Below are 111130 nucleotides of genomic sequence, written 5' to 3'. Positions count from 1 at the left end.
CTGTTGAGTTCTCAAGGAACGGACGCTTCCTTCGTACTCACCCTCGCGGGTTTTCCTCCGGGCTTCGTTCTTCGTTTCCGACTCTATCAGACTCTTTCGTGTCCGATTCCCGGTCGAAGCGGGATCCTGCTTTTCGCTTTCCAGGTTGCGCTTTCGCGTTTCCCTTTCCGGCGATTCCAACTCTACCAGATTCTCTTCCCGCTCCGTTTACCGGAGTTGGATTTGAATTCGGTGGCCGTTGGGGGGCCTTTCCCTTTCGGGCGGTTCAGACCGTATCAGGTTTCCCCGGGCCGATTTACCGCCCGCTCGCGGGTGCGCCCGGGCACGTGCGTGCTCGGGGGGTTCCTTGAGGCGGGAGACGTAAACGTACTGGAGCGGGGCCCCCGGATGCAAATCCGGTTGCCCCGCTCCTGTGAGGACGCTACGAGGTGGCTACGGAGAGCCTCAGACCTCGACCACGACGGGCAGGATCATCGGGCGGCGGCGGTAGCCGTCCGAGACCCACTTGCCCATGGTGCGGCGGATGAGCTGCTGGATCTGGTGCGGCTCCGCGACGCCGTCCGCCGCCGCGCGGGCGATGGACTCCTCGATCTTCGGCAGGACCGCGGTGAAGGCCGAGTCCTCGATGCCGGAGCCCCTGGCCTGGATGTTCGGGCCGCTCACGATCTTGCCGGTGGTGCTGTCCACCACGACGTAGACCGAGATGATGCCCTCGTCACCGAGGATGCGGCGGTCCTTGAGGGAGGCCTCCGTGACGTCGCCGACCGAGAGGCCGTCGACGTACACGTAACCGGCCTGCACCTTGCCGGTGATCTTGGCCTTGCCGTCGATGAGGTCGACGACCACGCCGTCCTCGGCGATGACGATGCGGTCCTTCGGGACACCCGTCAGCGCGCCGAGCTCGGCGTTGGCGCGCAGGTGGCGCCATTCGCCGTGGACCGGCATGAGGTTGCGCGGCTTGCAGATGTTGTAGAAGTACAGCAGCTCGCCGGCCGAAGCGTGGCCCGAGACGTGCACCTTGGCGTTGCCCTTGTGGACGACGTTGGCGCCCCAGCGGGTCAGGCCGTTGATCACGCGGTAGACCGCGTTCTCGTTGCCCGGGATCAGGGACGACGCGAGGATCACGGTGTCGCCCGGGACGATCCGGATCTGGTGGTCCCGGTTGGCCATGCGGGACAGCGCGGCCATCGGCTCGCCCTGCGAACCCGTGCAGACCAGGACGACCTCGTGGGCCGGCAGGTCGTCGAGGGTCTTGACGTCCACGACGAGCCCGGCCGGGACCCGCAGGTAGCCGAGGTCGCGCGCGATGCCCATGTTGCGGACCATCGAGCGGCCGACGAAGGCGACGCGGCGGCCGTATTCGTGGGCGGCGTCGAGGATCTGCTGGATGCGGTGCACGTGGCTGGCGAAGCTCGCCACGATGATCCGGTTGTTGGCGTTCGCGAAAACCGTGCGCAGGACGCCCGAGATCTCGCGCTCGGGCGGCACGAAGCCGGGGACCTCGGCGTTCGTCGAGTCCGAGAGAAGGAGGTCGATGCCCTCTTCGCTCAGACGCGCGAAGGCGTGCAGGTCGGTGAGGCGGTTGTCCAGCGGGAGCTGGTCCATCTTGAAGTCGCCGGTGCACACGACCATGCCGGCGCCGGTGCGGATGGCCACGGCCAGGGCGTCCGGGATGGAGTGGTTGACCGCGATGAATTCGCAGTCGAAGGGGCCGAGGTTCTCGCGCTCGCCTTCCTTCACCTCAAGGGTGTAGGGGCGGATGCGGTGCTCCTGGAGCTTCGCCTCGATGAGGGCCAGCGTCAGCTTGGAGCCGATCAGCGGGATGTCCGGCTTCTCCCGGAGGAGGTAGGGGACGGCGCCGATGTGGTCCTCGTGGCCGTGCGTGAGGACGATGCCCTCGATGTCGTCCAGCCGGTCCCGGATGGACGAGAAGTCCGGAAGGATCAGGTCGATGCCGGGCTGCTCCTCTTCGGGGAAGAGGACGCCGCAGTCGACGATGAGCAGACGGCCGTCGAACTCGAAGACGGTCATGTTGCGGCCGATCTCACCGAGACCGCCCAGCGGGGTGACCCGGAGGCCGCCCTTCGCGAGCTTCGGCGGGGGACCGAGTTCAGGATGCGGATGGCTCAAAAGTATCTCCTCAACCACACTCGCCACGTACCTGCGAAGGCACGTGGCGGGCATGTCATTCGTGCACTGGTGCACTTGCTGTGTGTCTTGTGGGTGGTGCTGGTGCTGCTTGTTCAGTTGTGAAGTCTGGGGTGTCCGGCAGGGGGTCCGGTGTCAGACCTGTACCCCGCCGGCAGCAAGATCGATCTTGAGCTGAGCCGTCTCTTCGGCGCTCAGCTCGATCAGGGGCAGTCGCAGCGGGCCCGCGGGCAGGCCCTGGAGGTGCAGCGCGCCCTTGGTGGTGATGACGCCCTGCGTGCGGAACATACCCGTGAAGACCGGGAGCAGCTTCTGGTGGATCTCGGCCGCCTTCTGCACGTCTCCGCCGAGGTAGGCCTCCAGCATGGAGCGCAGCTCGGGGGTGACGACGTGGCTCACGACGGAGACGAAGCCGACCGCGCCCACGGACAGCAGGGGCAGGTTCAGCATGTCGTCGCCGGAGTACCAGGCCAGGCCGCTCTGTGCGATGGCCCAGCTGGCACGGCCCAGGTCGCCCTTGGCGTCCTTGTTCGCGACGATACGCGGGTGCTCCCCGAGCCGCACGAGGGTTTCGGTGTTGATCGGGACACCACTGCGGCCGGGGATGTCGTAGAGCATGACCGGCAGCCCGGTCGCGTCCGCGATCGCCGTGAAGTGCCGGTAGAGGCCTTCCTGCGGCGGCTTGCTGTAGTACGGCGTGACCGCGAGCAGGCCGTGTGCGCCGGTGCGCTCGGCCTGGCGGGCCAGCTCCAGGGTGTGCGCGGTGTCGTTGGTGCCGATGCCGGCGACCACGTGGGCGCGGTCTCCGACGGCTTCGAGCACGGCTCGTACGAGGGCGTCTTTCTCCGCGTCGGTGGTGGTCGGGGACTCACCGGTGGTCCCGTTGATGATCAGGCCGTCGTTGCCTGCGTCCACCAAGTGGACGGCGAGCCGCTGCGCGCCGTCGAGGTCGAGTGCGCCATCCGCCGTGAACGGCGTGATCATGGCGGTGAGGACCCGCCCGAAGGGGGTCTGCGGAGTCGAGATCGGAGCCATGGGTAACACGCTACTCGCTGCCACGCTCGCGGTGTCCCCTCGGGGCACGTCAACAGGGTGGTGCCGACCCCGGAAGGCCGGATGGTGTTGGAGCCCGGCACTGCCTGCTCGGGGGTTCAAGCAGTGCCGGGTCCGTTTGATCAGCCTAGATGAACTTTGCGAAACGTCGCAATACGGACACTTCCCGCAAACCTCCGCACATCCGTACGTGCCGGGCGGTGCACGGGATGCGCGGGTTACGGAGCCACACGGCCGTTGGTGTTGAAGGCCGCGTAGGTCAAGGGCATCAGGGAGGCCCAGTGCCGCTCCATCTTTTCGCCGACCATCTCGATCTCCCGCTGCGGGAAGGACGGGACCGCCGCCAGCTCGTGCTGGGTGCGCAGGCCGAGGAAGTGCATGAGCGAGCGCGCGTTGCACGTCGCGTACATCGAGGAGAAGAGCCCCACCGGGAGCACGGCGCGCGCCACTTCGCGCGCCACGCCGGCCGCGAGCATCTCCTGGTACGCCTCGTAGGCCTGACGGTACGAATCCTCCATGACGCGGCCGGTCAGCTCGTGCTGCTCCGCGGTGCCGTCGACGAAGACGTACTTGCCCGGGCGTCCCTCCTGGACGAGCTTGCGCTCGGCGTCCGGGACGTAGAAGACCGGTTCCAGCTCCCTGTAGCGGCCCGATTCCTCGTTGTAGGACCAGCCCACGCGGTGGCGCATGAACTCGCGGAAGACGAAGATCGGGGCGCTGATGAAGAACGTCATCGAGTTGTGCTCGAAGGGGCTGCCGTGGCGGTCCCGCATCAGGTAGTTGATCAGGCCCTTGGAGCGCTCGGGGTCCTTCTGGAGCTCCTCCAGGGACTGCTCCCCGGCCGTGGAGACCCGGGCCGCCCACAGCACGTCGGAGTCGGCGGCGGAGTGCTTCACCAACTCCACCGTGACGTCGCTGCGGAAGCTGGGTTTCGGGTCTGAAGCGGCGGTCTCGCTCACCGGGGTCCTTCCAAAGGGCATCGCTTGGGGCGCGACCACTCTACGGCGCCCGCGCCGGGCCCCCGGACCGCCCCGCGCCCGGCGGCCGGCCGTAAGGTTCGGCTAAATTGCCGAAATCCGGCACCGATCGGACCCGCCGCGCGTCCTTACAGGCAGGGGTTGACCACCAGGGTCGCCGCTCCCCGTACAGGGGCCCGATCGTGAGGAGTGACGTCCATGTTCCGCCGGCGCGAACCCGTCCCGTTCGCCTTCGTCGCCGAGGCCGACCGTTTCCGCAGCAATGTCACCCCGCCGCCGCGCGAGCGTCTCGGCTACGGGCAGATCGCCGCCCGTAGTCTGGTCGGACTGACCGTGGTGGCGGGGCTCGTCGGCTCGCTGCTCTTCGGCATGCCCGCGCTGCAGCCGTACAAGGCACCCGAGAAGACCCAGCAGTCCGAGGCCGCCGAGGGGCATTGAGCCCTGACCCGTCCGGCCCCCCTGAGGTGGTCGGCCGTGACCGGACTGGGTAGCCTCACCGGCACTGCCCTACCGAATGTGCATGTGAGTGAGGATCAGCCGTGCCCCTGCCCTTCCTGACGGCCGAGCACCTCGACGGCGAGGACGATGCCGACGCGGCGCTCCCCCACGACGATCCCGACCGCTGGCGCCGGCCCTACCGGCCCGGCCCCTGGCGGGTCGCCATCGCCGCCGTACTGCTCCTGGTGTCCTCGTTCATGCTGCTCGCGACGATGATCATCGCGTTCGCGGGCGCCTGGGGCGGAGCGGCCGTCTGCGCCGTCGCCGCGCTCGCGGTCGTCGGGACCTCGCTGCGCCTGCTGCGCGCGGGCGTCTGGGTGAGCCGTACGGGGCTGCGCCGGGTGTCGTTCTTCTCGACCCGCTCCGTCCCCTGGTCCCAGGTCGGCGAGGTCCGTACGGTGCAGCAGCCCGTGCGCTGGCTCGGGCTGCCCCGCACGGTGCAGGGCCAGGCGCTGACCATGGCGTCGCGGGACGGGGCCGCGGCTCCGGTCCCTGTGCTGCTCACCGACCACAGCGCGGACTTCCTCGCCCGCACCGAGGCCTTCGACCGGGCCGCGGGCGTGGTCGAGGCCTGGGCCGAGGAGTACCGGGCCGTCCCGGTGGGCTGAGCCGCTCGGGCGGACAACGCAATACCGGGATGCCCGGGAGGCCGTACAGGGATCAGACCTGTACGGCCTTTCCGTCGTGCAGGGCGATCGCCCGCTGCATGGCCTTGCGGGCCCGCGGGGTGTCGCGGGCGTCGTGGTAGGCGACGGCGAGGCGGAACCAGTTGCGCCAGTCCCCCGGCGCGTCCTCGGTCTCGGCCTTGCGGCGCGCGAAGACCTCGTCGGCGGAGTCCCGCAGGATCCGTCCGTACGCGTCCCGCTCCAGCTCGTCCACGGGCAGTCCGCCCTCGGCCTCCAGCTCGGTGGAGAGCTGGTTGGCCCGGGTGACGAACCGGGTGTTCTTCCACAGGAACCACACGCCGACGACGGGCAGGACCAGGACCGACAGCCCGAGCGGGACGGTGATCCAGGTGCCCATGCCGATCAGGGTCACGCCCTGGCGGCCGGCCAGGACGAAGTAGAAGACCAGGACGGCGGCCGTGATGAAGTAGATGATCTTCGCGCGCATAAGGAGTACTACTGCCTGCTCAGCCGAGGTCGAGGAAGTGTTCCAGGCCGAAGGTGAGGCCCGGGGTCTGCGTCACGCGCCGCGCGCCGAGCAGGATGCCCGGCATGAAGCTGCTGTGGTGCAGGGAGTCGTGACGCAGGGTCAGGGTCTCGCCCTGGCCGCCGAGGAGCACCTCCTGGTGGGCGAGGAGGCCCGCCAGGCGGATGGCGTGCACCCTGACGCCGTCCACGTCGGCGCCGCGGGCGCCGTCCAGGGCGGTGACCGTCGCGTCCGGCTGCGGGGCGCAGCCCGCCTCGGCCCGGGCCGCCGCGATGAGCTGCGCCGTGCGGGTCGCCGTACCGGAGGGGGCGTCGACCTTGTTCGGGTGGTGCAGCTCGATGACCTCGACGGACTCGAAGTAGCGGGCCGCCTGGGCCGCGAACTTCATGGTGAGCACGGCGCCGATGGAGAAGTTCGGTGCGATGAGCACACCGGTCTGCGGCGAACCGGAGAGCCAGGTGGTCAGCTGCGCGAGGCGGTCCTCGGTCCAGCCGGTCGTCCCGACCACGGCGTGCATGCCGTGGCGCACGCAGAAGTCGAGGTTGCCCATGACGGATGCGGGGGTGGTCAGCTCGACCACGACCTCGGCGCCGGCCTCGGCCAGCGTCTCCAGCTTGTCCCCGCGGGAGAGGGCGGCGACCAGTTCCATGTCCTCGGCGGCCTCGACGGCCCGGACGGCCTCGGAGCCGATCCGGCCCTTGGCTCCGAGGACGGCCACGCGCAGCTTGCTCATGTCTTTCGCTTCCTTACGTCCGTACGTCCGTGACGGCTTCCGTGCTACGCGACCGCTTCGTCGAGGCGGGCGGCCTGCTTCTCCTTCAGCGGGCCGATCACCGACAGCGAGGGCCGCTGCGCCAGTACATCCTGCGCGACGGCGCGGACCTCGTCCGGAGTGACCTCGCCGATGCGGGCCAGCATGTCGCTGACCGACATCTGGCTGCCCCAGCACAGCTCGCTCTTGCCGATGCGGTTCATCAGGGCGCCGGTGTCCTCCAGGCCGAGGACCGTGGAGCCGGAGAGCTGCCCGATGGCGCGGCGGATCTCGTCGTCGGTGAGCCCGTCGGTGGCGGCCTTGTCCAGTTCGTCCCGGCAGATCCGCAGGACGTCGTGGACCTGGCTGGGGCGGCAGCCCGCGTAGACCCCGAAGAGGCCGGTGTCGGCGAAGCCGGAGGTGTACGAGTACACGCTGTAGGCCAGGCCGCGCTTCTCGCGGACCTCCTGGAAGAGGCGGGAGGACATCCCGCCGCCCAGGGCGGTGTTCAGCACCCCGAGCGCCCAGCGGCGCTCGTCCGTGCGGGCCAGTCCGGGCATCCCGAGGACCACGTGGGCCTGCTCGGTCTTCCGGTTGACCAGCTCGACCTGGCCCGCGACGCGGATCCGGCGGGTGCCGGTGCGCGGGCCGACGGGATCCTGGCCGGTGCCGTCGAAGCCGGCGCGCTCGAAGGCGGTGCGGACCTGGCGGACGACCTTGGCGTGGTCGACGTTGCCCGCGGCGGCCACGACCAGGTGCGTGGGGTCGTAGTGCTTCTTGTAGAAGCGGCGGATCCGGTCGGCGGTCAGCGCGTTGATCGTGTCGACGGTGCCGAGGACGGGGCGGCCCAGCGGGGTGTCGCCCAGCATGGTGTGCGCGAACAGGTCGTGCACGCAGTCGCCCGGGTCGTCCTCGGTCATCGCGATCTCTTCGAGGATGACGCCGCGCTCGGCGTCGACGTCCTCCTCGCGGATCAGCGAGCCGGTGAGCATGTCGCACACCGTGTCGATGGCCAGCGGCAGGTCCGTGTCGAGCACCCGCGCGTAGTAGCAGGTGTACTCCTTCGCCGTGAAGGCGTTCATCTCTCCGCCGACCGCGTCGATCGCGGAGGAGATGTCGAGGGCGCTGCGCTTGGCGGTGCCCTTGAAGAGGAGGTGCTCGAGGTAGTGCGTGGCGCCGTTCAGCGTGGGGGTCTCGTCGCGGGATCCGACGTGGGCCCAGATGCCGAAGGTCGCCGAGCGCACCGACGGCAGCGTCTCGGTGACGATGCGCAGGCCGTTGGGCAGGGTGGTACGGCGGACCGTGCCGATCCCGTTCTCGCCCGGGAGCAGGGTTTGGGTACGGGCGACGGCCCGCACCTCGGAAGAGGTGCGGGCCGTCACTCGGGAACTACGCGACATCACTTGTCGGAGTCGTCCTTGTCAGCGTCGGCGTCGGCGGCCTCGCCGTCGACCACGGGGATCAGCGAGAGCTTGCCGCGGGAGTCGATCTCGGCGATCTCGACCTGGACCTTGGTGCCGACCGCGAGCACGTCCTCGACGTTCTCCACGCGCTTGCCACCGGCGAGCTTGCGGATCTGCGAGATGTGCAGGAGGCCGTCCTTGCCCGGCATGAGGGAAACGAAGGCACCGAAGGTGGTGGTCTTGACGACCGTACCCAGGTAGCGCTCGCCGACCTCCGGCATGGTCGGGTTGGCGATCTGGTTGATCGTGGCGCGGGCGGCCTCGGCGGCCGGACCGTCGGCGGCACCGATGTAGATGGTGCCGTCGTCCTCGATCGTGATCTCGGCGCCGGTGTCCTCCTGGATCTGGTTGATCATCTTGCCCTTGGGGCCGATGACCTCACCGATCTTGTCCACGGGGATCTTGACCGTGATGATCCGCGGGGCGTTGGGGGACATCTCGTCCGGCGTGTCGATCGCTTCCATCATCACGTCGAGGATGTGGAGGCGGGCGTCGCGGGCCTGGGTGAGGGCCGCGGCCAGGACGGAGGCCGGGATGCCGTCCAGCTTGGTGTCCAGCTGGAGGGCGGTCACGAACTCCTTGGTGCCGGCGACCTTGAAGTCCATGTCGCCGAAGGCGTCCTCCGCACCGAGGATGTCGGTGAGGGCGACGTAGTGCGTCTTGCCGTCGATCTCCTGGGAGATCAGGCCCATGGCGATGCCGGCGACGGGGGCCTTCAGCGGCACACCGGCGTTCAGCAGCGACATGGTGGAGGCGCAGACCGAGCCCATGGAGGTCGAGCCGTTGGAGCCGAGGGCCTCGGACACCTGACGGATCGCGTAGGGGAACTCCTCGCGCGTCGGCAGGACCGGCACGATCGCGCGCTCGGCGAGCGCGCCGTGGCCGATCTCGCGGCGCTTCGGCGAACCGACGCGGCCGGTCTCGCCGACCGAGTACGGCGGGAAGTTGTAGTTGTGCATGTAGCGCTTGCGGGTCACCGGGGAGAGGGTGTCCAGCTGCTGCTCCATGCGGAGCATGTTGAGGGTGGTGACGCCCAGGATCTGGGTCTCGCCACGCTCGAACAGCGCCGAGCCGTGCACGCGCGGGATGGCCTCGACCTCGGCGGCGAGGGTACGGATGTCCGTGAGCCCGCGGCCGTCGATGCGGACCTTGTCCTTGATGACGCGCTCGCGGACCAGGGCCTTGGTCAGGCTGCGGTACGCGGCGGAGATCTCCTTCTCGCGGCCTTCGAAGGCCGGGAGGAGCTTCGCGGCGGCGATCTCCTTGACGCGGTCCAGCTCGGCCTCGCGGTCCTGCTTGCCCGCGATGGTCAGCGCCTGGGCGAGGTCGCCCTTGACCGCGGCCGAGAGGGCCTCGAAGACGTCGTCCTGGTAGTCCAGGAAGACCGGGAAGTCGCCGGTGGGCTTGGCGGCCTTCGACGCGAGGTCGGCCTGCGCCTTGCAGAGGACCTTGATGAAGGGCTTCGCGGCGTCCAGACCGGAGGCGACGATCTCCTCGGTGGGGGCCTCGGCGCCGCCCTTGACCAGGGCGATGGTCTTCTCGGTGGCCTCGGCCTCGACCATCATGATCGCGACGTCGCCGTCGTCGAGCACACGGCCGGCGACGACCATGTCGAAGACGGCGTCCTCCAGCTCGGTGTGCGTCGGGAAGGCCACCCACTGGCCGCGGATCAGCGCGACGCGGACGCCGCCGATCGGGCCGGAGAAGGGCAGGCCGGCGAGCTGCGTGGACGCGGACGCGGCGTTGATCGCGATGACGTCGTACAGGTGGTCCGGGTTGAGCGCCATGATCGTGGCGACGACCTGGATCTCGTTGCGCAGGCCCTTCTTGAAGGACGGGCGCAGCGGGCGGTCGATCAGGCGGCAGGTGAGGATCGCGTCCTCGGAGGGCCGGCCCTCGCGACGGAAGAAGGAGCCGGGGATCTTGCCGGCCGCGTACTGCCGCTCCTCGACGTCCACCGTCAGGGGGAAGAAGTCGAGCTGGTCCTTGGGCTTCTTCGACGCGGTGGTGGCGGACAGCACCATCGTGTCGTCGTCCAGGTAGGCAACGGCGGAGCCGGCGGCCTGGCGGGCCAGACGGCCCGTCTCGAAGCGGATGGTGCGGGTGCCGAAGGAACCGTTGTCAATGACGGCCTCGGCGTAGTGGGTCTCGTTCTCCACTAGCGTTTTCTCCATTTTCGTCGTCTCCCGATCCTCCGCCCGTGTGGCGGGGGCCGGTTTTCGGAGAAGCGCTCCTGGCGTGCGGGCCGGTCTTCGATCGAAGCATCCGGTGCGGGGCCCGGCGTACGGACCTTCCGGGTGCCACTACCGAGGACCGGCGGCGTAGGGAGGGCGCTCCTCCTCTTCTGTTGTGCTGCGGAACCAGACTACAAAGCGTCCGGTACGTCCCGCACGTACGGCAAAGGGAGCGGTCCCCTTCTCGCGGGAACCGCTCCCTTCACGGCGTTCTTACTTGGCGCCCGCGGCACCGCGGCGGATGCCGAGGCGCTCGACCAGGATGCGGAAGCGCGCGATGTCCTTCTTGGCCAGGTACTGCAGCAGGCGGCGGCGCTGGCCGACCAGGATCAGCAGGCCACGGCGCGAGTGGTGGTCGTGCTTGTGGGTCTTGAGGTGCTCGGTCAGGTCCGAGATACGGCGGGAGAGCATCGCGACCTGCACCTCGGGGGAGCCGGTGTCGCCCTCCTTGGTGCCGAACTCGGTAAAGATCTGCTTCTTCGTAGCGGCATCGAGCGGCACGCGTACTCCTCGTGATAGGTCTTCGTAGCCACCGAGTGCCCCAGGTCGAATTCTCTGGGGAGCTTCCGTAACTCGGGAGGCGGGTCCGCTGGGCGCAGTTCTCAGAGGCTTCGCAGAAGGCTCCGGGAACGCGTACACAAACGGCCGTCACCCAGACTACCAGGCCTGCGGAGCGGCCCGTCTCAGCTGGTGAGCGCGCGGGCCGAGGCGTACACGTCGAGGACGGCCAGGCACAGCGGGACCAGGCTGAGCAGCACGGCGGCCTCGGTGAGGTCGAGCAGTCGTCCCCAGAAGGGTGACAGACCCTTGCTCGGGATGACGAGCGCGATCATGGCGAGCAGGGCGGCGCCCGCGGCGACGGCGGCCGAGAGCCAGATCGTACGGATGTCCAGACTGCCGTGGTCCCCGTACTGGAGGAGGTCGCGCAGCATGGCGGCCGGCGGGTTCAGGGCCAGGCCGAGGACGAGCAGGGCGATGGCGGCGAGGCCGGCGGCCAGCGTGCACACCACCTGCGAGGTGTAGCGGAAGAGGCGGGCGCGCAGCAGCATGGCGAGTCCGGCGCCCAGGGCGAGGAGCTGGCCCCAGAGGTTGTGGGAGAAGCCGAGGACGGCGGCGGAGCCGACGACGACCGCGGCGCAGCCGCCGACCAGGCCGAGGAGCATCTCGTGGCCGCGCCGAGCCTGGGCGGCGATCAGCTCGGCGTCCAGCGGGGCGCCGGCTTCGGGGGTGTCGGAGGAGGGGTCGCCGTACGCCTCGTTCTCGTGGCGGTCCGGGCTCGCCGCGTACTCGGTGTACTCGTCGGTGGAGCTCTGCGGGGCGGCGTAGCCGATGGGCAGCCGGGCGAAGCGGGCGGAGAGGCCGGGGAGGAAGGCGACCAGCGCGATGGCGGTGGGCGCGCAGACGGAGGCGGTGGCGGTCGCGGAGGCGTCGGTGAGGATCGCGGCGAAGGTGGCGACGGTGCCGGTGGCGGCGAGGAAGGTGGCCGCGACGAAGGGGGCGTCGCCGCTGGGGGTGAGGGCGGCCAGGGCCACGGAGGCGACCAGGACGACGACGCAGCCCAGCAGGAACTGGAGCCGGCCCGGCCCCTGGCCCGCGTCGGGCCCGATGATCCCGGAGCCGGCGATCAGCAGGAGCGGGAGGGCGCCGAGGCCGAGGGCGACGGCGGAGCCGCGGTCGCGGTACACCCGGGCGCGGATGCCCGCGGCGGCGGTGAGCAGGAGGCCGACGGTGCCGGCGATGATGCCGGGCAGGCCGTGCATGTCGTGGCGGACGGGGTCGGCGTACCAGAGGACGAAGCCCATCAGGACGAGCAGCAGGACGGCTCCCGCGAGGCCCGCGCCGCGCAGCATGTCGTCGCTCCAGCGGTGCCGGTCGCGGACCACGGCGGAGGCGACGGCGTCGGAGACGTCGTCGAAGACGGCGGGCGGCAGCGATTCCGCGAAGGGGCGCAGGCTCAGCACTTCGCCGTCGAGCACCTGCTGGCCGGCCAGGGTGCGGGCGCCGTCCAGGACGGTGCCGTCGCGGCGGACCAGGTGGTAGCCGGTGGGGGCGCCGACGGGCTGGGTCTGGCCGGTGAGGCGGAGCAGCTCCGGGTAGACGTCGGCGACGGCGATGTCCTCGGGGAGGGCGACGTCGATGCGGCTGTCCGGGGCCACGACGGTGACCCTGCAGAAACCCGTCGTTGCGGCCGTACTCACCTGTGTGACCCCCTGGTTGGCGGACTCGTCCGACGCGGCCGCGGCGTGTGCCGCGCCCGCGCCGCACGGCTTCCGCGGTGCGGATTCGCGGATGCGCATGCTGCGCGCGGCCACCCTACCGGGCATAAGCCGGACTGTCGGCAAGTAGGATCACCTCCGCGCGGAGGACACCCGCTCCGCACCCGGGACTTGGGGGCGCCGGTATCGACGTCCCGTCCGTTTTCGAGGGATTGATGCTCCGGTGAGCCAGATCGTCGTCAAACGCCCGCCACGGTCGCTGCCGCCCGAAGTACCTTCGGACGAACTGCGGCTGGAGCCTCCGCCGGAGCTCCCGCGCGGGCAGCAGGAAGGCATGGCGATGCAGCTCCTGCCGATGCTCGGCATGGGCTCCTCCGTCGTGTTCTTCTTCATGCCGAACGTGCCGTCGTTCATGCGCATCATGGGTGTGCTGATGCTGGTGTCGACGGTGGGCATGGTGATCGCGCAGATCATGCGGCACCGGCGCGGTACGCAGGGGCAAATGGCCGATGTGCGGCGCGATTACCTCAAGTACCTCGCGCAGACCCGGCGCCAGGTGCGCCGGACCGCGCGGGCGCAGCGCGACGCGCAGCTGTACCTGCACCCGGCGCCCGAGCAGCTGTGGTCGGTGGTGGCCGAGGGCTCGCGTCTGTGGGAGCGGCGGGTCGGCGACGAGGACTTCGGGCAGGCCCGGCTGGGGCTGGGCGCGCAGCGGCTGGCGACGCCGCTGGTGGCGCCGGACACGGCGCCGGTGGACGAGCTGGAGCCGCTGACGGCAGGCGCGATGCAGCGGTTCCTGAAGGTGCACTCGTCGCTGGACGGGCTGCCGGTCGCGGTGTCGGTGCGGGCGTTCTACCACGTGACGGTCTCCGGCGAGCCGGAGGCGGCGCGGGGGACGGCGCGGGCGCTGGTCGCCCAGCTGGCCACGCTGCACTCCCCCGAGGACCTGATGGTGGCCGTGGTGGCCGCGCCGGGCGCCGTGCCGGTGTGGGACTGGACCAAGTGGCTGCCGCACACGCAGGTGCCGGGGCAGGTGGACGGGGCCGGCACGAAGCGGCTGTTCGGCGACGACCTGGGCGAGATCGAGGACCTTCTGGCGGCGCGGCTGGAGGGGCGGCCGCGGTTCAGCCGGGACGTCCAGCCGGTGCTGGACCAGCCGCACATCGTGGTCGTGCTGGACGGCGGGATGGTGCCGCCGGATTCGGTGTTCGCGGCGGCCGAGGGGCTGCAGGGCATCACCATCGTCGAGGTGGTCGCGGGCGAGCTGGACGAGCCGCGCGGCGGGCTGTCGGTCGTGGTGCGGCCGGGGCGGCTGTGGCTGGAGTCGGGCGCGGGCGTCGCGTACGAGGGCGTGCCGGACGTCCTGTCGCTGCCCGCGGCGGAGGCGCTGGCGCGCCAGCTGGCGCCGCTGCGCACGGGCGGCGGGGACGACGACGAGCCGCTGCTCGCCAATCTGGACTTCACGGACCTGCTGAACCTGGGGGACGCGGCCTCCATCGACGTGGCGCGGACCTGGCGGCCGCGCTCGGCCGGTGAACGGCTGCGGGTGCCGATCGGTGTCGGCGAGGGCGGCGCGCCGGTGATGCTGGACCTGAAGGAGGCGGCGCAGGAGGGCATGGGGCCGCACGGCCTGTGCGTGGGCGCGACCGGTTCGGGCAAGTCGGAGCTGCTGCGCACGCTGGTGCTGGGCCTGGCGGTCACGCACACCTCGGAGACGCTGAACTTCGTCCTCGCGGACTTCAAGGGCGGTGCCACCTTCACGGGCATGTCGCAGATGCCGCACGTGGCGGCGGTCATCACCAACCTGGCCGACGACCTGACCCTCGTGGACCGCATGGGCGACTCGATCCGCGGTGAGCTGCAGCGCCGTCAGGAGCTGCTGCGGTCGGCGGGCAACTACGCCAACATGCACGACTACGAGAAGGCGCGGGCGGCGGGCGCCCCGCTGGAGCCGCTGGCCGCGCTGGTGCTGGTCATCGACGAGTTCAGCGAGCTGCTCACGGCGAAGCCCGACTTCATCGACATGTTCATCCAGATCGGCCGGATCGGCCGGTCGCTGGGCGTGCACCTGCTGCTGGCCTCGCAGCGCCTGGAGGAGGGCAAGCTGCGCGGGCTGGACACCTACCTGTCGTACCGGATCGGTCTGCGGACCTTCTCGGCGGCGGAGTCGCGGACCGCGATCGGCGTGCCGGACGCCTACCACCTGCCGTCGGTGCCCGGTTCCGGCTACCTGAAGTTCGGTACCGACGAGATGACCCGCTTCAAGGCGGCGTACGTCTCGGGCACCTACCGCTCGGGCGGTCCCGACCTGTCGGTGGGCCGCTTCCCGCTGGAGCGGCGGCCCGCGCTGTTCACGGCGACGCCGGTGCCGGTGGTCTACGCGGCCCCGGACCCGGCGTACCTGGCGGCGCAGGCGGCGCGCGAGGACGACGCGCTCGCCGACACGGTGCTCGACGTGATCGTGGGGCGGCTGGAGGGCCAGGGCGTGCCCGCGCACCAGGTGTGGCTGCCGCCGCTGGACCAGGCGCCGCCGCTGGACCAGCTGCTGCCGGCGCTGGCGCCCTCGGCGGAGCGCGGGCTGCACGCGGAGGGGTACACGCGGCCCGGCGGGCTCGTGGTCCCGCTCGGCCTCATCGACAAGCCGTTCGAGCAGCGGCGCGAGGTGCTGTACCGGGACTTCTCGGGCGCGGCCGGGCACCTGCTGATCGTCGGCGGCCCGCAGTCGGGCAAGTCGACGCTGATGCGCACGCTGGTGTCGTCGTTCGCGCTCACGCACACCCCGCGCGAGGTGCAGATGTACGGTCTGGACTTCGGCGGCGGCGGTTTCTCCGCGGTGCAGGACCTGCCGCACGTGGGCGGGATCGCCTCGCGGCTGGACCCGGAGCGGGTGCGGCGCACGGTCGCGGAGGTCGCGGGCGTGCTGAACCGGCGCGAGGAGTTCTTCCGCGCGCACTCGATCGACTCGATCGGGACCTACCGGCGGCGGCGCGCGTCGGGCGATCTGGCGGACGAGGCGTTCGGTGACGTCTTCCTGCTGATCGACGGCTGGGGCCAGTTCAAGAACGACTACGAGCAGCTGGAGCCGGTGGTCGCGGACATCGCGGCGCGCGGGCTCGGGTACGGCATCCACGTCGTGCTGACCGCCTCCCGCTACATGGAGGTGCGCGCGGCGCTCAAGGACCAGATCCTGGGGCGCCTGGAGCTGCGCCTCGGTGACGTCATGGACTCGGAGTTCGACCGCAAGGTCGCGGCGAACGTGCCGCAGGGCGCGCCGGGCCGGGGCCAGGTGCCGGAGAAGCTGCACTTCATGTCGGCGCTGCCGCGGGTGGACGGGCAGGCAGGTCCGGAGGAGCTCTCGGAGGCGACCGCCGCGTTCGTGGAGTCCGTACGCACCGGCTGGTCGGGGCCGGGGGCGCCGGCGGTGCGGCTGCTGCCGCGCAAGCTGCCCGCGGACCGGCTGCCGAAGGGCTTCGAGTACCCGCAGCACGGCATCGCGATCGGCATCGACGAGACGAACCTGGAACCGGTCTTCATCGACTTCGAGACCGACCCGTTCTTCCTGATCTTCGGTGAGAGCGAGTCGGGCAAGACGGCGCTGCTGCGGCTGATCGCGAAGCAGATCAGCGAGCGGTACACGCCGGAGCAGGCGCGGATCGTGGTCGGCGACTACCGGCGCACCCTGCTGGAGGCGGTGCCGTCCTCGCACCTGCTGGAGTACGCGCCGATGGCCTCGGCCATGCAGATGCACATGGAGGCGATCGCGACGGTCATGGGCAAGCGCGCCCCGGGCCCGGACATCACCCCGCAGCAGCTGCGCGACCGGAGCTGGTGGACCGGTCCGGAGCTCTTCGTGATCATCGACGACTACGAGCTGGTGTCGACGAACGCGTCGAACCCGCTGGCGCAGCTGGTGGAGAACCTGCCGTTCGCCCGGGACGTGGGCATCCGCTTCATCGTGGCCCGCAGCTCGGCGGGCGCCTCGCGCGGGGCGTACGAGCCCTTCATGCAGCGGGTCAAGGAGCTGGGCGCGCAGGGCCTGATCCTGTCCGGCGACCGCAACGAGGGCGACATCCTGGGCAACGTCCGCGCCCGCCCGATGCCCCCGGGCCGCGGCACCTTCGTCTCCCGCAAGCGCGGCACCCCCCTGATCCAGGCGGGCTGGCTGGCGGACCGGTAGGAGGAACTCCCGGTGGGAAAGCCGCAGTTCGATGACGAGTGGGCCCTGCTCCGCGGCCGGCATGCCGCGGAGCCCGGCGAAGTGGCCGGGGGCCGGGAGCCGGACGTCCACGAGGCCTGTGAAGGAGTGCTGGAGCGGCTGGCGACCTTCCGGAGCCGGGCGGCACTGGTGCCGTTGGACGACCGGGGCGGATTGTGGACCGTGGCCTTCGGGGGGATGGACTGGATCTGCGCGTTCTCAGACGAAGTAGCGCTGGGCCGTTTCGCACAGGCCCGTGGCGAGCACCTCCGTGAGTGGCCCTACCGGCGCCTGATGGGGGCCCGGCTACTCGATGAGGTGGTACCCGCGGTGGGTTTTCCGTGCGGAGTGGCTGTGAACGCAGCGGGACCGGACGGCGCTGTGTTCCCGCCGGTCCTCGGGATCGTGCCGAAGTGCGCGGCACTGAATGGGAAGGGAGCATGCAGATGACCGGTGGCGAGCCGGACCTTGACGCCTCCGACGAGGCTCTCAGGCAGATCGCGCAGGGCATTACTCAGACACTGACTGAATTAAGGGAGCTGGGCTTCCAAGGAACGGCCGCGGCGGGCCGGGGATTTGCCGCACTGACGCTGTCGGGACTGGAGAGCGGGCACGCGGGGTTGACGTCGGCCCTGGGGGCCTTCTGTGACCGGTGGGAGTGGGGGGTGCGTTCGCTCGTGCTGGAGGGGAACGCGTTCGCGTCGAAGGTGAGCTTGTCCGCTGGAGCATTCCACGAGCAGGACCAGTACCTGCAGGGAAGTTTCAAAGTGCTCACGAACGCGGGGATGGGAAATCCGTACGCCTCCGAAGCGGATGTCACGGCCAAGGGCTGGGGTTCGGTGCTCGCCGACAATCCCTACACCCAGATCCGTGACGCGGACTACAGCCAGGATTCGATGGACCGGACCCGGGACGACTCCGTCGAGGCCTGGAAGGTCGTCGGTGAGGACATCGCGTCGGCCATCGCGCCCCGAAGCAGGATCATCGATCTCCTCGGTGAACAGACCGGGGGCAACTGAAGTGGACTGGAGTGCTCTCGCCAACAAGGGTCTCGACAACCTCGAGAAGGGGTGGGAGGCCGGCAAGAAGGCTGCGGGCGAGGTCATCGACCAGAGCACCGACGCCTTCGGCGGAATGCTGGATTACGTCGGCGCGCACGACTGGGCCGATGAGGTCGAGGATTGGGGCGACGGTGTTGCCTCCGATCTCGGGGCGACCGTGCGCGAGCAACAGCTCGGCGAGAGCGAGCAGGCTGACGAGCTACTCCACGGTTCTGCGACCAGGATCCGGGAGTCGGCCAAGCACTTCACCGATTTCCAGGCCGCGTTCGATCGGGTCGGCCAGGGCATGCGCGCCCTGGACTCGGAACGCTGGAGGGGTGAAGCAGCCGACGCGTTCCGGCAAAAGTTCCAGACCCACCCCGCCCAGTGGCTAAAGGCCGCTGACGCCTGTGGGACCGCCGATCGGGTGCTGACCCGGTACGCGGATACGATCGAGTGGGCGCAGCAGCAGGCTCAGCAGGCCATCGACGCGTACAAGCGGGGCAAGAAGGCCTCCCTGGACGCAACCAACGCCTACAACGGAAAGATCGACTCCTACAACACGGACATCAGAGCGGACCGCGACCCGGGGCCGCCCCCGCCGCCTTTCAGCGATCCAGGGGCGGCTGATCGGGCAAGGGCGCAGGAGATCCTCACCGAGGCCCGCCGTCAGCGTGACGAGGCGGCGATCGCGGCGCAGCGTGCGATCGAGGCCGCGACGGAACAGGCTCCCGTAGAACCGTCCGCCCTGGAGCGGGCCGGCCTGAACGTCGCCGACTACGGCGTCGCCGAAGGTTTCGAGCTGAACCACGTTCTCGGCGGAATTATGAAAGGCACCGCGGGCATCGTCGATTTCGTCCGCGGCCTCAACCCCATCGACCCGTACAACGTGACCCACCCCGCCGCGTTCGTCCGGAACGTCAGCACGACGCTGGCGGGCCTGGTCTCCACGACCGCCCACCCCGAACGCATCCCCAGCAGCCTCATCGACAGCTTCAAAGACGATCCCGCCGAAGGCGTCGGCCGCCTCATCCCCGAGCTGATCGGCACGAAGGGCCTCGGCGGAGCACGCACGGGAATGCGGCTCGCTGAAGAAGGTACGGAGGCGGTAGGGGAGAGCGCGGCGAAGTCCGCGTCCACGTCACGCGGCGCGTCAGGCACACCAACCGAATGGAAGGACCTTGCCAAATCAACGGACGAGGTGCCGGAGAAATCCATTCACGCCGACTCCGTTTCACAGGCTGACGCCGACGCTTTCATCGACGACCAGTTCCCCTGGCTCCGGGACCTCAACCATACCGGCCACCCCGGATATACGAACAATTGCTCGCACAACGTGGTGACCCTGAACGAAAGACTGGACGGCGCCGAAGTGTCCGCGGCGCCCAGGGTCCATCCGCAGCATGTCCCACCAGAGGCTCTTGGGATCGAGGGAAGAGCGGCAGGAGACTACGACTGGGTCGACAGCTACGACGACATCGTTCGCGACCTCGAGAAACGTGGTGCCGACGCGCGGAGCGTCGTCTACCTCTCACGCTCCGACGGAAGTGCCCACGTCTTCAACGCAGTGAATACCAAATATGGCGTAGTGTTTCTGGACGGACAGAGCGGGACACTTGCCACACTTGAGGACGCGGCCCGAATCGGCCACATTCCGTACAACTAGGAATAACACATGCCACTTTCTCAGATCGAAGCATTTGAAATTGCTCAACCCTTCTTGAAGAAATTCTTCGACGCCGGCGGAATGCACTACACGATCGTGCTGCAACCCGAGCTTTCTTTCGAGCATCCCATCGCCTGGTGTGTGCGATTCGACTCCCAGGAACACCTTGATACCGGGAATCTGGCATACGCACCGTTCACTCGGGTGCTCATCGTCCCGAAGGACGGCTCCCCGCCCCACCTTCCGCCCACCCACCTCTCGGTCGGCGCGTATCTCGACCGGCTCGCAGCAGGCGACTGGCCCCACCCCAAGAACTAGAGGGTTGACGATGACCGCTCCTGAGGATCTGGCGCTGCGCTGGCTGAACGGCACTTACGGGGGCCTGGTCGAACTCGCCTGCGCCCGCCCCGTCAACGAGAATTCCGGTACCTGGCTGTTTGCCTGCCGGATGGCTACGGAGCCCGGTCGTCCGACGGCGCCCATGCTTGCGGCCTCCGTCGTCGTACCCAAGGACGGGGGGACGCCGTTCCATCCCGCCTCCGACAACCCCTTGGGGGATGCAGCCGCCTACGCGCGTTCACCCGCAGGCAGGGATCCCCGGAATCAGGCGCGACGGCTGAACTCCCGGGGATGCGTGGTGGCGGTGAGCACATCCATCTCGGGGGCCCCGGCCAGTCCGTTGCCCTGGCAGCCCATGCACGAGGCGCCCGGATGGTGGGAATCCCTGCTGCATCAGTATTTCCCACAGGCCGAACAAATCCCCTGCGCCAACTGGGCGGAGGTGATCCGACAGGCCCAGGAGACCGGACCGGACACCCAGGGCGTGGTGTGGGTGCGTCGGGCGATCGGCGGGGTCGAGATCAGTGGGCACCTGCTGTATGTGCACAACAATGCGGGCGACGTGATGTTCCTGGACGCGATGGCCGGAGGCCTCGGGCGGCTGGAAGCGGAAGGTGTCCTGGAACTCGTCTTCGCGCGGACAGCGCCCGACGTCCGGGGGGCTGCACTGGATTTCGGGTCCGCACGGCGCAAAGCCGAGGACTGGCTCCTTCGGACGTACCGCGAGCCCGTCGAGTTGGTGGAGCCGGATGCCCGGGACGAAACGGCACGGGGCTGGCTTTTCTCCATGGACACCTCCGCTCATCTGCGGCACGGCGACTGGCGGGATGCGATGGTCGACGCGGCCGTGGTGGTGCCGAAGGGGCGAGGTGAGCCGTTCCTGCTGCCGAATTCCGACCCGTGGGGCTGGTTCGCAGCATGGGACCGTGGAGAGTCTGTCCCGGCGCCACCCCAGCCCGGTCCGGCCGCCTGGTACGCCTCCACGGTGCGCGAACTGGGGGAGGAGATCTCCGTGACCTCGCACCCGACAGTCGTCGACTCCTTGGCGGCGCTGACCGAGCTGCCGGCCGGAGGCCGGGCGCTCGTATGGGTGCGCAGGCGCGACGGGCGCGGGCGGGAATCGACCGGGCTGTTGCTCACGGGCTTCCGGACAATTGCCGGCGCACTGGGACTCGTCGACGGTTCAGCCGAGGAGTTCACGGACCTCGCCGGGCTCCGGGAGTCCGCGGTGCGGGTGGTGCGGTACCGCTGACGGGTGGGGCGGGGCGCACGTACGATGCGGGGAGTGGCCGCGCAGTGACCACCCGCACCGCCGAAGGGAATTCGTGCCGATGGCTGACACACACGAGAAGGACGCGCTGTACGCCCTGGACATTTCGGGTGTCGAGTGGATCAGCGCTCCGGGGACCGAGGAGCACGAGGAGCGGGTCGAGATCGCGCACCTGCCCGACGGGGCGGTGGCGATGCGCTCCTCGCTCGATCCGGGGACCGTGCTGCGCTACACCGAGGCGGAGTGGACTGCCTTCGTCCTCGGGGCGCGCGACGGGGAGTTCGACCTCCGGTAGGACCGTGGCCGGACGTACGGGAGGGGCCCGCGCACCGAGTGCGCGGGCCCCTCCCTCATGTCCGGGGCCGGAACGGTCAGACCATCCGGAAGCGCGTCGCGTTGCCCTTGTCGGTGTCCTGGTAGCCGACGAGCGAGCTGTCGAGCAGGTTCGCGATGTTGCCCAGCTTCGCGTTCATCTGGTCCATGTTGGTGGTGACGTCGCGCTGGATCTCCAGGTAGGCCGTCTTGGCCTCACCCTGCCAGCTCTCGGCGACGGCCTTCACCTTGCCCATGAGGTTCTCGAGCCCGTGGCTGAGCTGCGAGCTGGTGGTGCGCACGTCGGACGCGGCGGTCGCGACGGTGTCGTAATTGACTGCGAGTGACATCGCTGTCTTCCCTCCCGTTGTGGTTCGTTGCTGCCGTGCGGGCGTGTGTCAGACGCCGAGGATGGAGCTGGTGTTGCCGTTGACCTTGCGGATCTCGGCGATGCGCTCCTGCTCCTGGGCGGTGAAGCCCTTGACGCTCATGCGCATGGCGTCTTCCAGCTCGATCAGGCGCTGCTTGATCTTGTTCATGTTCTCGTTGACGCCGCGCTGGAGTACGTCGTACTCCTTGCTGGCGGCACCCTGCCAGCCGGCCTGGATGCGGTCGACGACGTCGTTCAGCCGGTTGATGCGACCCGAGAGATCAGTGTGGAACGTGTTGATCTCATCTGCGAGCTTGACCTTCTTCTCGTCATCGACTTGAAGGTTCATCACCATGTCGGTTCTCTCCCGTCATCACACTTGTGAAGTCCATTGACACTGTAGCTACTTCATACGACAGGCCCAACAACTATGTCCGCCGGGCCGCCGGATTCACGGAGTGCAAAGCCGTACTCCGGTCTAGGACAGGGCACTTGGCCCCGCTTGGCGCCTTCTGCGACGTGTCTCCCGGGCCACCGCCGCCGTACCGGCGATGACGGCGATGAGGACGGCCCCGATCCCGAGAGCGTACGTCCCGACCCGCGCCTGGCGCTCCTGGGAAGTCTCTGCCAGGACCAGCGGGGCGGCCTCGGGCGCTGCCGCGGGCGGCGGGCCCGGGTCGGCGGTCGGGGGCCCCGCGGGCGGGGTGGCGCTGTCGGTCGCGACGGCGCGGACCGGGTCGACCACGCCCCAGCCGACGTAGTCGTCCCGCCCGTTGACGGCGCGCTCGGCGGACTGCTCGATCTGCCAGATGACCTGCGGGGCGGTCCACTTGGGGTTCTGGGCGCGGAGCAGGGCCGCGAGGCCGGCGACGTAGGGCGCGGAGAAGCTGGTGCCGTTGTCGACGCACTGGCCGAAGCCGGGGACGGTGGAAACCATGTCGACGCCGGGCGCCGCGACGCCGACGAAGGCACCGGGCTGGGAGAAGGCGGCCCGCTCGTTGTTGCGGTCCACGGAGGCGACGGCGAGGACGCCGGGGAAGGCCGCCGGGTAGGTCTTGCGCTTCTGCCCGTCCATGCCGTCGTTGCCCGCGGAGGCGACCACGACGATGTCGGCGGCCACGGCCTCGCGGACGGCCTTGCCGAGGTCGGACTCCTCGGCCACCGGGACGGTGGTGTCCTGCGAGATGTTGATGACCTGGGCCTTCTGGGCGATCGCGTGCCGGATCGCGGCGGCCAGGGTGTCGGCCTTGCCGGTTTCCCTGTCGTCGTTCTGGCGGATCGGGATGATCGTGGCCTCGGGGGCGAGGCCGACGAAGCCGGTGCCCTCCTGCGGCCGGGCCGCGATCAGGCCGGCCACCTTGGTGCCGTGGCCGACGGTGTCGTTCGTCCCGTCGCCGCCCTTGGGGTCGATGTAGTCCTTGCCCGCGCCGACGTCGACGGCGGAGGCCAGCTGCGGGTTGACCCGGTCGACGCCGGTGTCGATGACCGCGACCCGCACGCCCTTCCCCTTGGTCTTCACCCACAGCGCGTCGAGCAGCAGGCGCTGGAGCGCCCACGGCCGGTCCGCGATCTGCTTCTTCATGGGGAAGGTGCACTCCCCCGCGCCCGCGAGCCGGACGGCGGGGGCGGGAGTGGCGGCAGCGGGGCCCGCGAGAGCGGCGGCGGCCCCCGCCGTGGTCAGGGCCGCCGCGCCCGTCAGGGCGAGGGCGGTGGCGCGGAGCGCGGCCCGGCGGTACCGCGGCTGCGGGCGCGCGGCGGGCACCTCGGCGGGCGTGTGCGCGGCGCGCATCGGCATCTGCATCGGCATCTGCGTGAGGCTCGGCATCGGCATCGGCGTCCTCACGAACCCTGGGGCTGGCGGGCGGCGTTGGTGTCCAGGCGGGGTCCCTTCGACAGGAACTCGGACCACGCGATCGGCACCAGGGACGGTACGACGTTCGCGTAGCCCAGCCGGATCTGCGCCTGGCTGGCTTCGGGGCGGCCGTCGGAGCCCTTCGCCTTCGGGTCGGCGGCCCCGATCTTCGAGTGCTCGGCGTCGCTGTCCCCGTTGGCCTGGACGGCGTAGCGCAGGCCGGTGTCGGTCACCAGGAACAGGGTGCCGCCGGCGGTGCCCTGGTTGCCCTGGGTCTGGGTGTAGAGGAGTCCCGAACCGGGGGTGACGTAGGCGCTGGTGCCGCTCGCGGTGATGTCGATGGGGTAGCCGGTGCCCGCCCAGGTGCTCATCGTCTGGTTGCCCTGGCCGTCGACCGAGCGCAGGACGTTGCAGACGGTGTCCCGGTCGGGGCTCTGCCCGGAACCGGCGGCGGGGGCGGGGGTGCCCGGTACGGGGGTCCGGTTGATCTGCGCGGACTTCTTCGCGGGCCAGCGGGCGTCGCCCTTGAAGGGGACGGTGTCCGGGGTGAGGGACTGCAGGTCGACCTCGCGCGCCTTGCCGGTCATGTTGAGCTTGTCGGTGGCGGGCGCGTTGATGAGCAGCCAGGCGACGAAGTCGGTGACCGGGGCGACCTTGCCGGGCAGGACCACGTAGTGCTGCGGGCCGGAGCCGGTGACCGCGCGCAGCACCATGCCGACCCGGTTGTCGGCGGTGCTCAGCCCCGGGACCCCCGCGTCCGCGCCCGCCGCGCCGGGCAGCTGGGGGAAGGAGAGGTCCTCCCCCGGCTTCAGCGTCGCCAGCCACTGGTCGGTGACCTGCTGCGGAGTGCCGCTGCCGACCAGGGCGTTGGTGAGCTTCTGCGCGTCGGAGGCGCCCTGGCCGCCGGCCGCGCCCTCGGGGAACCTGTACTTCGTCCCCGCGGCGTCGACCAGGAAGCGCTCCTTGGCCGGGCCGGTGCTCTGCACGTACAGCACCTGGCCGTCCGCGACCCGGCGGGCGTCGTCCAGCCGGGAGGCCTCGCGGTCGGCGAGGACGAAGGTGGCGGTCTGCACGCCGTGCCCGTTGCCACCGGGCTGCTGGCAGACGGCCCAGCGCTTGGCCTTGCCCGCGTCGCCCGGCGCGGGCAGCCGGTCCGGGGCGTAGGGGATGCCGATGATCGGGCCGCGCGGGGGCTTGCCGCCGTCGAGGAGCTTGTCGGCGACCTGGATGACCTTGAACTTGTCCGGGTCCAGGAGCAGGCGGGCCGAGGCGAGGTTGAGCACCGGGTGCAGCCGGGTCTGCGTCGTGCCGCCGCTCTTCGTGGTGAGGACCACGTAGCGGGTCGTGGAGTCCTTGCCGACGATGACGTTCGCGCCGGGGTCCGCCCATCCCTTGGGGGCCTGGGACTTGAACATGCCCCACGCGCCGAAGGCCGCGAGGATCAGCGCTCCCACCACCAGGCCCGGCACGGCCGCGCGCAGGGGGCGCGGCGCGCCCTCCTCGGTGCCGGTGGCGGACGGCTGGAGGAACGCGGCCACGGTGCGCCGCTTCGCAAAGGTGTACGCGTTCAGCTCATCGCGTCGTGATGCCATGACCGCCTGCTTCTCCCCGCACGGCCCGGTCGGTGAGTCCGGTCCCCGGGCCTCGATTGTCGGACCGGGCACCTACTATGCCTGTTGACGGAGGGTGCGCAGGGGCCGGGTAGGGTGAGGACGCCGCTCCGTGCCTTCCGTACCGGGGTAATCAGGGCTTGTTGGGGTGGTTAGGGGAGATTCCGGGGCTACGCGGGCAGGTGCCGCGCGGCCGGAACTCACGGGGTCTGGCCCCGGGAAGGGGAGGTCCGCGAGTGAGGACGACCGCGAGGGGACGGCGGGCCGCCGGGGCCGCACCGGCGCCCGCAGCAGCGCCCGCCCGGCAGAACACGGGGAGTGCCGGCGGCGCTTCGGGCGTGACGCCGCACACCCGGTCGACGCCGGGGCGGTTCGGACCGTTCCGATTGCAACAGCTGGTCCTGCTCCAGGTCGCGGCCGCCGTGCTGCTCGTCGCCTGGGTCGTGGACCCCCTGCTGCTGGTGCCCGCCGGCGTGGTGGCGGCCGTACTCCTCCTGCTGGCCGTCGTCCGCAGGCACCAGCGCTCGCTGCCCGAGTGGATCGGCACCGCGCTCGCGCTGCGCGCCCGGCGCCGCCGGGCCGCCTCCTCCTCCGTGCCCGCCGGCACGGAGCCCGGCCTGGCTCCGCTCGTCGAGGCCGATCCGGCCCTGCGGACCCTCACGTTCAGCGACCGCGACCGCCGCCCGGTCGGCATGATCGGCGACGGGACCTTCCTGACGGCGGTCGTCCAGGTGGACACGGACGCGACCGCGCTGCGCCCCGACCGCTCCGCGCGCCCGCTGCCGCTCGGCATCGTCCGGGACATCCTCGAAGTGGACGGCATCCGGCTGGAGTCGGCGCAGCTGGTGCAGCACACCCAGCCCGCGCCCGCGCCGCACCTGCCCGCCCAGTCGATGGCCACCCGCAACTACGCGCCCCTGCAGGCCCTGACGGGTGCGCCGGCCGTGCGCCTCACGTGGATCGCCCTCAAGCTCGACCCCGAACTGTGCCCGGAGGCGGTCGCCGCCCGCGGCGGCGGCCTGGCGGGCGCGCAGCGCTGTGTGGTGCGGGCGGCCGACCAGTTGGCCAGCCGCCTCGCCGGCGCCGGGTTCCGGGCCACGGTCCTGACCGAGCAGGAGCTGACGGCCGCGCTGGCGACCTCCTCCTGCGCGAACCCGATGGCGATCACCCAGGCGGGCCGTGCCGCCGGCCGCTCGGGCACGCCCGGGCGGCGCACCGAGGAGACCCCGCGGACCTGGCGCTGCGACGACCGGCGGCACACGACGTACTGGATCTCGCGCTGGCCGCAGCTGGGCGGCGGCGCCGCGCCGCTGCCGCAGTTCGTGGCCCTGCTGACCTCGCTGCCCGCGCTGGCCACCAACTTCAGCCTCACGCTGGCCCCGGCGGAGCGGCACGGGGTGACCCTGACCGGGCACGTCCGGATCACCGGGCGCAGCGACGAGGAACTGGTCGCTGCGCGCCGGGCGCTGGAGACCACGGCGCGCGGGGTGCGCACCGGCCTGGTCCGGCTGGACCGCGAACAGCTGCCGGGCGTACTGGCTTCGCTGCCGCTGGGAGGCGCACGATGAGGACGGGATCACGATGAGAGTGGGATACGGGCTGGTCGGTCCGCGCCGGGAGCGGCACGCGATGCCCGCCGCGGACCTCGACGCACTGGCCCTGCCGATCGGGGACGACGGAGTGGTCATCGGCGTGGACGCCGAGAACCGTCCGGCGGTGCTCGGCGTCAACCGCCCCACGCCGTACGAGGTCACGCTCATCGGCGGCCTGTGGACGGCCCAGGTGCTGGCGCTGCGCGCGGCGGCGACCGGGGCGCGGGTCGCGGTGGAGACCGGGCGCGCGCAGGTCTGGTCCGGGCTGGCGCAGGCCGCGGGCGGCGGACAGCAGTGCGTGACCCTGCACGAGGTGGGCCGGGTGCCCCCGCAGGGGGCGTCGGCCGGCAGCCCCGTCCTGGTGATCCGGGACTGCGGGATGCGGCCGCCGCGCGGCCGGGTGGTGGCCGGGCCGTGGCAGTCGGTGCTGACCCTGCTGCCGTACCTGAGCCCGACCGCGCCGCGGCTGCTCCAGCAGTCCTCGCTGGTGGGGGTGCAGCGTGTGTCGCCCGACGAGGCGGCGCAGATCGGGCGGCTGATGCACCTGCCGCGGGGTGCGGTGGAGTCGCTGCCGACGCTGGGTGACGGCGTGACGCTGTGGTGCACGCCGCGGGACCGGCAGTTCGTCATGACGCAGGGCACGGACGCGGAGACGGGTCTGCTGGGGCCGGCGCGGCGGATCGACTGAACCGGGGCGTGCGGGGCCGGCCTCCGGGGCCGGGTTGGCGGGCCGGGACGGTGTGCGGGCTTGCGGCGGGTGCGGGGCGGGCAAGCGTGGGGTGAGCGGGTGCGGGGGATGCTCCTCGTCACGCCGGTCGGGGCGTTCCGGGGCGGTGTTTTCCGGGACGTTCGCGCGGGCCCTCCCGTCGGCCTTCCCGGGCGGTGTGGCCGGTGGGACGCGTCGGACGGCCGGGCCGGGTCCGGGGGCGGCCGGGCTGTGTACCGGGTCCGTACCAGCGGCGGGCCGGGTCGGGGGGCCGGTCCCGGGCGCGATTAGGCTGACGGTGGGCGCGGTGCCGATGGGGGCCGCCGGACCAGTGCTCGACCAGACCAGGAGGACCAGTGAACGGCGATCGGAACGAGAGCCGCGGCGGGACGTGGGACGTCCCGACGGACGATCAGTCCGACGCGGAGCCCGATGTGACGGGCGAGTTCACCATCGACTACACCCCGCCGGCCTGGTATACGCAGGACGCCCCGGCGGGCCCGACCCCGCCTGGCCTCCCGGCGGGCAGCGGCTTCGAACCCCACCGGCCGGGCGATGTCACGTCCCCGTCGACGATGCGGATCGCCCCGGTCCCGTCCCGGCCCGCCTCTTCCGGGCCGGCCGAAACGCCGCCCGGGGGCTCCCCGTTCCCGGCGGCGCGCGTTCCCGGTGCGGATGCGGACGCCGAGGGCACAGCGGGCACGGGTGGCTCCGGCGCGGTTGCCGGTGCCGGTACTGATGCGGGCCCCGGTGCGGTTCCGTCCGCGGATGCGGGCGGCTCCTCCGGTGCGGGGGGCGCGGGTACGCCGTTCTCCGGCGCGGCGGGTACGGCCCCGGGCGCCGGTACGCCGTACCCCGGCGCGCCCGCTGCGACGCCGGGCTCGGGCGGCTCCGCCCCGGCCGAGGGCGTCGGTACGCCGTTCCCCGCCACCACCGCTTCGGCGGCGGGCCAGGAGGCCGGTGCCGGTGCGGGCGCGCCGTACGCCGCCCCGGCCGCGGACGCCCCGGCGCCGTACACCGACGCCGGTGCTCCCGGTTTCACCCCTTCGGGCGACGCGGCGAGCGCGTTCCCGGATGGTCCCGGCGCGGGCCGCGGTCCCGGTGCCACCCCCGCCGAGGGCGTGTCCGTACCGTCCTCCGGCGCGGACGCACCGCACCCGGCGGACCCCGCCCCCGCTTCGCCCGTCCCGGGTACGGAGGCCGATGGCGCCACGGCCCCGACGGCCGTCCCGGAGCCGGACGCGTCGGCGGGAGCGGCCGGATCCGCCCCCGCGAGCGCGTCCGAGGACCCCGGCGCGGCCGAGGCCGCCGCCCCGGCGGCCCACCCGGCGTCCACGGAGGCCGTCCCCGACCCCTACCGGAGCGCGCCCGGAGCGGCCTCCGCTCCCGCGTCCGGCCACGCGCCCACCGGCGACGCGCCCACGCCGTACCCCGCGGCTCCCGGCCACGCCCCGACGGGCGACGGGAGGGCACCGTTCCCGGCCGCCGACGAGCCGCGGGACGCCGTTCCCGCGCCGCCGTGGTCCGCGTCCGGCGCACCCATGGCGCCCGCCGCCTCCGGCGAACTGCCGCCGCTGCCGCCCGCGTTCCCCTCGTACGGGGACGACCGGCCCGCTCCGGCACCGCAGGAGGGGTACGGCTATCCCCCGGCCCCCGCACCGCATGCGCCGCAGGCTCCGACGCCGGCGCCCAGCGCCCCGCAGGGCTACGGCTACCCGGCCGCCCCCAACCCGCCCCAGCCCGGCGCCCCGTGGGGTCAGCAGGCCCCGCAGCAGGCCCCGCACCCGACGCAGCAGGCACCCCAGCCCCCGCACACCCCGCAGGCGCCCCCGCAGGGCGACCCCCGGCTCGGCCAGCAGTGGCCGCAGCCCGGCCCCGGTGGCCCGGGTGGCCCCGGCCCGGGTGGCCCCGGCGCGCCCGGCCCGCAGGATCCCCGCTACGCGTCGGCCTCCCCCGGCGGCGGCGCCCCGCTCGGCTACACGGCCGCCGTGGAGCTGTCCTCCGACCGCCTCCTGCGCACCAAGCAGAAGCCGAAGAGCAACCGCTCGGGCGGCTCCGGCGGCGCCTCGTCCCTCTTCCGGTTCGGCGGCAAGGCGGCGGAGGCGGAGCGGCAGCGCAAGCTGGAGCTGATCCGTACCCCGGTCATGTCCTGCTACCGCATCGCCGTCATCAGCCTCAAGGGCGGCGTGGGGAAGACCACGACCACCACCGCCCTCGGCGCGACCCTGGCCACCGAGCGCCAGGACAAGATCCTCGCGATCGACGCGAACCCGGACGCCGGCACCCTCGGGCGCCGCGTGCGGCGCGAGACGGGGGCGACGATCCGCGACCTCGTCCAGGCGATCCCGTACCTGAACTCCTACATGGACATCCGGCGGTTCACCTCGCAGGCCCCGTCCGGGCTGGAGATCATCGCCAACGACGTGGACCCGGCCGTGTCCACGACCTTCAACGACGAGGACTACCGGCGCGCGATCGAGACGCTGGGCCGCCAGTACCCGATCATCCTGACGGACTCGGGCACCGGGCTCCTCTACTCCGCGATGCGCGGGGTCCTGGACCTGGCCGATCAGCTGATCATCATCTCCACGCCGTCCGTCGACGGCGCGAGCAGCGCCAGCACCACGCTCGACTGGCTCTCCGCCCACGGCTACGCGGACCTGGTCTCGCGCTCGATCACCGTCATCTCGGGGGTCCGCGAGACCGGCAAGATGATCAAGGTCGAGGACATCGTCCAGCACTTCGAGACCCGCTGCCGCGGGGTGGTCGTGGTGCCCTTCGACGAGCACCTGTCGGCCGGCGCCGAGGTGGACCTCGACATGATGCGGCCCAAGACGCGCGAGGCGTACTTCAACCTCTCGGCCCTCGTCGCCGAGGACTTCGTCCGCGCCCAGCAGTCCCAGCCGCAGCCGCACTGGCAGGGCGGACCCCAGACGGCCCCGGCCCCGCAGGCCCCGCAGCAGCCCTACCCGTACCCGCCGCACAGCCCGTACGGCCAGCCGCAGCAGCAGCCGTACGCACCCCAGCAGCCCGCGCAACCTCAGCAGCCCCACCAACCCCAGCAGCAGCCCCCGCAGCCCTACGGCCAGCCCTACCCCCCGCAGCAGCCGCACCAGCCGCAGCCCGGCCAGGGCTGGCCCCAGCAGCCGCCGGCGCAGCAGCCGCCGCCGGCGCCGCCGCAGGACCCGCGCCGGTAACGCCCGAACGGGTGAGGGCCCGTACCGTCCAAGGACGGTACGGGCCCTCACCCGTTCACCCGAGCGCTCCGCTCAGCGCTGCGCGTCGTACACGTCCGTCAGCACCCGCGCCCGCTTCACGTCGTCCGCGATCGCCTCCAGCAGCCCGTCCAGCGACTCGAACTTCGCCATCCCCCGCACGTAGGCGAGGAAGTCGACGGTCACGTGCAGACCGTAGAGGTCGAGGCCCACGCGGTCGATGGCGTACGCCTCGACCGTCCGCTCGGTCGCGTCGAACTGGAGGTTCGTGCCCACCGAGATGGCCGCGGGCATCCGCTCGCCGTCGGCCGTCAGCCAGCCCGCGTACACGCCGTCGGCCGGGATCGCCGTGTGCGGCAGGGTCTCGACGTTCGCCGTCGGATAGCCCAGCTCCCGGCCGCGCTGGGCGCCGCGCACCACGACGCCCTCGACCCGGTGCGGCCGGCCGAGGATCTCGGCCGCGCCCTCCATGTCGCCCTCGGCGACCAGGCGGCGCACGAGCGTGGAGGAGAAGGCCTCGCCGCCGCCCGCCGCGCCGCGCACGACGAGGTCGATGACCTCGACCTCGTAGTCGTAGGTCGCGCCCAGCTCGGTGAGGAAGGCGACGTTCCCGGCGGCCCGGTGGCCGAAGCGGAAGTTCGGACCCTCGATGACGGCGCGCGCGTGCAGCTTGTCGACCAGGACCTTGACGATGAAGTCGGCCGGGGACAGCTGTGAGAACTCCGCCGTGAAGGGCAGCACCAGCAGGGCGTCGACGCCCAGCTCGGCCATCAGTTCGCCGCGCCGGTGGTGCGGGGCCAGCAGCGGGGGGTGGCTGCCGGGGCGCACGACCTCGCTGGGGTGCGGGTCGAAGGTGACGACGACGGCCGGCACCCCCAGTTCGCGCGCCCGCTCCACCGTTCGTCCGATGATCAGCTGGTGACCCCGGTGCACACCGTCGTACGAGCCGATGGTGACGACGCTGCGTCCCCAGTCCTGGGGGATGTCCTCCAAGCCACGCCAGCGCTGCACTGTGACCGCTCCTCGCCCGAACCCGTGTTGTACCCGTAGGGATTGCAGGTCTAAGACTGCCATGCCGCTGCTCCGGGGCCCGCATCGGCATCTTGCTCAGGTCAGGGGCACGTCAAAGTCCCCACGGCACCTCGCCGTCGGCCCGGCCGCCCAGCGCGTCGGAGACCCGATACAAAAGCGCCCCCCCTTCACTCCCTCTCTTCACTCCGAGCGCCTGCCCGGACGGGTGAATAAGGGGGCCCGGGTGGATAAAGACCTACCCGAGGGGGGTCGTGGAGCGGTGAGCGGCAGTTCCTGAGCGCTCACCGCTCCACGTCGAACGACGCCGGACGGCGTCAGACGAAGACCGCCAGGGACTTCGCCTTGCCGTTCTTGTTCTCCACCAGCCCGAGGAGCGTGCCCTGCGGCCCGAAGACCGCGACGGTCCGGCCCACCGGGTACTCCTCCGGCATCTCCAGCCGTACCCCGTTGCCGAGCAGCGAGGCGCGCCGCGCGTCGAGGTCCCAGCGCGGGAACGCCGCTGCCGCCGCGTCGGCGATCGGCATGACGGTGAGCTCCTCCTGGTGCTGGTCCAGGGTGCGCGCCTTGTCCAGCTTGTACGGGCCCACCCGGGTGCGCCGCAGCGCGGTGAGGTGGCCGCCGACGCCGAGGTCGGCGCCCAGGTCGCGCGCGAGGGCGCGGATGTACGTACCGCTGGAGCAGACGACGGAGACGACGAGGTCGACGACCTTGGTGCCGTCCTCGGCCTCGGCCTCGCGCATGTCGTAGACCTGGAAGGAGGAGATGGTGACCGGCCGGGCCGGGATCTCGAAGTCCTCCCCGTCACGGGCGCGCTTGTAGGACCGTACGCCGTTGATCTTGATGGCGCTGACCTTGGACGGGACCTGCATGATCTCGCCGGACAGCTTGGCGATGCCCTCGTCCACGGACTCGCGGGTGACCCCGGAGGCGTCCGTGGAGGAGGTGAGGTCGCCCTCGGCGTCGTCGGTCAGGGTGTTCTGGCCGAGGCGGATCGTACCGAGGTACTCCTTCTCGGTCAGCGCGAGGTGGCCGAGGAGCTTGGTGGCCTTCTCGACGCCCAGGACGAGGACGCCCGTCGCCATCGGGTCGAGCGTGCCGGCGTGGCCGACGCGGCGGGTCCTGGCGATCCCGCGCATCTTGGCGACCACGTCGTGCGAAGTGAAGCCGGACGGCTTGTCGACGATGACAAGGCCGTCCGGCGGGGGCGTGCGGTCGGTGCTCATTCCGCGGCTGCGTCCTCGTCGTCCTCGCCGGGCTTCTTGTACGGGTCGGCCTCGCCGGCGAACGTGGCGCCCGAGGACGCCTCGCGCACCTGGGCGTCGGAGGCGCGGACCTTGTCGAGGAGGTCCTCGATGGTCTTGGCGTTCTCCGGCAGGGCGTCCGCCACGAAGGTCAGCGTGGGGGTGAACTTGGTGCCGGCCGCCTGGCCGACCGCCGAGCGCAGAACGCCCTTGGCGCTCTCCAGTCCGGCTGCCGCACTGGCCCGGTCCTCGTCGTCGCCGTACACCGTGTAGAAGACCGTGGCCTCCCGCAGGTCACCGGTGACCCGGGTGTCGGTGATCGTCACGTGCGTACCGAGACGCGGGTCCTTGACTCCACGCTGGAGCTTCTGGGCGACCACCTCCCGGATGAGGTCTGCCAGCTTCTTCGCGCGCGCGTTGTCGGCCACTGGTCCGTCTCCTTCTTTTCTTGCAGTCAGTCGTCATCACCGTGGACCCGCCGTCGTACCGACAGCAGCTCCACTTCCGGACGTGCCGCGACCAGCCGCTCACAGCGGTCCAGTACGTCCGACAAAAAGCCCGTGTCCCCGCTCACCAGAGCGACCCCGATCTCGGCCCTGCGGTGCAGGTCCTGGTCGCCCACTTCGGCCGCGCTCACAGAGAACTTGCGCTGGAGCTCGGCGACGATGGGCCGGACGACGGAGCGTTTCTCCTTCAGCGAATGAACATCGCCGAGGAGCAGATCGAAGGACAGAGTCCCCACGTACATGCGGTGGCCGGATGTCCCGCCGGTTCGGGTTAGGCGACCTGCCGGGCCGTCGCTCGGCAGGGACACCAGAACCGTACACGCAACGGCCGGGGCCGATCGACGGATATTCCGCCGACCGGCCCCGGTACTGCGTTGTTACGACACGGTGCGAACCGCCCCGCGCTTACGCGCGCGGCTTCTCGCGCATCTCGTACGTCGCGATGACGTCGTCGACCTTGATGTCGTTGTAGGAGCCGAGGTTGATACCGCCCTCGAACCCTTCGCGGATCTCGGTGACGTCGTCCTTGAAGCGGCGCAGACCGGAGATGGTGAGGCTCTCGGCGATGACCTTGCCATCGCGCAGGAGCCGCGCCTTGGTGTTGCGCTTGACCTCGCCCGAGCGGATGAGGACACCGGCGATGTTGCCCAGCTTGGACGAGCGGAAGACCTCGCGGACCTCCGCCGTACCGAGCTCGACCTCTTCGTACTCCGGCTTGAGGAGACCCTTCAGGGCCGCCTCGATCTCCTCGATGGCCTGGTAGATCACCGAGTAGTAGCGGACGTCGACGCCCTCGCGGTCCGCCATCTGCGCGGCACGGCCGGCCGCACGGACGTTGTAACCGATGACGATGGCGTCGGAGCCCATCGCCAGCGAGATGTCGGACTCGGTGACCGCACCCACACCGCGGTGCAGGACGCGGATGTCGACCTCTTCACCGACGTCGAGCTGGAGCAGCGAGGACTCGAGAGCCTCGACCGCACCGGACGCGTCGCCCTTGATGATGAGGTTGAGTTCCTGGACCAGACCGGCCTTGAGGACCGAGTCGAGGTCTTCCAGGGACACCCGGCGGACGCGCTTGGCGAAGTTGGCGTTGCGCTCGCGCGCAGCACGCTTCTCGGCGATCTGACGGGCGGTGCGGTCCTCGTCGACGACGAGGAAGTTGTCGCCGGCGCCGGGGACGTTGGTGAGACCCAGGACCAGGACGGGGGTCGAGGGACCCGCTTCCTCGACGTTGTTGCCCTTGTCGTCGAGCATGGCGCGCACACGGCCGTAGGCGTCGCCCACGACCATCGTGTCGCCGACGCGGAGGGTACCGCGCTGGACGAGGACGGTGGCGACGGCACCGCGGCCGCGGTCGAGGTGGGACTCGATCGCAATACCCTGAGCGTCCTGCTCCGGGTTGGCGCGCAGGTCGAGCGAGGCGTCGGCGGTGAGGACGACGGCCTCCAGCAGGGAGTCGATGTGCAGACCCTGCTTGGCGGAGATGTCGACGAACATCGTGTCGCCGCCGTACTCCTCGGCGACCAGACCGAACTCGGTGAGCTGACCGCGCACCTTGACCGGGTCGGCACCCTCGACGTCGATCTTGTTGACCGCGACGACGATCGGGACGCCGGCGGCCTTGGCGTGGTTGAGCGCCTCGATCGTCTGCGGCATGACGCCGTCGTTGGCCGCGACCACGAGGATCGCGATGTCGGTCGACTTGGCACCACGGGCACGCATGGCGGTGAACGCCTCGTGACCGGGGGTGTCGATGAAGGTGATCTTGCGCTCTTCACCGTTGACCTCGGTACCGACCTGGTACGCACCGATGTGCTGCGTGATGCCACCGGCCTCGCCCGCAACGACGTTCGTCTTGCGGATGGCGTCGAGCAGTCGGGTCTTACCGTGGTCGACGTGACCCATGACGGTCACGACCGGCGGACGCGGCATGAGGTATTCCTCGCCGCCCTCGTCCTCGCCGAACTCGATGTCGAAGCCCTCGAGCAGCTCGCGGTCTTCTTCCTCCGGGCTGACGATCTGAACGACGTAGTTCATCTCGCCGGCCAGCATTTCGAGCGTCTCGTCGGAGACGGACTGCGTGGCAGTGACCATCTCGCCGAGGTTCATCATCACGGCGACGAGCGACGCCGGGTTGGCGTTGATCTTCTCCGCGAAGTCGGTGAGGGACGCACCGCGCGACAGGCGAACGGTCTCGCCGTGACCGCGCGGCAGCATGATGCCGCCGACCGACGGGGCCTGCATGGCCTCGTACTCCTGGCGACGCTGGCGCTTGGACTTGCGTCCACGACGCGCGGGACCACCGGGACGGCCGAAGGCGCCCTGCGTGCCACCACGGGCATTGGGGCCACCGGGACGGCCGGCGAAGCCGGGACGGCCACCGCCACCCGCACCAGGACCGCCGCCGAAGCCGCCACCACCGGGACGGGGGCCGCCGAAGCCGCCGCCGCCACCGGGACGCGAGCCGGGACCGGCCGGACGGCCGGCGAAGCCGCCGCCACCGGCGGGACGACCGGCACCACCGGTGCCGGGACCACGACCGCCCGCACCGGGACCGCGACCGGCACCGCCGGGGCCGCCACCGGGACGGGGACCGGCAGCGGGACGCTGCGGCATCATGCCGGGGTTCGGACGGTTACCGCCCGGAGCACCACCCGGACGCGGAGCGCCGCCCTGCGGGCGGGGCATGCCGCCCGGGGTCGGACGACCCGCACCGGCGCCGCCCTGGGGACGCGGAGCGCCACCGGGACCGCCCTGCGGACGCGGAGCACCCTGGCCGCCGGCGCCGGGGGCACCGGGACGGGGGGCACCCTGCGGGCGGGGAGCCTGCGGACGCGCCATGCCGGTGGAGCCACCGGAGGTGAAGGGGTTGTTGCCGGGACGGGGACCCGCGGGACGGGCACCACCCGGACGGGCGGCCTGACCGCCGGCGGCGGGACGCTGTCCCTGGGCCGGACGCTCCTGGCCGGCCGGACGCGGCGCGCCGGGACGGGCACCGGTCTGACCCGGGGCCGCGGCCGGACGCTGCTGCGCGGGACGCGGACCGGGGGTCGCACCGGCGGGACGCTCGGTGCGCTCGGCGCGCTGCGGGGCAGCGGGGGCCGAGGGCGGCGCGGTGAACTCGGTCGCGACCGGAGCGGGCGCCTGGACGGCGGGCTTCGGGGCGGCCGGGGCCTTCGGGCCGGGACGCGGGCCGGAGGCGGCCGGAGCCACCGGCGCGGGGGCGCTGGGCGCCGCGGCGGCCGGGGCCTCGGCGACGACCGGCTTGGGGGCCGGGGCGCCGGGCTTGGGCGCCGCGGGACGTGCAACGGCGCCCGGGGTGGGAGCCCCGGGCTTGGCGGGCGCGGCCTTGCGGGGCGCGCCGGGCTTCGCAGCGGACTTGCCGGCGTTGCCGCCGGGGCCCTGCAGTGCGTCAGTCAACTTGCGTACGACCGGCGCCTCGATCGTCGAGGACGCCGAACGCACAAACTCACCGAGTTCTTGGAGCTTGGCCATGACGACCTTGCTCTCCACTCCGAACTCCTTGGCGAGTTCGTATACCCGGACCTTAGCCACTAATGCTCCTTTTAGGTCCGGGTTACGCCGGACCGTCGCTACTTCATGGGCGTACTCATCGCGTACTCATCGAGTGCTCATCGCAATCTCGACCTACTTCCAACTCGCGAGGTACCTGACCGCACGGGGCATCCGTGCCGTACTGCTTCTGTTCTTGCGCTGTGCCTCTACGGCCCTTCTACGGCCTTGCGCAGCTCCACCGTGTCGAACGGTCCCGAGGACTTGAAGGCCCTGGGGAACGCGCGTCGGCGTACCGCCTGGTCGAGGCAGACCACGGCGGGATGCACGTAGGCACCCCGGCCGGGCAGCGTACCGCGATGATCGGGGACGCATGCGTCCCCCACCGCCACGATGCGCAGCAGGTCGTTCTTGGCCGCTCGCTCCCGGCACCCCACACAGGTGCGTTCAGGGCATGCGCGGGCATGCGTCCGGCCAGACACGCTTAAGTCTACCTCCCCGCACCGACCTCACCCCTACGGGCGAAAAATCGAACGGACGTCGTCGTGTTATCACCTGTCTACCGGCCGAGAACCTCCGGCCGGTAGCGGTTTATTCCCCGCCGGGCCCTTAACGGACCGGGCGGTCCGACCGCTGGTCGCGGTCGCCGCCCCGGTCGGAGCGCTCGCCGCGGTCGGAGCGGTCGGCGACCGCCCCGTCCTCGGCGGGCTGCTCCGTGTCGGGGCGGATGTCGATGCGCCAGCCGGTGAGCCGCGCGGCGAGGCGGGCGTTCTGGCCCTCCTTGCCGATGGCCAGCGACAGCTGGTAGTCGGGCACGGTGACCCGGGCGGAGCGGGTGTCCCAGTCGACGACCTCGACCTCGCTCACCCGGGCGGGTGACAGCGCGTTCGCGACCATCTCCGCCGGGTCGTCCGACCAGTCGACGATGTCGATCTTCTCGCCGTGCAGCTCCGCCATGACGTTGCGCACGCGGCTGCCCATCGGGCCGATGCAGGCGCCCTTCGGGTTCAGGCCCGAGCGGGTGGAGCGCACCGCGATCTTGGTGCGGTGACCGGCCTCGCGGGCGATCGCGCAGATCTCGACGCTGCCGTCGGCGATCTCCGGGACCTCCAGGGCGAAGAGCTTCTTCACCAGGTTGGGGTGGGTGCGCGAGAGGGTCACGGACGGACCGCGGACACCCTTGGCCACCCGGACGACGTACGTACGAAGACGCAGGCCGTGGGTGTACTCCTCGCCCGGCACCTGCTCCTGCACCGGCAACATGGCCTCCATCTTGCCGATGTCGACCAGCACGTTCTTGGGGTCCTTGCCCTGCTGCACGACGCCGGTGATGACGTCGCCCTCACGGCCGAGGAACTCGCCGAAGGTCTGGTCGTCCTGCGCGTCGCGCAGACGCTGCAGGATCACCTGCTTGGCGGTGGTGGCGGCGATCCGGCCGAAGTCCGACGGGGTGTCGTCGAACTCCTTGGGCTCCTGGCCCTCCTCCAGATCCCGCGGGTCCTCCTTCGCCCACACGACCACGTGGCCGTTGGTGCGGTCCAGCTCGACGCGTGCGCGCCGGAAGCTTCCCTCGGTGCGGTGGTACGCGATGAGGAGAGCGGACTCGATCGCCTCGACCAGCAGGTCGAAGGAGATCTCCTTCTCCCGGACCAGACCCCGCAGGGCACTCATGTCGATGTCCACGGCTACGCCTCCTCTTCCTTCTTGTCCTTGCGGTTGAACTCGATTTCGACCCGCGCCTTGGCGATGTCGGCGAACGCGATGCGGCGGGCGGTCGCCTTGCGGCCCTTCACGCCCGGTACTTCGAGGTCCATGCCCTCGTCGTCGACGTCGAGGATGCGGGCGATCAGTTCGCCGGCATCCTTTTCCCCCTCGGCGGCCAGCTGGAACTTCACGAGCCTGCCGATCGCCCGGACGTAGTGGCGGTGCTCGGTCAGCGGGCGGTCGGCGCCCGGCGAACTCACCTCGAGGACGTACTCGTCCTCACCCATCTCGTCGGTCGCGTCCAGCGTCTCGGAGACCACCCGGCTCAGCTCGGCACAGGTGTCCAGCTCCACGCCCTCGTCGGAATCCACGATGATGCGCAGCATGCGGCGCTTGCCCGCCTTGGAGATCTCGATCTCTTCGAGGTCCAGGCCCTGGGCGGCGACGAGCGGCTCCAGCAATGCGCGCAGCCTGTCGCTCTGGGTGGTGCTCATCCGGGTGACTCCTCGGCCGCGTGTGCTGTTGTGGTTCCGTCGCGTGTGTCGCGTGTCAGGTCAACAGGGTATCCGGTCGCGGGGGGTGTTGCCGTCCGCCCTGTGGACGGGGCCCCGGGTACCGTGATCTTTGCCTGCCCCCGTTCCTGACCGCCGTGACCACCGAGGACGCCGCCGTGCCCTGGACCATGCCTTCGCGAAGGAGCCTGCTGACCGGTGCCGCGGGTGCGGCCGGTGCCGCGCTGCTCACCGGGTGTTCGGGGGGCGGGGTGGCCGCCGAGAGTGCCGAGGCACCACCCGAACGGCCGATCCGGGAGGGCGCGGTACGGGACAGCGAACTGCTGCTGGAACGTTACGACGCCACCATCGCCGCGCATCCGCCGCTGGCCGGACGGCTCGCCCCGCTGCGCTCGGCGGTCGCCGCCCACGTGGGGGCGCTGGCCCCGGACGACGGCGCCCCGAAGCCGTCCCCCTCGACCTCCGGGTCCGCGGCCCCGGGGTCCCCCGCGCCGGATCCCGGGACGGGCGCGGCCGGCAACCCGCCCGGGAAGACCGCCGGGAAGAACGCCGACCCGGTGCCCGCCCAGCCCGCGGAGGCGCTGGCCGCGCTCGCGACCGCCGAGCGGGACCTGGCCGAGGCCCGCACGATCGCCCTGGCCGGGACCTCGGGGGAGCTGGCCCGGCTGCTCGCCTCGGTGGCCGCCTGCGGCGCCGTGCACACCTACCTGCTCGGCCCGAACTCCGGAGGCAAGGCGTGACCAGACCCGTGACCCGCGCGCAGGCGCCGGAACCCACCCGCAACGGCGGCCGCCCGCTGACCGCCGCCCAGGCCGTACTGGCCGCCGAGCACGCGGCGGCCTACGGCTACGGGGTGATCGGCGCCCGGGTCGCGCCCGAGCGCTCCGGCGAGGCGCGGGACGGCTACGGGGTCCACCTCGCCCGCCGTGACGCGCTCGCCCGCACCGTGCGCGACCTGGGCGGGTCTCCGCAGCCCGCGGAGGCGGCGTACGCGCTGCCGTTCCCGGTCCGCACCCCGGGCGACGCGGAGCGGCTCGCCGCCGAGATCGAGGAGCGGGTGGCGGGCGCGTACTCCGATCTGGTGCGCGCCGCGGACGGTCCGCTGCGCCGGGAGGCGGCCGACGCGCTGAGCGCGGCCGCGGTCCGCGCGGCACGCTGGCGCGGCGGCGGCGTAGCCTTCCCTGGGCTCGCGGAACGCGCTGAACGAGTCCGCAACAGCTGAAAGGGACCCCGCACGCATGGCTTTCGAACCGCCGGAGCGGCTCGTACGGGCGCTCGGCGAGACGCCGGATCCGTCGCAGAACACCCAGTGGCTGGGGCGGCTGCCCGAGCTGGCCGGGAAGGCGCTGGCCCGGCGCGGGGTGCTCGCCCAGCGGGTGCAGGCCCCCGGCGGCCGCAGCAGTCTGGTGGTCCTGGTGCGCTACCCCGACAGCAGCCCGGCCGCGCTGAAGATCGCACCGCCGGGGGCCCGGCCGGACCGGGAGCGGGCCGCGCTGGACCACTGGGCGGGTTTCGGCGCCGTACGCGTCCTCGACACGGCGGCGGACGCGGCCGCGGGCGGGGGCGAGGACGACGGCGCGCTGCTCCTGGAGCGGCTCCAGCCGGAGGTCTCGCTGCGCTCGCTGCCGGACGCGAAGGCGCTGCTGGAGGCGGCGGGCACGATCCGGCGGCTGTGGGTGGCGCCCCCGGCGGACCACCCTTTCGAGACGGTGGCCGAGCGTACGGGGCGCCAGTGCGCGGTGTTCGTGACCGCGCCCGCGCAGGCCGCGCCGCTGGTCGCGGCGGCGCTCTCGGCCCGGGAGGAGCTGGTGGCGCTGCCGGGTGAAGAGGCGCTGCTGCACGGGAACTTCCGCCAGGGCAAGGTGCTGGCGGGCGAGCGGGCGCCGTGGCTGACGGTCGGTCCGGAGCCGCTGGTCGGCGACCGCGAGTACGACCTCGCCCGGCTGTGCCGGGACCGGCTGGAGGACCAGGTCGCCACCTCGGCGGGCGCGTCGGGCGCGCGGCGGCGGGTGAACCGGCTGGCGGACTCGCTGGAGGTGGACCGGGACCGGCTGCGCGGCTGGACGCTCTTCCGGGCGGTGGAGTCCGGGGTGCGGGCGCTGGCGGCGGGACGGCGGCGGGACGGCGAGCTGCTGCTGGAGTTCGCGGGCTGGCTGTAGGCGGTCGGGCCGGTTGGCGCGGCCGCTGCCGGGCATACCGCCGATAGGTGGATTTGTCGGGCAGGAGGCCGTCATGGTCGAGGAGCTGCTGACAGCGGGAATCGCCGCGGGAACCGGTGTCGCGGTGCTGCTGGGCGCCGGGGCCCGGGTGGTCAAGCAGTACGAACGGGGCGTGGTGTTCCGCTTCGGTCGGCTGCGGGAAGGGATCCGGGGGCCCGGGTTCACGCTGGTCCTCCCGGTGGTGGACCGGCTCCGCAAGGTCAACATGCAGATCGTGACGATGCCGGTGCCCGCCCAGGAGGGCATCACGCGGGACAACGTCACGGTGCGGGTGGACGCCGTCGTGTACTTCAAGGTCGTCGACGCGGCGAACGCGATCATCGAGGTGGAGGACTACCGCTTCGCGGTCTCCCAGATGGCGCAGACCTCGCTGCGCTCCATCATCGGCAAGTCCGACCTGGACGACCTGCTGTCCAACCGGGAGCAGCTGAACCAGGGGCTGGAGCTGATGATCGACAGCCCGGCGGTGGGGTGGGGCGTGCAGATCGACCGGGTCGAGATCAAGGACGTGTCCCTGCCGGAGACGATGAAGCGGTCGATGGCCCGGCAGGCGGAGGCGGACCGGGAGCGGCGGGCCCGGGTGATCAACGCGGACGCGGAGCTCCAGGCGTCGAAGAAGCTGGCCGAGGCGGCCGAGGTGATGTCGGAGCAGCCGGCGGCGCTGCAGTTGAGGCTGCTGCAGACGGTGGTGGCGGTGGCGGCGGAGAAGAACTCCACGCTGGTCCTGCCGTTTCCGGTGGAACTCCTGCGCTTCCTGGAGCGCGCGGCCCCGGCGCCGGGGCCGGTGGCGAGTCCAGTGGCGGCGGCTCCGGCTCCCGGCGGCACGGCCGCGCCCCCGGCTGGACCGGCGGCCCTGGACGAGGGCGCCCCTGCTGCTCCGCCCGCGGCCCCCGACCCCCTCCGGGACGGGGATCAGTAACCGTAGCCCAGCTGACCCCTCTGCCTCCGGCGGGGCTGATCTTGCCGGGGTCCGGAGGAGGCCTCCGGGCTGCGCTGCGGGGCTGATCTTGCCCGGGTCCAAGGGAGCATCTCGCGCTGCGCTTGCCTCCGGCGGCGCCTCAAGCGCCGGCGGGGCTGGTTTTGCCCGGCCGGGTGCGGACGGCTCGACCCAGTGGGACGTGCCCGGTGACCCCGCGAGACGGATGACCGCCGGGCGCCCACCCTTCAGCCCCGCCGGCGTTTGAGGCGCCCCGGAGCGGAGGGCCACGCGGCCGCACACCTCACGCCTCGCGGGCGTTGCGCGACCAGAGCCCGGGAGCCCGAGCCCCGACCCCCCAGCCTCGCCGGCGTTTGAGGCGCCGCCGGAGGCGAGAAGGCGACAGCCGCACACTCCCCGCCTCACGGACGCTTGGGCGCGGCCAGACGCAGGCCCCGCACCCGACCCCCAGCCCCGCCGGAGGCGGGGGCCGGCGCCCGGGGCCGGTTACGGGAGGAGGCGGGACAGGGCTTCCGCGAGGGGGAGTTCTTCGCGGACACCGGTGGCGCGGTGCTGGAGTTCGACCACCTCGTCGGCGGAGCGGCGGCCCGCGACCAGGATCCACGGCACGCCCATCAGCTCGGCGTCCGTCAGCTTCACGCCGGGCGAGAGCCCGGGCCGGTCGTCCAGCAGGACCCGCTTCCCGCCCTCGGCCAGCGCCCCGGCGGCCCGCTCGGCGAGCGCGAGCGGCACCGCCTTGCCCGCCGCCACCACGTGGACGTCGGCGGGGGCGACCTCCGCGGGCCAGCACAGGCCGCGTTCGTCCGCGCTCTGTTCGGCCAGGGCCGCCACCGCCCGGGAGACGCCGATGCCGTACGAGCCCATCGTGACGCGGACCGGCTTGCCCTCCTTGCCGAGGACGTCCAGCCCGAAGGCGTCCGCGTACTTGCGCCCCAGCTGGAAGATGTGGCCGATCTCGATGGCCCGGTCCAGGCGCAGCCCCGTACCGCAGGCCGGGCAGGGGTCACCGGGTTCGACGACGACCACGTCGAGGTACTGGTCGACCTCGAAGTCCCGTCCGCACACCACGTTGCGCGTGTGGGTGTCGGGGCGGTTGGCACCGGTGACCCACGAGGTGCCGGGCGCGACGCGGGGGTCGGCCAGGTAGCGGACCTTCTCCAGGCCCTGCGGGCCGACGTAGCCGCGGACCAGGTCGGGCCGGCCGGTGAAGTCCTCGGCGGTCACCAACTCGACGACGGCCGGGGCCAGGTGCTCGCCCAGCTTGCCCAGGTCCACCTCGCGGTCCCCCGGTACTCCGACGGCCACGATCTCGCCGTCCACCTTGACCAGCAGGTTCTTCAGCGTGGCGGAGGCCGGTACGCCGAGGTGCGCGGCCAGCGATTCGATGGTGGGGGTGTCGGGGGTGGCGATGTCCTCGGCCGGGCCGTGTTCGCCCGCGACCGGCGTCAGGGCGAAGGTGACGGCCTCGGTGTTGGCCGCGTAGTCGCAGGACGGGCAGTCGACGAAGGTGTCCTCGCCCGCGGCGGCGGGGGCGAGGAACTCCTCGGAGGCGGAGCCGCCCATGGCGCCCGAGACGGCCGAGACGATGCGGTGGTCGAGCCCGAGGCGGGTGAAGATCCGCTGGTAGGCGGCGCGGTGGAGCGCGTAGGACTCGGCGAGGCCCTCGTCGTCGACGTCGAAGGAGTAGGAGTCCTTCATCTGGAACTCGCGGCCGCGCAGCACGCCCGAGCGCGGCCGGGCCTCGTCGCGGTACTTGGTCTGGATCTGGTAGAGCATCACCGGCAGGTCCTTGTAGGACGTGCACTGGTCCTTGACGACGAGGGTGAAGATCTCCTCGTGCGTGGGGCCGAGCAGGTAGTCGGCGCCCTTGCGGTCCTTGAGCCGGAAGAGCAGGTCGCCGTACTCCGTCCAGCGCCCGCTCACCTCGTACGGCTCGCGCGGCAGCAGCGCCGGCAGCAGCACCTCCTGTGCGCCGATCGCGTCCATCTCCTCGCGGACGACGCGGGAGACGTTCTCCAGGACCCGCTTGCCGAGCGGCAGCCAGCTCCACACGCCGGCCGAGCTGCGGCGTACGTAGCCCGCGCGGACGAGGAGCTTGTGGCTGAGGGTCTCCGCGTCGGCCGGGTCCTCGCGGAGGGTCTTGGCCATCAGGCGGGACATGCGCTGCACGTGTTGCGTTGACATGACGCGAGGCTACCGGGGGCGCCGGGGCCCCGGACAATCCATTACGCAGGACCCCGCCCGGACAGCCTGTGACGGGCAGTCAGGGCCGCAGCAGGGGCAGTGGAGCGCCCATCACCGCGTAGGGCAGGTGGGCGCTCGGGAAGTGCACGCGACGGGCGAGGTCGGTGTAGCCGAGCCCGCGGTACAGCGCGCGGGCCGGGCTGTCGGTGTCGATCGCGGAGAGGATCGAGCGCGGTTCGGCGGCGGTGTCGGTGATGCGGGTGATCAGGGCGCGGCCGACGCCCCGGCCCTGGCAGGCGGGGTGGACGTGGAGTTCGGTGATGACGAAGGAGCCGTCGAGCCAGCCGTCGTGGCCGCCGGCGCGCAGGTGCGGCTCGACGACCGTGGACCACCAGTGCGTACGGTCGTTGGGCATCCCGTAGACGAATCCGACGAGGGCGCCGTCGTCCCCGTAGGCGCCGAGGGCGCGGGCGCCGGGGCAGACCATGTGGCGCTGCACGATGTAGCGCCGGATGGCCACCTCCTCCTCGCTGAGCCCGAAGGCGACGGCCTGGACCCGCAGGGCCTCGTCCACGCGGGCGGCCAGGTCGAGCGGACCGAGGGTGACGCCGGCGGGGTGGCGGGGGTCGCCCCCGGGGGTAGGCAGCATGCGGCCGACCTTACTTCGCGCCGCCCGCGCCCGGTACGGACTTGGCACACGCCGCTGACACGGGACGGCGGCATACGACACCGGCGCGCGGTAGGAGGGCATCGGTCAGAACAGCACGCTCATGAACTCCCCGACCTCGCGGAAGCCCACCCGCCGGTACGAGGCCCGCGCGGCGGTGTTGAAGTCGTTCACGTAGAGGCTCACGACCGGGGCGATGTCCCGCAGGGCGTACTCGACCACGGCCGCCATGCCCGTCTCGGAGTGGCCGAGGCCGCGGTGGGCGGGGTCGACCCAGACGCCCTGGATCTGGCAGGCGCGGGCGGTGGCCGCGCCGATCTCGGCCTTGAAGATGACCTTGCCGTCCTCGATGCGGGCGAAGGAGCGCCCCGCGGCGACCAGTTCGGCCACCCGGGCCTGGTAGAGCAGGCCGCCGTCCCCGGCGAGCGGGGAGACGCCGACCTCCTCGGTGAACATGGCCACGCACGCGGGCATGATGATGTCCATCTCCTCCTTGCGGACCCGGCGGACCAGCGGGTCCGCGGCGATCTCGGAGGACGGCTGCTCGATGGTCATCAGGGGCTGGTGGGAGCGGACGTCGCGGGCGGGGCCCCAGTGCGGCTCCAGCAGCCGCCACAGCGGTCCGGCGGCGTCGGCGGGCCCGACGATGGAGGAGCAGCGGCGGCCGGTGCGCCGGGCGCGGTCGGCGAAGGCGCGTACGGCCTCGGGGGTGGCGCAGACGGGGACCAGGTTCGCGCCCGCGTAGCACAGGGAGGTGAGGTGGCCGTCGGTGTACCAGCCCCACATCTCGCCGCCCAGGCGCCAGGGGTCGAGGCCCGCGACCTGGACCCGGGACGTGACGAAGGCGTTCGCGACGGGCTCGCGGCCGAGTACTTCGAGCGCGGCGTCGAGATCGCTGGGTTCCAGGACCCGGGTGGTGGTCTGCGTCAACACTGTAGGGGGCCTCACCGTGCACGTCCGCTGATCTCCGCACTGTACCCGGCGCACCCGTGGGATGGCGCCCGCAGCGGCACACGAAGGCCCCGGCCCCGCCCGCGAGCTGCGGGGACGGGGCCGGGGCGGATCCGCGGGTGCGGCGGGAGCCGCGCGGGAATCCCTCAGCCGGCGACGGAGATCTGCGGCTCGCCGGACGCCACGCCGTCCCGCTCCATCTGCTCGGCGATCTTGAGCGCCTCTTCGATGAGGGTCTCGACGATCTTCGACTCGGGCACGGTCTTGATGATCTCGCCCTTGACGAAGATCTGGCCCTTGCCGTTGCCGGAGGCGACGCCGAGGTCGGCCTCACGGGCTTCGCCCGGGCCGTTGACGACGCAGCCCATGACGGCGACGCGCAGCGGCACCTCCATGCCGTCCAGGCCCGCGGTGACCTCTTCGGCGAGCTTGTAGACGTCGACCTGGGCGCGGCCGCAGGAGGGGCAGGAGACGATCTCCAGGCGGCGCTGCTTGAGGTTCAGCGCCTCCAGGATCTGCAGGCCGACCTTGATCTCCTCGACCGGCGGGGCCGACAGGGAGACGCGGATGGTGTCGCCGATGCCCTCGGAGAGGAGCGCGCCGAAGGCGACCGCGGACTTGATGGTGCCCTGGAAGGCGGGGCCGGCCTCGGTGACGCCCAGGTGGAGCGGGTAGTCGCAGGCGGCGGCCAGCTGGCGGTAGGCGTTGACCATCACGACGGGGTCGTTGTGCTTGACCGAGATCTTGATGTCGCCGAAGCCGTGCTCCTCGAAGAGGGAGGCCTCCCACAGCGCGGACTCGACCAGCGCCTCCGGGGTGGCCTTGCCGTACTTCTTCAGCAGCCGGGCGTCGAGGGAGCCCGCGTTGACGCCGATCCGGATCGGGGTGCCGGCGTCGGAGGCGGCGCGCGCGATCTCCTTGACCTTGTCGTCGAACTGCTTGATGTTGCCCGGGTTCACGCGGACCGCGGCGCAGCCCGCGTCGATCGCCGCGAAGACGTACTTGGGCTGGAAGTGGATGTCGGCGATGACCGGGATCTGCGACTTCTTCGCGATGACCGCGAGGGCGTCGGCGTCGTCCTGGGTCGGGCAGGCCACGCGCACGATCTGGCAGCCGGAGGCCGTCAGCTCGGCGATCTGCTGGAGGGTGGCGCCGATGTCGGAGGTCCGCGTCGTGGTCATGGACTGCACCGACACGGGTGCGTCACCGCCGACGGCGACCGAGCCGACCTGGATCTTGCGGCTGACGCGGCGGTCGGCAAGCCTGGTCGGCACGGACGGCATTCCGAGAGAGATGGCAGTCATCTGCTGAGCAACCCCAAGTGTGGATCAAGGCATGGATCGAGGTCCCGAGATCGGCGGGCTCCAGCCTTCGAGATTACGCCAATCGGCACGGCCGCCGCGCATCCGAGGGGCCGCACCACCCAAACGTAGGGAGTCGGACACGATTCGTGGCCGACGCGCCCCGGAGTGCGGTACGACGATCAGCCGAACGGCGGCCCCCGCGGCGGGCGGTGGCCGCCGCGGGGACCCCGGTCAGCTGATCTTGATCGGGTTCACCACGTCGGCCACCATGACCAGCGCCGTGAAGCAGACGAAGACCCCGGCCACCAGGTAGGCGGCGGGCATCAGCTTGGCCACGTCGAAGGGGCCCGGGTCGGGGCGCCGGAAGACCCGGGCGACCGTGCGCCGGACCGACTCCCACAGGGCGCCCGCGATGTGCCCGCCGTCGAGCGGGAGCAGCGGCAGCATGTTGAACAGGAACAGCGCCAGGTTGAACATCCCGACGAGGTTCAGGAACATCACGAGCCGGTCGGTGGCCGGGATGTCGAGGTTGGCGATCTCGCCGCCGATGCGGGCGGCGCCGACGATGCCGATCGGGGAGTCCGGCTCGCGCTCGCCGTCGCCGAAGGCCGCGTTCCACAGCGGCGGGATCTTGGCCGGGAGCTTGAGCAGGCCGCTCACGCTCTGGTCCACGACGTCGGCCATGTGCGTGGCCGACTGGCCGAAGGAGAGCGCCTCGGTCTCGGTCGCCGGGCCGAAGCCGAAGAAGCCCGCGGTGACGAACTGGCCCTTGACGTAGCCGCCGTGGCCGTCCGTCTTGCCGACCGTGTTCTCGATCAGGGTGGGCCGCAGCTCCAGCTCCCGGCCGTCGCGCACGACGGTGACGGTGACCGGGCCGATGGTGTCGCGGATCTTCTGCTGGAGCACGGACCAGTCGGTGACCCGGTGCCCGTCGAAGGCGACGATCCGGTCGCCGGCCCGCAGCCCGGCGGCCTTGGCCGGGGCCACCTGGTCGCCCGGCCGGCAGGTGGTGCGCTTGTCGCTCTGCTTGAGGACGCAGTCGGAGACGGAGGCCACCTTGGTCGTCTGCTGCGTGACCCCGAAGGTCATCCAGACGCCGAAGAAGATCGCGAGGGCGAGGACCAGGTTCATGAAGGGGCCCGCGAACATCACGATGACGCGCTTCCAGGGCTTGCGCGTGTAGAAGAGCCGGTCCTCGTCGCCGGGCTGGAGCTCCTCGTACGCGGCCGAACGGGCGTCCTCGATCATCGACCGGAAGGGGGAGGTCGAGCGGGCGGTGACCTTGCCGTCCTCGCCCGGCGGGAACATCCCGATCATGCGGATGTAGCCGCCCATCGGGATGGCCTTGAGCCCGTACTCCGTGTCGCCCCTCTTGCGGGACCAGATGGTCCGGCCGAAGCCGACCATGTACTGCGGCACGCGGATGCCGAACAGCTTGGCCGTCGAGAGGTGGCCCAGCTCGTGCCAGGCGATCGAGACCAGCAGTCCCACCACGAAGATGAGCATGCCGATCACGGTCATCAGAATCGTCATGCGCGCGCCTCCACTGCGGCCTGCGCCGCCATCTCCCGGGCCCGGGCCCGTGCCCAGGTCTCCGCCTCCAGGACGTCCGGGACGGTCAGAGAGGTTCCCGAGCGCGGGGTGCCGTGCTCGTCGACCACGGCTGCGACCGTATCCATGATTGCTGTGAACGGCAGCCGGCCGGCCAGGAAGGCCTCCACGCATTCCTCGTTCGCCGCGTTGAACACCGCGGGGGCGGTGCCGCCCAGGGCGCCGACGTGCCGGGCCAGGCCCACGGACGGGAAGGCATCGGTGTCCAGCGGGAAGAACTCCCAGGTGGAGGCCTTGGTCCAGTCGAAGGCGGGGGCCGCGTCGGGGACGCGCTGGGGCCAGCCGAGGCCGATCGCGATGGGGCCGCGCATGTCGGGCGGGGTGGCCTGGGCGAGGGTGGAGCCGTCGGTGAACTCGACCATCGAGTGCACGTAGGACTGCGGGTGGACGACGACCTCGATGCGGTCGAAGGGAATGTCGTAGAGGAGGTGCGCCTCGATGACCTCCAGGCCCTTGTTGACCAGGGTCGCGGAGTTCACGGTGATGACCGGGCCCATGGCCCAGGTCGGGTGCGCGAGGGCGTCCTCGACCCGGACGTCGGCCAGTTCGGCGCGGGTGCGGCCGCGGAAGGGGCCGCCGGAGGCGGTGACCACCAGCTTGCGCACGTCCGCCCGGGTGCCGGCCGCGAGGGCCTGGAAGAGCGCGGCGTGCTCGGAGTCCACCGGGATGATCTGGCCCGGCCGGGCCAGCTCCTTGACCAGCGGGCCGCCGACGATCAGCGATTCCTTGTTGGCGAGCGCGAGGGTGCGCCCGGCGCGGAGCGCGGCGAGGGTCGGCGCGAGGCCGATGGAACCGGTGATGCCGTTGAGGACGGTGTGGCACTCGGAGGCGGCGAGTTCGGCCGCGGCGTCCGGTCCGGCCAGGATCTCGGGCATCGGCTCCGCGCCGTACTGGTCGCCCAGCGCTTCCTTCAGGGCCGGTACGACGTCCTCGCGGGCCACCGCCACCGTCTTCACCCGCAGCAGCCGGGCCTGCTCCGCGAGCAGGCCGACGCGACCGCCCGCGGCGGACAGCGCGGTCACCCGGAACCGGTCCGGGTTCCGCAGGACGAGGTCGATGGCCTGGGTGCCGATGGAGCCGGTGGACCCGAGGACGACGATGTCCCGGCGGCCGGCCGCGGCGTCGAAGAGGAGGTGCGGGTCGGCGAGGGGGGATGGGCTGTCGCTCATCCCCCTATTGTTGCCGCATCGCCGGGCCGCCCGGACACCCTCTCCCCGACCGGTGTCCGGGAGTCTTCCTAGGAGGCGGCCCCGGCCCCCTTGGCGAACTTCTTCCACTGCGCGGTGACGACCTCCGGCGGCACTCCGCCGAAGTCCTTGATGTCGAGGACGTCGGAGCGGAAGGAGAGCGTGACGGAGCCGGAGCGGATCACCGTCAGGTACTTGAAGAGGGAGAGGTTCTTGTCCTTCACGTCCTGGACGACGATCCGGTACGCCTGCGCCTCGTCCCCGAGCTTCGGCGGCGGTACGGGCTCCACCCGCAGGATCCGGCCCTCGGCGAGCATCCGGTCCTCGGTGTAGCCGCCCGCGCAGCTCTTGCCCGCGGCCGCGAGGGAGGTCAGGGCCGCCTTCGCGCCGGCTCCGTCGTAGGAGCGCAGCAGGATCTCGGTGACGACGGCCCGCATCTCGTCGGGCACGTCGGTCTTCACGTAGGCCTGGGCGCGGTGGCCCGCCCGGCCGAGGCTGGTCAGCGGCCGGCAGGCGGCCGGGGTGGCCTCGTACGACTCGTTCATCGGCTCGTCGAGGACCGGCTCGTCCGCCTCGTAGGCGCCGGCCTTCTCGCCGGGTGCCAGGGCGAGGGCCTTGAGCTTGTCCGCTGCCGGGCCCTGGGCCGCCGGGGGCGGCGTGCTCGTGGCCGTCGCCCGGGGCGCGGGCACGCCCGTCTCCCGGTCCTGCCGGCCGCCGCACCCGGTGGCGGCGGCGACCAGCAGCAGCACCGCCGTGGCCGCCCCCGCCGCGCGCCGCGGCGCCGTGTTCCCCACCCTGTTCATCGTGTTCCCGTCCCGTTCGGATCATGCAGAGGACACGATTGTGCGGGAGATCAGCGGATGGGCCGGTGCACGTTCTCGTGCGCGGAGGGTCCGGGGGTGGCGTCGGCGATCCAGGGGCCGGCGCCGGAGGGGTCCAGCACGCCTTCTTCGAGCCAGGTGTAGACCCCGCCGAGCACGCCCTCGACCACCGTGCGGTCCAGGTCGTCGGTGTTGGCCCACAGGCGGCCGAAGAGCTCCTCGACCCGCAGCCGGGACTGCCGGCAGAAGGCATCGGCCAGCTGGTAGGCCTCGCGGCCGTGCTCGCCGGTGGCGCGCAGGTGCTCGGCCCGGACACAGGCGGCGCTCATGGCGAAGAGTTCGGCCCCGATGTCGACGATCCGGCCGAGGAAGCCCTGTTTGGTCTCCATCCGGCCCTGCCAGCGGGACATCGCGTAGAAGGTCGAGCGGGCGAGTTTGCGGGCGCCGCGCTCGACGTACCGCAGGTGGGTGGCGAGGTCGGGATGCCCGTCCGGGTGGAAGGCGCGGTAGGAGCCGGGGACCTGCCCGGGTCCGGTCGCCAGCTTGGGCAGCCAGCGGGCGTAGAACCCGGCGGCCCTGGCGCCCGCCCTGGCCTTGTCGCCCAGCGCCTTGTCGGGGTCGATGAGGTCGCCCGCCACCGCCAGGTGGGCGTCGACGGCCTCGCGCGCGATCAGCAGGTGCATGATCTCGGTGGAGCCCTCGAAGATCCGGTTGATGCGCAGGTCGCGGAGCATCTGCTCGGCGGGGACGGCCCGTTCGCCGCGGGCGGCGAGGGACTCGGCGGTCTCGAAGCCGCGGCCGCCGCGGATCTGGACCAGTTCGTCGGCCATCAGGCAGGCCATCTCGCTGCCGTACAGCTTGGCCAGCGCGGCTTCGATGCGGATGTCGTTGCGGTCCTCGTCGGCCATCTGCGAGGCCAGGTCGACCATCGCCTCCAGGGCGAAGGTGGTAGCGGCGATGAAGGAGATCTTGGCGCCGACGGCCTCGTGCCGGGCGACGGGCCGCCCCCACTGCTCGCGGGCCCCGGACCATTCGCGGGCGATCTTCAGGCACCACTTGCCGGCGCCGACGCACATCGCGGGCAGGGAGAGCCGGCCGGTGTTGAGGGTGGTGAGGGCGATCTTCAGACCGGCGCCCTCGGGGCCGATCCGGTGCGCGGCCGGGACCCGCACGCGGTGCAGCCGGGTGACGCCGTTCTCCAGCCCGCGCAGGCCCATGAAGGCGTTGCGGTGCTCGACGGTCACGCCCGGCGAGTCCGCCTCGACGACGAAGGCCGTGATGCCGCCCTTGTGGCCGTCGGACTTCGGCACCCGGGCCATGACGACGAGCAGGTCGGCGACCACGCCGTTGGTGGTCCAGAGCTTCACGCCGTCCAGGACGTAGCCGTCCTGCCCGTCCGGCACGGCCGTGGTGGCGAGGCGGGCCGGGTCCGAGCCGACGTCCGGTTCGGTGAGCAGGAAGGCGCTGATGTCGGTGCGGGCGCAGCGCGGCAGGAAGAGGTCCCGCTGCTCCTGGGTGCCGAAGAGCTTGAGCGGCTGCGGGACGCCGATGGACTGGTGCGCGGAGAGCAGGGCGCCGATGGCGGGGCTGACGGAGCCGACGAGGGCCAGGGCCTTGTTGTAGTACACCTGGGTGAGGCCGAGGCCGCCGTACTTGGTGTCGATCTTCATGCCGAGGGCGCCGAGTTCCTTGAGGCCGCGCACGGTCTCGTCGGGGATCCGCGCCTCGCGTTCGATGCGGGCGCCGTCGATCTCGCTCTCGCAGAAGGCCCGCAGCCGCTCCAGGAAGGCCTCGCCGCGCCGGACGTCCTCGGGGGCGGGCAGCGGATGGGGGTGGATCAGGTCGAGCCGGAAGCGCCCGAGGAAGAGTTCCTTGGCGAAGCTGGGCTTGCGCCAGTCCTGCTCCCGGGCCGCCTCCGCGACCTGCCGTGCCTCGCGCTCGGTCACCTTGGGCTGTGTTGCGGACATGCGCAGCTCACCTCGCCGCCGAATCGGATGATCGGGTGATTACCGGTCGGTGCCACCAGGGAGTCGTACCCGCTCGGAGCCGTCGGGAAAAGGGGACGGCCCGAACCCCCGCACAGTGGGTTCGGGCCGTCGGCTCGTGGCCGCCGCAGTCGGCTCAGATGTCGAGGCCCGTGAGGACCAGGACGCGCTCGTAGGTGTAGTCGTCCATGGCGTAGCGGACGCCTTCGCGGCCCACGCCGGACTGCTTCACGCCGCCGTAGGGCATCTGGTCGGCGCGGTAGGAGGGCGCGTCGCCGACGATCACGCCGCCGACCTCCAGCTCGCGGTGGGCGCGGAAGGCGGTCTGGATGTTCCGCGTGAAGACGCCCGTCTGCAGGCCGAACTTCGAGTCGTTGACGGCGGCGAAGGCCTCGTCGACGTTCTCGACCTTCTGCAGGGTCAGGACCGGTCCGAAGACCTCCTCGCAGGCGAGCTTGACGCCCGCGGGCAGCTCGGCGACCACGGTCGGCTCGTACGAGGCGCCCTCGCGCTTGCCGCCGGTCAGCAGCTTGGCCCCCGCGGCCACGGCCTCGTCCACCCAGGACTCGACGCGCTTGGCGGCGTCCTCGGAGACCAGCGGGCCCACGTCGGTGCCCGCGTCGGACGGGTCGCCGGTGACCTGGGCCTGGACCTTGGCAACGACCTTCTCGACCAGGCGGTCGTAGACGGAGGCGTCGGCGATCACTCGCTGCACCGAGATGCAGGACTGGCCGGCCTGGTAGTTCGAGAAGGTCGCGATCCGGGTCGCGGCCCATTCGAGGTCGGCCTCGGAGGACCAGTCGTCCAGGACGACGGCCGCGGCGTTGCCGCCGAGCTCCAGGGTGCAGTGCTTGTGGGGCACCGACTGCTGGATGGCGTAGCCGACGGTGTCGGAGCCGGTGAAGGAGATGACGGGCAGCCGCTCGTCCTTGACCAGGGCCGGCATCTTGTCGTTGGCCACGGTCAGCACGGACCAGGAACCGGCCGGCAGGTCGGTCTCCGCGAGCAGCTCGCCGAGGATCAGACCGGAGAGCGGGGTGGCCGGGGCGGGCTTCAGGATGATCGGCGCGCCGACGGCGATGGCCGGGGCCACCTTGTGGGCGCACAGGTTCAGCGGGAAGTTGAACGGCGCGATGCCGAGGACCGGGCCCTTGACGAAGCGGCGGGTCAGCGCGAGGCGGCCGACGCCGCCGGCGTCGGTGTCCAGGCGCTGGGCCTCGCCGCCGTTGAAGCGGCGGGCCTCCTCGGCGGCGAACCGGAACACGGACACCGCGCGGCCGACCTCGCCGCGGGCCCACTTGATGGGCTTGCCGTTCTCGGCGGAGATCAGCTGGGCGATCTCCTCGGTGCGCTCGGTGAGCCGCTTGGACACGTGGTCCAGGGCGGCGGCCCGTACGTGGGCGGGGGTCGCCGAGAACTCCGCGGTCACGGCGTGGGCGGCCGCCACGGCCTCCTCGACCTGCGCGTCGGTGGGCACGCTGACGGTGCCCACGACGCGGCCGTCCCAGGGGGACGTGACGTCGAAGCTGTCCTCGCCGGTGGCCTGGCGACCGGCGAGCCAGAAGGCGTGGGTGGAAGTCATGGCGAATCCCGGCCCTTCGGAGTGTGTGCGGAGTCCTTGTCCCTCCCACCGTAGGACTCCGCCGCGGATTCGGCGCTTGTCCGGCGTGGAGTGGCGCCCGGCCGCGGTGCGCCGGTTTGTCAGGGGACGGGCGGGCCCGAGCCATACCCCCGGTACGGGCTCCCGGCGCGCGGGGTCAGGACGGCGCGTCGGCGCCGGTGACCTTCAGGGCCAGCCACAGCTCCATCCGGACGTCCGGATCGTCCAGGGAGCGGCCCAGGATCTCCTCGACCCGGCGCATCCGGTAGCGCAGCGTGTGCCGGTGCACCCCCAGCTCGGCGGCGGCCGCGTCCCACTGCCCGTGCCGGGAGAGCCAGGCCCGCAGCGAGGCGACCAGGTCCCCGCGGCCGGTGGCGTCGTGGTCCCGCAGGGCGCGCAGGGTCCCGTCCGCGAAGGCCCGTACGGCGTCGTCGGCGAGCAGCGGCAGGACGGAGCCCGCGGCCAGCTCGTCGTGTTCGACCAGCGGGCGGCCGCGCCGCCGGGCGACGACCAGAGCCTGGTCAGCCTGCTTGTGGGCGCCCGCGGCGCCGGCGGGCGCGGCGGGCGCGGACACGCCGATGACCAGTTCGTCCGGTTCCGGGCCGACCGTTTCGCGGCCGCGGCGGGCTTCGAGCGCTTCGGCGTGGTCGGACACCGCCCCGGCGGCGGCCCCCCCGTCGGCGGCGAGCACCAGCAGCCTGCCCGGCTCGGTCACCACCAGCAGCGCCTCGCCGCTGCGGGCGGCGGCCGATTCGACGGCGTCGGCGAGCAGCGCGAGGCCTTCGGGCTGGGCGGTGCCGGGCAGCGCGGGTTCGGCGATGACGAGCCGGAAGGGCGCGTCGAGGAGTCCGCCGTAGAGGTCGCCGGCGACGGCCCGCGCGTGGTCGGTCTGGCCGTCCAGCAGCAGCCGCAGCACGGCGGCGCCGAGCCGGGATTCGGCGTCGTGCAGGGAGCGGGAGCGCTCGGTGGTGAGGGTGAGGAGGGCGACGGCGGAGTGCACGGCGTACCGCTCCGCGGTGCCCAGCGGGGCGCCCGTACCGACGGCGAGGGCGCCGCGGGCGCGCCGCCCGGTGCCCAGGGACTGGAGTTCGACCCGGTCCTCGGAGCCGCCGACGACGGCGCTGGCGGGGGCGGGCCGCTCGCGCAGCCGCTCGACGTCGGGGGTGAGCCGGGCGGCCCGGCGCGCGGCCCACTCGGGAGCGGCGGCGACGACCGCGCCGGAGGTGTCGTAGAGCGCGGCCCAGCCGTGGACGTGCGCGGCGAGCTTCGCCAGGAGTTCGGCGGCGCCGTCGGCGGAGAGCGCGGCCCGGGTCAGCTCGCGCTGGGCCTCGAAGCCGGCGGTGACGGCCCGGTACTGGTCGGCGGCGAGGGCCGCCGAGACGACCTTGCTGATCGCGAGGAAGGGGGTCCGGCGCGGCACCTCCAGCAGGGGCAGGTCCTCGGCGCGGGCGGCCTCGACCAGCGCCTCGGGGACCGCCTCGTAGTTGACGCCGACCGCGAAGCCGAGGCCGACGACTCCGGCGGCGGCGAGCCTGCGGACGTAGCGGAGCATCTCCTCGGGGTCCTCCGCGTCCAGCTTCATCGCGGTGATCAGCAGCAGCTCGCCGCCCTCCATGTAGGGGACGGGGTCGGCCAGCTCGCTGACGTGGGCCCAGCGGACGGGGGTGTCCAGGCGGCTCTCCCCGGCCCGCACGCCGAGTTTGAGCGCCGAGTTCTGCACGAGCGAGGCGAGGGTGAGCGGCATCGGTTACCAGCGGCCTTTGGCGAGGGGGATTTAGCCGTGTCGTAGGAACGGCTCTCCTCGATTCTGCCACCCCGTACGGGTCGCGGCCCGCGCGCGGGCCGCCCGCGCTCAGCCCGCCAGGGAGACGAGCAGCGGAGCCGCCCGTTCCCCGTCCACCGAGGTCAGCGAGAGGACGGCGTGCCCCGGCGGCACGGAGTGTGCCAGGTCCGAGGCCGACCACCGTTCCCGTTCCACCTGGCGGACGGTGACGGCGTCGGTGGTCACCGCCTTGCCGGTGACCAGCTTGCGGAAGGCGTGGATCGCGCGGGTGAGCGGCTGGTCGGCGAAGACGGTCCGGCTGGTGACGTCCCGGGCCTCCACCCATTCGGTGCCCCAGGCCTCGGCGAAGCGCTTGCCGTCCCAGGTGGTGACCCCGGAGAAGGCCATCCGGCAGCCGACGGCGCCGAGCAGCGGGGTGCGCAGCGGTTCCGGTACGTCGTCCAGGGTGCGCAGGGTGAGCAGGACCCCGGCGTGGGCCGAGCGCAGCCGCTGGACCCCGCGCACGGTCTCCGGGGTGAGGGTGTGCGAGGCGTCGTCGAAGGCGAGGAAGGCGAAGAGGGAGCGGTCGGTGCGCAGCGTCGCGGCGGCGGTGAACTGGGCGAGCAGGAGCCGGGCCAGCATCCGGGAGGCGTCGGCGTGCCCGCGTTCGGGCAGGTCGATCCGGACCCGGACGGGGTGTTCCAGGGAGCGCAGCGAGAAGGGCCGCCCGGTGGCGTCACCGGCGCCGACGTCGAAGAAGGAGGCGAAGGCGGGCCGGTCGAGGAGGGCCACCCGGTCGGCGAGCGCGGGACCGGGGTCGGCGGCCGCCCCGTGCTGGCGCTCGCGCGCGTCGAGTTCGCGCAGCATCGGGTACTGGCCGGCGCTCTCCAGCCGGGCCCGCAGGGCGGCGAGGGTGGCGGGCACCTGGTCCAGGAGTTCGCGCAGTTCGGGGACGGCGGGGAAGCGGCCGTACGCCGCCCGGAAGGGACCGATCAGCTGGGCCAGGGCGGTGGCGGCCCGGCGCACGTCGAGCCCCGCGACGTCCCCGACGAAGGCGTCGGCGAGCAGGGTGGCCGCCTCGTCGGGGTCGGTGGTGCCGCCGTAGAGGTCCAGGTCGTAGGCGGAGCCGGGGTCGCCGATGCGCACGACGACGTCGTAGGCGGTGTCGGGGCCGAGCTGGGCCCCGGCGGCGGCGACCACGATGACGGCGGCCTGCCCGGCCAGGGCCTGGAGGGCGAGGGATTCGACGACGGGCCGCACCAGGCGGCGCGTCTTGCCGGTGCCGGAGGGTCCGACCGCGAGCAGCGAGGTTCCCAGCACGGCGGGGTCCAGGGCCAGGCAGGTGCCGCGCCGGGGGTAGGGGTTGCGGGGGCCGTCCTCGACGGTGCCGAGGAGGACCTGGCGGGCCAGCAGGTCGTGCCGGGCGGCGCGGACGGGCAGGTCACGGGCGCCGGACGGGTGGACGCAGGCCCCGGCGCCCTTGGTGCGGACGGCCTCGGCGAAGGCCCGCAGCCGGGAGGGGTCGGCCCGCACGGACTCCCAGGCGCGCCGGATCCGGGTGTAGTCGACGTCGTTCATCCGGCCGGCCGCGATGTCGGCGCCGAGCCGCTCGGCGGCCTCCGCGAGACCGGCGGCGCGCAGCTGCTGCCAGCCGACGGGGTCCTCGGCGCTGCCGGGTTCGATGCGGGCGGGGGCACTGGGGTGCGCGGCCCGGGCGGCGGGCCGCAGGAGCCGGCGCAACAGCTCGGGCCAGCGGCCGAGGCGGCCGAAGCCGATGACGAGGGCCAGCATGACCAGGCCGTACCAGACGTAGGCGGCGGCCACGGAGAAGGAGTCGTGGTTCCAGGCGTCGGGGGTGAAGGCGTAGAGCGGCCAGAGCCAGAAGCCGCCGAGGTAGCCGTTCCACAGCAGGGACCACAGCAGCAGTCCGGCCAGCAGCGAGATCAGGGCGCCGCTGATCAGCTGGCGCAGCGGCGTCAGCTCGGGGGCGACGGCGGCGCGCGGCACGTGGCCGTACGTCCACAGGCCCGGGCCGTCGGCGCGGCGCGGGGTGCGCAGCCAGTCGGCGAGGGTGGGCCCGCCGCCGGGGGCGTGGGCGGGCCGGGGCGGGGACCCGGCGGAGCCGGTCCCCGGTGACCCGGCGGGCCGCGGGCCGTCCGCTGCGGGCCGTTCCTTGGGCAGCGGAGGCAGCGGGGGCAGCGCGGGCGGCGGCCCCGCGGGCCGGGGCACCTGGCCCGGCCGGAGCGCCTCCCGGGCCGGGCCCGGGCCGGGCGCGCCGGACGCGGGCGCGCCGTACGCACCCGGCGTGCCGTGCGCGGGCGTGCCGTGCCCGCCGGGCGTCTCGTACGCCCCGTGCGCGCCCTGCGCCCCTTCGGCGCCGTGCGTCCCGTCGGTGTCCATGAACCCAAGCCCCCTGCCCGTTCACCGCGCTGTGCGCGGCGTGCCGCGTGCGTGCCGTGCCGCGCGCTCAATCTAGCCGCCGGGGGCGCTCCGCGGCCCGTACCCCGTCATGATCCACGAGGGGCGCGCCGGATCGCTCCTATGGCCGCCACGGACAAGGACACGCGGGCACCACTCCCGATCGGCGCATGCCCTACCCCCTCCGCCGGGCCTAGCCTGCGGACAACGACACAAGTGCGTCCGAAACCCCCCAGGAGCCCCCTATGACCGCTGTCCCGCAGGAGCGCCGCATCGTCACCGCGATCCCCGGCCCCAAGTCGCAGGAGCTGCAGGCCCGCCGCCTCCAGACGGTGGCCGGCGGCGTCGGCTCCGTGCTCCCCGTCTTCACGGCCCGCGCGGGCGGCGGCATCATCGAGGACGTCGACGGCAACCGCCTGATCGACTTCGGTTCCGGCATCGCCGTGACCTCGGTCGGCGCCTCCGCCGAGGCCGTCGTGCGCCGCGCCTCCGCGCAGCTCGCCGACTTCACCCACACCTGTTTCATGGTCACGCCGTACGAGGGGTACGTCGAGGTCTGCGAGGCGCTGGCCGAGCTGACCCCGGGCGACCACGCCAAGAAGTCGGCCCTGTTCAACTCGGGCGCCGAGGCCGTCGAGAACGCCGTCAAGATCGCGCGTTCGTACACCAAGCGCCAGGCCGTCGTCGTCTTCGACCACGGCTACCACGGCCGCACCAACCTGACCATGGGCATGACGGCGAAGAACATGCCGTACAAGCAGGGCTTCGGCCCGTTCGCGCCCGAGGTCTACCGCGTCCCGGTCGCCTACGGCTACCGCTGGCCGACCGGCGCCGAGAACTGCGGCCCCGAGGCCGCCGCGCAGGCGGTCGACCAGATCGTCAAGCAGATCGGCGCCGAGAACGTCGCCGCGATCATCATCGAGCCGGTGCTCGGCGAGGGCGGCTTCATCGAGCCGGCCAAGGGCTTCCTGCCCGCGATCGTGAAGTTCGCCAACGACAACGGCATCGTCTTCGTCGCCGACGAGATCCAGTCCGGCTTCTGCCGCACCGGCCAGTGGTTCGCCTGCGAGGACGAGGGCATCGTCCCCGACCTGATCACCACCGCCAAGGGCATCGCGGGCGGTCTGCCGCTCGCGGCCGTCACCGGCCGCGCCGAGATCATGGACGCCGCGCACGCGGGCGGCCTGGGCGGCACCTACGGCGGCAACCCGGTGGCCTGCGCCGGTGCGCTCGGTTCCATCGAGACGATGAAGGAGCTCGACCTCAACGCCAAGGCGAAGAAGATCGAGTCCCTGATGAAGGCCCGCCTGACCGCGATGGCGGAGAAGTTCGACATCATCGGTGACATCCGCGGCCGCGGCGCGATGATCGCGATCGAGCTGGTCACCGACCGCGCGACCAAGGAGCCGAACCCGGCCGCCACGGCCGCGCTGGCCAAGGCCTGCCACGCCGAGGGCCTGCTGGTCCTCACCTGCGGCACCTACGGCAACGTGTTCCGCTTCCTGCCCCCGATCGTCATCGGCGAGGACCTGCTGAACGAGGGCCTGGACATCATCGAGAGCGCGTTCGCGACCATCTGAGGCGGTCCCTGACGGGACCCGGGGAGGGCGGCGTGCGGGCGCGGGCGAACACCCGAGCACCACGCTCGATCCCCTGCTCGATCGATACCGCCGGTAACGGTCGGGCGCTGTGAAGAAGGTGTGGGGGGCCGATGGCGGGAGCGCGTTCTCGCTGTCGGTCCCCCTTTCGCTGACGTACGGTTTCTGCAGATGAGTGAAACAGCCCGCCCGCGGGATTCCGCGGGCGACCCTGGCAACGGGCTTCCCCAGCGCCGTACCGGGCATGCGTTCGCGCACACTCCTCACCGATCGGACAGCCGTTCACTCCACACCCCCCGGGGTGGGCGGCAACCCGGTCCGGGCGGCCGTCCCGGAACCACCCCCCCTGTTCCGGGACGGCCGGCCTTTCGGTCCCCCCTCCCCCCGCGCTCCCGCCTCCGGCTCCTCGCGCAGGGCGCCGCCGCGTGGGCCGCTTTCGCACTGATCACCTGGCAGGTCCTGGCCGCGGGCCCGCTGCTCGTCCCGGACGAGCGGCTGAGCCGCGCCGTGGTGCGCACCGTGCCCGACGCGGTCACCGAACGCCTCTCCGACCTCGGCAACGTCCAGGTCGCCGTGCCGGTCCTGCTGCTCGCCATGGCGTACGCCGTCCACCGCGCCCGGCGGTGGCGGCCCGCGCTGGCCGCGGCCCTCGCGATGGCCCTGGTGCCCGCGCTGGTCGTGCCGCTCAAGGCCTGGACCGCGCGGCCGGGCCCGCTGGAACCGTGGGCCTCGGGGTACTTCCCCTCCGGCCACACCGCCACCTCGGCCGTCGCCTACGTGGGCGCCGCCCTGCTCGTGGGCCCGTACGCCCGGCGCCCGTGGCCGATGGCCGCGGCCCTGCTGCTCTCGGGGGCCACGGCCGCCGGCCTGGTGCTGCGCGGGTTCCACTGGCCGCTGGACGTGCTGGCCAGCTGGCTGCTGTGCCTGCCGCTGCTCCTCTTCGTGGGCGCCGTCAGCCGAAGTAGCCGTGGAAGTTCTTCGAGAACTCCCAGCCGCCGAACCGGTCCCAGTTGACCGACCAGGTCATCAGGCCTCGCAGCGCGGGCCTGCTGCCGTGGGGCTGGTAGCTCCCGCAGTTCGTCTTCTTCGTCAGGCAGTCCAGGGCCTTGTTCACCTCGGCGGGCGCGGTGTGGCCGTTGCCCGCGTTGGTGGTGGCCGGCAGGCCGATGGCCACCTGGTCGGGGCGCAGCGGCGGGAAGACCCGTGCGGCGTCGCCCGCGACGGGGAAGCCGGTGAGCAGCATGTCGGTCATGGCGACGTGGAAGTCCGCGCCGCCCATGGAGTGGTACTGGTTGTCGAGGCCCATGATCGAGCCCGAGTTGTAGTCCTGGACGTGCAGCAGGGTGAGGTCGTCGCGCAGGGCGTGGATGACCGGCAGGTAGGCGCCGGCGCGCGGGTCCTGGCCGCCCCAGGGACCGGAGCCGTAGTACTGGTAGCCGAGCTGGACGAAGAAGGTCTCGGGGGCCATGGTCAGGACGAAGCCGGGGCCGTACTTGGCCTTCAGCGTCTTCACGGCGGAGATCAGGTTGACGATTCCCGGGGTGGTGGGGTTGCGGAAATCGGTGTCCCCCGTCGCCAGGGAGAGCGAGTGGCCCTCGAAGTCGATGTCGAGGCCGTTGAGCCCGTACTCGTCGATGATCTTGCCGACGGAGGAGACGAAGGCGTCCCGCGCGGCCGTGGTGGCCAGCTGGACCTGGCCGTTCTGGCCGCCGATGGAGATCAGCACCTTCTTGCCCGCGGCCTGTTTGGCCTTGATCGCCGCCTTGAACTCGGCGGGGCTCTCCACGCCCGGGCACTCGGTGACGGGGCAGAGCCGGAAGCGGATGTCGCCGGAGGTCACCGAGGTGGGTTCGCCGAAGGCGAGGTCGATGACGTCCCAGGAGGAGGGCACGTCGGCCATCCGCAGGTAGCCCGAGCCGTTGGCGAAGCTCGCGTGCAGGTAGCCGACCAGCGCGTGGGCCGGCAGCCCGGGGGTGCCGGGGTTCCCTGCTCCGGTGGTGCTCGCCGAGAGGACCGGGCCGCGCGGGGACTCGCCCGCGGCGTTGCGCGCGCTGACCTGGAAGGAGTACGCCGTGGACGCGGCCAGGCCGGTGACGGTCACCGAGGTCCCGGTGACCGCGAGCGGCGCCGCGCCGTCCCGGTAGAGGGTGTAGCCGGTGGCGCCGGTGACGGGCGACCAGGACAGGGTCAGCGCGTCGGCGGTGGCTCCGGAGGCGGTCAGGCCGGTGGGGACGGCCGGGGGCTGGGGCTGGCCGGGGCCGGTCCCGCCGGGGTCGGGGCCGACCAGGGCGATGTCGTCGGTCAGGACCGGGCCCTGGCCGTACCAGCCGTGGGTCCAGACGGTCACGGAGGTGGTGGCGGGGCCGGTGCGGAAGGAGGTGGTGAGCTGCTTCCAGGCGCCCGGGGACTGGGTCCAGGTGGACACGTCGGTGGTGCCGGTGCCGCTCGCGCCGAGGTAGGCGTACCCGCCCTGCACCCACGCGCTGAGCGTGTAGGCGGAGTCCGGCTTGACGGTGACGCTCTGGGCGCACTGGGCGGGGTCCTGGCCCGCCGGGGTGGCCTTGAGGGCGGAACTCCCGCCGTGGACGGGGGTGCTGACGACGGCTCCGCTGCCCGCGGAGCAGGCCCAGCCGTCGAGGCCGGACTCGAAGCCGCCGTTGCGGACGAGGTCGGTGTCGGCCGCCACGGCGGGCGGGCCCGCGGTCAGCAGACCGGCCACCGCCAGGGCGGCGGCCGTAAGTACGGACAGTCTTCTGCGCACAACTGCCTCCGGAGCATGGGGGGATGGAGGGGAGGAGTGGCGCTCAAGATGGTCCAGACCAATGCTCTTGTCAAGGCTTCCGGTCCTCCTTCGCCGCGGCGGACCCGGCCACCTGGGCCGCCGCCTCGTGCATCGCGAGCTCCAGTACGGCCGGATCCGTGAGCGTGCCGTGCCCGTCCGGCACCACCAGCCAGCGCACCCCGCCGGTGGCGCGGCCCGGGTACGGGACCACGATCCAGGTGCCGCGCCCGGCGCCGCGCACGCCCGTACCGAGCCAGCGCGAGGCGGTGCCCGCGGGAACGAAGAAGCCCAGCCGGGCGTCGCCGAAATCGGCGAGCACCGGGCCGGGCTTCTCGATGAGCAGGGTCAGGACGTCGAGGGTGGCCTGCCCCAGCTCCCCCGGCAGGATCAGCACGTCCCAGCGCCGTCCGGCGGGCAGCAGTGCCACCCCGAGGGGGTTGTGCTCCCATTCCCACCGGCAGGCATCGGGGTCGGGCGCCGCCGAAACCAGCCACTCCACTGCCGTCTTGGCCTCCGGGACTGTCATCGCCCGGCCTCCGCTCTCTCTCCGTGTCGAGGAAGGTCCTCACCCGGAGAGAGCGGAGTCGGGGGCGGTCATGACGCGGGTTCCGTCACTCCGTGGTGGTGAAGCGGGTCACACCGCGGTGACGGCCGTGCGCCCTGACGCCCCGGCGCGGGCCGTCAGCTGTCGAAGCCGAGCCCGAAGCGGTCCAGCGTCTTCAGCCAGAGGTTGCGGTGCCCGCCGCGGGCGTCGGAGCGCGCCAGCGACCACTTGGTGAGCGCGATCCCGGTCCAGGCGAACGGCTCGGGCGGGAAGGGCAGCGGCTTGCTGCGCACCATCTCCAGCCCCGTGCGCTCTCCGCGCACGCCGTCCAGCAGGTCCAGCATCACGTCCGCGCCGAAGCGGGTGGCGCCCACGCCGAGGCCGGTGAACCCGGCGGCGTAGGCCACCTTGCCCGCGTGCGCGGTGCCGAAGAACGCGGAGAAGCGCGAGCAGGTGTCGATCGCCCCTCCCCACGCGTGGCTGAAGCGCAGGCCCTCCAGCTGCGGGAAGCAGGTGAAGAACTGCTCCGCGAGCTTGAGATAGGTCTCGGGGCGGTGGTCGCGCTCCGCGTCGAGCCGGCCGCCGTAGGGGTAGATGGCGTCGTAGCCGCCCCACAGGATCCGGTGGTCGGCGGTGATGCGGAAGTAGTGGAACTGGTTGGCGCTGTCCCCGAGCCCCTGCCGGTTCTTCCAGCCGATGGCGGCGAGCTGCTCGGCGTTGAGCGGCTCGCTCATCAGCGCGTAGTCGTAGACCGGCACCGTGTACGGCCGGATCCGCTTGACCAGGCTGGGGAAGATGTTGGTGCCGAGCGCCACCCGCCGGGCGAAGATCCGGCCGTAGGGGGTGCGTACGGCCATTCCGGCGCCGGAGGCGGCCAGGTCCAGGCCGCGCGTGTTCTCGTAGATCCGCACGCCGAGGCCGATGCAGGCGCGCTTGAGGCCCCAGGCGAGCTTGGCCGGGTTCAGCATGGCCACGCCCTCGCGGTCCCAGACCCCGCCGAGGAAGGTCGGCGAGTCGACCTCGGCGCGCAGCGCGTCCCGGTCGAGCCACTCGGAGCCCCCCGCGAGGCCGAGGCGCTTCGCCTCCTCGTGGAGTTCGCGCAGCTCCTCGACCTGGTGGGGTTCGGTGGCCACGTCGATCTCGCCGGTGCGCTCGAAGTCGCAGTCGAGGGAGTATCGGGCGACGGCGGCCTCGATCTCGTCGAGGTTGCGGGCGCCCAACTCCTCCAGCTTCGCGAGCTCGCCCGGCCAGCGGGCCAGCCCGTTGGCGAAGCCGTGGGTGAGGGAGGCGGCGCAGAAGCCGCCGTTGCGGCCCGAGGCGGCCCAGCCCGCCTCGTGGCCCTCGATCAGGACGACGTCCCGGCCGGGATCGCGCTCCTTGGCGATGAGCGCGGTCCACAGTCCGCTGTAGCCGCCGCCGATGACGAGCAGGTCGCAGCGCTCGTCGCCGGTCAGGGCGGGCTCGGGGGCGGGCTTGCCGGGGTCGTCCAGCCAGTACGGGACCGGCAGTGCTTCGGAAAGGGATCGTGCAGCGGTGCGCATGGCAACTGGGGCCATGTCTTCCAACTCCCTACGGAATACGGTTACTTGGGTTGAGCCTTTTTGCGGCGGTTGCCGATCGTCATGCCGGCGAGGACCACCAGTACCGCGATGACGAACATCGCCGTACCGATGACGTTGATCTGCACGGGCGTACCGCGCTGGGCCGAACCCCACACGAACATGGGGAAGGTGACGGTGTTGCCCGAGTTGAAGTTGGTGATGATGAAGTCGTCGAAGGAGAGCGCGAAGGAGAGCAGCGCGCCCGCCGCGATGCCGGGTGCGGCGATCGGCAGGGTGACCCGCAGGAAGGTCTGCACGGGTCCCGCGTAGAGGTCGCGGGCGGCCTCCTCCAGCCGCGGGTCCATCGACAGGACGCGGGCCTTGACGGCGGCGACGACGAAGCTGAGGCAGAACATGACGTGGGCGATCAGGATCGTCCAGAAGCCCAGCTGGATGCCCATGTTGAGGAAGAGGGCCAGCAGCGAGGCGGCCATCACGATCTCGGGCATGGCCATCGGCAGGAAGATCAGCGAGTTGACCGCGCCGCGCGCCCGGAAGCGGTAGCGGACCAGCGCGAAGGCGATCGCCGTGCCGAGGACCGTCGCGCCGAGGGTGGCCCACACGGCGATCTGGAGGGAGAGCGAGAGGGAGCCGCACAGGTCGGCGACCCCGCAGGGGTCCTTCCAGGCGTCGAGCGAGAACTCCTGCCAGGCGTAGTTGAACCGCCCGGTGGGGTTGTTGAAGGAGAAGACCGTGACGACGAGGTTCGGCAGGATCATGTAGGCGAGCGTGCCGAGGCCCGCGATGACCACGAGGTCGCGCCGGAGCCGGGTGAGGAGAGTGCGCATCAGACCAGGTCCTCCGTTCCCGCTCGGCGGATGTAGACGGTGACCATCACCAGCACGATGGCCATGAGGATGAAGGAGAGCGCGGCCGCGGTCGGGTAGTCGAGGATCCGCAGGTACTGCGACTGGATGACGTTGCCGATCATGCGGGTGTCGGTGGAACCGAGCAGCTCCGCGTTCACGTAGTCGCCGCTCGCCGGGATGAAGGTGAGCAGGGTCCCCGAGACCACGCCGGGCATCGACAGCGGGAAGGTGACCTTGCGGAAGGTGGTGAAGGGGCGGGCGTACAGGTCCCCGGCCGCCTCGTGCAGGCGGGTGTCGATCCGCTCCAGCGAGGAGTAGAGCGGCAGGATCATGAAGGGGAGGAAGTTGTACGTCAGACCGCAGACCACGGCCAGCGGGGTGGCGAGCACCCGGTCGCCCTCGGTCATCCCGAGCCAGCTGGTGACGTCCAGGAAGCCGACCGCGTTCAGGGCCCCGACCACCGGACCGCCGTCGGCCAGGATCGTCTTCCAGGCCAGGGTGCGGATCAGGAAGCTGGTGAAGAAGGGCGCGATGACCAGGATCAGCAGGAGGTTGCGCCACCGCCCCGCCCGGAAGGCGATCAGGTAGGCCAGCGGGTAGCCGAGCAGCAGGCACAGCGCGGTCGCGGTGCCGGCGTAGACCAGCGAGCGCAGGAACTGCGGGTAGTACTCGGTGAAGGCGTCCCAGTAGGTCTGGAAGTGCCAGGTGACCTTGAAGCCCTCCTCCAGCGAACCGGTCTGCACCGAGGTGGAGGCCTGGTAGACCATCGGCAGGACGAAGAAGACGAGCAGCCACAGGATGCCGGGGAGCAGCAGCCAGTACGGGACGAGCCGCTTGCGCACCGAGGGCTTGTGGACCGGCGGCCCCTCGGCCCGGGGCGGGGCTTCGGTGACGGTCATGCCCCCTCCTCCACCGTCAGCGCGCCCGCGTCGATGTCCTGGTCGGCGTCGAGGCCGAAGGTGTGCGCGGGGTTCCAGTGCAGGATCACCTCGGCGCCGGGGGTCAGGCGCGCGTCCCGCTCGATGTTCTGGGCGTAGACCTCCAGTTCCGGGCAGACCGGGCTGTCGACGACGAACTGGGTGGAGACGCCGATGAAGGAGGAGTCGACGATCCGGCCGGGGACCTTGTTGCGGCCGGCCGCGATGGTGTGCTCCTCGTCCGCGTGGGCCAGGGAGATCTTCTCGGGACGCACGCCGACCAGCAGTTTCCCGCCGGCGCGGGGCGTGGTCGAACATCGCGGCGCGGGCAGCCGGAGCTTCGTGCCCGCGGAGCCGACGACGATCTCCTCGGCGCCGGCCTCCAGGACCTCGGCCTCGATGAGGTTGGAGGTGCCGAGGAAGTTGGCGACGAAGGTGGTGCGCGGGTTCTCGTACAGCTCGGCGGGGGCGCCCATCTGCTCGACCCGGCCGCCGTTCATCACGGCGACGGTGTCGGCCATGGTCATGGCCTCCTCCTGGTCGTGCGTGACGTGCACGAAGGTGATGCCGACCTCGGTCTGGATGCGCTTGAGCTCCAGCTGCATCTGGCGGCGCAGCTTGAGGTCGAGGGCGCCGAGGGGCTCGTCGAGGAGCAGCACCTGCGGGTGGTTGATCAGGGCGCGGGCGACGGCGACGCGCTGCTGCTGGCCGCCGGAGAGCTGGTGCGGCTTGCGGCGGGCGAACTGGCCGAGCTGGACCAGCTCCAGCATGTCGTCGACCTGCTTCTGCACGGACTTGACGCCGCGGCGGCGCAGTCCGAAGGCGATGTTCTCGGTGACGTCGAGGTGGGGGAAGAGGGCGTAGCTCTGGAAGACGGTGTTCACCGGGCGCTTGTAGGGCGGCAGGTGCGTGACGTCGCGGTCGCCGAGGTGGACCGTGCCGGTCGAGGGCTCTTCCAGTCCGGCGATCATGCGCAGGGTGGTGGTCTTCCCGCAGCCGGAGGCGCCGAGCAGGGCGAAGAAGGAGCCCTGGGGGATGGTGAGATCGAGCGGGTGCACGGCGGTGAAGGAGCCGTAGTGCTTGCTGATCCCGGTGAGGCGGACGTCGCCGCCCTCGGTCTTGTCAGTCATGGAGGGATCCCGGAGTTGGATGCGGTCAAGGGGGCCGGAACGGGGGCCGACGGGCAGGCCGGGTGGGCCGGCCGGGGTAGCCGGCCTAGGCACCGATGAGCTTGGTGAACTTCTCCTCGTACGCCGTCTCTTCCTCGCTGCTGAGGGACCGGAAGGCGTGGGACTTGGCGGTCATCGCCTTGTCCGGGACGATCAGGGTGTTGTCCGCGAGGGCGGGATCGATCTTGGCGAGATCGTCCTTGACCCCTTCGACGGGGCAGACGTAGCTGATGTACGCGGCCAGCTGGGCGGCGACCGGGAGCTCGTAGTAGTAGTCCATGAGCTTCTCGGCGTTCGCCTTGTGCCGGGCGTGGGCCGGGACCAGCATGTTGTCGCTGGAGGTGATGTAACCGGCCGCGGGGATCGCGTACTTGATGTCCGGGTTGCCCGCCTGGAGCTGGATGACGTCGCCCGCCCAGGCGAGGCAGGCGGCGAGGTCGCCCTTGTCGAGGTCGGCGGTGTAGTCGTTGCCGGTGAAGCGGCGGATCTGCTTGCTGTCCACGCCCTTCTGGAGCCGGCCGACGGCGCCGTCGAAGTCCGCGGTGGTGAAGTTCGCCGGGTCCTTGCCCTGGTCGAGGAGGGTCATGCCGACGCTGTCGCGCATCTCGGTGAGGAAGCCGACCCGCCCCTTGAGCGTCGGGTCGTCCAGCAGCTGGGTGACGGAGTCGACCTTCCTGCCGTCGGTCGCCTTGGCGTTGTAGGCGATCACGGTGGAGATGCCGGTCCACGGGTAGCTGTAGGCGCGGCCCGGGTCCCAGTCGGGGCTGCGGAACTGCGGGGACAGGTTCGCGAAGGCGTGCGGCAGCAGCGCGGGGTCGAGCTTCTGCGCCCAGCCGAGCCGGATGATGCGGGCGGCGAGCCAGTCGGTGACGACGATCAGGTCGCGGCCGGTGTCCTGGCCGGCCGCGAGCTGGGGGCGGATCTTGCCGAAGAACTCGACGTTGTCGTTGATGTCCTCGGTGTACTTGACCTTGATGCCGGTGCGCCGGGTGAACGCGTCCAGCGTGGGACGGGTCTTCTCGTCGTCGCTGGTGTCCATGTACTCGGTCCAGTTGGAGAAGGTGATCTCCTTCTCCCCGGCCGAGTGGTCGTCCGAGGCGGCCTGGGCGCCCGTACCGGTCCGCTGGGCGGGCGGGATGCCGCAGCCACTCAGCGCCGACAGGCCGCCGAGGGTGAGCGCTCCGACGCCGGAGGCACGCAGCAGCGAACGGCGGGTCAGGGCGCCGCGCCCGCTGGTGAGACTGCGCCGCATCGCGGCGAGCTGCGCCGCCGAGAGGCGGTCGGGCTCGAACTGCTCCATGAACTGTGCCCTTTCGGGAGGTGTGGGCCGCTGGTCAGGCAGCGTGGGTTATCTGTCCCCGAAGATCGTGCGGTGCCAGTCCTTCTCGGCGACTGCGGTGATGTCGTACATGACGTGCTTGATCTGCGTGTATTCCTCGAAGGAGTAAGCGCTCATGTCCTTGCCGAAACCACTCGCCTTGTAGCCTCCGTGCGGCATCTCGCTGATGATCGGAATGTGGTCGTTGACCCACACGCATCCGGCCTTCAGCTCGCGGGTGGCCCGGCCGGCCCGGTAGACGTCACGGCTCCAGGCAGAGGCCGCGAGGCCGTACGGGGTGTCGTTGGCCAGCGCGATGCCCTCGTCGTCGCCGTCGAAGGACAGGACGACGAGCACCGGACCGAAGATCTCGCTCTGCACGACCTCGCTGTCCTGCGCGGCCCCGGCGATCAGCGTGGGCCGGTAGTAGGCGCCCTGGGCGAGGTCCCCGCCGGGGATCTCGCCGCCGGTGACGATGGTGGCGTAGCCGCGGGCGCGCTCGACGAAACCGGCGACCCGGTCGCGCTGCGCGTGCGAGACCAGCGGGCCGAGGTCGGTGGAGGGGTCGAAGGGGTCGCCGAGCCGGACCGTCTCCATCAGTTCGGCCACCCGGGCGACGAAGGCGTCGTGCAGCGGGCGCTGGACGTAGGCGCGGGTGGCCGCGGTGCAGTCCTGGCCGCTGTTGATCAGCGAGGCGGCGACCGCGCCGTGGGCGGCGGCTTCCAGGTCGGCGTCGTCGAAGACCAGGAAGGGCGCCTTGCCGCCCAGCTCCAGGTGGAGCCGCTTGACGGTGGCGGTGGCGATCTCGGCCACCCGCTTGCCGACGCCGGTGGAGCCGGTGAAGGAGGTCATCACCACGTCGGGGTGGCCCACGAGGTGCTCCCCCGCGACCCGGCCCGCGCCGGTGACGATGTTGATCACGCCGTCGGGGATCCCGACCAGCTGGGCCGCCTGGGCGAACATCAGCGAGGTCAGCGGGGTCAGCTCGGCCGGCTTCAGCACGATCGTGTTGCCGGCAGCGATCGCCGGGAGGATCTTCCAGGCAGCCATCTGGAGCGGATAGTTCCAGGGGGCGATGGAGCCGACCACGCCGATCGCTTCACGGCGCACGGAGGAGGTGTGGTCCCCCGAGTACTCGGCGGCGGCCTGCCCCTGGAGGTGGCGGGCGGCGCCCGCGAAGAAGGCGGTGTTGTCGATGGTCCCCGGTACGTCGAACTCCGTGGACAGCTTGACCGGCTTGCCGCACTGGAGGGACTCGGCGTGGGCGAAGTCGTCGGCCTGCTCGGCCAGTACGGCGGCCAGCCGGTGCAGGGCGTCCGAGCGCTCGCCGGGGGTGGCCCCGGACCACCTGGGGAACGCCCGCTTGGCGGCGGCCACGGCCTCGTCGACATCGGCCGTGCCCGCCAGCTCGTAGGTGAGGACCTCGTCTCCGGTGGCCGGGTCGACGACGGTGTGTGACGCGCCCGAGGTACCGGCTCTCAGCCGGCCGTCGATGAATTGCGCGCCGTCTGTGAAGCGGTCTTTGACCTGGAAGCGGTTGCCCATCGCGCTCTCCGTAGCTACAGCTCGAATTGAGTGCCGATCCTGGCAGAGGGGATGCCCTCCGCCAAGTGATTCCGTTGTTGCCTTTTGATTACGCGACGGAATCGGTCGACCAAGTGTCGAGGAGGACCGCAAATCCCGTACGAAGTGTCCGTGGCGGCTGTCAGACTCGCGTGCATGGAGCGGATCGACGCATTGATCGAGCAGGTCAACCGGGGTGAACGAGTCAAGTATCTGCCGTTCTGGGGACACACGCCCCGGCATGACGGGGCCCTCGGACCGAGCTGTCTGAGCCAGTGGTGGCCCGCCCCCTTCACTGTGCGTGAGGTCCGCTACGCGACCGCCGAACACTGGATGATGGCCGAGAAGGCGCGTCTGTTCGGGGACGCGGACGCGGAGCGCGCCGCGCTGGACGCGACGAGCCCCGCCGCGGCGAAGAAGGCCGGGCGGCTGGTGCGCGACTTCGACGCGACGACGTGGGAACGGGAGCGCTTCGCCATCGTGGTGGCGGGCAGCGTGGCCAAGTTCGCCTCCACGCCGCGGCTGCGCGCCTACCTCCTCGGCACCGGTGACCGGGTGCTCGTGGAGGCCTCCCCGCTGGACCGCATCTGGGGCACCGGCCTGGCGGCCGACCACCCGGGCGCCCTGGACCCGACCCGCTGGCGCGGCCTGAACCTCCTGGGCTTCGCCCTGATGGAGGCGCGGCAGCAGCTGTCGGCCGGGGGCTGAGGGGGAGAAAAAAGCGTCGCTGAGCGCGGGGTTCGCCTCCTACAGTGAGCGTGTGCGCACGACGTACGCCGCGGCCCTTCCGGTCGTGGGAGGCGCGCGCGGAGGGTGCCCGGTGCGCAGGCGACGGTTCCTTCCGGATCATCGTGTCGCGGGTTCGACTCCCGCCCGGCTCCGGCCGGTAGCTCAGTCCGGTAGAGCAGGCGACTACACCGTCACCGACCTTGATCTCGGGCATCCCCCTCGCGCGCTTCCCCGCTCGTCCGTCCGGCACCCGCGGACCGCTCGCGCTCCGCGCGAGCGGTCCGCGGGTGCGCCCGTTCCACGCAGTGGGGGATCCACATGACGCGTTTCGACCCGCCCGCTCCCGCCGCGGCGCCCGCCGCACCGCGCTCACCGGTACGGTCCCTCCCGGGGGCCGCCACGACCGCGCAGGGCGGCCGGGGCCACTCGCGCGACGCCCGCTCGGAACTCTTCCTGCTCGCCGTCGGGCACTTCGTCACGCAGCGGACCTGCTACGAGGACGCCGTCCGGCGCGACGACCGCTTCACCGCGCTGGTGCGCGAGCTGGCCGTCGAGGACCCGCGCTGGACCGCGGGACTGCTCGGCTGGCTGCGCGGCGAGGGGAACCTGCGCACCGCGGCGCTCGTGGGAGCCGCCGAGTACGTCAGGGCCCGCCTCGACCCGCTGCCGCGCCGGACGCCGACGTGGACGGGCCCTCGAACCGGCAGGTCGTCGACTCGGTGCTGCAACGGGCCGACGAGCCCGGTGAACTGCTCGCGTACTGGACGGCGGCGCACGGCCGCGCCGTGCCCAAGCCCGTCAAGCGCGGCGTCGCCGACGCCGCGCGCCGCCTCTACTCCGCCCGCTCGCTGCTGAAGTACGACACCTCCCTCGACCGGCGGGCCCACCGCTTCGGCGACGTCCTCAACCTCGTGCACGCCGCACCCGACCCGGCCAAGCCGTGGCAGGGCGAGCTGTTCCGGTACGCCCTCGACCGGCGCCACCACCCGCAGTCCGCGGTCCCGCCCGAGGGCGCCCGTACCCTGACCGCCCACCGGGCACTCATGGCGCTGCCCGTCGGCGAGCGGCGGGCCGTGGTCACCGGGCCCGGCGGCGCGGAGCGGCTCGCGGCGGCCGGGATGACGTGGGAGGCGCTGGCCGGGTGGCTCCAGGGGCCGCTGGACGCGGCCGCCTGGGAAGCCGTCATCCCCTCCATGGGGACGATGGCGCTGCTGCGGAACCTGCGGAACTTCGACCGGGCGGGGATCTCGGACGAGGTGGCGGCGGCGGTCGCGGAGCGGATCAGCGATCCGGAGACGGTCGCCCGGTCCCGGCAGTTCCCCTTCCGCTACCTGGCCGCCCACCGGCACGCCCCCTCCCCGCGCTGGGCCGGGCCGCTGGAGAGGGCGCTCGGGCACTCGCTGGGAGCCGTGCCCGCGCTGCCGGGCCGGACGCTGGTCCTGGTCGACCGGTCCTGGTCGATGGATGCGCCGCTGTCCGACCGCTCGCAACTCAGCCGGGCGGACGCTGCGGCGGTCTTCGGATCGGCGCTGGCCCTGCGGGCGGTGGACGCCGACCTCGTCGCCTTCGGCACGGGCAGCGCGCCCGTGCCCTACGCGAAGGACGAGTCGCTGCTGAAGGTGCTGGAACGGTTCGGCCACCTCGGCGGCACCGACACCACGGAGGCGGTGCGCAGGCACTACGCCGGGCACGACCGGGTGCTGATCGTCACCGACGAGCAGGCCTCCTGCCACCGCGCCGGGGACCCGACCGCGCAGGTGCCGCCGGAGGTTCCCGTCTACACCTGGAACCTGGCCGGCTACCCGGTGGGCCACGGGCCCTCGGGCGGTGCGAACCGGCACGTCTTCGGAGGGCTCACCGACGCGGCGTTCCGCATGGTGCCCCTGCTGGAGGACGGCCGCGACGCACGGTGGCCCTGGGAGGCGCAGGACGCGCACGGCGGGCGCGGGCCGGGCAGGTGACCTGCCGGGCCCGGCGTCCGCCGCGGGCGTGGGCTCAGGTGCCGAAAGGTGTCTGCGAGACCGAGGCCGGGGAGTCGTAGTCCGTGCCGAAACGGTCCTCGCCGTTCTCGCCCATGAAGCCGCCGACCACGATCGCGGCGAGCATGAGGCCACCGAGCACGACCCCGACGATGCCGAGGATCAGCCCGGCCAGCGCCATCCCCGCGTTGTTGGCCTCGCCGCGCGCGGCCCGCTGGCGGCCCAGCACGCCGAAGACCACGGCCAGGATGCCCAGGACGATCGCGAACACGCTGGTGACGCAGCCGACCACGGCCAGGATGCCGAGGACCAGCGCGGTGATGCCGAAGCCGTTGCGCGGCGCCGCGTAACCGCCCGGGTAGGCGCCCGGATAGCCGCCCTGGCTCGGGTGGCCCGGGTAGCCGGGATAGCCGTAGCTGGCCGGATCCGGCTGGGCCGGATAGCCGTACGCACCGGCGCCGGCTGCGGGCGGGGCCGGCTGCGCCGGGTACCCGTAGGCGGGCGCCGACGGCGCGGCGCCGGGTATCGGGGCGCCCGGCGCCTGCGCGCCCGGTATCGGCGCGAAGCCCTGCGGGGGCGTCGTACCGGAGGAACGGCCCGTGCCCTCACCGCCCGGCATGCCGACGATGGTCGGCTGGTCGTGCACGCCCGAGGCCCCCGGTGTGCCCGGAGCGGCGGCGCCCCCCGGCGCGCCCTGCTGTTTGCCCAGGTCCACGGCCGGCCGCTCCGGCGGCGCCCACGGGTCCCTGGGTTCGGGGCTGTGTTCGGTCATGCGGCGCCCCCCTCTCTCGTACAGCCATGCTACGGGCTGCCACCGACAGGCCCCGGGCTGCCTACGATGAACCCCCAGACCTGCCCGCACGCGCGTCCCGACGGAGACTCCCCATGCCCGATCTGCACCCCTTCATCGCAGGGCTGCCCAAAGCCGAACTCCACGTCCACCACGTCGGTTCGGCCTCCCCGCGCATCGTGGCCGACCTGGCCGCCCGGCACCCCGACTCCAAGGTCCCGACCGACCCCGAGGCGCTCGCCGACTACTTCACCTTCACCGATTTCGCGCACTTCATCGAGGTGTACCTGTCCGTCGTCGACCTGATCCGCACCCCGGACGACGTCCGCCACCTGACGTACGAAGTCGCGCGCGACATGGCCCGGCAGAACATCCGCTACGCCGAACTGACCATCACCCCCTACTCCTCCACCCGCCGGGGCATCGAGGAGACGGCCTTCATGGCCGCCATCGAGGACGCCCGCAAGGCCGCCGAGGCCGAACTCGGCGTCATCCTGCGCTGGTGCTTCGACATCCCCGGCGAGGCCGGTCTGGAGGCCGCCGCCGAAACCACCCGGCTCGCCGTGGACCTGCGCCCGGAGGGCCTGGTCTCCTTCGGCCTCGGCGGCCCCGAAATCGGTGTCCCGCGCCCGCAGTTCAAGCCGTACTTCGACCGCGCCCGGGCGGCCGGCCTGCACAGCGTGCCGCACGCGGGCGAGACCACCGGGCCCGAGACCATCTGGGACGCCCTGCGCGACCTGGGCGCCGAGCGCATCGGGCACGGCACCAGCGCCACGCGCGACCCGGAACTCCTCGCCCACCTCGCCGAGCACCGGATCGCGCTGGAGGTCTGCCCGACCTCCAACATCGCCACGCGCGCGGTGACCGACCTGGACGCGCACCCGGTCAAGGAGATGGTCGCGGCGGGCGTGCTCGTCACCATCAACAGCGACGACCCGCCGATGTTCGGCTCCGACCTCAACAACGAGTACGCGGTCGCCGCGCGCCTGCTGGAGCTGGACGAGCGCGGTCTCGCGCAGCTCGCCAAGAACGCCGTCGAGGCGTCCTTCCTCGATCCGGCGGGCAAGGCGCGGCTGACGGCGGAGATCGACACGTACACCGAGGAGTGGCTCGCTCCCTGACAGGCCGTCGCCCGCCCGCGGAGAATGGGGATCATGCGCACTCTGACTGCCGTCGGCCACCGCGGTGATCCCTACCGCGTCCGTGAGAACACCCTGCCCTCGCTCCGCTCCGCCTTCGCACGCGGAGCGGACGCCGTCGAGATCGACGTCCGCCTGACCCGCGACGGGGTCCCGGTGCTGTTGCACGACGACACCCTCCAGCGGCTGTGGGGCCACGACGTCCGGCTCGACGCCCTGAGCGCCGCGCAGCTGCGGGAACTGACCGGCGCAGGGGTGCCGACCCTGCGGGAGGCGCTGATCGCCACGGGCGCGGGACGCGTGATGATCGACCTGCCGGGCGCGAGCGCGGAGGCGGTGCGGACGGTGGTGGGCCAGGTGCGCGAGTGCGGGGCGCGCGAGCGGGCCTACTACTGCGCGGGCGGGCGCACGATGCTGGCCGTCCGGGCCGCCGATCCGGGTGCGGAGATCGCCCTGACGTGGACCTCGCTGAGCCCGCCGCGCCGGGTGCTGCTGGACGCGGTGGCGCCCGCCTGGCTCAACTACCGCTTCGGGCTGGTGGACCGGCCGCTGGTGGACGCGCTGCACGCGGACGGGCTGCGGGTCTCGGTGTGGACCCCGGACACGAAGCGGTCGATGCGCAGGGTGCTGGCGGCCGGGGTGGACTCGGTCACGACGAACCGGATCGACGCGCTGACCGCCGTACGGGCCGGCTCCGGGCGGTGATACGGGGCCGGGGGGAGTTCGGGACATTCGGGGAGTTCACCCAGCGGATCCGGCGGGCCGATCCGCGCGCGCAGGACCGGTGGCTGGCGCTGTTGGTGCAGCTGGCCGTCACGATGCCGTTCGTGGTGCCGCGGTCGGCCGAGCTGCCGCCCGCGGACTGGACGGCGTACGCGATGACCACGCTCGGCGTGCTGCCGCTGGTCTGGCGGCGGCGGGCCCCGGTGACCGTCCTGGTGGCGATCCTGCTGCTCGGCGGGGTGTACAGGCTGGCGGTGGACGGGCCGGGGCAGCCGATTCCGTACGCGGGGCTGATCTCCTTCTACACGGTCGCCCTGCTCTGTCCGGCCCGGGTCCGGACGGCGGTGGGCGCGCTCACGGTCCTCGTGGTCGCCCTGTCCGTGGGCTGGAACACCGGTACGGCGCGCGAGCTGCTCTTCACCTTCATCGTCTCGGCCGCGGCGTACGCGCTGGGGCGGCTCCAGCACACCCGGCAGGCCTACACGGCCGCGGTCGAGGACCGTGCGGAGCAGCTGGAACGGGCGAACCGGATCGAGGCGGAACAGGCCGCCGCGCGGGAGCGGGCCCGGATCGCCCGGGAGATGCACGACGTCCTCTCGCACGCGGTCAGCATCATGATCGTGCAGGCGGAGGCCGGTCCGGTGGCGGTGCGCCGGGCCCCCGAGCGGGCGGAGGCGGCCTTCGACGCCATCGCGGAGACCGGGCGGGACGCGATGGCACAGCTGCGGACGATGCTGGGGGTGCTGCGGACCGACGACGCCTCCCCGCGGCGGCCGCAGCCGGGGATCGAGGAGCTGGCCGAGCTGCTGGACCGGGTCCGGGGCAGCGGGCTGGAGGTGTCGTACGAGCGCACCGGGGCGGTGCGCGCACTGCCCGCGGCGCTGGGGGCGACCGTGCACCGGGTCGTGCAGGAGGCCCTGACGAACGTGGTGAAGCACGCCGGCGCCGAGCGGGTCGCGGTCACCCTGGAGTACGGGGCGGGGACGCTCGCGGTGACGGTGACGGACGACGGGCGGGGGCCGCGCGGCGGCCCGGGAGCGGGGCCGGGCGGGGGCCACGGGCTGATCGGGATACGGGAGCGGGCGGCGGCCCACGGCGGAACGGCGCGGTCCGGTCCGGCGCCGGGCGGACGCGGCTTCGAGCTGCGCGTCAGCCTTGTAACCTCGCCGCAGGGGGTGGGGAATTGACGATCCGTGTGGTGGTCGCGGACGACCAGGAGCTGGTGCGCAGCGGTTTCGCGATGATCCTGGACGCCCAGGAGGACATCGAGGTCGTCGCGGAGGTGGGTGACGGCGCGGCGGCGGTCGCCGCGGTGCGCGGCCTCGCGCCGGACGTGGCGCTGCTGGACATCCGGATGCCGGTCATGGACGGGATCGAGGCGTGCCGGACGATCTCGGCGACGAGCTCCTGCCGGGCGGTGATGCTCACGACCTTCGACGCGGAAGAGTACCTGTACGAGGCCCTGCACGCGGGGGCGGCCGGGTTCCTGCTCAAGGACGTGCGGCGGGACGATCTGGTGCACGCGGTACGGGTGGTGGCGGCGGGCGAGTCGCTGCTGGCGCCTTCGGCGGCCCGGCGGCTGATCGAGGAGTACACGGCCGCGACGGCGGGGGGCCGGCCCGGGTCGGCGGACCCGGCCGCCGAGGCCGCCGCGGCGCGGCGGCTGGCGGGGCTGACGGCCCGGGAGCGGGAGACCCTGCTGCACCTGGGGCGGGGGCTGTCGAACGCGGAGATCGCGGCCGCGCTGGTGGTCAGCGAGCACACGGTCAAGTCGCACGTGGGCAACGTGCTGGCGAAGCTCGGGCTGCGGGACCGGATCCAGGCGGTGATCTGCGCGTACGAGACGGGCCTGATCGCGGCGGGGACGGCGGCCGGAGGTTCTCCCTCCGGGGTGTCTCCCTCTGGGGTATCTCCCTCTGCGGAGTGAGGAGTGGGCGTGTCGGCTCCCTCGCGCCGGTGAGTTGTCATACCGCTGAAGACCCCTCTCAGCGGTGATCCGCAACCACCCCCGCGAGCAGCACCATGGAGTCATCGAGGGCCGGGGCCGCAAAGGGCCCGGAGCCCGCACCGCACTTCACGGGGGAACACCATGAACGCTCGTACGCGCACACTGATCGCCGTCACCGTGGCCCTGGGCATCGCGTCCGGTCCGCTCGTCGCCCAGGCGGGTGCCGCCCCGAGATCCGCCGTGACGTCCGCGGCGCCCGCTGCGCCCGTGGTGGCTTCGGCGCCCGACGCGGCGGCCCTGGCGGAGGCGATCGCGGGGCTCGGCGCCGGGAACAAGGACGCGACGGCCGCGCTGGTCCGCGTCGGGGGCACCAGCGGGAGCTGGCAGGGCGGTTCGGGCGTCTCGGACGTCCGCACCGGCCACCCGGCCATCACGGAGGCCCGGTTCCGGGTGGGGTCGGTGACCAAGACCTTCACCGCCGCGGTGGTGCTCCAGCTGGCGGCCGAGGGCAGGGTGGGCCTCGACCAGCCCGTTCAGCGGTACCTGCCGGGGCTGCTGCCCGGCACCTTCCGGCCCGTGACGGTGCGCCAGCTGCTCAATTACACGAGCGGCATCCGGCCGGCCGACGGTCCGGGGGACGCGTTCGCCGATGCCTACGCCCACCGGTTCGACATCGCCGACCCGCACGCCATGATCGCCGACGCGGTGGCGAAGGGGCCGGCCTTCGATCCGGGCACCAAGCAGGAGTACCTCAACATCGGCTACACGGTCCTGGGCGTGCTGATCGAGAAGCTGACGGGCACCCCGTACGCGAAGGCCGTCGAGGCCCGGATCATCAAGCCGCTGGGGCTGCGGGACACCTCCTTCCCGGGCCCCGTGCGGGTCCGCATCCCCGGGCCGCACCACCACGGCTACGAGGCCGTACCCGGGGCCGACGGGAGCACGGAGCTGGTCGATGTGAGCGACTGGAACTCCTCCCGCGAGTTCGCGGCGGGCGACCTCATCTCGACCACGGCGGACCTGGAACGCTTCACGGTGGCCCTCTTCAGCGGACGGATCGTGCCGAAGGCCCAGCTGGAGGAGATGTTCACCGTGCCGGCGGTGCAGGGCGTCGACGGGAAGGACGCGGACATGTCGGCCGGCCTGCGACGGTTCCTGCTGCCGGGCGGCGTGGTCGCCTGGGGCAAGACGGGTGGCCGGTACGGGTACAACACGGCGATCGGCGGCACCCGCGACCTGTCCCGCACCCTCGTCTACTCGGTCAACTCCACGGACGCCAAGGGCCTGGAGGCCAACCCCATAACCCAGAAGCTGGTGCTGGCCGCCTTCAAGAAGTGAGGGCCGCCGCCGCCGGTACGTCGGCCATCGCCTCCAGCCGCTTGATCATGCGGCGCAGCACCAGGAGCGGGATGACGCCGAACACCCCGAAGGCCATGTCGATGACGCTCCAGCCGAACGGGATGCCGCGGATCGGCCCGCAGATCAGGGCCAGCGGGATGATGCCGGCACAGGCGATCATGCCCGCCTCGACGATCCAGATGTTGCGGACCGGATCGCGGTGGACCCCGTAGAAGAACACCGCGATCACGAGGTGGGCGAAGGCGAGCCAGTCGGTTCCGTAGAGGAGGAAGGGGTAGTCCGCGTCGGCGCGGTCCAGCCCCTCACCGACCCGGCGCAGCCACTCGTGGGAAACCAGGGAGTTGGCCCACCGGAGCTCGCTGACGAGGGGAAAGGCCGTGAGACCGCTGAGGACGAGGCAGACGAGGAACACGGCCAGCCAGGCACGGATGCGGCGCAGGAGCACGCTTCTTTCGCTCATGATCGAAGGGTACGCCGATTTCTGAACACGTTCAGCAAAAATCCTGAACGCGTTCAGTTCCGTGGCCCGACCGTGACGGACCGCCCCGCGGCTCAGAGGCCGACGATGGCGTTCCAGCGCTTCGCGAAGGGCTGCCGCTGCGCGGCCGGGATGTCCCGGGCCACGGCCAGCCGCTTGCGCATGTCGCCGTCGGGGAAGATCAGCGGGTTCGCGGCCAGTTCGGCGGTCTCCTTGTCATCGGAGCCGGCCAGCACCTCACGGGCGGCGGGCACCGGGCAGACGTAATTGACGGCGGCGGCCAGTTCCGCGGCGACCTCCGGCTGGTAGTAGTGGTCGACGAGGGCTTCGGCGGCGGCCTTGTGGCGGGCGAGGTTGGGGATCAGCAGGCTCTCCGCCCAGAGTTCGGCGCCCTCCTCCGGCACCACGAACTCGATGTCGGGGTTGTCGGCCTGGAGCTGGATGGCGTCGCCGGAGTAGGCCTGGCAGGCGAGCACATCGCCCTTGCTGAGGTCGGAGGTGTAGTCGTTGCCGGTGAAGCGGCGGATGTGCTTCTTGCGGACCAGTTCCTCCACCTGGTCGCACACCCGGTGGAAGTCGGTCTCGGTCCACCGCGTGACGTCCACGCCGTTGCCCTGCATGAGCAGGGAGAACGACTCGTCGAGCCCGGAGAAGAGCGTCACCTTGCCCGCCAGGTCCGGGTGCCACAGGTCCTTGACGGACTTGATCTCCCGCCCCAGCGCCTTGCGGTTGTAGGCGATGCCGGTGATCCCGGACTGCCAGGGGACGGTGTGCAGGCGGCCCCGGTCGAAGGCCGGGGAGCGCAGCTGCGGGTCGAGGTGCGCGGTGACGTTCGGCTGCGCCGCCCGGTTCATCGTCTGGGCCCAGCCCAGCCGGACGAAGCGGGCCGCCATCCAGTCGCTGACCACGATCAGGTCGCGACCGGTCTCCTGGTGGTTCATCAGGGCCGGGCTGACCTTGCCGAAGAACTCGTCGTTGTCGTTGATCTCCTCGGTGTACTTCACCGCGGTCCCGGTGCGCTCCGAGAAGGCGTCCAGCGTCGGGCGCCGGGTTTCGTCCGCCTCGTCGGTGTCGATGTAGAGCGGCCAGTTCGCGAAGGCCAGGCTCCGGTCGTCGGCCGACCGGTCCGCCCCCTCCCGCCGGTCTTCCGGGACGTACGCGGCGGGCACACCACAGCCGACGAGGCCGGCCAGCAGGCCCGCGGCGCCGAGGCCGCGCAGTGCCGCGCGGCGGGAGAGAGCGAGTTCAGGCATGCGCCCAGACTGGGCGAATGCCGAAGGGGCGGGCAATAGACATGTTGTCTACCGCCCGCCCCTTCCGCGAACGCGGGTGGACGATGCGCCGGCGGGCCGGCGACCGGTCAGCCGTCGAGCGAGGTCATCACGTGCTTGATCCGGGTGTAGTCCTCGAAGCCGTAGGCCGAGAGGTCCTTGCCGTAGCCGGACTTCTTGAAGCCGCCGTGGGGCATCTCGGCGACCAGCGGGATGTGGGTGTTGATCCACACGCAGCCGAAGTCCAGGTTCTTGGACATGCGCATCGCGCGGCCGTGGTTCTTGGTCCACACCGAGGAGGCGAGGGCGAACTCGACGCCGTTCGCGTACTCCAGGGCCTGCGCCTCGTCCGTGAAGGACTGGACGGTGATGACCGGTCCGAAGACCTCGTTCTGGATGATCTCGTCATCCTGGCGGAGCCCGGAGACCACGGTCGGGGCGTAGAAGTAGCCCTTCTCGCCGACCTGGTGGCCGCCCGCCTCGACCTTGGCGTGCGCGGGGAGGCGCTCGATGAAACCGGAGACCTGCTTGAGCTGGTTCGGGTTGTTCAGCGGGCCGTAGAGCACGTCCTCGTCGTCCGGCTGCCCCGTCTTGGTGTCCGCCGCGTTCTTGGCGAGCGCCGCGACGAACTCGTCGTGGACCGACTCGTGGACGATGACGCGGGTGGCCGCGGTGCAGTCCTGGCCGGCGTTGAAGAAGCCGGCGACCGCGATGTCCTCGGCGGCCTTGGCGATGTCGGCGTCCTCGAAGACGACGACCGGGGCCTTGCCGCCCAGCTCCAGGTGGACGCGCTTGACGTCCTTCGCGGCGCTCTCGGCGACCTGCATGCCCGCGCGCACGGAACCGGTGATGGAGGCCATCGCCGGGGTGGCGTGCTCGACCATCGCCTTGCCGGTCTCCCGGTCGCCGCACACGACGTTGAAGACGCCCTTGGGCAGGATCGCGTCCATGATCTCGGCCATCAGGACCGTCGAGGCCGGGGTGGTGTCCGAGGGCTTGAGGACCACGGTGTTGCCCGCCGCGATGGCCGGGGCGAACTTCCACACGGCCATCATCATCGGGTAGTTCCACGGCGCGACCTGGGCGCAGACGCCGACCGGCTCGCGGCGCACGATGGAGGTCATGCCCTCCATGTACTCACCGGCCGAGCGGCCCTCCAGCAGGCGCGCGGCGCCCGCGAAGAAGCGGATCTGGTCCACCATCGGCGGCAGTTCCTCGCTCGCGGTCAGGGCGAGGGGCTTGCCGGTGTTCTCGGACTCGGCGGCCACCAGCTCCTCGGCGCGCGCCTCGAAGGCGTCCGCGATCTTGAGGAGGGCCTTCTGCCGCTCGGCGGGGGTGGTGTCGCGCCAGCCCGGGAAGGCGGCCGCGGCGGCGGCCATGGCGGCGTCGACGTCGTCCTGCCCGGACAGCGGGGCGGTCGCGTACACCTCGCCGGTGGCGGGGTTGACCACCTCGGTGACCCGCCCGTCGGCGGCGTCCTTGAACTCCCCGCCGATGTAGTTGCGCAGACGACGCAGTTCGCTGGTCACTACAGCCACTCTCCTGATCACATGTCCAACGGTTGAGACAAAACCCCAGCCTAGCCGCTGGGGAGACGCTTTCGACAGAGCCGGACGCCACGAACTGCGAAATCCGCGCTATCCGAGCCCTCGAACAACGAAATACATCGGTCATGGCTTGCGGAACAGACGACTCCTCGTGCACAGTGAGGGTGTGGTCAGTCGAAGCGCAGATTCCAGGAACAGACAACCGTCCCCTTCGGTCGATGCTGTGTCCCTGGCGATCATCGAGCAACTGCAGGAGGACGGTCGCCGTCCCTACGCAGCGATCGGCAAGGCCGTCGGCCTGTCCGAAGCCGCCGTGCGCCAGCGCGTGCAGAAGCTGCTCGACCAGGGCGTCATGCAGATCGTGGCCGTCACCGACCCCCTCACCGTGGGGCTGCGGCGTCAGGCGATGGTCGGCATCAATGTCGAGGGGGACCTCGATCCGGTGGCCGACGCGCTGACGGCGATGGCCGAGTGCGAGTACGTGGTGATGACCGCGGGCTCCTTCGATCTGATGGTGGAGATCGTCTGCGAGGACGACGACCACCTGCTCGACACGATCAACAAGAAGATCCGCGCGCTCCCCGGCGTGCGATCCACCGAAAGCTTCGTCTACCTGAAGCTGAAGAAGCAGACCTACATGTGGGGAACCCGATAACCGTGAGCCAGGACCTCTCCAAGACCGCGTACGACCACCTGTGGATGCACTTCACCCGCATGTCGTCCTACGAGAACGCGCCCGTCCCCACCATCGTCCGGGGCGAGGGCACCTACATCTGGGACGACAAGGGCAAGCGCTACCTGGACGGTCTGGCCGGACTGTTCGTGGTCAACGCCGGTCACGGCCGCAAGGAACTGGCCGAGGTCGCCTACAAGCAGGCGCAGGAACTCGCGTTCTTCCCCATCTGGTCGTACGCGCACCCCAAGGCCGTCGAGCTGGCCGAGCGCCTCGCCCACTACGCCCCCGGCGACCTGAACAAGGTCTTCTTCACCACCGGTGGCGGGGAGGCCGTCGAGACCGCCTGGAAGCTGGCCAAGCAGTACTTCAAGCTCCAGGGCAAGCACACCAAGTACAAGGTCATCTCCCGCGCGGTCGCCTACCACGGCACCCCGCAGGGCGCCCTGTCCATCACCGGCCTGCCGGCCCTCAAGGCCCCCTTCGAGCCGCTGGTCCCCGGCGCGCACAAGGTGGTCAACACCAACATCTACCGCGCCCCGATCCACGGCGACGACCCGGTGGCCTACGGCCGCTGGTGCGCCGACCAGATCGAGCAGGAGATCCTGTTCGAGGGCGCGGACACCGTCGCCGCCGTCTTCCTGGAGCCGGTGCAGAACGCCGGTGGCTGCTTCCCGCCGCCGCCCGGCTACTTCCAGCGCGTCCGCGAGATCTGCGACCAGTACGACGTGCTGCTCGTCTCCGACGAGACGATCTGCGCCTTCGGCCGCCTCGGCACGATGTTCGCCTGTGACAAGTTCGACTACGTCCCGGACATGATCACCTGCGCCAAGGGCATGACCTCGGGCTACTCCCCGATCGGTGCCTGCATCATCTCGGACAAGCTCGCCGAGCCGTTCTACAAGGGTGACAACACCTTCCTGCACGGCTACACCTTCGGTGGCCACCCGGTCTCCTCAGCCGTGGCCCTCGCCAACCTCGACATCTTCGACAAGGAAGGCCTCAACCAGCACGTGCTGGACCACGAGGACGCCTTCTTCTCGACGCTGAAGAAGCTGCACGACCTGCCGATCGTCGGTGACGTCCGCGGCAACGGCTTCTTCTACGGCATCGAGCTCGTCAAGGACAAGAACACCAAGGAGTCCTTCACGGACGAGGAGACGGAGCGCGTGCTCTACGGCTTCCTCTCCAAGGCGCTCTTCGAGAACGGCCTGTACTGCCGCGCCGACGACCGCGGCGACCCGGTCATCCAGCTGGCCCCGCCGCTGATCGCCGATCAGGGCACCTTCGACGAGATCGAGGGCATCCTGCGCTCGGTGCTCACCGAGGCGTGGACCAAGCTCTAGAGCAGCCCCGGCTCCGCCGGTCCCCACGGCCCGGATCCTCCGTTCGAGTGAGAACGAGGGGGTCCGGGCCGTGTGCTGTAGCCGACCGGGACGTTCATCTCCTTACATCTCATTGCGGCGCCAGTGACCAAGCCGGCTCCGCTTCGTTCCCCCGGACGGAGGTGTACGCCATGGTTGCTCCACCGGACAACGACGTGCTCTGGGCACGCTCCCTGCACTACTCCCACAGCGGTTCGCCCGGCCTCATCGGTGTCTCGGTCGGCGTCCGCCACGGTGAGGTCCTCGCCGTCACGGGCCCCCGCGGCAGCGGCAAGACCACGCTGCTGCGCTGCCTGTCCGGGCAGCTCGTGCCCGAACAGGGCGAGGTGTGGTTCAACAGCGTCCCCGTGCACACCATGGGCGCGGTGGCCCGGGAGCGGCTGCGCCGCGACCGGTTCGGCTGGATCGGCCCCGAGCCCGGACTGCTGCCCGAACTGAAGGTGTGGGAGAACGCGGCGCTGCCGCTGCTCCTCTCCGGCGCCTCGCACCGCGCCGCCAAGCGCGCCGCCTGCGAATGGCTGGACCGGCTCGACATCGGCGGCTTCGCCCGCAAGCGGCCCGGCGCCCTGACCCGCGCCGAGGCGCAGCGGGTCGCGCTGGCCCGGGCCCTGGTCGGCGAGCCCTCCGTGATCTTTGCGGACGAGCCGACGGCCCCCCTGCACCGCGCCGAGCAGGCCACGCTGCTGCGCACGCTCACCACCGCCGCCCGGTCGCACGAGATCACCGTGTTGCTGGCCACCCACGACGAGCGCACCGCGGAGGTCGCCGACCGCCGCGTGGCCCTCCTGGACGGCCGCCCGGCCACCTCGGCGGGCCGCGCCGCGGACTCCGCCCCGCCCAAGGGCGCAGGCGCGGACACCGACGCCGACGCCCAGCCCGGTACCGATACCGATACCGACGCCGCGGCCCTCGGGCTGCCGGACGAAGCGGAGGGCCAGGGCGCGTGCTCGCTCTCCGCCTGACCCGGGGCTCCCGGCCGCTCGTCCAGTTCCGCCGCCTCCTGGTCGCGGCCGCGTCGGCCGGGACCGGCTTCCTGCTGCTCTACGTGCTGGCCGGCGCGCTCGCCGGGCCGGCCGGATCGTTCCCCCGGCTGCTGTGGACCCTCGTGCCGCTCGCCGCGACCGTGCACTTCGCCGTCGCGGTGGCCCGTACCGATCCGGCCACCCGGCCCCCCGAGGGCATGGACGCGGCCGGGCTGGGGCCCGTACGCCTCGGTCTCGTCGCGGCGATCTCCACCGCCATCGCCTGCGCCCTGGGCAGCGCGCTCGCCCTGGCCGCCTTCCTGCACCTGCGCGGGGAGGTCTCCGGACTGCCCTTCGACGGGGCCGGGGCGAAGCTGCTGCACGCCGACCAGCCGCTGCCGCTCGCCGCCGCCCTCACCCTGCTCGCGCTCGTACCGCTCATCGCCTCGGTCACCGCCGCGCTCGCCCTGCGGCCGCGGGCCCGGGCGCGGCGCGCCCCGCAGGCCGAGCTGCCGTGGGGCATCTCACTCACCGCCTGCGGGCTCGCCGTCGAGGCGTACACGGGCCGGGGCGGGCCCGGGATGCTCGCGGGCTGGACGCTGATCGCCGTCGGGCTGTCCCTGGCGGGGCCGGGCCTGGCCTACGCCTGCGGGACGCTGGTCCAGGCGGTGCGTCCGGGCGCGCTGCGGCTGCTCGCCGGGCGGACCCTCCAGGAGGAGGCGCCCCGGGTCGGGCGCCCCCTCGGCGTCCTGTGCGCGGTGGCCGCGGGGGCGCTGACCGCCCTGGCGCTGCGCGAGCGCGGGGGGCTGGAGGTGCCGCTGGGCCCGCTGACCGGGCCCGCGGCCGCGCTCGTCGGCCTCTGCGCGGCCGCGACCCTGCTGATCACCGCCGTCGAGATCCGCCAGGTGCGCACCCCCGCCCGCGAGACCCTGCGGGGCCTCGGCGGCGCGGGCGGCGTCCTGCGCGGCGCGGTGCTCCTGCGGGCGGGCGCGCTGCTCGTCCTGTGCGCGCCGCTCAGCTGGGGTGTGGCGCAGCTGACGGTGCTGGCCCTGACCCGCTGACGCGTTCAGCCCCTAGTGTGGGCGGAATGGCTTACCCGGACATCGAGATCGAGACACTCGCCGAATTCGACCAGGTCGTCGCCCGCGGGGACCTGAGCGGCTACCGCATCCAGTCGGTCAACCTGCTGGAGCGGACCCTGCCCCTGCTGTCGTGCGACACCTCCGCCGCCGTCTTCCTGGGCTGCCCCATGGAGCCGGACGCCGCCGCGAAGGTGCGCGCGGACGGGGCCCTGGTCTTCCCTCCGGTGCCGGACCTTCCGTTCAACCCCTACCGGGGGCTGCTCTACACCCCGGAAGAGCTGTTCGCCTCGCTCCCCGCCGGCTACGAGGCGACCCCGGACGCCGAGGCGTACGCCTGGTTGCAGGAGACGAAGGCCGATGGCGACGTCTTCTCCTCCATGCTGCGCTCGCTGCACGACGACGCCATCTCGGACGCGCTCGACGAGCACCTCGGGGACGCGCCGGTGGTGGGCGTCATGGGCGGCCACGCCCTGGTCCGCGGCGGCGCGGCCTACGCGGGCGCGGCCCGGCTGGGCCGGAGCCTGGCCCGGGCCGGTCTGACCGTCGCCACCGGTGGCGGCCCCGGTGCGATGGAGGCGGCCAACCTCGGCGCGTACCTCGCCCCGGCGCCGGACGAGGCGCTGCCGGAAGCGCTGGAGATGCTGGCCAAGGCGCCGTCGTTCGCCCCGTCGGTCTCCGACTGGGCGCGGGCGGCCTTCGCCGTCCGGGAACGCTGGCCCGGCGGAGGCGACTCGGTGGGCATCCCCACCTGGTTCTACGGTCACGAGCCGCCGAACGCCTTCGCGGGCCACATCGCGAAGTACTTCGCGAACGCCGTCCGCGAGGACGGGCTCCTCGCCCGGTCCACCGCCGGCGTGGTGTTCCTGCCGGGCGCGGCGGGGACGGTCCAGGAGGTCTTCGACAACGCCACCCCGAACTACTACGGCTCCCGGGGCGAGCCGGCCCCGATGATCCTGGTCGACCGCGAGCACTGGACCGAGCGGCTGCCGGTGTGGCCGCTGCTCCGCTCCCTCGCGGCGGGCCGGCCGATGGAGTCCCGGATCGCCCTGGTCGACTCCGTCGAGGAGGTTCCGGCGGTGCTCGCGTCATTCGTTCAGGGGACGAGGCAACTCGGCGGGCCTCTGCGCCGTCTGGCATGAGTAAGAGTAATAGGAACGCAAAATCTGCCAGACGTGAACGGAGCCTTCTGTGCTCATAGGCCTGCTGACCGCTGTCGCGGCGTCCATCTGCTACGGCACGGGATCCGTCCTGCAAGCCGTCGGCTCCCGCAAGGCGGCCCGGAGCTCCGATGCCGGCGCGGGGGTCACCCAGCACGGTGGCCCGAACCTCGCCTCCACCGCCAAGGCCGCGATGACCTGGGAGTTCATCGTCGGCACGATCCTGGACTTCGTGGGGTTCGGGCTCGGCGCGCTGGCCGCGCGGCTGCTGCCGCTCTTCCTGTCCCAGACCGTGATCAGCGCCAACCTGGTGATCACCGCGGTGCTGAGCGTGAAGCTGCTCGGCATCCGGCTGACCCGCAAGGAGTGGACCTCCATCGGCGTCGTCTGCGGGGCGCTGGTGCTGCTGGCGACCGCCGCGGGCCACGAGGGCGGGCACCACGCCGCGGCCGCCACGCACTGGTGGCTGCTGGCGGTGACCGTGCTGATCATCGTCGGCGGGACGGTGGCCGTACGGTTCCTCGGCGGGCGGGCCGCGATCCTCGCGGGTCTGCTGTCGGGCCTGGCGTTCGGCGCGCTCGGGGTCGGCGTACGGATCCTCGACGGCGTCGAGCCCTTCGCGCTGGGGTCGCTGCTGGCCGACCCGGCCCTGTACGCGATCCTCATCGCCGGGACCGGCGGCATGTACCTGCACACCGTGGCCCTGCAGATCGGCTCGGTGAACGGCGCGACGGCGGCGCTGGTCGTCGGCGAGACGGTGCTGCCGGGGGCGATCGGTGTGCTGTGGCTCGGTGACGCGTCGCGTCCCGGGCTGGCGTGGCTGGCCGTACTCGGCTTCGTCCTGGCGGTGGCGGGTGCGGTGGCGGTGGCCTGGTTCGGCAACCACGAAGCCGCCGAGTCCCCCGCCCCGACCCCATCCCCCCTCCCGGTCCCCTGACCCCTGCCTCCCCCGGTCCCCCCGGGGCACGGCGGCCTCCTCCGAGGTGCCCTCAAACGCCGGGCGGGCTGACTTTTCCCGGGCATCCCAGCCCGGGTCGCCCCTGTGTGGCCTCCGGCGGGCCCTCAAACGCCGGGCAGGCTGAAAATGCTCCGGGCGTCCCGAGTCGCCCGGAGGCCTGAGCCTCACGGCTACGCGCACGCAAGCCCAGTCCCCGGCGGGCTCGCCAACGGCTCAGCGCACGCAACCCCAGCCCCGCCGGCGTTTGAGGCGCCTCCGGAGGACGGGTCGGGCGGCCTTCCGGTGGGATCCGGGCGAAGGCCCGCGGGTCGGCATCACCCCAGCACCGCGCCCAGGGGCGGGGCGGGCTGCGCACGCGTACGGCCGGGGCCGTTACCGGGGCGGGAGGACGACCACCTCGGACGGGGTGAAGCGGACCGCCACGCGGTTCCCCGGCTCCGGCGCCCCCGCCAGATCACACTCGGCCTCCAGCACCGGCCCCGCCCCCGCCCTCAGCAGCAGCGCCACGTGCGACCCCCGGAAGGTCCGCGCCTCCACCACGCACGGCAGGCCGCCGAGGCCCCCCACCACCACCCCCGCGGGCCGGACCAGCACCCGGCAGGGTCCCTCCGGGGATCCCGCCGGGACCGGGATCCGGCCCCACACCGTGTCCGCGACACCCCCCGACACCGTCGCCGTCACCACGTTCTCGAAGCCCAGGAACCGCGCCACGAACTCGGACGCCGGCCGCTGCCAGACCTCCAGCGGGGTCCCGGCCTGCGCGATCCGCCCCTCCCGCATGACCACCACCCGGTCGGCCAGCGCGAAGGCCTCGCCCTGGTCGTGCGTCACGGCCAGGACGGTCGTGCCCAGCCGGGAGAAGAGTCCCCGCAGCTCGACCACCAGCCGCTCCCGCAGCCCCCGGTCCAGCTGCCCCAGCGGTTCGTCGAGCATCAGCAGCCGCGGCGAGGGGGCCAACGCGCGGGCCAGCGCCACCCGCTGCTGCTCGCCCCCGGACAGGGAGGCCACGGCCCGGCGCTGCGCGCCCGGGAGCCCGACCATCTCCAGCAGTTCGGCCACCCGGGCCTCGTACGACGGCCGCGCCGCCCCCCGCATCCGCAGCCCGAAGGCCACGTTCCCGCCGACGTCCCGGTGCGGGAAGAGCTGGTGGTCCTGGAACATCAGGCCCACCCCGCGCCGGTGCACCGGCACTCCCCGCTGGTCGGCGCCCCCGAGCAGCACCCGCCCGGCGGCGGTCGCCTGGAGCCCGGCGACGACCCGCAGCAGCGTGGACTTCCCGCTGCCGCTGGGGCCCAGCACGCACACCGTCTCGTGTGCGGCGACCGCCAGGTCCACGGCGTCCACGACCGTGCGCTCGCCGAAGCGCACCGACACTCCGCTCAGTTCCAGCAGGGTCATCAGAACTCTCCGGAGGTCTTGTCGGGTCGCAGTCGCTCCAGCACCAGCAGGGACACCGCGCACACCAGCATCAGGATCGTGCTCAGGGCCATCGCCTGCCCGTAGTTCATCCCGCCCGCACGCCCCAGCAGCCGGGCCACGGCCACGGGCAGCGTCGGGTGGTCGGGCCGCGCGATGAAGACGGTCGCACCGAACTCGCCGAGCGAGACCGCGAAGGCGAACCCGGCCGCGATCAGCAGCGCCCGCCGCACCAGCGGCAGGTCCACCTCCCGCCAGACCCGCAGCGGCGAGGCCCCGAGCACCGCCGCGGCCTCGCGCAGCCGCCCGTCCACCGCGCGCAGGACGGGCAGCATGGTCCGTACGACGAAGGGGACGCCGACCAGCGCCTGGGCCAGCGGCACCAGGATCCACGACGTCCGCAGGTCCAGCGGCGGTTCGTCCAGGGTGATCAGGAAACCGAAGCCGACCGTCACGGCGGACACGCCCAGCGGGAGCATCAGCAGCGCGTCGAAGCCGCGTACGAAACGGCCCCCGCGCCGGGTGAGCGCCGCGGCCGCGAGCCCCCCGACGACCAGCGCGATGCCGGTGGCGGCCAGGGCGTACTGGAGCGAGTTCCAGATCGCCTCCAGCGGCGGCACCAGGAAGGTCCCGCCCCCGGCGCCCTGGTCCGCCAGCGCCCGGTAGTAGGTGAGCCCGTACCCGCCGGGGGCGTCGAAGGAGCGTTCCACCAGCACCCCGAGCGGCAGCACGACCAGCAGGGCCACCGTCGCGAGGACCCCGGCGAGCAGCAGCCACTGCCCGGTTCCGTGCGGCCGCCGCGCGGTGCGCGCCGGATCGACCAGGCGGAGCGCGGTCTCCCGCTTGCGCACGGTCCAGGCGTGGACGCCGAGGATGGCGCCGACGGCCGCGAACTGCACCATCGTCAGGACGGCGGCCGTCGGCAGGTCCAGCAGCTGCGCGGTCTGCCGGTAGACCTCCACCTCCAGGGTGGAGTACGCCGGTCCGCCGAGGATCTGCACGACGCCGAAGGAGGTGAAGGTGAACAGGAACACCATGAGGGCGGCCGCGGCGACGGCGGGGCCGAGCGCGGGCAGGGTCACGCGCCGCCAGGCCGCGAAGCGCCCCGCTCCGAGCACCCGGGCGGCCTCCTCCTGGCGCGGGTCGAGCTGCGCCCACAGGCCGCCGACCGTGCGGATGACGACGGCGTAGTTGAAGAAGACGTGGGCGAGCAGGATCGCCCAGACGGTGGTGTCCAGGCGGACGCCCCACAGCTCGTCGAGCATCCCGCCGCGTCCGACCAGGGCCAGGAAGGCGGTGCCGACCACCACGGTGGGCAGCACGAACGGAACGGTGACCACCGCGCGCAGGAGGTGCTTGCCGGGGAACTCGAAGCGGGCGAAGACGTAGGCACCGGGCAGCGCGATCAGCAGCGTCAGCGCGGTCGAGGCCAGCGCCTGCCAGGTGGTGAACCACAGCACGTCGCCGATGTCGGGCCGGGCGAGCACCTCGCCGATGCGGCCGAAGTGCCACGCTCCGTCGCTCTTCAGCCCGCGGCCGACGATCGCGGCGACCGGGTAGGCGAAGAAGAGGCCGAAGAAGGCGAGGGGCACGGCCATCAGGGCAAGTCGCACCGCGACGGCCCGGCGTCCTTCGGCGCCCGGCTGCGTCCCGGGGCCCGAACCGGAAGGGAGGCCGGGCCCGGGGCCCGCGAGGGGCCCCTCGCCCCGGACGGCGCCGGAGTCCGGCGCGGCGCCCCCCGGCGCCGCATCGGACTCCTTCGCGGCGTCTACTTCACGACGAGCGAAGACCATGCCTTGACCCACTGCTCGCGGTTCTTCGCGATGGCGTCGGGAGCGACCGTCTGCGGCTTGTCGATCACCACGCCGTGCTTCGTGAAGAGCTCCGGCAGCTTCGCGTCCTTGACCACCGGGTTCACGAACATCTGGAGGGGCATGTCCTCCTGGAACTTCTTGCTCACCAGGAAGTCGACCAGGGCCTTGCCGCCCTCCTCGTTCTTCGCGCCCTTGAGCAGGCCCGCGAACTCGATCTGGCGGAAGCAGGTGCCGGTGGCGACGCCCGTGGGCGCCTCGGCCGACTGCGGCTCGCCGTACAGGACCTCGACCGGCGGGCTGGAGGCGTAGGAGACGACCAGCGGGCGGTCGCCCTTGGCCTTCTTGCCGCCCGCGGAGCCGGAGAACCGCTCGTTGTACGCCTGCTCCCAGCCGTCGACGACCTCGACGCCGTTGGCCTTGAGCTTGGTCCAGTAGTCCTTCCAGCCGTCTTGGCCGTGCGCGCCGACGGAGGCGAGGAGGAAGCCGAGGCCGGGCGAGGAGGTCGCCGCGTTCTCGGTGACCAGCAGGTTCTTGTACTCCGGCTTGACCAGGTCGTCCAGCGTCTGCGGCGGGGCGATCTTCTTGTCGGCGAAGTACGCCTTGTCGTAGTTGACGCAGATGTCGCCGGAGTCGACCGGGGTGACCCGGTGCTCCTTGTCGAGCTGGTACTCGGCGCCGACGCCGGCGAGGCCCTTGGCCTCGTACGGGGTGAAGATGCCGTTGTCGAGCGCGCGCGAGAGCAGGGTGTTGTCGACGCCGAAGAAGACGTCGCCGCGCGGCGAGCCCTTGGTCAGGATCTCCTGGTTGAGGGCGGCGCCCGCGTCGCCGCTCTTGAGGACCTTGACGGTGTAGCCGCTCTGCTGCTCGAACTCCTTCAGGACGGCCGGGGTCACGTTGAAGGAATCGTGGCTGACGAGGGTGATCGTCTTGGGCTTGGCCGCGTCGCCCGCGCCCGCCGAGGTGTCCTTGGCGTCGCCGCACGCGGCGAGCGCGGCGATGCCGAGCGCGACGGCGAGCGCGCTGCCCGCGATCTTCTGGGTGGTGCTCATGAAATGCTTCCTCCTGGGATGACCAGGAGAAGACGCGGCCCCGCCCGGCGCCCCGCGCACGTGGACGCGGGAGCGGTCGCCGGGCAGGGCGCAACAGCTTGAGTGGTGACCGAACTTCCTACCCGGAATGACCCGGGCGAGGTTCAGAGGGTCTGCGGTGACGGTTACCGCACTCTCAGCGCTGTGGCGCTCCCCTGTCGGAATATGCAGTTGGTTTCGGCCACAGGGTACCCCGCGGCCGAACCACCGGGTCAGCTCGGCACCGGGCGGCCGACCACTCCGGCCGCTCCGGGCACTCCCCGTGCTCGCCGTCCTCCTAGCGCTCGGACGCGGCGAGCTGGCCGCAGGCGCCGTCGATCTCCTGGCCGCGGGTGTCCCGTACGGTCACCGGCACGCCGTGCCGCGCGATCGCCTCGACGAAGGCCTTCTCGTCCTCGGGGCGCGAGGCGGTCCACTTCGAGCCCGGGGTGGGATTCAGCGGGATCAGGTTCACGTGGACGCGCTTGCCCTTGAGCAGCCGCCCGAGACGGTCACCGCGCCAGGCCTGGTCGTTGATGTCGCGGATCAGCGCGTACTCGATGGAGATCCGGCGGCCGGACTTGTCGGCGTACTCCCAGGCCGCGTCCAGCACCTCGCGGACGTTCCAGCGGGTGTTCACCGGCACCAGGGTGTCGCGCAGCTCGTCGTCGGGGGCGTGCAGCGAGACGGCGAGGCGGCACTTGAAGCCCTCGTCGGCGAACCGGAGCATGGCCGGGACCAGGCCGACCGTGGAGACGGTGATGCCGCGCTGCGACAGGCCGAGGCCGTCGGGCTCCGGATCGGTGAGCCGGCGGATGGCGCCGACCACGCGGTTGTAGTTGGCCAGCGGCTCGCCCATGCCCATGAAGACGATGTTCGACAGGCGCGCCGGACCGCCGGGCACCTCGCCGTCGCGCAGGGCGCGCATGCCGTCGACGATCTGGTGCACGATCTCCGCGGTGGAGAGGTTGCGGTCCAGGCCCGCCTGGCCGGTGGCGCAGAACGGGCAGTTCATGCCGCAGCCGGCCTGCGAGGAGATGCACATGGTGACCCGCTCGGGGTAGCGCATCAGCACCGACTCGACGAGCGTGCCGTCGTGCAGCTTCCACAGGGTCTTGCGGGTCGTGTCGTCGTCGCACGAGATGTGGCGAATGACCGACATCAGGTCCGGGAGCAGCGTCTCGCGGAGCTTCTCGCGCGAGGCCGCGGGGATGTCCGTCCACTGCGCCGGGTCGTGGTTGTACCGGGCGAAGTAGTGCTGCGACAGCTGCTTGGCCCGGAAGGGCTTCTCACCGATCGCGGCCACCGCCTCGCGCCGCTCCTCAGGGGTGAGGTCGGCCAGGTGCCGCGGGGGCTTCTTGGCTCCGCGCGGGGCGACGAAAGTGAGCTCTCCCGGAACAGGGCGGGCCATGGCAGGTACTCCTCGGTAAAGACGAAAGGCGCACCGCAAGAAGCAGCGCGCCTTTCAAGGGTAACCGCCCGGGCGGTTGCGCCCCTCTCGGACGGATTCCCCCGGTCTCCCCGAGGGCTCAGCCGGTACCGACGAACGCCGCCAGCAGCAGCCACACCACGGGCGCGGTCGGCAGCAGCGAGTCCAGCCGGTCCATGATCCCGCCGTGCCCCGGCAGCAGCGTGCCCATGTCCTTGATGCCCAGGTCCCGCTTGATCATCGACTCGCCGAGGTCGCCCAGCGTGGCGCTGACCGCGACGGCCAGGCCCAGCAGCAGGCCCTGCCACCAGGCACCGCCGTCGATCAGGAACTCCATGCACAGCGCGCCGGCCGCCATCGCGAAGGCCACCGCACCGAAGAGCCCCTCGCGGGTCTTTCCGGGGCTGATGCGCGGGGCCAGCTTGTGCTTGCCGAAGCGCCAGCCCACCGCGTACGCCCCGGTGTCGCTGACGACCGTCAGGAGCAGGAAGGTGACCACGCGCTGCGGCCCGTCGTCGGCGGTGAGGAGCATCGCGACGAAGGTGGCCAGGAACGGCACGTAGAACGCGGCGAACACGCCCGCCGTGACGTCCTTGAGGTAGTCCTCCGGCGGTTCGGTCATCCGCCACACGAGCACGGCGAGCGCCGTCAGGGCCATCGCGATCCAGGCGCCCTCGGCACCCCGCACGTACCCGGCGATGACCATGGCCGCGCCGCCGACCGCGAGCGGTACCAGCGGGGCCCGGATGCCCTTCTTCTCCTGGAGGCGGGAGGTCAGCTCCCACAGCCCCACGACGACCGCGACGACGACGACGCCGACGAAGACGGCCTTGACGATGAACAGCGAGGCGAAGATCACCGCGCCGAGGCCGATGCCGACCCCTATGGCGGCACGCAGGTCACGGCCGGCCCGCTTCTTCTGCGGGGGCTGCGAGGCGCCCTGCGGGGCCTGCGAAGGTGGGGTGGACATGGGCTCCTGCGGCGGCGTCTCGGCGCGGAACAGGGGGCCGCCGGCGTCGGCGGCCCCCGGATCGCGTGCTTCCCGGTCGTCGAAGTCACGGCCGGCGGCATCGGGCACGATGGGCATGGGCCGAGTGTGCGGGCCCACCCGCGCATCGTATGCGGGACCCGCCGGAACCGGCTCCGCCCGCCAGGGAGAGTCGTTCATCAGACTTCGAGCAGCTCGGCTTCCTTGTGCTTCAGCAGCTCGTCGACCTGCGTGACGTACTTCGCGGTGGCGTCGTCGAGCTCCTTCTCCGCGCGGCGCACCTCGTCCTCGCCGGCCTCCTTGTCCTTCACCATCTTGTCGAGGGTGTCCTTCGCCTTGCGGCGGATGGAGCGGATGGAGATCTTGGAGTCCTCGGCCTTGGTCTTGGCGACCTTGATGTACTCCTTGCGGCGCTCGCCCGTCAGCTCGGGGAAGGTGACCCGGATGATGCGGCCGTCGTTGCTCGGGTTGACGCCGAGGTCGGAGTCGCGGATGGCCTGCTCGATGTTGCGCAGGGCGGAGGCGTCGAACGGCGTGACGATCGCCATGCGCGGCTCGGGCACCGCGAAGGACGCGAGCTGGTTGATCGGCGTGAGGGCGCCGTAGTAGTCGGCCACGATCTTGTTGAACATCGCCGGGTGCGCGCGGCCGGTGCGGATCGCCGCGAAGTCTTCCTTGGCGACGACGACGGCCTTCTCCATCTTCTCCTCGGCCTCGAGGAGGGTTTCTTCGATCACCACGTGCTCCTGCATGTCTTGAATGGATGGTTCAGGCTGGCGGGGCCGGCCGGCCCCGGGCGCCCGTGTCAGGCCCGGGTGCCCTGGTCGCTGACGAGCGTGCCGATCTTCTCACCCTTGACGGCGCGGGCGATATTGCCCTCGGCGAGCAGTTCGAAGACCAGGATCGGCAGCTTGTTGTCGCGGCACAGCGTGATGGCCGTGGCGTCGGCGACCTTGAGGTCGCGGGACAGCACCTCGCTGTACTCCAGCGCGTCGAACTTCACCGCGTCCGGGTTCTTCTTCGGGTCGGAGTCGTAGACCCCGTCCACGCCGTTCTTGCCCATCAGCAGGGCCTCGGCGTCGATCTCCAGGGCGCGCTGGGCGGCGGTGGTGTCGGTGGAGAAGTACGGCATGCCCATGCCCGCGCCGAAGATGACGACGCGCCCCTTCTCCAGGTGGCGCACGGCGCGCAGCGGGATGTACGGCTCCGCGACCTGCCCCATGGTGATGGCGGTCTGGACCCGGGAGTCGATGCCCTCCTTCTCCAGGAAGTCCTGGAGGGCGAGGCAGTTCATCACGGTGCCGAGCATGCCCATGTAGTCGGACCGGGCCCGGTCCATGCCGCGCTGCTGGAGCTCGGCGCCGCGGAAGAAGTTGCCGCCGCCGATCACGATCGCGATCTCGGCGCCGTCGCGGACCACGGCCGCGATCTCACGGGCGATGGCGTGCACGACGTCAGGGTCGACGCCCAGCCCGCCGCCGCCGGAGAAGGCTTCGCCGGACAGCTTGAGCATGAAGCGGCGACCCTTCTTCTCGTGGTCGCTCTTGTCGTCGGAAGCGGTGTGGGGGTCCACGCCCTGATTCATGGAGATCTCCTCGTGCACATACGAAGGAGGCCATTGCCGGTGGGTCCTCGCGGTTCCCTCTACGGCAATGGCCTCCTCGTCAGATCTGCGGTCGACCGGCGCGAACGCGGACGACTGCCTCAGACCCTACCGGGGTCCGGTGTCCGTCGCGTACGGACGGACTCAGATGCCGACCTTGATGCGCGCGAAGCGCACCAGGGCGACACCGGCCTCGTCCAGAACCTTCTGGACGGACTTCTTGGCGTCCAGGGCGTAGGCCTGGCCGAGCAGGGTGTTGTCGCGGACGAAGCCCTTGACGCGACCCTCGACGATCTTCGGCAGGGCAGCCTCGGGCTTGCCCTCGGCGCGGGTGACCTCTTCGGCGACGCGACGCTCGGACTCGAGGATCTCGGCCGGGATCTCGTCCTCGGAGAGCCACTTCGGGGAGAAAGCGGCGATGTGCTGCGCGATGCCGCGGGCGACCTCGGCGTTCTCCTTGTCCAGCTCGACCAGGACGCCGATCTGGAACGGCAGGTCGGGCATGGTGCGGTGCATGTACGAGGAGACGTAACCGCCGGTGAACTGCGCGAAGCGGTCCAGGACGATCTTCTCGCCGAGGTTGGCGTTGGCCTCGTCCACGAACGCCTGGACCGTCTTGCCGGGCTCGATCTCGGACGCGAGCAGCGCCTCGAGGTCGGCCGGGTTGGACGCGGCGATGTGGGCGGCCAGCTGGTTGGTGACGGCCTGGAACTTCTCGCCCTTGGCGACGAAGTCCGTCTCGCACTTCAGCTCGACGATGACACCGGAGGTGTGGTCGTCGGAGATGAGGGAGGCGACGGCGCCGTTCTCGGCAGAACGGCCTTCGCGCTTCGCGACACCCTTCTGGCCCTTGATGCGGAGCGCCTCGATGGCCTTGTCGACGTCGCCGTCGGACTCGACCAGAGCGTTCTTGCAGTCCATCATGCCGACGCCGGTCAGCTCGCGGAGCTTCTTGACGTCAGCGGCGGTGTAGTTCGCCATGAGTCTGTGATTCTCTCTCGAAGTCGTGGATCTACGGGTGAACGGCGGAGGAGACGCGCTCGTGGCGCGGCTCCCCCGCCGTCATCGTCCGTGCCCGGAGTGCCCGGCGGGTGTACGCCGGGCGCTCTCAGTGGGTCAGGCCTGCTCGGCGTCGGCGGCCGGAGCCTCGACGACGGGCTCGGCGGCGACCTCGGCCTCGGCGGCCGGGGCCTCGGCGGCCGGAGCCTCGACAGCGGCGTCGGCCTCGACGGCGGCGGCCTCGGCCGGAGCCTCGGCAGCGTCGTCAGCCTTCTTGTCGCCCTCGAGCAGGTCGCGCTCCCACTCGGCGAGCGGCTCGGCGGCGGCCTTCTCGCCCGGCTTCGAGTCACCGGTGGCGGCACCGGAACGGGCGATGAGGCCCTCGGCGACGGCGTCGGCGATCACGCGGGTGAGCAGGGTGACGGAGCGGATCGCGTCGTCGTTGCCCGGGATCTTGTAGTCGACCTCGTCGGGGTCGCAGTTGGTGTCGAGGATCGCGACGACCGGGATGTGGAGCTTGCGCGCCTCACCGACGGCGATGTGCTCCTTCTTGGTGTCGACGATCCAGACGGCGCTGGGAACCTTCGACATCTCGCGGATACCGCCGAGGGTCTTCTCCAGCTTGGCCTTCTCGCGCGAGAGCACGAGGAGCTCCTTCTTGGTGAGACCCGAGGCCGCGACGTCCTCGAAGTCGATCGCCTCAAGCTCCTTCAGACGCTGGAGGCGCTTGTAGACGGTGGAGAAGTTGGTGAGCATGCCACCGAGCCACCGCTGGTTGACGTACGGCATGCCCACGCGCGTCGCCTGCTCGGCGATGGCTTCCTGGGCCTGCTTCTTGGTACCGACGAACATGATGGAGCCGCCGTGGGCGACGGTCTCCTTGACGAACTCGTAGGCGCGGTCGATGTACGACAGCGACTGGAGCAGGTCGATGATGTAGATGCCGTTGCGCTCCGTGAAGATGAAGCGCTTCATCTTCGGGTTCCAACGACGGGTCTGGTGACCGAAGTGGACGCCGCTTTCCAGCAGCTCCCGCATCGTGACGACGGCCATGGCCATCTCCTTGTTTTCTCGGTTTGGTTCCTGACGCCCCACCGCGCCCTGCCCCCGACCAGGGGACCGAGAGACGCTGCGACGCGGCCTGACGGGCCGCTGCTGGGGCGTGCGAAGTCGACCCGGTGACCCGGATCGCCACAAGAAGTGTACGGGACCCGGCGGTGTGCGGGTGACGCCGATATCCACACGCCGCCCGCTGTCCACAGGCCCCGGCGGGGGCGCTCCGGGGTGCGGGACCGTGGTGGCATGAAGACCTTGATCCCGCTGCTGACGACCCTGCTGGCGTCGGTGTCCTTGACGGTGCCGACGCCCTTGCCAGGGCCTTTGCCGGAGCGCGTGTCCGGACCGGTGTCCGCCGCGGGCGGCGGGCGGCCGCTGCCCGCTCCGCTCCGGGTGGCGCGGTGGTGGGAGCCGCCGCCCACCCCGTACGCGGCGGGCCACCGGGGCGTGGACCTGACCGCCGCGGTGGGCACGGAGGTCCGCGCGGTGGGACCGGGCCGGGTGCACTTCGCCGGCCGGGTCGCGGGCCGCGGGGTCCTCTCGCTCACCCTGCCGGGCGGCCTGCGCACGACGTACGAGCCGGTACGGGCGCTGGTCGCCGAAGGGGACGAGGTGAGCGCGGGGCTCCCGGTCGCGGTGCTCGAAGCGGGCGGTCACTGCCCGACCCCGTGCCTGCACTGGGGCCTGCTGGCGGGCGAGAGCTACCTGAACCCCTTGACCCTGCTCCCGCGACCGGCACCCCGGCTGCTGCCGCGGGGTCCCTGACGGGGGGCGCTGGGTCCAGGGGTTCCGGTTCAGGGGTTCCGGTTCAGGGGTTCCGGTCCCGGGATTCCGGGGTTCAGCCGCGGACACCGCGCAGGGCCATGGACACGGCGGTCTCGGTGACCGCGGCCGGGTCCTCGCCGGCGCCCAGCTCGATCCGGCGCACGGCGGCGTCGACGACCCCCTGGAGCAGCATCGCGGCCAGCCGCGGGTGCTCGTGGCCCAGGGCGGCCAGCGCCTCGACGATCATCGCGATCAGAGCGCCGTGCGCGGCCCGGATCTTCTCTCGGGCGCCGGCGTCCAGCTCGCTGGCGGAGATCGCCACCACGGCCCGGTGCCGCTGGTCGCCCACCAGGCCCAGCTGGCTGCGGACGTACGCCTCGATCTTCGCCTCCGGGGTCGCGGCGCGCTCCATCGCGGCCTCGATCTCGGCGGCCCAGACGGGGAAGTCCACCGCGCACAGCTCTTCGACCACGGCGGCGCGGGAGCGGAAGTACTCGTAGACGGAGGACCGGGCGAGACCGGTCCGCTCGGCGAGGGCGGGGAAGCTCAGCGCTTCCGTCCCGCCTTCGGACAGCAGGGAGCGCGCGGCGTCCAGCAGGGCGCCTCGCTGCATCGTCCGGTGCTCGGCCACGGAGGCCGCTCGAATCCTGGGCACGCGACCACTGTACGGAGGTGGTGCGGGCTCAGCGCCCCACATCCGCGAGCTTGGCCCGCAGCTGGAGGACCGACTTGGTGTGGATCTGGCTGACCCGGCTCTCGGTGACCCCGAGGACGTGGCCGATCTCGGCCAGGGTGAGCCCCTCGTAGTAGTAGAGGGTCACCACCGTCTTCTCCCGGTCCGGGAGCGTGTTGATGGCCCGCGCGAGCAGCCTGCGCAGCTCGCGGTCCTCGGCCACCGCCACGGGGTTGTCGGCGGCGGTGTCCTCCAGCGTGTCCATCAGCGAGAGGCGGTCGCCCTCGCCGCCGACGTGCAGCAGCTCCTCCAGGGCGACCACGTTGGCGAGGGACAACTGGCTGAAGACCGCGTGCAGTTCCTCCAGCGCGACGCCCATCTCGTCGGCGACCTCGATCTCGGTCGGGGTGCGGCGCAGCTGGGCTTCGAGCGTGGCGTACGCCCGCTCGACGGCCCGCGCCTTCTGCCGGACCGAGCGCGGGATCCAGTCCAGGGCCCGCAGTTCGTCGATCATCGCGCCCCGGATCCGGGTGATCGCGTAGGTCTCGAACTTGATGGACCGCTCGATGTCGAACTTCTCGATGGCGTCGATGAGTCCGAAGACGCCCGAGGAGACGAAGTCGGCCTGCTCGACGTTGGGCGGCAGCCCCACGCTCACCCGGCCGGCGACGTACTTGACGAGCGGCGAGTAGTGCAGGATCAGCTGTTCCCGCAGGCGCTCGTCCCCCGATTCCTTGTACGAGCGCCAGAGCACGTCCAGGGACGAGGGCGCGGTGGTCCGCACGCTGCCACGGGCAGCGGGGGGCACCGCAGCGCGGTCAGACCCTGAGATGTGCTGGGGCATGCTTCGCCTTTGCCGGAGCCGGATTCCTTGGGAGCGTAGCGTGACGAGAGTGTCGCGGTGCGCGAAGAGTACGGGATCGCGCGGGGGCGCCGGGGCCCCCCGCCCCGCACGGGAGGCCCGGGACCGGCGCCGCGCGCACGGTCCCGGCGGCTGCCACCGGGAAGACCGCGTCTCTCATCGGCTTCACTCTTTCACCGGAACGCCCCAGGTCAATGACCGCCTCGCCGGGTGCCACCGGTTCGAGTGGCTCCTCAAGGTGTGTGCCTGATCAACCTCCAGTCGTCGCCCTGCCGTTCGACGAACCCCAGAGAGTGAAGTTCGTACAGTCTGCCGATGACTTCATCGGTGCCGGTGCCCGCGGCATGTGCGAGATCGGCCGGCCTGACGGCCCGTCCGGCCGGCAGGGCGTCGAGCACCCGGGCGGTCTCCGGCCGCAGCAGATCCCGGGCGAGCACCGGTCCGTGCCGCTCGGGGGCCAGTTCCCCCATCCCGCCGACCAGCTCGACCACCTCGTCGGCGTCCGTCACCAGCACCCCTTCACCGCGCAGCAGTTCGTGCACCCCGGCCGAGAGCCCGCTGGTGGCCGGCCCGGGGACGCCCATGACGAAACGGCCGAGCGCCCCCGCCCGCCGGGCGGTCACCAGGGATCCGCTGCGGTGGGCGGCTTCGATGACCACGGTCCCCCGGGTCAGGGCCGCGATGACCCGGTTGCGCAGGACGAACCGGCTCGGCGTGGGGTGGCTGCCCGGCGGGAGTTCGCCGATCAGCAGCCCCTGTTCGGCGATCCGGCCGAGCAGTCCGGCGTGTCCGCGCGGGTAGGAGACGTCCACGCCGCAGGCCAGCACCGCCGCCGTCGCCCCGCCCGCGGCGAGCGCCCCGCGGTGGGCCGCGCCGTCGACGCCGTACGCCGCCCCGGACACCACCACCCAGCCCCGCTCGGCGAGCCCGGCGGCCAGGGTCTGCGCCATGTGCGCGCCGTACGGGGTGCAGGCCCGCGCCCCCACCACGGCGACCGAGCGCAGGGCCCAGGTGCGCAGGTCGGGCAGGCCCCGCAGCCACAGGCCGACGGGGCGGGCGTCGCCGAGGTCATCCAGCTGGGTCGGCCAGTGGGGCGAGCCCGGGCAGACGAAGCGGGCGCCGACCGCCTCCGCGGCGGCCAGGTCCCGGTCGGGATCCGCGGCCGCAGCCCGCCTGCGGTAGCCGTCGAGCGCACGGGGCCCCGGCCCGGCCGGTCCCCGCGATCCGGGGCCGGGCGCGATCGGGCCGCCCGCTCCCCGGCCGGGCTGAGTCGGGCCCCGCGGTCCGGGGCCGGGCGCCGTCGGGCCTCGCGATCCCGGGTCTCCCGCTCCCGAGTCGGGCCCGTCATGGCCCCATGACCCGGGGTCGGGCGCCGTCAGGTCCCGTGGTCCCGGGCCGCCCCCGGCCGGCTCCCGTGGTCCGGGGCCGGGTGCGGTCAGCTCCCGTATCAGCGCGACCGCGCCCCGCTCCCGCAGCAGGCGCCCGGCCCGCTCGTCCCCGGGCTCCAGCACCCTGGTCAGCGCGGCGCGGGCCCGCCGCTCCTCCTCCGCCGCTGCCGCCGGGGTCATGACGCGCGTCCCTGCGGGAGGGCGACACCGCGGGCGATGCCGGTGCGCAGTTCGAGGGCCACCGCGACGTCCTGCGCGTCAGGGCGGTCCTTGGCGGCCAGGTCGGACACCGTCCAGGCGACGCGCAGCACCCGGTCCAGGCCGCGCGCGGTGAGCAGGCCCCGCTCCAGGTCCCGTTCGGCCTGGGCGAGGGCGCCCGGCGCGGGGAGCCAGCGGGTGCGCAGCTCGTGGCCCGGCACCTCGGCGTTGATCCGCCAGGGGGTCTGCGCGAGCCGCTCGGCCGCCCGCGCCCGCGCGCCGGCCACGCGCCGTGCCACCACCTCGCTGGTCTCGCCCCGATCGCCCCCGTCGCCCCGGCCCACGAGGTCGGACCGGCTGACCGGCTCCACCTCGACCCGCAGGTCCACCCGGTCCAGCAGCGGCCCGGAGAGCCTGCCCTGGTAGCGCCGGACCATCGAGGGCGAGCATTCGCAGCCCGCGCCGAGCAGGGTGTGGCGCCCACAGGGGCAGGGGTTGGCGGCGAGCACCATCAGGAACCGGGCCGGCAGCCGCATCACCCCGGCGGCCCGCGCGATCACCACCTGCCCCGATTCCAGCGGCTGCCGCAGCGCGTCCAGCACCCGCCCGCTGAACTCGGGCGCCTCGTCCAGGAACAGGACGCCTCGGTGGGCCAGCGACACGGCGCCGGGCCGCGGCATCCCGTTCCCCCCGCCCACCAGGGACTGCATGGTCGCGGAGTGGTGCGGAGCGCAGTACGGCGCCACGGTGACCAGGGGTTCCCCCGGCGGCAGGATGCCCGCGACCGAGTGGACGGCGGTGACCTCCAGGGAGTCCTGGCGGGTGAGCGGCGGCATGATCCCGGGCAGCCGCTCGGCCAGCATGGTCTTGCCCGCCCCCGGCGGCCCCGTGAGGAACAGGTGGTGCCCGCCCGCGGCGGCCACCTCCAGCGCCCGCCGGGCTCCGCGCTGCCCCGCCACGTCCGCGAGGTCGGGCGGCGCGCCGGCCCCGTACCCCCCGCTCGCCAGCCCCGCGCCCAGGCCGGCCCAGGGAACCACCAGCCCCGCCGTCATCGGATCGGGGCGCCCGAAGGCGTCCGGCGGCCCCTCGTCCGGCACCTCCCCGTCGGTCAGCACCGCGATCAGCTGGCGCAGGCTCCGCACCCCCAGCACCGACACCTCGGGCACCAGCGCGGCCTCCGCCGCGCACTGCTGCGGCACCACCACCTGCCGGTACCCCGCCTCGGCGGCGGCGAGCACGGCGGGCAGGATCCCGCGCACGGGCCGCACCCGCCCGTCGAGCCCGAGTTCGCCGATGAGCAGCAGGTCCGCGATCACCGCCGGGTCCAGGCGCTCCGCCGCGCCCAGGACGGCGGCGGCGACGGCGAGGTCGAACCCGGAGCCGGACTTGGGCACGGCGGCGGGGCTGAGTCCCACCGTGAGCTTCTTCTGGGGCCACTCGGCGCCGGAGTTCACCACGGCGGCCCGCACCCGGTCCCGGCTCTCCACCAGGGTCTTGTCGGGCAGCCCGACCAGGGTGAAGGCGGCCACCCCCGGTTCGAGGTCGGCCTGGACCTCGACCACCACGCCCTCGACGCCCACGAGCGCCACCGAGCAGGTCCGCGCGAAGCCCATCAGGCGGCCCCCCTGACGTGTTCCACCACGGGCGCCCCGCGCCGGGGCAGCACCACCCCGACCAGGTCGATGCGGACCCCGCCCGCGGGCGGTCCGCCGTGATCGGCGAGCCAGCGGCCGGCGAGCACCCGCAGCCGGTCGGTCTTGCCCGGGCGCAGCGCGGCCATGGGGTGCTCGAACATCGGGTGCCCGGAGCGCCCGGCCCGGCGGGTCTTCACCTCGCAGACGACGAGGGCGTCCCCGTCGCGGGCGATGATGTCGATCTCACCGCCCCGGCAGCGCCAGTTCCGGGCGATCACGGTCATCCCGGCACCGGTCAGCCGCCGGGCGGCCAGTTCCTCGCCGTACCGCCCGAGCGCCTGCCGGGCCGCCGCCGGGCCCGCGGGCGCCCGTACCGCAGGCCCCCGCACCGCAGGCGCCCGTACCGCCGGTGTCCCCGCCGCGGGCCCCGGCACCCCGGGCACCCGTACCTCCAGCCCCGAGACCCCGGGCGCCCCTACCGCCGGTCCCGTCACCCCGGGCCCCCGTACCGCCGGCGTCGGCCGAGCCGACGCCCCTCGCTGTGCCACGCCCTTCGCGTCCATCCGGCACCACCTCCGGCACCGACGATCCCGCGGTACCGGGCACACTGTGGATCTTGGTGGACAAGCCGGGTGTTGTGGACAACCGACTCACCCTCTCGGGTGAATCGGCTGTCTGCTCACGTCCCGGGCCGGCGCCCCGGGAGGCTCCCCCCTCAGCTGCCCGGCAGCTCCAAGTCGCTCTTGTTGAGCTCCTCGATGTTCACGTCCTTGAACGTCAGGACCCTGACCTGCTTGACGAACCGGGCCGGCCGGTACATGTCCCAGACCCAGGCATCCGCCATCGAGACCTCGAAGAAGACCTCACCCTGGACCGAATGCACCTGCATCTCGTAGTCGTTGGTCAGATAGAAACGACGTTCGGTCTCGATCACGTACTTGAACAGCCCGACGACGTCGCGGTACTCGCGATAGAGCTTCAGCTCCATCTCGGTCTCGTACTTCTCGAGGTCCTCGGCGCTCATGGCATGTTCCCCTTCAGCCGTGCGTCCACCTATTGTGCGCCAGGCCCGCGCGCCCCTAAACGATTTCCGGGGCCAGGATCACCGGCGCACCCGGCGGACCCTCCGCGAGCAGCGTGCGCAGCAGCTCGCCGAGTCTGGTCGGGTACACCGTCTCACGGGCCGCGAGAAGTTCCTCGGAGGTCCACCACCTGGCTCCGGTGACGCTGCGCCGCTCCAGTTCGGTGAACCCGTCCGTGACGACCTCCGTGCGCTGCGTCCGGGCCAGGAAGTACCACTCGTCCTGCTCCCAGCGGCGCCCGTCGAAGGGGAACGCGCAGTGGCGCTGCCAGAGCACCGGCCCCAGCTCCACCTCGGTGATCCCGGTCTCCTCCGCCAGCTCCCGCAGCGCGGCCTGCTCGCGGCTCTCGGCGCCCTCCAGCCCGCCGCCCGGGGTGAACCACCAGCTCTCGGCGGGATCGTCCGGTTCGAACCCGTGCAGCAGCAGGATCCGGTCCGCCGGGTCCAGCAGGATCACCCGGGACACCTGGCGGACCTCACCCCCGGACACCGGCGCGCTCCCGTCGCCGTCCCCTACGCCCGAGGACCCTCGCCAGCGGCCCGTAGGCGGCCCCGAGGACCACCAGCGCCGCCCCGGCCACCACCGCGGCCATCTGGAGCCGCAGCGGGCCCGGACGGGAGGTGCCGCCCGGTAGCGCGTCGTACGTCGTCGGCCGCGCCAGCATCGAGGGGTCCGGCCAGGCCCGCGCGTCCACCCGGGCGCTCACCGAGGTGAGCGGGACCATGCCCTGCCCGGCTTCCTGGAGGTGGGCCCGTGAGTCGAGGGAGATCGCGCGCCGGTCGCCCAGCAGGAAGAGCTTGCCCTGCGGCACGGTGACCTCGAAGGTGACGTCCGACGCCTTGCCCGAACCGGTGGCGAGCCCCGTGGACGCCGGGTCGGCGATGTAGGGCTCGATCAGCGGTTTCCCGTTCAGGGTCAGCCGGCCCGCCGCGTCACAGCAGCGCACGGTGTCGCCGCCGAGCCCGACGACGCGCTTGACCATCGGCGAGTCGCTCCACACCGCATCCGTGAAGATCACCACGTCCCCGTGGCGCACCGCGGAGCCGTCGATCCGCTGGGCCAGCACCCGGTCCCCGGCCTGCACCGTGGGCACCATCGACTCGGTCGGCACGGTGTACGGCTGGTACACCAGCGCGCCCCACACGAAACCGCCGAGGAAGAGGGCGAAACCAACGGCCACGGCGATCCCCGACAAGACATTGCCGAGGCCGCCGCGGCCGTCTCCACCACGTATCGCACCTTGTGTTCCGCCCATAACAGCGCCCCCAGCACCTCGGAGATCGTCGACCTGGGCGGCACCCTACCCGGCGGTAGGCGTCCCGGTCAGCTTCCGCCTGCGCCACAGCACGATCGGCAGTGCCGTCGCGAGGCCCAGTCCGGCGGGAGCGGCCGCACCGAGCGCCGTCGCCGCGGGGTGCTTGTCGATGCCCGGCTGGTCGAAGGTGTCCGGCACCGGCAGCGTGGACCAGCGGGTGACCGGCCAGGCGACGACCACGGCGCGACCGACGACCTCGTCGACCGGCACGAAGCCACCGGTCGAGTCCTCCTGGTGCCAGCGGGAGTCCTGCGAGTTCTGGCGGTGGTCGCCCATCACCCAGATCTTGCCCTTGGGGACCGTCAGCGGCCCGAACGGCTTGTCGTCGCAAGCGGTGTTGCCGGGGAAGATGTACGGCTCGTCGAGCTGCTTGCCGTTGACGACGACCGGGCCGCCCTTCTTGCACTCCACGGTGTCCCCGCCGACCGCGATGGTCCGCTTGATCAGGTCCTTCTCCTCGGCCGAGGGCATCAGACCGATGAAGCTGAGGACCTTCTGCGCGATGTTGGGGTCCGGAGTGGGCTCGCCGTCCAGCCAGTTCGCCGGATCGTGGAAGACCACGACCTCACCGCGCTCCGGCTCGGAACCGAACCACGGGGTGAGCTTGTCGACGAGGACCCGGTCACCCTTCTGCAGGGTGTTCTGCATGGACTCGGACGGAATCGAGAAGGCCTGGACCAGGAAGGTCTTGATCAGCAGGGCCAGCACCAGCGCGATGCCGATGAGGAGCGGCAGCTCCTTCCAGAAGGAGCGCTGCGCGCGCGGAGCGCCCTCGTCGTCGTGGGCCTCGCCCTCGACGGCCGCCTCCGGCCGCTCCTCGGGCTCGTCGCGTCCGGATCGTGCGCCTACCGCCACGTCCCCCACATCCACTCCTCACTCCGATGTGCCGCCCGCGCCGAACCGGCGGGGCCCTCCCCTCCCTTAACGAGCGGGAGTTCCCTAAGTAAGGCGCGGGAGACCTGGCACACACTATGCGAACGGAGCGGGCCCGCGACGCCCGCGGCGGCCGCGCCGCGGCTGGTCCGGCACCGACAGGAAGGTGGCGGGCTGGTCGAACTCCCGCCAGTGGCCGTAGGGCCACGCGATCACGATGGCCCGGCCCACCACACCGCTTTCGGCGATCGTGCCCTGAAAGGCCTCGTCGAGGTGGTAGCGCGAGTCGGAGGAGTTGGCCCGGTGGTCACCGAGGACGAAGAGCCGGCCCGCGGGGACCTTCACCTCGAACATGATCTCGGAGGGGGCGTTGCCGGGAGACACGTACGGCTCATCGAGCGGCGCTCCGTTGACGGTGACCCGGCCCTGGGCGTCGCAGCACTTGACGGTGTCGCCGCCCACGCCGACGACCCGCTTGATCAGGTCCTGCTCATCGGCGGAGGGCAGCAGTCCGATGAAGGTCAGACCCTGCTTGATCTGCTTGACGACCACCGGGTCGGGTGCGGGCCGGGCGGACTCGCCGCGCAGCCAGCCGCCCGGGTCCTTGAAGACGACGACGTCGCCCCGCCCGACCTTGGAGCCGAACCAGGGCGTCAGCTTGTCCACGAGGACGCGGTCGCCGATCCGGATGGTCTGCTCCATGGAGCCCGACGGGATGAAGAAGGCCTGGACGAGGAAGGTCTTGAGGACCAGGGCGATGCACAACGCCACCGCCACGAGCAGCGGCAGCTCGCCGACCCGCCGGGTGCGCCTGCGCCGTTTGACCTTGCGGGCCAGCCTGCGCCGCTCCGCCCGGCCGCCGAGCACGACCAGCTCGGGATCGGAGGCGTGCGCGTCCGCCGCGGGAGCGGTACGGGCGGGCTGCGGCTCCTCGCCGTGCCCCCGGCCCCGGCTACCCACGTCGGCCACCGGAAACCGCCGCGCCTGCCGGGCCTGCCGCGCCCAGGGTCCGCCAGCGGGACGCGGGCCAGCCGATCCAGTCGGCCCGCCCGATCACCTTGTCCACCGGCACCATCCCGCCGCCCGGCTCCCCGAGGTGGTCCCGGGAGTCGCGGGACTGGGAGCGGTGATCACCCATGACCCACAGGGTGCCAAGCGGTACGACGATCCGGAAGGGCACCGTCGAGGCCGTGTCCCCCGGATACAGGTAGGGCTCCTCGACCGGGACCCCGTTGACCTTCAGCCGCCCGCCCGCGTCGCAGCACACCACGTCGTCGCCGCCGACGCCGACGACCCGCTTCACGAAGTCGGTGTCGGACGGTTCGGCGAGCCCGAGGGCCGACGCGACGTCGTGCAGCGCGCCGCCCACCGGATTGCCGCCGCCCCCCGCGTGCTCCGGTACGAAGGACCCCGTCCCGTCGAAGACGACGACGTCCCCGCGCTTCGGCCCGTCCCCGGGTCCGTACGCCAGCTTGTTCACCAGCAGCCGGTCGCCGACCGCCAGCGTGGGCTCCATCGAGCGGCTCGGGATCAGGAAGGGCTGCACGGCGAAGTGGCTGAGGAGCAGCAGGAAGACGGTGCAGACGACCCCGAGCAGAGCGGCGCGACGCCAGGTGAACCAGCCGGGGCGCCGCAGCCGGGCCCCGGAAAACGCGAAACGCGACCGCGCCTCTCCCTCGACGGGGGAGGTACGGCCGCGCTGCGTGTGAGATGCCTCGGTGTCCATATCGGGGGCGAGCCTATCCGGCCGCCTCCGGACACCGGAGGGGACCTCAGCGGTCGCGCTTCTCCTTGATCTTCGCGGCCTTGCCGCGGAGCTCACGGAGGAAGTACAGCTTGGCGCGACGCACGTCACCGCGGGTGACGAGCTCGATCTTCTCGAAGATCGGCGAGTGCACCGGGAAGGTACGCTCCACGCCGACGCTGAAGGAGACCTTGCGGACCGTGAAGGTCTCGCTGACGCCGGAGCCCTGGCGACGGATGACGACGCCCTTGAACTGCTGGATACGGGAGCGGTTGCCCTCGATCACGCGGACGTGGACGTTGACGGTGTCACCCGGGCGGAAGGCCGGGAGGTCCGAACGCAGGGTGCCGGCGGTGACGGCATCGAGCACGTGAGACATGTTCTTCGTCTGCTTTCTTCGCACGACGCCACAGGCCGCCGAGCGGGTTTCCGGAGAGAATTCGGGTGCTGTCCCGACCGACGGGCGACGGTCCCCCTGTGGCAGGGGCGCGCGTGGGCGTACAGCAGCCGCCTATTCTTCCACGGCGGGGGGCCTGCGCCAAAATCGGCCGTCGGGCGTCGGGGTCCAGCCGAGGACGGAGAGGATCTCGCGGTCCTTCTTGTCGAAGCCGGACGCCTCGCACCGCTCGATCAGGTCGGGCCTGTTGCGGGCCGTGCGGCGGAACGCCTCGTCCCGGCGCCAGCGGGCGATCTTCCCGTGGTGCCCGCTGAGCAGGACCTCCGGGATGCCGCGCCCGCGCCACTCGGGCGGCTTGGTGTAGACGGGCCCCTCCAGCAGGTTGGCCATGTCGCCGGGGGCGAAGGAGTCGTCCTGGTGCGACGCGGCGTTGCCGAGGACCCCGGGCAGCAGCCGGGCCACGGCTTCGGTGATGACCAGGACGGCCGCCTCGCCGCCGGCCAGCACGTAGTCCCCGATGGAGACCTCGT

At 72.2% G+C, this 111130-nt stretch carries 95 protein-coding genes and 2 pseudogenes (1 of these 97 only partly in view); 31 read left to right on the top strand and 66 right to left on the bottom strand.

Annotated elements, in window-relative coordinates:
* Window positions 1-444: 444 nt before the first annotated feature.
* The 3 genes from AC0693_RS27985 to thyX all read right to left on the bottom strand — a co-directional run bounded on the left by AC0693_RS27985 (window position 445) and on the right by thyX (window position 4181).
* Window positions 445-2130 (bottom strand): ribonuclease J, encoded by a 1686-nt coding sequence (locus tag AC0693_RS27985; protein ID WP_356407688.1) that lies wholly within the window; start codon window positions 2128-2130, stop codon window positions 445-447.
* A gap of 153 nt (window positions 2131-2283) precedes the next feature.
* The gene (dapA, locus tag AC0693_RS27980; protein ID WP_478803182.1) at window positions 2284-3183 is read right to left on the bottom strand and encodes a 4-hydroxy-tetrahydrodipicolinate synthase; all 900 of its coding nucleotides are present in this window, start codon (window positions 3181-3183) and stop codon (window positions 2284-2286) included.
* A 236-nt stretch (window positions 3184-3419) separates the two neighbouring features.
* Window positions 3420-4181, bottom strand: coding sequence for an FAD-dependent thymidylate synthase (gene thyX, locus AC0693_RS27975; protein ID WP_469336963.1), 762 nt, complete (start codon window positions 4179-4181; stop codon window positions 3420-3422).
* A 195-nt stretch (window positions 4182-4376) separates the two neighbouring features.
* Between thyX and AC0693_RS27970 the strand changes: the two genes are divergently transcribed.
* Window positions 4377-4616: a hypothetical protein gene (locus AC0693_RS27970; protein ID WP_356407696.1), complete on the top strand. Its 240-nt coding sequence runs from the start codon at window positions 4377-4379 to the stop codon at window positions 4614-4616.
* 101 nt (window positions 4617-4717) lie between these two features.
* Window positions 4718-5284, top strand: coding sequence for a PH domain-containing protein (locus AC0693_RS27965; RefSeq protein WP_356407699.1), 567 nt, complete (start codon window positions 4718-4720; stop codon window positions 5282-5284).
* A gap of 52 nt (window positions 5285-5336) precedes the next feature.
* Here AC0693_RS27965 and AC0693_RS27960 read toward each other — a convergent pair whose 3' ends face one another.
* The 6 genes from AC0693_RS27960 to eccD form a co-directional block, all read right to left on the bottom strand.
* Window positions 5337-5789 carry a tetratricopeptide repeat protein gene (locus AC0693_RS27960; RefSeq protein ID WP_356407701.1) on the bottom strand — a complete coding sequence of 151 codons (453 nt, stop codon included), beginning with the start codon at window positions 5787-5789 and terminating at the stop codon, window positions 5337-5339.
* Window positions 5790-5808: 19 nt separating this feature from the next.
* Window positions 5809-6561, bottom strand: coding sequence for a 4-hydroxy-tetrahydrodipicolinate reductase (gene dapB / locus AC0693_RS27955; protein WP_356407704.1), 753 nt, complete (start codon window positions 6559-6561; stop codon window positions 5809-5811).
* Window positions 6562-6605: 44 nt separating this feature from the next.
* Window positions 6606-7982, bottom strand: coding sequence for a M16 family metallopeptidase (locus AC0693_RS27950; protein ID WP_469320357.1), 1377 nt, complete (start codon window positions 7980-7982; stop codon window positions 6606-6608).
* On the bottom strand, window positions 7979-10201 hold the full coding sequence (locus tag AC0693_RS27945) for a polyribonucleotide nucleotidyltransferase (RefSeq protein ID WP_478803191.1): 2223 nt from the start codon (window positions 10199-10201) through the stop codon (window positions 7979-7981). The genes AC0693_RS27950 and AC0693_RS27945 overlap by 4 nt, the downstream gene beginning before the upstream one ends.
* A gap of 288 nt (window positions 10202-10489) precedes the next feature.
* The gene (gene rpsO, locus AC0693_RS27940; RefSeq protein WP_356407710.1) at window positions 10490-10777 is read right to left on the bottom strand and encodes a 30S ribosomal protein S15; all 288 of its coding nucleotides are present in this window, start codon (window positions 10775-10777) and stop codon (window positions 10490-10492) included.
* 182 nt (window positions 10778-10959) lie between these two features.
* Window positions 10960-12474, bottom strand: a complete 1515-nt coding sequence (eccD, locus tag AC0693_RS27935) for a type VII secretion integral membrane protein EccD (protein WP_469320358.1) — start codon at window positions 12472-12474, stop codon at window positions 10960-10962.
* A 241-nt stretch (window positions 12475-12715) separates the two neighbouring features.
* Here eccD and eccCa point away from each other — a divergent pair, with 241 nt between their 5' ends.
* The 6 genes from eccCa to AC0693_RS27905 all read left to right on the top strand — a co-directional run bounded on the left by eccCa (window position 12716) and on the right by AC0693_RS27905 (window position 21297).
* The gene (gene eccCa / locus AC0693_RS27930) at window positions 12716-16669 is read left to right on the top strand and encodes a type VII secretion protein EccCa (RefSeq protein ID WP_356407716.1); all 3954 of its coding nucleotides are present in this window, start codon (window positions 12716-12718) and stop codon (window positions 16667-16669) included.
* Window positions 16670-17127: 458 nt separating this feature from the next.
* Complete coding sequence (locus AC0693_RS27925) at window positions 17128-17706, top strand: hypothetical protein (RefSeq protein WP_478803181.1); 579 nt, start codon at window positions 17128-17130, stop codon at window positions 17704-17706.
* Between the two features lies 1 nt (window position 17707).
* Window positions 17708-19393 carry a putative T7SS-secreted protein gene (locus tag AC0693_RS27920; protein WP_478803180.1) on the top strand — a complete coding sequence of 562 codons (1686 nt, stop codon included), beginning with the start codon at window positions 17708-17710 and terminating at the stop codon, window positions 19391-19393.
* Window positions 19394-19402: 9 nt separating this feature from the next.
* Window positions 19403-19711, top strand: a complete 309-nt coding sequence (locus AC0693_RS27915; RefSeq protein ID WP_469320362.1) for a YrhB domain-containing protein — start codon at window positions 19403-19405, stop codon at window positions 19709-19711.
* A gap of 10 nt (window positions 19712-19721) precedes the next feature.
* Window positions 19722-20984 (top strand): YrhB domain-containing protein, encoded by a 1263-nt coding sequence (locus AC0693_RS27910; RefSeq protein ID WP_469336954.1) that lies wholly within the window; start codon window positions 19722-19724, stop codon window positions 20982-20984.
* A gap of 79 nt (window positions 20985-21063) precedes the next feature.
* On the top strand, window positions 21064-21297 hold the full coding sequence (locus AC0693_RS27905; protein ID WP_356407719.1) for a DUF397 domain-containing protein: 234 nt from the start codon (window positions 21064-21066) through the stop codon (window positions 21295-21297).
* A gap of 76 nt (window positions 21298-21373) precedes the next feature.
* Here the strand turns inward: AC0693_RS27905 and AC0693_RS27900 are convergent, their stop codons facing one another.
* From AC0693_RS27900 to eccB, 4 genes are all read right to left on the bottom strand, one after another.
* A complete protein-coding gene (locus AC0693_RS27900) occupies window positions 21374-21664 on the bottom strand; it encodes a WXG100 family type VII secretion target (protein WP_356407720.1) in 291 nt (96 codons plus the stop codon).
* 48 nt (window positions 21665-21712) lie between these two features.
* Window positions 21713-22039: a WXG100 family type VII secretion target gene (locus AC0693_RS27895; protein WP_469336952.1), complete on the bottom strand. Its 327-nt coding sequence runs from the start codon at window positions 22037-22039 to the stop codon at window positions 21713-21715.
* A 123-nt stretch (window positions 22040-22162) separates the two neighbouring features.
* On the bottom strand, window positions 22163-23473 hold the full coding sequence (gene mycP, locus AC0693_RS27890) for a type VII secretion-associated serine protease mycosin (RefSeq protein WP_478803190.1): 1311 nt from the start codon (window positions 23471-23473) through the stop codon (window positions 22163-22165).
* Window positions 23474-23523: 50 nt separating this feature from the next.
* On the bottom strand, window positions 23524-25128 hold the full coding sequence (gene eccB / locus AC0693_RS27885) for a type VII secretion protein EccB (RefSeq protein WP_469320364.1): 1605 nt from the start codon (window positions 25126-25128) through the stop codon (window positions 23524-23526).
* Window positions 25129-25382: 254 nt separating this feature from the next.
* Here eccB and eccE point away from each other — a divergent pair, with 254 nt between their 5' ends.
* The 3 genes from eccE to AC0693_RS27870 all read left to right on the top strand — a co-directional run bounded on the left by eccE (window position 25383) and on the right by AC0693_RS27870 (window position 30641).
* On the top strand, window positions 25383-26714 hold the full coding sequence (gene eccE / locus AC0693_RS27880; protein WP_469320365.1) for a type VII secretion protein EccE: 1332 nt from the start codon (window positions 25383-25385) through the stop codon (window positions 26712-26714).
* A 13-nt stretch (window positions 26715-26727) separates the two neighbouring features.
* Entirely contained in the window at window positions 26728-27426 is a 699-nt protein-coding gene (locus AC0693_RS27875) for a hypothetical protein (protein ID WP_356407732.1), read from the top strand.
* Between the two features lie 374 nt (window positions 27427-27800).
* Complete coding sequence (locus tag AC0693_RS27870; RefSeq protein ID WP_478803179.1) at window positions 27801-30641, top strand: SCO5717 family growth-regulating ATPase; 2841 nt, start codon at window positions 27801-27803, stop codon at window positions 30639-30641.
* Between the two features lie 72 nt (window positions 30642-30713).
* Here AC0693_RS27870 and AC0693_RS27865 read toward each other — a convergent pair whose 3' ends face one another.
* From AC0693_RS27865 to rimP, 8 genes are all read right to left on the bottom strand, one after another.
* Complete coding sequence (locus AC0693_RS27865; protein ID WP_356407738.1) at window positions 30714-31670, bottom strand: bifunctional riboflavin kinase/FAD synthetase; 957 nt, start codon at window positions 31668-31670, stop codon at window positions 30714-30716.
* Between the two features lie 335 nt (window positions 31671-32005).
* Window positions 32006-32914 carry a tRNA pseudouridine(55) synthase TruB gene (gene truB, locus AC0693_RS27860; RefSeq protein ID WP_478803178.1) on the bottom strand — a complete coding sequence of 303 codons (909 nt, stop codon included), beginning with the start codon at window positions 32912-32914 and terminating at the stop codon, window positions 32006-32008.
* Window positions 32911-33360, bottom strand: a complete 450-nt coding sequence (gene rbfA / locus AC0693_RS27855; RefSeq protein ID WP_356407744.1) for a 30S ribosome-binding factor RbfA — start codon at window positions 33358-33360, stop codon at window positions 32911-32913. The genes truB and rbfA overlap by 4 nt, the downstream gene beginning before the upstream one ends.
* A gap of 26 nt (window positions 33361-33386) precedes the next feature.
* Window positions 33387-33680 carry a DUF503 domain-containing protein gene (locus AC0693_RS27850; protein WP_356407747.1) on the bottom strand — a complete coding sequence of 98 codons (294 nt, stop codon included), beginning with the start codon at window positions 33678-33680 and terminating at the stop codon, window positions 33387-33389.
* Between the two features lie 163 nt (window positions 33681-33843).
* Window positions 33844-36996, bottom strand: a complete 3153-nt coding sequence (gene infB / locus AC0693_RS27845; RefSeq protein ID WP_478803177.1) for a translation initiation factor IF-2 — start codon at window positions 36994-36996, stop codon at window positions 33844-33846.
* Between the two features lie 167 nt (window positions 36997-37163).
* Window positions 37164-37436 carry a YlxR family protein gene (locus AC0693_RS27840; protein WP_469336938.1) on the bottom strand — a complete coding sequence of 91 codons (273 nt, stop codon included), beginning with the start codon at window positions 37434-37436 and terminating at the stop codon, window positions 37164-37166.
* 127 nt (window positions 37437-37563) lie between these two features.
* The gene (nusA, locus tag AC0693_RS27835) at window positions 37564-38637 is read right to left on the bottom strand and encodes a transcription termination factor NusA (RefSeq protein WP_356407755.1); all 1074 of its coding nucleotides are present in this window, start codon (window positions 38635-38637) and stop codon (window positions 37564-37566) included.
* Window positions 38638-38639: 2 nt separating this feature from the next.
* Window positions 38640-39152 carry a ribosome maturation factor RimP gene (rimP, locus tag AC0693_RS27830; protein WP_469320370.1) on the bottom strand — a complete coding sequence of 171 codons (513 nt, stop codon included), beginning with the start codon at window positions 39150-39152 and terminating at the stop codon, window positions 38640-38642.
* A gap of 155 nt (window positions 39153-39307) precedes the next feature.
* Between rimP and AC0693_RS27825 the strand changes: the two genes are divergently transcribed.
* The 4 genes from AC0693_RS27825 (at window position 39308) to AC0693_RS27810 (ending at window position 42308) form a co-directional block, all read left to right on the top strand.
* Window positions 39308-39910: a hypothetical protein gene (locus AC0693_RS27825; RefSeq protein ID WP_478803176.1), complete on the top strand. Its 603-nt coding sequence runs from the start codon at window positions 39308-39310 to the stop codon at window positions 39908-39910.
* On the top strand, window positions 39907-40392 hold the full coding sequence (locus tag AC0693_RS27820; RefSeq protein WP_478803175.1) for a ferritin-like domain-containing protein: 486 nt from the start codon (window positions 39907-39909) through the stop codon (window positions 40390-40392). The genes AC0693_RS27825 and AC0693_RS27820 overlap by 4 nt, the downstream gene beginning before the upstream one ends.
* A gap of 16 nt (window positions 40393-40408) precedes the next feature.
* Window positions 40409-41329, top strand: coding sequence for an aminoglycoside phosphotransferase family protein (locus AC0693_RS27815; protein ID WP_478803174.1), 921 nt, complete (start codon window positions 40409-40411; stop codon window positions 41327-41329).
* 73 nt (window positions 41330-41402) lie between these two features.
* A complete protein-coding gene (locus AC0693_RS27810; RefSeq protein ID WP_478803173.1) occupies window positions 41403-42308 on the top strand; it encodes a slipin family protein in 906 nt (301 codons plus the stop codon).
* Between the two features lie 504 nt (window positions 42309-42812).
* Here the strand turns inward: AC0693_RS27810 and AC0693_RS27805 are convergent.
* The 11 genes from AC0693_RS27805 to AC0693_RS27755 all read right to left on the bottom strand — a co-directional run bounded on the left by AC0693_RS27805 (window position 42813) and on the right by AC0693_RS27755 (window position 58798).
* Window positions 42813-44510: a proline--tRNA ligase gene (locus AC0693_RS27805; protein ID WP_469320373.1), complete on the bottom strand. Its 1698-nt coding sequence runs from the start codon at window positions 44508-44510 to the stop codon at window positions 42813-42815.
* Window positions 44511-44589: 79 nt separating this feature from the next.
* Window positions 44590-45159 (bottom strand): GNAT family N-acetyltransferase, encoded by a 570-nt coding sequence (locus AC0693_RS27800; protein ID WP_478803172.1) that lies wholly within the window; start codon window positions 45157-45159, stop codon window positions 44590-44592.
* Between the two features lie 105 nt (window positions 45160-45264).
* Window positions 45265-46110 (bottom strand): GNAT family N-acetyltransferase, encoded by an 846-nt coding sequence (locus AC0693_RS27795; RefSeq protein ID WP_478803171.1) that lies wholly within the window; start codon window positions 46108-46110, stop codon window positions 45265-45267.
* A 164-nt stretch (window positions 46111-46274) separates the two neighbouring features.
* Window positions 46275-47432, bottom strand: coding sequence for a flavodoxin-dependent (E)-4-hydroxy-3-methylbut-2-enyl-diphosphate synthase (gene ispG / locus AC0693_RS27790; protein ID WP_468464142.1), 1158 nt, complete (start codon window positions 47430-47432; stop codon window positions 46275-46277).
* Between the two features lie 231 nt (window positions 47433-47663).
* Complete coding sequence (locus AC0693_RS27785; RefSeq protein ID WP_356407785.1) at window positions 47664-48965, bottom strand: M50 family metallopeptidase; 1302 nt, start codon at window positions 48963-48965, stop codon at window positions 47664-47666.
* Window positions 48962-50212 carry a 1-deoxy-D-xylulose-5-phosphate reductoisomerase gene (gene dxr, locus AC0693_RS27780; protein ID WP_478803170.1) on the bottom strand — a complete coding sequence of 417 codons (1251 nt, stop codon included), beginning with the start codon at window positions 50210-50212 and terminating at the stop codon, window positions 48962-48964. Before dxr ends, AC0693_RS27785 begins: the two co-directional genes overlap by 4 nt.
* 68 nt (window positions 50213-50280) lie before the next feature.
* Complete coding sequence (locus tag AC0693_RS27775; protein ID WP_478803169.1) at window positions 50281-51024, bottom strand: hypothetical protein; 744 nt, start codon at window positions 51022-51024, stop codon at window positions 50281-50283.
* A gap of 59 nt (window positions 51025-51083) precedes the next feature.
* Window positions 51084-53018, bottom strand: coding sequence for an acyl-CoA dehydrogenase family protein (locus AC0693_RS27770; RefSeq protein WP_478803168.1), 1935 nt, complete (start codon window positions 53016-53018; stop codon window positions 51084-51086).
* A 154-nt stretch (window positions 53019-53172) separates the two neighbouring features.
* A complete protein-coding gene (locus AC0693_RS27765; RefSeq protein ID WP_356407797.1) occupies window positions 53173-54618 on the bottom strand; it encodes an aldehyde dehydrogenase family protein in 1446 nt (481 codons plus the stop codon).
* Window positions 54619-54793: 175 nt separating this feature from the next.
* Window positions 54794-56380 (bottom strand): PucR family transcriptional regulator, encoded by a 1587-nt coding sequence (locus AC0693_RS27760; protein ID WP_478803167.1) that lies wholly within the window; start codon window positions 56378-56380, stop codon window positions 54794-54796.
* A 108-nt stretch (window positions 56381-56488) separates the two neighbouring features.
* Entirely contained in the window at window positions 56489-58798 is a 2310-nt protein-coding gene (locus AC0693_RS27755) for an ATP-binding protein (RefSeq protein WP_478737201.1), read from the bottom strand.
* Window positions 58799-59061: 263 nt separating this feature from the next.
* On the opposite strand from AC0693_RS27755, the gene gabT reads away from it, so the two are divergent.
* Window positions 59062-60396 (top strand): 4-aminobutyrate--2-oxoglutarate transaminase, encoded by a 1335-nt coding sequence (gene gabT / locus AC0693_RS27750; protein ID WP_469318336.1) that lies wholly within the window; start codon window positions 59062-59064, stop codon window positions 60394-60396.
* A gap of 525 nt (window positions 60397-60921) precedes the next feature.
* Window positions 60922-61428 carry a phosphatase PAP2 family protein gene (locus AC0693_RS27745; RefSeq protein ID WP_478803166.1) on the top strand — a complete coding sequence of 169 codons (507 nt, stop codon included), beginning with the start codon at window positions 60922-60924 and terminating at the stop codon, window positions 61426-61428.
* Here the strand turns inward: AC0693_RS27745 and AC0693_RS27740 are convergent.
* The 8 genes from AC0693_RS27740 to AC0693_RS27705 all read right to left on the bottom strand — a co-directional run bounded on the left by AC0693_RS27740 (window position 61367) and on the right by AC0693_RS27705 (window position 71099).
* Complete coding sequence (locus AC0693_RS27740; RefSeq protein ID WP_478803165.1) at window positions 61367-63175, bottom strand: chitinase; 1809 nt, start codon at window positions 63173-63175, stop codon at window positions 61367-61369. The genes AC0693_RS27745 and AC0693_RS27740 overlap by 62 nt on opposite strands.
* Before the next feature lie 70 nt (window positions 63176-63245).
* The gene (locus AC0693_RS27735) at window positions 63246-63722 is read right to left on the bottom strand and encodes a hypothetical protein (protein ID WP_469318333.1); all 477 of its coding nucleotides are present in this window, start codon (window positions 63720-63722) and stop codon (window positions 63246-63248) included.
* Window positions 63723-63877: 155 nt separating this feature from the next.
* The gene (locus tag AC0693_RS27730) at window positions 63878-65296 is read right to left on the bottom strand and encodes an NAD(P)/FAD-dependent oxidoreductase (RefSeq protein WP_478803164.1); all 1419 of its coding nucleotides are present in this window, start codon (window positions 65294-65296) and stop codon (window positions 63878-63880) included.
* 26 nt (window positions 65297-65322) lie between these two features.
* Window positions 65323-66129: an ABC transporter permease gene (locus tag AC0693_RS27725; RefSeq protein WP_468464160.1), complete on the bottom strand. Its 807-nt coding sequence runs from the start codon at window positions 66127-66129 to the stop codon at window positions 65323-65325.
* Complete coding sequence (locus tag AC0693_RS27720; RefSeq protein ID WP_356407824.1) at window positions 66129-67049, bottom strand: ABC transporter permease; 921 nt, start codon at window positions 67047-67049, stop codon at window positions 66129-66131. The genes AC0693_RS27725 and AC0693_RS27720 overlap by 1 nt, the downstream gene beginning before the upstream one ends.
* Window positions 67046-68197 (bottom strand): ABC transporter ATP-binding protein, encoded by a 1152-nt coding sequence (locus tag AC0693_RS27715; protein ID WP_478803163.1) that lies wholly within the window; start codon window positions 68195-68197, stop codon window positions 67046-67048. The genes AC0693_RS27720 and AC0693_RS27715 overlap by 4 nt, the downstream gene beginning before the upstream one ends.
* A gap of 85 nt (window positions 68198-68282) precedes the next feature.
* Entirely contained in the window at window positions 68283-69536 is a 1254-nt protein-coding gene (locus AC0693_RS27710) for a polyamine ABC transporter substrate-binding protein (RefSeq protein ID WP_478803162.1), read from the bottom strand.
* 48 nt (window positions 69537-69584) lie between these two features.
* Entirely contained in the window at window positions 69585-71099 is a 1515-nt protein-coding gene (locus AC0693_RS27705) for a gamma-aminobutyraldehyde dehydrogenase (protein ID WP_478803161.1), read from the bottom strand.
* A 174-nt stretch (window positions 71100-71273) separates the two neighbouring features.
* Here AC0693_RS27705 and AC0693_RS27700 point away from each other — a divergent pair, with 174 nt between their 5' ends.
* A complete protein-coding gene (locus tag AC0693_RS27700; protein ID WP_469336901.1) occupies window positions 71274-71825 on the top strand; it encodes an NADAR family protein in 552 nt (183 codons plus the stop codon).
* A gap of 339 nt (window positions 71826-72164) precedes the next feature.
* Window positions 72165-73807 (top strand): annotated as a pseudogene (locus AC0693_RS27695) (TROVE domain-containing protein).
* A gap of 34 nt (window positions 73808-73841) precedes the next feature.
* On the opposite strand, the gene AC0693_RS27690 reads toward AC0693_RS27695, so the two are convergent.
* The gene (locus AC0693_RS27690) at window positions 73842-74597 is read right to left on the bottom strand and encodes a DUF4190 domain-containing protein (RefSeq protein ID WP_478803160.1); all 756 of its coding nucleotides are present in this window, start codon (window positions 74595-74597) and stop codon (window positions 73842-73844) included.
* A 113-nt stretch (window positions 74598-74710) separates the two neighbouring features.
* On the opposite strand from AC0693_RS27690, the gene AC0693_RS27685 reads away from it, so the two are divergent.
* From AC0693_RS27685 to AC0693_RS27665, 5 genes are all read left to right on the top strand, one after another.
* The gene (locus AC0693_RS27685) at window positions 74711-75736 is read left to right on the top strand and encodes an adenosine deaminase (RefSeq protein ID WP_478737180.1); all 1026 of its coding nucleotides are present in this window, start codon (window positions 74711-74713) and stop codon (window positions 75734-75736) included.
* A 33-nt stretch (window positions 75737-75769) separates the two neighbouring features.
* Entirely contained in the window at window positions 75770-76459 is a 690-nt protein-coding gene (locus tag AC0693_RS27680) for a glycerophosphodiester phosphodiesterase (protein WP_469318326.1), read from the top strand.
* Window positions 76459-77664: a sensor histidine kinase gene (locus AC0693_RS27675; RefSeq protein ID WP_478803189.1), complete on the top strand. Its 1206-nt coding sequence runs from the start codon at window positions 76459-76461 to the stop codon at window positions 77662-77664. The genes AC0693_RS27680 and AC0693_RS27675 overlap by 1 nt, the downstream gene beginning before the upstream one ends.
* Complete coding sequence (locus tag AC0693_RS27670) at window positions 77661-78404, top strand: response regulator (RefSeq protein ID WP_478803159.1); 744 nt, start codon at window positions 77661-77663, stop codon at window positions 78402-78404. Before AC0693_RS27675 ends, AC0693_RS27670 begins: the two co-directional genes overlap by 4 nt.
* A 162-nt stretch (window positions 78405-78566) precedes the next feature.
* Window positions 78567-79763, top strand: a complete 1197-nt coding sequence (locus AC0693_RS27665; RefSeq protein WP_478803158.1) for a serine hydrolase domain-containing protein — start codon at window positions 78567-78569, stop codon at window positions 79761-79763.
* On the opposite strand, the gene AC0693_RS27660 is transcribed toward AC0693_RS27665, so the two are convergent.
* From AC0693_RS27660 to AC0693_RS27650, 3 genes are all read right to left on the bottom strand, one after another.
* Entirely contained in the window at window positions 79753-80244 is a 492-nt protein-coding gene (locus AC0693_RS27660; protein ID WP_469318323.1) for a hypothetical protein, read from the bottom strand. The two genes, AC0693_RS27665 and AC0693_RS27660, sit on opposite strands and share 11 nt — an antisense overlap.
* A gap of 92 nt (window positions 80245-80336) precedes the next feature.
* Complete coding sequence (locus AC0693_RS27655) at window positions 80337-81515, bottom strand: polyamine ABC transporter substrate-binding protein (RefSeq protein ID WP_469318322.1); 1179 nt, start codon at window positions 81513-81515, stop codon at window positions 80337-80339.
* Window positions 81516-81622: 107 nt separating this feature from the next.
* Complete coding sequence (locus tag AC0693_RS27650) at window positions 81623-83062, bottom strand: gamma-aminobutyraldehyde dehydrogenase (protein ID WP_356407861.1); 1440 nt, start codon at window positions 83060-83062, stop codon at window positions 81623-81625.
* Window positions 83063-83231: 169 nt separating this feature from the next.
* Between AC0693_RS27650 and AC0693_RS27645 the strand changes: the two genes are divergently transcribed.
* The 6 genes from AC0693_RS27645 to AC0693_RS27620 all read left to right on the top strand — a co-directional run bounded on the left by AC0693_RS27645 (window position 83232) and on the right by AC0693_RS27620 (window position 89276).
* Window positions 83232-83735 carry an Lrp/AsnC family transcriptional regulator gene (locus tag AC0693_RS27645; protein WP_356407864.1) on the top strand — a complete coding sequence of 168 codons (504 nt, stop codon included), beginning with the start codon at window positions 83232-83234 and terminating at the stop codon, window positions 83733-83735.
* Window positions 83720-85099, top strand: a complete 1380-nt coding sequence (locus AC0693_RS27640; protein WP_356407866.1) for an aspartate aminotransferase family protein — start codon at window positions 83720-83722, stop codon at window positions 85097-85099. The genes AC0693_RS27645 and AC0693_RS27640 overlap by 16 nt, the downstream gene beginning before the upstream one ends.
* Window positions 85100-85269: 170 nt before the next feature.
* The gene (locus tag AC0693_RS27635; protein WP_478803157.1) at window positions 85270-86100 is read left to right on the top strand and encodes an ABC transporter ATP-binding protein; all 831 of its coding nucleotides are present in this window, start codon (window positions 85270-85272) and stop codon (window positions 86098-86100) included.
* A complete protein-coding gene (locus AC0693_RS27630) occupies window positions 86082-87161 on the top strand; it encodes a hypothetical protein (RefSeq protein ID WP_478803156.1) in 1080 nt (359 codons plus the stop codon). The genes AC0693_RS27635 and AC0693_RS27630 overlap by 19 nt, the downstream gene beginning before the upstream one ends.
* Window positions 87162-87187: 26 nt before the next feature.
* The gene (locus tag AC0693_RS27625) at window positions 87188-88321 is read left to right on the top strand and encodes an LOG family protein (RefSeq protein WP_356407874.1); all 1134 of its coding nucleotides are present in this window, start codon (window positions 87188-87190) and stop codon (window positions 88319-88321) included.
* A gap of 49 nt (window positions 88322-88370) precedes the next feature.
* Window positions 88371-89276: a DMT family protein gene (locus tag AC0693_RS27620; RefSeq protein ID WP_356407877.1), complete on the top strand. Its 906-nt coding sequence runs from the start codon at window positions 88371-88373 to the stop codon at window positions 89274-89276.
* 393 nt (window positions 89277-89669) lie between these two features.
* Here the strand turns inward: AC0693_RS27620 and AC0693_RS27615 are convergent, their stop codons facing one another.
* From AC0693_RS27615 to rpsB, 9 genes are all read right to left on the bottom strand, one after another.
* Window positions 89670-90695, bottom strand: coding sequence for an ABC transporter ATP-binding protein (locus AC0693_RS27615; RefSeq protein ID WP_478803155.1), 1026 nt, complete (start codon window positions 90693-90695; stop codon window positions 89670-89672).
* Entirely contained in the window at window positions 90695-92311 is a 1617-nt protein-coding gene (locus tag AC0693_RS27610) for an ABC transporter permease (RefSeq protein WP_469336970.1), read from the bottom strand. The genes AC0693_RS27615 and AC0693_RS27610 overlap by 1 nt, the downstream gene beginning before the upstream one ends.
* 170 nt (window positions 92312-92481) lie before the next feature.
* A complete protein-coding gene (locus AC0693_RS27605; protein WP_478803154.1) occupies window positions 92482-93576 on the bottom strand; it encodes a thiamine ABC transporter substrate-binding protein in 1095 nt (364 codons plus the stop codon).
* 316 nt (window positions 93577-93892) lie between these two features.
* Window positions 93893-95005 (bottom strand): dual-specificity RNA methyltransferase RlmN, encoded by a 1113-nt coding sequence (gene rlmN, locus AC0693_RS27600; protein WP_356407886.1) that lies wholly within the window; start codon window positions 95003-95005, stop codon window positions 93893-93895.
* 118 nt (window positions 95006-95123) lie between these two features.
* Window positions 95124-96191 (bottom strand): phosphatidate cytidylyltransferase, encoded by a 1068-nt coding sequence (locus AC0693_RS27595; RefSeq protein ID WP_356407889.1) that lies wholly within the window; start codon window positions 96189-96191, stop codon window positions 95124-95126.
* Window positions 96191-96748: a ribosome recycling factor gene (gene frr / locus AC0693_RS27590; protein ID WP_356408003.1), complete on the bottom strand. Its 558-nt coding sequence runs from the start codon at window positions 96746-96748 to the stop codon at window positions 96191-96193. The genes AC0693_RS27595 and frr overlap by 1 nt, the downstream gene beginning before the upstream one ends.
* 68 nt (window positions 96749-96816) lie before the next feature.
* Window positions 96817-97596 (bottom strand): UMP kinase, encoded by a 780-nt coding sequence (pyrH, locus tag AC0693_RS27585; protein ID WP_267011952.1) that lies wholly within the window; start codon window positions 97594-97596, stop codon window positions 96817-96819.
* Between the two features lie 162 nt (window positions 97597-97758).
* Entirely contained in the window at window positions 97759-98595 is an 837-nt protein-coding gene (tsf, locus tag AC0693_RS27580; RefSeq protein ID WP_478803153.1) for a translation elongation factor Ts, read from the bottom strand.
* A 135-nt stretch (window positions 98596-98730) separates the two neighbouring features.
* On the bottom strand, window positions 98731-99666 hold the full coding sequence (rpsB, locus tag AC0693_RS27575; protein ID WP_356407894.1) for a 30S ribosomal protein S2: 936 nt from the start codon (window positions 99664-99666) through the stop codon (window positions 98731-98733).
* Between the two features lie 249 nt (window positions 99667-99915).
* Here rpsB and AC0693_RS27570 point away from each other — a divergent pair, with 249 nt between their 5' ends.
* Window positions 99916-100434 (top strand): murein hydrolase activator EnvC family protein, encoded by a 519-nt coding sequence (locus tag AC0693_RS27570; protein WP_478803152.1) that lies wholly within the window; start codon window positions 99916-99918, stop codon window positions 100432-100434.
* A 73-nt stretch (window positions 100435-100507) separates the two neighbouring features.
* Here the strand turns inward: AC0693_RS27570 and AC0693_RS27565 are convergent, their stop codons facing one another.
* The 13 genes and pseudogenes from AC0693_RS27565 to trmD all read right to left on the bottom strand — a co-directional run.
* Window positions 100508-101065 (bottom strand): TetR/AcrR family transcriptional regulator, encoded by a 558-nt coding sequence (locus AC0693_RS27565; RefSeq protein ID WP_468464676.1) that lies wholly within the window; start codon window positions 101063-101065, stop codon window positions 100508-100510.
* Window positions 101066-101117: 52 nt separating this feature from the next.
* Entirely contained in the window at window positions 101118-101951 is an 834-nt protein-coding gene (gene whiG, locus AC0693_RS27560) for an RNA polymerase sigma factor WhiG (protein WP_356407899.1), read from the bottom strand.
* 251 nt (window positions 101952-102202) lie between these two features.
* Window positions 102203-103537, bottom strand: a complete 1335-nt coding sequence (gene dprA / locus AC0693_RS27555; RefSeq protein WP_478803151.1) for a DNA-processing protein DprA — start codon at window positions 103535-103537, stop codon at window positions 102203-102205.
* Window positions 103534-105168: a YifB family Mg chelatase-like AAA ATPase gene (locus AC0693_RS27550; RefSeq protein ID WP_469318315.1), complete on the bottom strand. Its 1635-nt coding sequence runs from the start codon at window positions 105166-105168 to the stop codon at window positions 103534-103536. Before AC0693_RS27550 ends, dprA begins: the two co-directional genes overlap by 4 nt.
* Window positions 105168-105578 carry a YraN family protein gene (locus AC0693_RS27545; RefSeq protein ID WP_478803188.1) on the bottom strand — a complete coding sequence of 137 codons (411 nt, stop codon included), beginning with the start codon at window positions 105576-105578 and terminating at the stop codon, window positions 105168-105170. Before AC0693_RS27545 ends, AC0693_RS27550 begins: the two co-directional genes overlap by 1 nt.
* A 326-nt stretch (window positions 105579-105904) precedes the next feature.
* A complete protein-coding gene (locus AC0693_RS27540) occupies window positions 105905-106213 on the bottom strand; it encodes a DUF2469 domain-containing protein (RefSeq protein ID WP_005311352.1) in 309 nt (102 codons plus the stop codon).
* A 55-nt stretch (window positions 106214-106268) separates the two neighbouring features.
* The gene (locus AC0693_RS27535; RefSeq protein ID WP_469332636.1) at window positions 106269-106760 is read right to left on the bottom strand and encodes an NUDIX hydrolase; all 492 of its coding nucleotides are present in this window, start codon (window positions 106758-106760) and stop codon (window positions 106269-106271) included.
* Window positions 106747-107526, bottom strand: a complete 780-nt coding sequence (gene lepB / locus AC0693_RS27530; RefSeq protein ID WP_478737155.1) for a signal peptidase I — start codon at window positions 107524-107526, stop codon at window positions 106747-106749. The genes AC0693_RS27535 and lepB (AC0693_RS27530) overlap by 14 nt, the downstream gene beginning before the upstream one ends.
* Window positions 107527-107571: 45 nt before the next feature.
* A complete protein-coding gene (lepB, locus tag AC0693_RS27525) occupies window positions 107572-108441 on the bottom strand; it encodes a signal peptidase I (RefSeq protein ID WP_469318312.1) in 870 nt (289 codons plus the stop codon).
* Window positions 108371-109419, bottom strand: a pseudogene (lepB, locus tag AC0693_RS27520) (signal peptidase I); the annotation flags it as partial. The pseudogene lepB (AC0693_RS27520) and the gene lepB (AC0693_RS27525), both read right to left, overlap by 71 nt.
* Window positions 109412-110185: a signal peptidase I gene (gene lepB, locus AC0693_RS27515; protein ID WP_356407919.1), complete on the bottom strand. Its 774-nt coding sequence runs from the start codon at window positions 110183-110185 to the stop codon at window positions 109412-109414. The gene lepB (AC0693_RS27515) and the pseudogene lepB (AC0693_RS27520), both read right to left, overlap by 8 nt.
* A 46-nt stretch (window positions 110186-110231) precedes the next feature.
* Window positions 110232-110582 (bottom strand): 50S ribosomal protein L19, encoded by a 351-nt coding sequence (rplS, locus tag AC0693_RS27510; protein ID WP_356407922.1) that lies wholly within the window; start codon window positions 110580-110582, stop codon window positions 110232-110234.
* A 132-nt stretch (window positions 110583-110714) separates the two neighbouring features.
* Window positions 110715-111130, bottom strand: partial view of a tRNA (guanosine(37)-N1)-methyltransferase TrmD gene (gene trmD, locus AC0693_RS27505; protein ID WP_468464208.1) — the 3' portion only. It continues 406 nt past the right edge of the window; the window shows 416 of its 822 coding nt (coding positions 407-822); its start codon lies beyond the right edge, outside the window; the stop codon is at window positions 110715-110717.

The sequence above is a fragment of the Streptomyces sp. NPDC043876 genome (genome assembly GCF_056435825.1).
The sequence above is the reverse complement of the archived record's forward strand: the minus strand, read 5'-3'. Positions and strand labels throughout refer to the sequence as shown.

What these genes read in the sequence shown, in the direction of transcription:
- dapA (WP_478803182.1), bottom strand. Translation starts at nt 3,183, where the DNA reads ATGGCTCCGATCTCGACTCCGCAGACCCCCTTCGGGCGGGTCCTCACC.
- thyX (WP_469336963.1), bottom strand. Translation starts at nt 4,181, where the DNA reads ATGCCCTTTGGAAGGACCCCGGTGAGCGAGACCGCCGCTTCAGACCCG.
- AC0693_RS27970 (WP_356407696.1), top strand. Translation starts at nt 4,377, where the DNA reads ATGTTCCGCCGGCGCGAACCCGTCCCGTTCGCCTTCGTCGCCGAGGCC.
- AC0693_RS27960 (WP_356407701.1), bottom strand. Translation starts at nt 5,789, where the DNA reads ATGCGCGCGAAGATCATCTACTTCATCACGGCCGCCGTCCTGGTCTTC.
- dapB (WP_356407704.1), bottom strand. Translation starts at nt 6,561, where the DNA reads ATGAGCAAGCTGCGCGTGGCCGTCCTCGGAGCCAAGGGCCGGATCGGC.
- AC0693_RS27925 (WP_478803181.1), top strand. Translation starts at nt 17,128, where the DNA reads ATGCAGATGACCGGTGGCGAGCCGGACCTTGACGCCTCCGACGAGGCT.
- AC0693_RS27915 (WP_469320362.1), top strand. Translation starts at nt 19,403, where the DNA reads ATGCCACTTTCTCAGATCGAAGCATTTGAAATTGCTCAACCCTTCTTG.
- AC0693_RS27910 (WP_469336954.1), top strand. Translation starts at nt 19,722, where the DNA reads ATGACCGCTCCTGAGGATCTGGCGCTGCGCTGGCTGAACGGCACTTAC.
- AC0693_RS27905 (WP_356407719.1), top strand. Translation starts at nt 21,064, where the DNA reads ATGGCTGACACACACGAGAAGGACGCGCTGTACGCCCTGGACATTTCG.
- AC0693_RS27900 (WP_356407720.1), bottom strand. Translation starts at nt 21,664, where the DNA reads ATGTCACTCGCAGTCAATTACGACACCGTCGCGACCGCCGCGTCCGAC.
- AC0693_RS27895 (WP_469336952.1), bottom strand. Translation starts at nt 22,039, where the DNA reads ATGGTGATGAACCTTCAAGTCGATGACGAGAAGAAGGTCAAGCTCGCA.
- mycP (WP_478803190.1), bottom strand. Translation starts at nt 23,473, where the DNA reads ATGCGCGCCGCGCACACGCCCGCCGAGGTGCCCGCCGCGCGCCCGCAG.
- eccB (WP_469320364.1), bottom strand. Translation starts at nt 25,128, where the DNA reads ATGGCATCACGACGCGATGAGCTGAACGCGTACACCTTTGCGAAGCGG.
- AC0693_RS27875 (WP_356407732.1), top strand. Translation starts at nt 26,728, where the DNA reads ATGAGAGTGGGATACGGGCTGGTCGGTCCGCGCCGGGAGCGGCACGCG.
- truB (WP_478803178.1), bottom strand. Translation starts at nt 32,914, where the DNA reads ATGAGCACCGACCGCACGCCCCCGCCGGACGGCCTTGTCATCGTCGAC.
- AC0693_RS27850 (WP_356407747.1), bottom strand. Translation starts at nt 33,680, where the DNA reads ATGTACGTGGGGACTCTGTCCTTCGATCTGCTCCTCGGCGATGTTCAT.
- rimP (WP_469320370.1), bottom strand. Translation starts at nt 39,152, where the DNA reads ATGAGCACCACCCAGAGCGACAGGCTGCGCGCATTGCTGGAGCCGCTC.
- AC0693_RS27815 (WP_478803174.1), top strand. Translation starts at nt 40,409, where the DNA reads ATGGCTTTCGAACCGCCGGAGCGGCTCGTACGGGCGCTCGGCGAGACG.
- AC0693_RS27810 (WP_478803173.1), top strand. Translation starts at nt 41,403, where the DNA reads ATGGTCGAGGAGCTGCTGACAGCGGGAATCGCCGCGGGAACCGGTGTC.
- AC0693_RS27805 (WP_469320373.1), bottom strand. Translation starts at nt 44,510, where the DNA reads ATGTCAACGCAACACGTGCAGCGCATGTCCCGCCTGATGGCCAAGACC.
- AC0693_RS27800 (WP_478803172.1), bottom strand. Translation starts at nt 45,159, where the DNA reads ATGCTGCCTACCCCCGGGGGCGACCCCCGCCACCCCGCCGGCGTCACC.
- ispG (WP_468464142.1), bottom strand. Translation starts at nt 47,432, where the DNA reads ATGACTGCCATCTCTCTCGGAATGCCGTCCGTGCCGACCAGGCTTGCC.
- AC0693_RS27785 (WP_356407785.1), bottom strand. Translation starts at nt 48,965, where the DNA reads ATGACGATTCTGATGACCGTGATCGGCATGCTCATCTTCGTGGTGGGA.
- dxr (WP_478803170.1), bottom strand. Translation starts at nt 50,212, where the DNA reads ATGAGCGACAGCCCATCCCCCCTCGCCGACCCGCACCTCCTCTTCGAC.
- AC0693_RS27770 (WP_478803168.1), bottom strand. Translation starts at nt 53,018, where the DNA reads ATGTCCGCAACACAGCCCAAGGTGACCGAGCGCGAGGCACGGCAGGTC.
- AC0693_RS27765 (WP_356407797.1), bottom strand. Translation starts at nt 54,618, where the DNA reads ATGACTTCCACCCACGCCTTCTGGCTCGCCGGTCGCCAGGCCACCGGC.
- AC0693_RS27760 (WP_478803167.1), bottom strand. Translation starts at nt 56,380, where the DNA reads ATGCCGCTCACCCTCGCCTCGCTCGTGCAGAACTCGGCGCTCAAACTC.
- AC0693_RS27755 (WP_478737201.1), bottom strand. Translation starts at nt 58,798, where the DNA reads ATGGACACCGACGGGACGCACGGCGCCGAAGGGGCGCAGGGCGCGCAC.
- gabT (WP_469318336.1), top strand. Translation starts at nt 59,062, where the DNA reads ATGACCGCTGTCCCGCAGGAGCGCCGCATCGTCACCGCGATCCCCGGC.
- AC0693_RS27735 (WP_469318333.1), bottom strand. Translation starts at nt 63,722, where the DNA reads ATGACAGTCCCGGAGGCCAAGACGGCAGTGGAGTGGCTGGTTTCGGCG.
- AC0693_RS27730 (WP_478803164.1), bottom strand. Translation starts at nt 65,296, where the DNA reads ATGGCCCCAGTTGCCATGCGCACCGCTGCACGATCCCTTTCCGAAGCA.
- AC0693_RS27725 (WP_468464160.1), bottom strand. Translation starts at nt 66,129, where the DNA reads ATGCGCACTCTCCTCACCCGGCTCCGGCGCGACCTCGTGGTCATCGCG.
- AC0693_RS27720 (WP_356407824.1), bottom strand. Translation starts at nt 67,049, where the DNA reads ATGACCGTCACCGAAGCCCCGCCCCGGGCCGAGGGGCCGCCGGTCCAC.
- AC0693_RS27715 (WP_478803163.1), bottom strand. Translation starts at nt 68,197, where the DNA reads ATGACTGACAAGACCGAGGGCGGCGACGTCCGCCTCACCGGGATCAGC.
- AC0693_RS27710 (WP_478803162.1), bottom strand. Translation starts at nt 69,536, where the DNA reads ATGGAGCAGTTCGAGCCCGACCGCCTCTCGGCGGCGCAGCTCGCCGCG.
- AC0693_RS27705 (WP_478803161.1), bottom strand. Translation starts at nt 71,099, where the DNA reads ATGGGCAACCGCTTCCAGGTCAAAGACCGCTTCACAGACGGCGCGCAA.
- AC0693_RS27700 (WP_469336901.1), top strand. Translation starts at nt 71,274, where the DNA reads ATGGAGCGGATCGACGCATTGATCGAGCAGGTCAACCGGGGTGAACGA.
- AC0693_RS27690 (WP_478803160.1), bottom strand. Translation starts at nt 74,597, where the DNA reads ATGACCGAACACAGCCCCGAACCCAGGGACCCGTGGGCGCCGCCGGAG.
- AC0693_RS27685 (WP_478737180.1), top strand. Translation starts at nt 74,711, where the DNA reads ATGCCCGATCTGCACCCCTTCATCGCAGGGCTGCCCAAAGCCGAACTC.
- AC0693_RS27680 (WP_469318326.1), top strand. Translation starts at nt 75,770, where the DNA reads ATGCGCACTCTGACTGCCGTCGGCCACCGCGGTGATCCCTACCGCGTC.
- AC0693_RS27665 (WP_478803158.1), top strand. Translation starts at nt 78,567, where the DNA reads ATGAACGCTCGTACGCGCACACTGATCGCCGTCACCGTGGCCCTGGGC.
- AC0693_RS27660 (WP_469318323.1), bottom strand. Translation starts at nt 80,244, where the DNA reads ATGAGCGAAAGAAGCGTGCTCCTGCGCCGCATCCGTGCCTGGCTGGCC.
- AC0693_RS27655 (WP_469318322.1), bottom strand. Translation starts at nt 81,515, where the DNA reads ATGCCTGAACTCGCTCTCTCCCGCCGCGCGGCACTGCGCGGCCTCGGC.
- AC0693_RS27635 (WP_478803157.1), top strand. Translation starts at nt 85,270, where the DNA reads ATGGTTGCTCCACCGGACAACGACGTGCTCTGGGCACGCTCCCTGCAC.
- AC0693_RS27625 (WP_356407874.1), top strand. Translation starts at nt 87,188, where the DNA reads ATGGCTTACCCGGACATCGAGATCGAGACACTCGCCGAATTCGACCAG.
- AC0693_RS27615 (WP_478803155.1), bottom strand. Translation starts at nt 90,695, where the DNA reads ATGACCCTGCTGGAACTGAGCGGAGTGTCGGTGCGCTTCGGCGAGCGC.
- AC0693_RS27610 (WP_469336970.1), bottom strand. Translation starts at nt 92,311, where the DNA reads ATGGCCGTGCCCCTCGCCTTCTTCGGCCTCTTCTTCGCCTACCCGGTC.
- AC0693_RS27605 (WP_478803154.1), bottom strand. Translation starts at nt 93,576, where the DNA reads ATGAGCACCACCCAGAAGATCGCGGGCAGCGCGCTCGCCGTCGCGCTC.
- rlmN (WP_356407886.1), bottom strand. Translation starts at nt 95,005, where the DNA reads ATGGCCCGCCCTGTTCCGGGAGAGCTCACTTTCGTCGCCCCGCGCGGA.
- AC0693_RS27595 (WP_356407889.1), bottom strand. Translation starts at nt 96,191, where the DNA reads ATGAACGACTCTCCCTGGCGGGCGGAGCCGGTTCCGGCGGGTCCCGCA.
- pyrH (WP_267011952.1), bottom strand. Translation starts at nt 97,596, where the DNA reads ATGAATCAGGGCGTGGACCCCCACACCGCTTCCGACGACAAGAGCGAC.
- tsf (WP_478803153.1), bottom strand. Translation starts at nt 98,595, where the DNA reads ATGGCGAACTACACCGCCGCTGACGTCAAGAAGCTCCGCGAGCTGACC.
- rpsB (WP_356407894.1), bottom strand. Translation starts at nt 99,666, where the DNA reads ATGGCCGTCGTCACGATGCGGGAGCTGCTGGAAAGCGGCGTCCACTTC.
- AC0693_RS27570 (WP_478803152.1), top strand. Translation starts at nt 99,916, where the DNA reads ATGAAGACCTTGATCCCGCTGCTGACGACCCTGCTGGCGTCGGTGTCC.
- whiG (WP_356407899.1), bottom strand. Translation starts at nt 101,951, where the DNA reads ATGCCCCAGCACATCTCAGGGTCTGACCGCGCTGCGGTGCCCCCCGCT.
- dprA (WP_478803151.1), bottom strand. Translation starts at nt 103,537, where the DNA reads ATGACCCCGGCGGCAGCGGCGGAGGAGGAGCGGCGGGCCCGCGCCGCG.
- AC0693_RS27550 (WP_469318315.1), bottom strand. Translation starts at nt 105,168, where the DNA reads ATGGGCTTCGCGCGGACCTGCTCGGTGGCGCTCGTGGGCGTCGAGGGC.
- AC0693_RS27540 (WP_005311352.1), bottom strand. Translation starts at nt 106,213, where the DNA reads ATGAGCGCCGAGGACCTCGAGAAGTACGAGACCGAGATGGAGCTGAAG.
- lepB (WP_478737155.1), bottom strand. Translation starts at nt 107,526, where the DNA reads ATGGGCGGAACACAAGGTGCGATACGTGGTGGAGACGGCCGCGGCGGC.
- lepB (WP_356407919.1), bottom strand. Translation starts at nt 110,185, where the DNA reads ATGGACACCGAGGCATCTCACACGCAGCGCGGCCGTACCTCCCCCGTC.
- rplS (WP_356407922.1), bottom strand. Translation starts at nt 110,582, where the DNA reads ATGTCTCACGTGCTCGATGCCGTCACCGCCGGCACCCTGCGTTCGGAC.